The following is a 112,779-nucleotide window of genomic DNA, read 5'->3' on the forward strand; positions in this document are numbered from 1 at the left end:
GAAGCAACAGCCCCAGCAGCGAGGCCATGGCCTGGGTGCCATTAATCAGCGCCAGCCCTTCCTTGGCCTGCAACTCCAGCGGCGCCAGACCCACCGCCCGCAGCACCTCCGCCGCAGGCCGCACCTGGCCCTGGTAGGTCAGTTCGCCCTCGCCCATGAGCGGCAGACACATGTGGGCCAGGGGGGCCAGGTCGCCCGAGGCCCCCACCGAGCCCTGCGAGGGCACCACCGGAATCAGGTCGTGGTTCAGAAAATTCAAAAGCCGCTCCACCACCTCCACCCGCACCCCGGAGTAGCCCAGGGCCAGGCTCTGGGCCCGCAGCAAAAGCATCCCCCGCACCACCTCGGGGGCGAACGGCTCCCCCACCCCAATGGCGTGCGAGAGCAGCAGGTTGCGTTGCAGCAGCCGGAGGTCTTTGGCCTCGATGCGCACCGTGGCCAGCTTGCCAAAGCCGGTATTGAGGCCATAGACCGGCTGGTTTTGCTCGACGAGCTGCTCCACAAAGGCCCGGCAGCGCAGCAGGCGCCCCCGTGCGGCTTCGCTCAGGCGCACCGACGCTTTTTCCCGCACCACCCGGCGAAAATCGGCCAGGCTCAGTTCTGTATCCAGTTCTAGCATCGCTTCCTCGCTTGACCCATTGCCGGGCAAGGTTGTATATACAAGTGAGAGGATAAACGGTGAAATACCTGCGCGTCAAGGAAGCCGTGTTGCAGGAGCTGCGCAAGCCCAGCCCCGGCTTTCCCCTATCGGAGAACAGCCTGGCCCGCCGCTTCGGGGTGAGCCGCATGACCGCCCGCCGGGCCTTGCAGGAGCTCGAGCAGGAGGGGTGGCTCCAGCGCACCCAGGGCCGCCACAGCACCCCCGCCCCCCGGCGCTTTAGCCAGGGCTTCCTGCGGGTGCGCCCCTTCTACGAGTTCGCCCAGGCCCAGGGGGCCAGGCCCAAAACCCAGGTGATGGCCGCCGAGTTGCGCCCCACGCCCCCAGAGGTACAGGCCCGGCTGGGGGTAAAGCAGGCGGTTTATGTGGAACGGCTGCGCTTTCTGGACGAGGAGCCGGTGCAGCGCGAAGCGCGGTATCTGAATGCCGAGCTGTGTGGGGAAATCCTCGAGCACGACCTCACCAGCGAGTCCATCCACGACCTGCTCGTCCACACCCTGGGCCTGCCCCTGACCAAAGTCTGGCAGCGGCTGGAGGCGGTGGCTTTGCAGCAGGAAGTCGCCCGCCTGCTCCAGCAGCCCGAAGGCGCACCGGCCCTGCGCCTCGAGCGGGTCACCTACACCCTCCTTCAGCCCGTCACCTGGGTGGAGTACCTGATGCGGGCCGACCGCTACTACCTGGAAGACACCTTTATCCCCCAAGGAGAACGCCCATGAGCTACAGAGCCCCCCGCGGAAACCAACGCACGGCCCCAGGCTGGATTCAGGAAGCCGCCAAACGGATGCTCTTAAATAATCTCGACCCCGAGGTGGCCGAAAAACCCGAGGAGCTGATCGTCTACGGCGGGCGCGGCAAAGCAGCCCGCAGCCACGAGGACTTGCAGCGCATCCTGGCGGTGCTCGAGCGCCTGCAAAACGACGAAACCCTGCTGGTGCAGTCGGGGCGGGCGGTGGGGGTCTTCAAGACGCAGCCCCTGGCCCCACGGGTCATCCTCGCCAACTCCAACCTGGTGCCTAACTGGGCCACCTGGGAGGAGTTCGACCGGCTGGATCGACTGGGCCTTATGATGTACGGCCAGATGACCGCCGGAAGCTGGATCTACATCGGCACCCAGGGCATCCTGCAGGGCACCTACGAGACCTTCGCCGCTGCGGCCCGCAAGCACTTTGGCGGCTCGCTGAAGGGCACCATCACCGTGACGGGCGGGCTGGGCGGCATGGGCGGGGCCCAGCCCCTGGCCGTCACCCTCAACGGCGGGGTGGCTATTTGCGTGGAGATAGACCCCGAGCGCATCCAGCGCCGCCTGGACACCGCCTACCTGGACGTGCGGGCCGATACCCTGGACGAGGCCCTGCGGCTGGCCGAGGAGGCCAAACGCAAAGGCCAGCCCCTCTCCATCGGCCTGCTGGGCAACGCCGCCGAGGCGCTGCCCGAGATGGTGCGGCGGGGCTTCACCCCCGATCTGGTCACCGACCAGACCAGCGCCCACGACCCCCTGTACGGCTACATTCCCATCCTGAAAGCCGACGAAGACCCGGCTCTGCTGCGCCAGCACGACCCCGAGGGCTACAAAAAGCGCGTACTGGCCGATATGGCCACCCACTGCCGGGCCATGGTGGAGATGCAAAAGCAAGGCGCGGTGGCCTTTGACTACGGCAACAACCTGCGGGCTTTCGCCAAGCTGGGGGGCTTCGAGGACGCCTTCAGCTACCCCGGCTTTGTACCGGCCTTCATCCGCGACCAGTTCTGCGAGGGGCGGGGGCCTTTTCGCTGGGTGGCGCTCTCGGGCAAGCCGGAGGACATCTACAAAACCGACCAGGCCCTGCTGAAGCTCTTCCCCGAGGACGCGGGCCTGCGCCGCTGGCTCACCGAAGGGGTCAGGAAGTTCAAGTTCCAGGGCCTCCCGGCCCGCATCTGCTGGCTGGGCTACCGGGAGCGCGATAAGGCCGGGCTCCTGTTCAACGAGATGGTACGCAAGGGCGAGCTCGAGGCCCCCATCGTAATTGGGCGCGACCACCTCGACGCGGGCAGCGTGGCCTCCCCCTACCGCGAGACCGAGGCCATGCTGGACACCTCTGACGCGGTGGCCGACTGGCCCATCCTGAACTTCGCCCTGAACGCCGTCTCGGGCGCGGCCTGGGTCAGCTTCCACCACGGCGGCGGGGTGGGGATGGGCTACAGCCTGCACGCCGGGCAGGTCACGGTGGCCGACGGCTCGGAGGAGGCCGCCTACCGCCTCGAGCGCGTCCTCACCAACGACCCCGGCACCGGGGTGATGCGCCACGCCCACGCCGGTTACGAACAGGCGAAAAACGTCGCGCGGGAGCGCGGGCTCGATCTGGCCGGGTGGGAGAAGTAGCGTGGCGAAAAGGCTCGAGCAAAAACTAGCCCAGATTGCCGAGCTGCGGAGGGGCGAACCCACGCCCGCCGCCATCCAGACCCTTCAAAGCATCGTGGCCAAAGACGAGGGCGCCGCGGTAGCCAGGGCCGCCGAACTGATGATGGAGTGGGGTTTATTTGACCAGCAGGCCCATCTGGCCCAGGCCTTCAAACGGCTGCTGGCAGGCGGCGCAGAAACCGACCCCCAGTGCTGGGGCAAGGTGGCGCTGATTAAGGCCCTGCGAACCCTGGGCTGGCACGACCCCGAGGTGTATTTGCTGGGCTGCCGCTGCGTGCAGCTCGAGCCGGTCTGGGGCGGTCAGGAGGACAGCGCACCATCGCTACGGGCTCTGTCGGCGCAGGCCCTAGCCGAGTGTCCTGGTGTCTCTTACGACCGCGCGATAGACGCGCTGGTAATTCTGCTGGCCGACCCAGCCTGGAACGTGCGGGTCGGCGCTGCACAGGCCATTGCCAGCCTGGGCTACCCCCAGGGCGCACCCCTGCTCAAGCTAAAGGTGCTCCTGGGCGACCTCGAGCCCCGAGTGGTAGGGGCCTGCCTGGAAGGCCTCCTCCACCTTGCCCGCACCGAGGCTATACCTTTTCTGCGGGAGCTGCTGGGGCATAAAGATACCGCGGTTCGTCTGGAAGCGGTCTGTGCGTTGGCGGCCTCGAGCCTGCCCGAAGCCGTGAACCTGGCCACCAGCACCTGGAAAACCCTCACCGACCCCCGCTCGCGTAAGGCCGTGATTGCCGCGCTTGCCAGTTCACACACACCCGAGGCCCTGGACTTCCTGCTGGAATTGCTGTCCAAGGCCAGCCGCTCCGAGGCGATGGCGGTGCTGGGAGCCATCGGCCCCCGGCTGCGCGAACCCGAACTGCTCGAGCGGGCCCGGCAGGCAATCGCCCAGAACCCCAGCCCCGCCTTGCGAGACGAGCTCGAGGCCCAGCTATGAACCGTGTCTTCGTCGGTATCTCCGAGCTATACACGCCCAACGAAAGGCTCGAGCAGGCCGCTTTGGCCGTGCAGGACGGGCGGTTTGTCTGGGTGGGAATCGAGTCCAATCTACCCAGCGAATATCGAAGCTGGCCCCAAACCGACCTGGGCGGGCGCGGGGTGGTGCCCGGCATCGTGGACGCCCACACCCACCTGGTCTACGGCGGCGACCGGCTGGGCGAGTACCTGCAGCGCGCACGAGGCGACAGCTACGAGGCCATCCTGGCCGCGGGCGGTGGGATTTACGCCACGGTGCGGGCCACCGACGCGGCCTCCGAAGAGGAGCTATACGAGCTGGCGCGGGCTCGAGCGCACATCTTCCTGGCCCAGGGGGTCACCACCCTGGAAATCAAGAGCGGCTACGGCCTCCTGCCCGAGGCCGAACTCAAAATGCTGCGGGTGATCAAAAAACTCAAAGAAACCCTACCCCAGCGGGTCTTCCCCACCCTGCTGGCCCACGTGATCCCCCAGGGCTGGGCGCGCGGGGGGTACGTGGAGATGTTCTGCCAGGAACTCATCCCCGAGGTGGCCCGCAGCGGGCTGGCCGAGGCGGTGGACGTCTTCTGCGACCAGGGAGCCTTTACGCTCGAGGAAACCCGGAAAATCCTCGAGGCCGCCCTGTCCCACGGCCTAAAGATTAAGCTCCACGCCGAGCAGATCGCCCACACCGGAGCCACCCGGCTGGCAGCGGAACTGGGGGCTTTGTCGGCGGACCACCTTGAGCAGTCCACCCCCGCCGACTGGCAGGCCCTGGCCCTAAGCAGCACCGTGGGCACCGTTCTGCCGGGCGCTGCGGTGATCCTGCGCAAGCCCTTCCCCAAGGCCAGAGCCATGTGGGATGCAGGCGTAAAGGTAGCAATTGCCACCGACCACAACCCCGGCAGCAGCCCGCTTTATAGCCCCTGGCTGGGGATGCAGCTCGCTATTAGCCTGGGCGGCCTGAGCGCCGAGGAAGCCCTGGTGGCCCATACCGCGCACGCCGCCCTCGCGCTGGGGCGGGCAGACCTGGGCCGGATTGAGGTGGGGGCACAGGCCGATTTTGTGGTGCTGAACTCGAGGAAGGCGCTCGAGGGCCTCTACCGCTGGGGGCATCTGCCCTTGTGGAAAGTGTTCGTGGGTGGGACAGATTGTGTTGCCACCTAGCCGCTTTCACTCCAGCGCCCGCCACAGATACCAAGCTGCGTGGGAGCGGTAGGGCCTAAAGCGCTCGCCCAGCGCCTCTAGCTCGTCCCGCTCGGCCACCCCGTACAGCTTCTGGGCGCCTTTACGGATACCCAGATCCAGCACTGGCCAGACATCGGGGCGGCCCAGGCCAAACATCAAAAACATCTGCACCGTCCAGACCCCAATGCCCTTTACCTGGGTCAGGTGCGCAACAAGTGCCTCGTCGGGCTGGTGCTCGATCTCCCGCAGCCCCCCTTCCAGCGCGAAGCGCGACAAGTCCTGCACGTAGCGGGCTTTGGCGCTGGATAGCCCCACCGCCCGTAAGTCCTCGAGAGCAGCCCGGTACAGCACCTCGGGCTCGATGGCAAAGCGGCTGGATAAGCGCTGCCAGATAGTATCGGCGGCCTTGCCTGAAAGCTGTTGGCCAACAATGGAGCTGAGTAGCACCTGGTAAGGTGCGCGCCGCGGAAATGGGTGGGGTGCAAAGGGAGCCGGGCCGTGTTGGTGGGCCAGCTTTCGCATAACTGCATCGGCAAAGTCGACCTGGAGTCTAGGGAGCCTCGAGCGAGCCATGGCCGATTCTACCCCTCCCGCCGCCACTCTCCCGACTTACCCCCCGACTTGTGTAGCAAGCGCAGGCTGGCAATTTCAAGGCCCTTGCTGGCCGCCTTGAGCATGTCGTAGACAGTGAGGGCAGCCACCGCGCAGGCCGTCAAAGCCTCCATCTCCACCCCGGTCTCGGCCTTGGTCTTGACAGTGGCGGTAATGTGAACGCGGGCTTCCTCTGGCCGGAACTGCAGTCGCACTTCGGCGCTGGTGATGGGCAATGGATGGCACAGGGGAATCAGATCTCCAGTTTTTTTGGCTGCCATTATCCCGGCCAGCTGGGCTACGCTCAGGGGATCGCCTTTGCCCACCCCACCTTCCTGGAGGGCTTCCACTGCCTCCGGGGTAAGCAACACGGTCGCCTCAGCAGTCGCCGAGCGCAGGGTGGCGGCTTTCTCGCTTACGTCCACCATGCGCGGCTTTCCGTCTTCAAAGTGTGTGAGCTTCCCCATATACCAAGCCTACTTCAAATGTCCTTTCGCTCAAAAATTAGCAGGGCCAGCACAGAAAACCCTACGGTGTAGATGATGAGCAGTGGCAGTCCCAACCCCACTGCCGCCGGGCGGATGTACAGGTCGAGGTAGCTGGTCAGCAAGAACGGCTGGATAGCCGGAAAGGCAATTAGGAGGCGCATCAGGAGGAGCGTCGAGACTGCCGCCAAAGCCGCCGAAGTGGTACTCAAGAAAATGACCGCGTAGAGCATGGCCAACGCCGAAAGTGGCCAGAGCACCACACCGGCCAGCGCATGGGCCCGCAGCAGCTCCGTCAGGGCCCCTACAGGGCTAAGCTGGCCCACGCCGGCAAAGCTACCCGCGCCCAGGCCGGTTCCACCAAAAAAGCTCCCCAGGCCAAAGGGTAGGCCTGCCAGCAACGAACCCACCAAGCTGATTGCCAGCAGAATGAAGGGGTAGACCAGCACCACGATAATTTTGGCCAAAAGCAGGCGGCTGCGGGGACTGGGCCGCAGCAACACCGACTTGAGGGTGCCCATCGAGACCTCCGAGCCCAGCACCTCCGCTGCAGCCATGGCGGTTAGAAAGGGGAACAAAAAATCCATCCCGGTCAGCAGGGATAAGGCCGGCACCTGCCAACCCGAGACCAGCTCGAGGCCGTACTGAGCACGCAAACCAGGCGCAAAGGCCCACAACAGGGGTAGCACCAGGGCGGCCAGCAAGCCAATCTGCACCGAGCGCAGCCGCATCAGTTTGCCGAACTCCCAGATCAATACGCGCAGCATGGTTCGCTCCCGATAAGAAGCCCAGGGCCTTGCATTCGTATGCTGATTTTAGCTCTAAGCATTTTTTACCCTTTCGCGGTAGTAATCGTAGAGGTCGAAGTAGTCGGGTTCCAAGAACTGCACCTGGTAGTGCTCACGCACCAGGGCGGCCAAGGCCACGCTGGGCGAACCCTCAAAAATCACATTCACGCCGCGCAGACTCACGTTTTGTACGCCTGGCACTGTTTTCAGGAAGGCCGCAGCTTTGGCTGGGTCATCCACGCGCAGGCGGTAGGTCTCACCCTTGGTACCGAGCTTAACCTCCTCCAAAAGCCGCCCACCTCCCAGAATGCCAACTTTATCCACATAGGCCGAGACTTCGCGCAGGTGGTGGGTGGAGAGCAGCACCGCCACGCCTTTCCAGGCCAGCTCTGCTAGAATCTCGTGCACCTTGTTGATGCCCTGGGGGTCCAGGCCGCTGGTCGGCTCATCCAGAATCAGGATTTGCGGCTCGTGCAGAATAGCCGAGGCCAGTCCCAGGCGTTGGCGCTGGCCCAGTGAGTAGGTGCGCACTGGCTGGTCGGCCACGGCCAAAAGCTCGAGCCGCACCAACACCTCCCGGATACGGGCTTCCGCGTCGGCCATACCGGTTAGGAAAGCGATCATCTCCAGGTTCTGCCTTCCGGTCATGTGTGGATAAAAGGCCGCCGGAGCCTCCACCACCGCCCCCAGGGCCCGTCTTGCCACATAGCCACCGTTGTAGACGTCCTGCCCCAGCATTCGCACCACCCCGGAGGTAGGAAAGGCCAGACCCGTGAGCAGGCGAATCAGGGTGGTCTTGCCGGAGCCGTTGGGCCCGGCCAGGGCATACACCTCGCCCGGCTGTACGGCGAAAGTGATGTTTTCTAGCACGGGTTTGCGTCCGTACTTTTTCCCCAGCCGCTCGGCCTCGAGGGCGGCTCCCGGGGTGCTGCTGACCTCAGCTTCACTCATGGGTGCGATTATACGCGCGTAACGCGCCAGGATATGTTCACCTGTGGCCCCTCCTTAACCTAGAGTGCCCCACGAGCACCGTTGAGCGTTGGGGTAGACTGTGAGACGTGATTTATTCGCTCGAGCAAGCCCCAAAGCAACCCCTGGGCGAAGTGGCCGATCTACAACAGCTCCTCAAAGCCGGCCTGCCCGTAACGCCTACCCTGGTGCTGGAGGGGGTAGAAACCGAGTTCTACCAGCTAGGCAACCTGGCCGAGCAGATCCGGCGGGCCTTTGAAGGGGTGTTTGGCGCACGCCTGGACGAAGAAAAGCTGGAAAAGGCCTGTGCTTTTGCGGAAAAGCTGCTGCGCGAGTCGTACCTGCTGCCCGAACGCGCCGACGAGGTTCGCGCGGCCTTGCCGGAAGGCCCGGTGCTGGTACGCTACGCGGGCGAGGCTCCTTTTGGCCTCGAGGCCGGCAAACAAGAAGCTCTATGGGCCCTCAAGCGCCTGTGGGCCAGCCGCTGGCAACTCGACGCGGTGCTGCTACGGGGGCCCGAGCTAGCCCCCCCCGAGGCGGCCAGCCTGGTACAAGCAGCAGGGGATGAACTAGTTCTGGATGAGGCACTCTCGGCGCAGGCCGGTCTGGTGTTGGGACGCGCGGTCAAGGTCTGGGCCAGCCAGGGCCGGGTGGTACGGGTGGTATAGGAGAAGTAGATGTACGACAGTCACATGCACACCTCCCTCTGCAAGCACGCCGTGGGCACGCCCACCCAGTATGTGCAGGCCGCCAAGGACGCCGGGCTCGAGGGCATCGTCATAACCGACCACAGCCCCATGCCGACCTGGTTCGACCCCGAGGTGCGCATGGAGCTGGAGGAGCTACCCTTCTACCACGCCCTGCTCGAGCGGGTGCGGGCCGAGGCCGGCGATTTTTACGTGGGAATTGGCCTCGAGGCCGACTATCACCCCGGCACCGAGTACTTTGTGAAAAGGCTTCTGTCCAGCTACGACTACGACTACATCATCGGCTCGGTGCACTACCTGGGAGCCTGGCCTTTCGACAACCCACGCTATGCGAGCGAGTTCGAGGAGCGCGACCTGCGCGCGGTCTACCGGGCCTACTTCAAGCTGGTGGCCGAAGCCGCCCGCACGGGCCTTTTTCACGCCATTGGGCACCTGGACCTGCCCAAGGTGATGGGCTACCGGCCCCCCGAAGGCTACGCCGACCTGGCCGAGGAGGCCCTGCAGGTGATTGCGGGTGAGGGGCTGGCCCTGGACGTCAACACCGCCGGATGGCGCAAAAAAGCCGGCGAAATCTACCCCAGCCCCGAGCTCCTAGAGCGGGCCCGCGCCCTGGGGATTCCCGTGGTGCTGGGCTCCGACGCCCACCGCCCGGAGGACGTGGCCCACCGCTTCGCCGACGCGGTAAAACTGTTGAAATCGCTGGGCTATACCCAGGCTGTGGTGTTCAGGTCAGGGAAGCCAGCACCCTATGCTTTATGAGCATTTACCTACTGCTGGGAGTCTTGCTGGTGCTGGTGTTGCTGTTGCCGGGGGTGTTGCTGGCAGTTTGGTTCGAGCGACGCTATGGGCCGCAGTTTGAGCGATGGGTGCAGCAAGTAAAGCGCCGATGGCGGCTCTAGTGCTCCGGTAACTTAATTCCTGCGATGGATTTGGCTCCTTTAGTATCTGGGAGTTGCTTTGAGCGCTTCATTTTGGGAACTTCACGGCATATCAATTTTTAACTTACCAAACCACTAGCCTGGCAGACGCAGACCGATGTTTTCCCTGTGAACCCAATGGCTTTTGGCATTAGGCTAATACCATGAACCGTAAAGACCTGGCGGGGATGCTCGAGTACGCCGCCGACTTGATGGAGGTGCTGGGCGAGGGGGAGTTCCGGGCTAGGGCCTACCGCAACGCCGCCCGCAACCTGGAGCAGCAGGAGGCCGAACTGGCCGAGCTGGCCGCACAGGGCTTCAAGGGGGTGCCGGGGGTGGGGCCGGCGCTGGCCCCCCTGCTCACCGAGATTGTGCAGACCCAGGAGTTCCCTTACCTGGCCGAGCTCGAGGGCCGCGTACCGCCGGGGGTGCTCGAGCTCTTCCGGGTGCAGGGCCTGGGCCCCAAGCGCATCCGGGCGCTGTGGGAGAACGGGGTCAATAGCCTAGAAGAACTGGTGCGCTGGGCCGAACAGGGCAAAATCCGCGCCCTGCCGGGCTTTGGGGCCAAGAGCGAAGCCAGCCTGCTCGAGGCGGCTCGCTACGCCCTGAGCAGTATGCGCCGGGTGCTGCTGCCGGTGGGGCTGGAGGCAGCCCGGCTGCTACTGGCCGACCTGGAAAACGCCGGACTGAAAGCCGAACTGGCTGGCAGCGTGCGGCGGGGGCTGGAAACCGTGGGCAATCTGGATCTGGTGGTGGTGGGCACCCCCCAGCAGGTGCGCTCGGCGCTGGGCCGCTTCGTGGAGGAGGCGCAGGGAGACATACTGCTGGGGCGGCTCGAGGGCCTGCCTTTGCGGGTGTTCTGCACCGATGCGGCCTCGTTTGGCAGCGTGCTGGTGCAGGCCACGGGTTCGCGGGAGTGGCTGGAAGCCCTGGGCGCCATTCCCCCTGCGCTTGCAACCGAAGAGGCGGTGTTCGAGGCCCTGAACCAGCCCTTTGTGCCGGCCTACTGGCGAGAAAAGGAGCACCTGGGACTGCCAGCACCCCAGGCCATGCTGCAACCCCCGCAGCTCCGGGGCCTGATTCACGTGCACTCCACCTACTCCGACGGCAGCGCCACCCTGCGCCAGATGGCCGAGGCCGCCATGGCGCAGGGCCTCGAGTACATGGTGATCTGCGACCACTCCCAGACCGCGGCCTACGCCGGGGGCCTGCGCCCAGCGGACGTGCTGCGCCAGTGGGCCGAGATCGAGGCCCTCAACGCCGATCTGGCCCCCTTCCGCATCCTGCGCGGCATCGAGTCCGACATCCTGCCCGATGGCTCCCTGGACTACCCCGACGAACTGCTGGCCCGCTTCGAGGTGGTGGTGGGCAGCCTGCACGCCAGTCTGGGCCTGAGCAAGGCTGAGCAGACCCAGCGCCTCTTGCGGGCCCTGGACAACCCCTACCTGAGCATCCTGGGCCACCCCAGCGGGCGGCTGCTGCTACGGCGCAAAGGGGCCGAGGCCGACTGGGAGGCGGTGCTGGAGCGCGCCCGGCAAAACCACAAGGCGGTGGAGCTCAACTGCAACCCCTACCGCCTCGACCTGGACTGGCGGCTCATGCTGGCCTGGCGCGATCGGCTCAACTTCTCGCTGGGCCCCGATGCCCACAGCCTCGAGGGCCTCTCCGATATTCAGTACGGCCTGCTCTACGCCCACAAAGCAGGCCTGCACCCCGACCAGATTGTAAATACATGGCCCGCCGAACGGGTGATGGCGCTGAAGAAGATGGGCTAGTGGTTGGTCTCGGCGCCCACCAAGAGTTCGGCCTCGCGCTGCAAGAAGGCCCTTAGCACATCGGTGACGGTCACAATGCCCACCAGCTTACCCTCGTGCACCACCGGCAGGCCCCCCACCTTGTGCTCGAGCATCAGCTTGGCGGCGGCCTGCAGGGGCATGGTGTCGGCCACAGTGATGGGGTCGCGGGTCATGATCTCGCCCACAGTGAGCTTGGAAATCAGATAGTTGAGCTCCCAGATGGAAAGCGTGGTGGCATCGGAGGGCATGGCTTCCTTGAGGTCGCGGTCAGTGATGATACCGATCACCCGACCTTCCTTGACCACCGGCAAGCGGCGGAAGCCCCCCTTTTTCATGATCTGCGCAGCCTCGGGCACGGTAATGTCGGGCGTAACCACATCGGGGTTGGGGGTCATGCAGTCTTTCACCAGCATTGCTATCACCTCGAGTTCAAGTTACTCCCCAAGGCAGGGGGCAGATGTCTCTACAGTCCGGGTAGGGGCGGGCATAGCCTTAGAATGTGGGGACTTTGCGTATCCTGATTGCCTATGCCAGCCGCCTGGGCAGCACGCGCGAGATCGCCCAGGTAATTGGGGAGGTGCTGGTCCGACGGGGCATCGGGGTGGAGGTACGGCCGGTGGAGGAAGTAGAGCACCTCGAGGGCTACCAGGCCGTGATGGTGGGCAGCCCAATCCGTGAAGGGCGGTGGCTCCCAGAAGCCAGGGATTTCGTACAGACACACCGCGATGCCCTGCGCCAGCTACCCCTGGTGTACTTCGCGGTTTCGGGCTTGATGAGCAACCCTACACCCGAGCATTTTCATGAGGTCTACGGGTATCTGTCCGAGGTTCGAGCGATGGCGGAGCCCTGGGAAGTGGGTATTTTTGCTGGCTCGCTGGATTACGACCGCCTCGAGCCCCACCAGCTTTTCAAGGTATTGAGCAAGGGGCTGCCCGAAGGCGATTTCAGGCGCTGGCAGGATGTGCAGGCCTGGGCCGAGGATGTGGCCGACCGGCTGCTGCTCGAGCAAGCCCAACAGCAGGTCAGCCGATCCGGCGAGAAATCGTTCAGGCCCTCTTCCAGTGATACACCAAAGCCGGGGTGAATGCCTTTATTACGGCGCTTCAGCTATCTTTTGCGCTTACCACTGCCGCCCAACAGCCCCCCCAGCACCCCCCGCACGATGCGCTGCCCCTCGCGGCTGGCCAGGAAGCCCACTGCCCCTTTGGCCAGGTCGCCCAGCAAGTTGCCCCCTGCGGGCTGGGCCGGGGCCTGAGGTTTGGCGCCCGAAGGGGCCGGCTGCACCGATTCGGCGGCGCGGGCCCGCAGGATTTCGTAGGCCGACTCGCGGTCAAGGGCCTTTTCGTAGTGCCCGTACACCGGCGACTGCTGGATCACCTGCCGGCGCTCTTCGGGGCTGAGCGGCGGCAACTGGGTGCGGGGTGGGTAGATGAGGGCCCGCTCCACAATGCTGGGAATGCCTTTTTCGTCCAGGGTCGAGACCAGGGCCTCGCCCACCCCCATCTCCAGAATGACGGTCGCCACGTCGAGTTTGGGGTTGGGCCGGAAGGTTTCGGCAGCGGCCTTGACCGCTCTCTGGTCGCGCGGGGTGAAGGCCCGAAGCGCGTGCTGCACGCGGTTGCCCAGTTGCCCCAGCACCTCGTCGGGGATGTCCAGGGGATTCTGGCTCACGAAGTAGACCCCCACGCCCTTGCTGCGGATGAGCCGCACCACCTGCTCGATTTTTTCCCGCAGGGCCTTGGGAGCTTCGTCGAAGAGCAGGTGAGCTTCGTCGAAGAAGAAGACCAGCTTGGGTTTTTCGGGGTCGCCCACCTCCGGGAGCCGCTCGAACAGTTCGGAGAGCATCCACAGCAAGAAGGTGCTGTAGAGCTTGGGGGACTGCATCAGCTTATCGGCGGCCAGGATGTTGATGACCCCTTTACCGCCCTGGGTCTGGATAAGGTCTTCGAGCTCGAGGGCCGGTTCGCCAAAAAACCGATCCCCCCCCTGTTCTTCCAGCGCAATGAGGCCGCGCTGGATGGTGCCAATGGAGGCCGCCGAGATGTTGCCGTACTCGGTTTTGAACTTCTCGGCGTTGTCACCCACATACTGCAGCATGGCCCGCAGGTCTTTGAGGTCCAAGAGCAAGAGTCCGTTGTCGTCGGCAATCTTGAAGACCAGGGTGAGCACCCCGCTCTGGGTTTCGTTGAGGTCGAGCAGGCGGGCCAGCAAGAGCGGCCCCATCTCCGAAACGGTCGCGCGCACCGGGTGCCCTTGCTCACCGAAAACGTCCCAGAACACCACCGGGCAGGCTTCGAAGCGGAAGTCCGTAAGGCCCAGCTTTTCAATGCGCTCGGCGATTTTGGGGTGCTCGCCTCCGGGCTTGCACAAGCCCGAGAGGTCGCCCTTCACATCGGCCATAAAAACCGGTACGCCAATGCGAGAAAGCTGCTCGGCCAGCACCCGCAGGCTCACGGTCTTGCCGGTGCCGGTGGCCCCGGCAATCAGGCCGTGGCGGTTGGCCATCTTAGGATAGAGGAATACTTCGGATTCACCTTTGGCAATGGGAATGGGCTCTGGCATACTGGACTCCTGCGAAGTACCCCACGGGAAGCATCCCCCTTGGCCCGTCGCAGCAAGCAGCGTTTTCCTGTTCGAATAGCTATATGCGCTTCCCGCGGGGGCCCCAGGATGAGGGAAAATCCAATGGCAGGGCACTCAGTCATAATACTTTTGATGCCGCAAAAGCTGTATAGCCCTTGGTCGCACAGCTTGCAGACCGCCATCTGGCGGCGGGAATGGGGCCGGTTGTACGCACTGGTGGAGGCCGAGCTTCCGACCCCAGCGGCCCTGCGCCTCTCCAACCCCCCTGCCTTTACAGACTTTACAGACCCCCACGAAGCCCGCTTCGATATCGAGGTAATCCTCCTTTCGTGGGCACTCCCCGGCTTTGTGGCTTATATAGAGGCGCTCAGTACATGGCTGGGTAAGAGCGCCTTCCTCGAGCCCGATACCCCTTACCCCTGGTTGGAACGCTGGCCTGGCGACCTGAAGCAGCCTCCGGCTGAACCGCCCGACCTGTGGGATGAGCTGCTCGGGCGTTTGCGCTGGCCCAACCCCGATGGCTTTGTGGCTGCCAGTCTGCTGCAACTGATGGCGACAGCTCGAGGCGTGGTTCGCTACCGCGAAGGGTTATCTCAGTAAACGCGCCCACCCAGCGGCACCTCACGCTCGGCCGAAAGCAACACCACCCGCCCCTGTTCATCGGGCAGGCCCAGCACCAGCACCTCGGACTTAAAACCGGCGATGTGGCGTTCGCCCAGGTTGGTCGCACAGATGACCAGCCGCCCCACCAGGGTCTCGGGGGTGTAGAGATCGGTGAGCTGGGCGCTGCTCTGCTTGACTCCGAGTGAACCCAGGTCTATCCACAGTTGGTAGGAAGGTTTGCGGGCTTTGGGATGGGGTTCGGCTTTTTGAATACGTCCAACGCGCAGCTCGAGGAGCTGAAAGGCTTCATATGGCGACATGGAGCAAGTTTCTATGTTTGATAGCCTGCCGTCAAGCTGGTTGGGTCGAGCTTTTCGGAGCCTGTAGGGGTGGTCGGAAGGTAGGAATACAGCTGTTTTGCCTTTAGGCTCTCTTGTGTTATTCTCGAGGTCGCGTCCTCGGTCTGACGCGGCGCACCAGCGTGAACCGGGTCAGGGCCGGAAGGCAGCAGCCCTAAGCGCCACGGAGCGGGTGCCGTCAGGGAGCCGGGGACGCTTTTTGTTTTTTTCGTCCTGGGGTGATGTGTGGAGAAGTCCCCAAGCTAGGCGTTTTTTGAAGGGATTAATCTAGACCGGACAATAAAAGTGCCCCATCACTCATTTCCCTCATCGTGGGTTCCCGCGGGAAACGCAAATGCACTGCAGCAGGCCAAGAGGTGAAGCTTCCCGCGGGTATTTGAAGCCAGCTGCGAAGCGGCAAACTTGACCGCTTCTCACCAAACAGCAACGTATACTTCGCTCTGGGATGTTGCAGCGTTATTTGTTGCGCGAAACGTTGTCGCTGTATCTGCTGGGCGTGCTGCTATTCGTCGGGCTGATCACCTTCGATCTGCTCTCCTCGCTGTCGGGGGCCTTCTTGAGGGCCAAAACCCCTGTGGCTGAGATTGCCCAGATGGTGGCCTACCGGGTGCCCTATACCCTGGGCATCGCACTGCCGCTGGGTCTGGTGTTCGCGCTGCTGGTAGCGCTAGCCCGCTGGGTTCGCCAGTCCGAGCTCAAGGCCACCTATGCTGCAGGCGTGCCCCCCCGTAGCTTTATTGGGCCGGTGCTGCTGCTGGCCCTGGTGGTGGGAGCTGTGGTACTGCTCAACGAGGGCTGGCTCAAACCCATCGCCCAGGAACGCTTCGAGGCTTTGCAGTACAAAATCTACTACGGCTCCGAGCCATCGGGCGTACTCACCGACCGCACCTACACGCCCCAGGGCTTGGGGGTGTACTACGCCCAGCGCATCTACCCGCCCGCTGCGGGGGGTGAGGGTTCCCGCCTCGAGGGCGTCCGGGTGGTGGAGCCGGGCGGTTCGATCTGGAGCGCCGACCGGGGGGTCTGGGTCAACGGGGCCTGGCGACTGCAAAACGCGTACCGCGTGGACCCCAATGGCAAAATCTTCCAGGAAGCCGAGCACCCTCTGCCCTTTCCCATAGGGGTACAGCCCAAGGCCATCTCCTATGAAGCCATGCGCATGCCCGACCTGCACGCCGTAGCCAAGGCCGATCCCGCTGCGCAATTCCCGCTGGCCCGGCGCTACGCCAACGCAGCCGGCGCGGTGGTGCTGGCCTGGCTGGCCATTGTGATTGGCCTCTCGCTGCGCGAGGCGGCCTGGGCCTTCATTGCTGTGGTGGGGCTTATTTTCGGCTACTGGACGCTTTTTACCCTCTCGGCCCAGTTTGCCCGCTTCGACCTGCTGGGAGCCTACGGCGCCTGGCTACCCAACATCGTGTATGGCGGTCTGGCCCTATTGGGAACCTGGAGGCTGGCCCGATGAGCCGAGGTGCCGCAAGACACCTTTGGAGTCCGCGAGACGGGGGGTTAAAACCTAAAAGACCTCCCCAATTCTGGAGGTGGTCATGACCGTGCTTGATCGGTATCTGAGCCGAGAGGTAGGGGCTTATGTGCTGGGCACCCTGGCGGTGGTAGTACTGGCCTTGCTGGGCGGGGCCTTGTACGAGGTGCTGGCCCCGCTACTGGCCCGCGGCGCCGACCCCTGGGTGGTAAGCCAGTACCTGGCCTTCCGGGTGCCCGAGGCGCTGGTACGCGGGGCACCGCTGGCCTTTTTGTTTGCCCTGCTGCTGGTGCTCTCGCGCATGGGCGAGGAGTCCGAGCTCAAGGCCATGCTGGCCGGGGGGGTTTCCAAGCTGCGGGTGCTGTTCCCATTGCTGCTGCTAGGCACTGCTTTGTTTGTGGTGTGTCTGGTGGCCGCCGATAGCCTGGTACCGCGCAGCCTACAGCAAGGTCAGAACGTACTGCGCCAGGCCGTGCTGCAAAAACCCAGGGCCCTCTTGCAGCCTGGCACCCGGCTGGTGGACGCCTATGGCCGTATTGTGTACGTGGGTGAAGTCAGCGATACCGGCATTGGCAATGTGCGGGTAATTACCGCCGAAGAAATTCTGGTAGCCGGAAAGGGCCGCTTTGAGCAAGGGGCGCTGGTGCTCTCCGAGGGCATGCGGGTGACCTATGGCGGGGCCCGGCCCCGCACCGTCGCCCGGTTTGAGCGAGCCACCGTGCCGCTGGTGGAGCTTTCCCTCGAGCCCCCGGGGGGCCTCTTTAGCCTGACCGTGGCCGAGCTACGCCAGCGCATCGCCCAGTACCGCGCCCAGGGGCTACCCTACCACGCCGAACTCACCGCCCTGCACCGCAAGTGGGCCGAGCCCGCGGCGGTGTACTCGTTCGCCATTTTTGCGGTGGGGCTGGCCTTCTTCTTGCTGGGTGGCAGCCGCAGCCTGGGCATGCTGGGGGTGGTGGTGCTGACCTTCATCTACTACGCCACCTGGAGCGTGGGGCGCATCATGGGCGAGCAGGGAGCGCTGCACCCCATTCTGGCAGCCTGGGGGCCCAACCTGCTCTACGCGCTGGCCGGACTGGCCTTGCTACGGCTGGGGAAGAGGTAAGCATGTGGGCGACGAGGCTTTGGCAGCAGCGCACACGCCCCCCCATCTCTTTGCTGCCCCTCGTGTTCTTGTTGTTGGTGTTTTTCATACCCGCCTTTGCCCAGGAAACCGAAGCGCCCCAAGCAGGCGGCAAAAAACTGAAAATCCTCGAGGCCGAGCGCCTGGAACTGCGCAACGAGGCGGGCGAGGAGCTGGTGATTCTGGTGGGCAGTCCGGTCAAGATGGAACGGGACGGGGAGCGCATCGAGGCTCCCAGGGTCATCTACAACCGCACCCGTAAACGCCTGGTGCTCATGGGCGGGGTGCGTTATCAGGACAAGCAGGGGCAGCTTATCGAGGCCGGGGAGCTCGAGCTTTTCACCGACGACGAGAGCTTCGAAGCCCTGGAGGTGAAGATCGAGTCGGGCGAGTTTTTCCTGAGCGGCCCCATCTGCCAGCGGGCTGCCGGGCAGATTCTGCTGCAGGAGGGCTACCTGACCCCCTGCCAGCGCTGCGAGCAGGAGGAGGCCGACTACGCCTTCCAGGCCCGCGAGGTGCTGCTCTATCCGGGCGACCGGATTATCGCCCGGGGGGTCTGGGTGTTGTTGCGCGGGGAGCGCACCCTGTACCTGCCGGTGCTGCTGCTATTCCTGAACGAGCGGCGGCCGAAGCTCGAGTTCGGCCAGAGCGAGAGCGATGGGGTGTTCGTAACCGCCGACCTGCCCTATGTCTCGGACTTTGGCATCGGCTTTACCCTGCTGCGCTATTTCGAGCGGCGGGGCTGGGGGTTTGGCTTCGACCACTTTGGCATCGGGGCGGCCCAGGAGCGCTACCAGTTTCTGTACCTGCCCCCGCCGGCCGGGCCGGTGCTGCCTGACAGCGACCCCCGCAAGGACGGCATCTTCAAGTACCGCTTGAGTTACAAGCTGGAAGAACCCGACTGGCGGATCGAAGGCCTCGTCGTCCGCGACGACAGCCCACAGGCCGAGCCGCGCTTTTTGCAGGGGGCGGGGGGCCAGCCCGACTACACCACTTTTCTGATTGAAGGGGCCACCCGGGCCACCCCCAGCAACCCCGAGCCCCTTTACCGTCTGACCCTGGACGGCTATCTAGACCACAACCCCCTGGCCCTGCCCAACGAGCGCACCACCCCCAAACGCCTGCCCGAGGCCGAGATTACTTTTCCGCGCGGCATCGAGGGCGAGTTCCGCCTGAACGGGCGGGTTCTGCTGGGCTACTACGAGGCCCCCTCCAACCCCCTCAACCGCAGCGCCCGGCGGCTGGGGCCCTACATCGGGGCGGGCCGGCTCTGGGTGGAGCACCGCAGCAGCTACCGACCTGCCACCCCTCCCTGGCCGGGCCTGAGCTTTAGCGTCGAGAACACCTTTATCGGACGCTACTACAGCACCCAGAACTTTGACCCCCAGGGCAACCCCACCGAGTTCGAGCGGCTCATCCGCTGGAGCACCAGCGCCAGTCTGGGCCAGACCCTGGGGGCTTTTAGCGTGAACCTGCGCGTGAGCCGCAGCGTGGTGGAGGGCGAGACCCCTTTCCAGTTCGACTTCGAGCGGCCCCAGCGCAACAGCCGCCTCGAGGGCTCGGTAAGCTTCAACCCCGACCCCCTCTTCTCCCTCACCGCACGGGCCAGCCGCGACCTCGAGCGCCGCGTCTTCGACCCGCTGGCCGAATTTACCCTGGCCTCGCGCCCCTTTCCCTGGCTCAACGCAACCACCAGCGTCAGCCGCGATATAGAGCTGGGCCGCTGGGGCCTGCTGCGCAGCAGCCTGGGCCTCGCGCCGACCCCCTTCAGCCTCAACCTGACCTACGAGCGGCAGCTCGAGCTGGGCCTCGACCGCCTGCTCACCCTGAGCGCAGCCTACAACCCCCTGCCCTTCAACTTCTCGCTGCGCACCGGCTACCGCTACTGGGACGTGCAGGAAAAAGAAACCCGGCCCCCCGAGCAGATTCCCCTCATCGCCCGCTACGACCCCCTCGAGCTTTCCGCCAGCTACAACCCCCCCGGCAACACCACCTCGCTCACCCACAGCCGCGACCTGAACAACGGGCAGGCCATCCGCACCGAGCTGAACGTGGTCTTGCAGGAAGCCCCCAACAGCTTCCGCCTGCGCCAGAGCTTTACCCACCTCTACCAACCCCTGCCCTCGCTCACCAACCCCAACCCCGTCCCCATCCCGGCCCTGCTGGACGGGCTGGCCCAGCTCACCCTGAGCCTGCACACCTTTGTGTTCGCGCATACCATCGGCTTCAGCCCCGGCAGCGAGACCCGCTTCCGGCTGGGCTACCAGTACAGCACCGACCTGTTGCAGGCCGACCTGCTGTGGAATTACCGCGAGGGCCTGCTGCGCAACCCCCGCCTGGCGGTACGGGCGGCGGTGCGCGAGCCCGAAGTTTTCATCAACGAGGTCTCGGCAGAATTTCACTTCCCCGAAAGCGAAAACCCCCTGACCCTCGAGGACGACACCCAGGCCTTCCTGCGCTTTTTGCGCTTTACCGGCGAGCTGGAGCTTCTCCCCGCGCCGCTGCGCCCGGAAGACCCGCCCGGCCTCTCGTTGCAAGGGTTTGTGGGCCTCGAGCGCCTCTCGGGCAACAGCGGGCGCTTCCGCGTAACCCTGCGCGAGTTTGGCCCCACCATAAGCTTTATGGGCCAGGAGAAAACCCGCCTGTTCTACCGCATCGTCTGGAACGCCCCCGAAAGCGGCGGGACAAACCCCAGGGAGTTTTTTCTGCCCAACCTCGAGGGCACCATCCTGCGCCCCCGCTTCGATCTGATTATCGACCGCTGCTGCTGGGCCTTCCGGGCCAGCCTCGATACGCTCAAGCAGGAGTTCAAGTTTTCCTTTGCCTTAGGGGGCGAGGCCGCCGAGTTTTTGTTCAACCAGAACAACATCGTCCTGCCCGGCGGCATCAAACTCCCCACCCCTGGAGGACGCTAGATGAAGCGGTTTATCCAAGCCCTGGGCCTGCTGCTCACCCTTTCGGCCTGTACCGGCAGCAGCGAAGAACCCACCCGCGCCTTGCTGGTAGCCAGCGTCAACAACCCCAGCAGCAACACCTACCAGGTTCGCTTTTTCCAGAGCAGCACCCTCCTGCCCGGCAATTTCGACCTGCCCCGCCGGGTGGGTAGTTGGGACATCGGCGAACCCATCGTAACGCTCCTTTACCGCCGCAGCCTGGGGGTGGGCAACGACCAGCTCTGGGTGCTCACCCAAAGCCGCCTGCGCCGCTACATCGCCAACAACCTCACCATAGACGATGTGGGCACCTCCCAGCTCGACGGCTTCGACGAGGCCCTGGGTGTGGACTGTAGCGGGGGCTATCTGCGCCAGGGGCAGAGCAGCATCCTGCTGGTCTGCCCACCCGCCCCCACCACCCCCCCGCGCCCCATCGAGGAGTACCGGGCCTGGATCATTCCCTTTACGGCCACGGCCCTCCCCACCCCCATTGATTTTTTGAATCCCAACCTGGTGCGCCTGAGCACCCCCGCCCGGCTCACCCTGGGCCCCAACGACCAGTTGCTCTACCTGACCCCCACCCAGTTCAGGCAGTACGATTTCGTCAACCCGTTCATTGAGCGGCCCCTGAGCCTGAGCACCTCGAGCCCCAGCGATCTGATTTTTGTGAACGGCCAGGCCCTGGGGCTCTTCGACGACAACGACCCCACCACCACCGACACCACCCTGGCCGCCTGGAACCTGAGCGCCACCGGGGAGGTAGGGCTGAGTCGGGACAGCAATATCGCGGCGCGGTTGTTTGCTCGAGGAGCCCCGCCGGTCTTCGTGCTGGGCACCGGCCTGGCCCGGTTCGAGGGGGGTTTCCAACTGCCCCGCGAGACCGAGACCGGTCTTTTGCGCACGCGCCGCTACAGCACCGCCACCGTGGGGATTGACCAGTTTCTCTACCTGGCCGACCAGGACTTCCCCACGCTTCTGGTCATAGACCTGACCGTGAACATCACCAGCGCCCTCACCACTGCAGGGATTCGCTCCTCCTCGCTGGGCAGCTTCCAGGAGCGCATCACCGGGCTGGCTTTTATCCCAGTGGAGTAGGCGAGTGTCCCTGTTCTGCCAAAAGCGATTAGGGTAGTTTGAGGGTATGGAGATTCACCATATCGGCATCGCAGTGCAGGATTTACAGGAGGCCGCCCAGCCCTACCTACGCCTGGGGTATGCGCTCGAGGCCCAGGGCAGCGTGGAGAGCCAGGGGGTCGAGGTCTGGATGCTCAGGAGCGGGGGAAGCCGGCTCGAGCTCCTCAAGGCCACCCGCCCCGACTCGGCCATCGCCCGCTTCATCGAGAAGCGCGGGCCGGGCCTGCACCACATCGCCCTCGCCACCCCCAACATTCGGGCCGAGCTAGAGCGCCTGGCCGCGGAAGGCACGCCATTGATTGACACCACCCCCCGCCCCGGTTTTGGGGGCCACCTGGTGGCTTTTATTCATCCCAGATGGTCGGGTGGTGTGCTGGTCGAGCTGGTGGAGGCCCACGTCTGAGCTACCCCGTTCGTCGGCTGGGCCAGCGCAGGTGGCCCGAACGGTAGGCCCGCCAGGCCGCCAGGGCCACGCCAAAACCCACCCCGGCCAGCAGAATCAGGTAGATGTAGCGCTCGAGGTGCGGGATTTTCGAGCCCACGTAGTAGGCCAGCAGGGTCAGGCCCTGCGTCCAGAGCAGGCTGCCCAGCAGGCTCAGCACGAAAAAACGCGGCCAGGGCATCTTGACCGTGCCACACATGAACGGCACCACTGCCCGAAAAACCGGCACATAGGGGCCAATCAGAATCGAGAGCGGGCCAAAGCGGGCCATAAAGCGCCGGGTGCGCTCGAGGTCATCTGACTTGACCTTGGCCTTGTTCAAAAGCGCCGGCCCCACCTTGTAGCCCAGATAGTAGCCGAGATTATTACCAAGCACCGAGCCCAAAAAAAGCGCCAGCAGCGCAATAGACAACTGAAGCTTTTTAGCTGCGGCCAAGAGTCCCACCGCAATCAAAAGTGAGTCGCCGGGCAAGAAAAACCCCACCAGCAGGCCGGTTTCAACAAATACCGTGGCAAAAATACCCAGGTATCCCACGGCCTGCACATACGCGGTAACGTCCATAAGCTTCACCCTAAGACAAAAGACACCAAATAGGCAAGCAAATTTGAACTATTTGAATTTTGCCCGACTGTTTAGGCGCAGGCTCCGAGAGGCTAATACGCATTTCGGTAGTATCGTTCACTTCGGCAAGTCTAAACGATACTAACGAAGTGCTTTTCTACTCCCTTCGGTCAGCTTGAATCCTTCGCCTTTGACTATGCCCAACAGTGAAGGATTCAAGCGGAAACGGTATAAGAGACTGTCTTAATACTTTCTAGGAGGCCAATCTTCTGACCATAAGCCGAATCATCGCTGTGTGGATGAAGGTCTCTGAGCTCTCAGGTAGAAGCTCATAGTCCCGGTTCAGCCTCCGATTGAAGCTCAGCCAGGCAAACGTCCGCTCCACCACCCATCTGCGGGGAATCACCACAAACCCCCGATGCCCCCGCGTCCTCTTCCGCACTTCCTCCTCCAAGTCCTCCGGAAGAGGCTGGTCTTTAGGCCACCAAATACCCCGGAAGTTGGCATCCGGCCTGCGCACCACCTCCACCGTCCAGCCCAAGGTGCGCCGAACCCATTCCTCAAACCTGCGCTTGTACCCCCCATCCACAAACAGATGCGACAACCGCTTCGACAGCCCCCTGGCCCCCTCCAGCACCTCTCGCCCGCCCTCCGCATCCGTGAGGTGGGCGGGCAGCACCTTGACTCCCAACACCAGCCCTTGTGTATCCACCAGCAGATGCCGTTTGCGCCCCTTTACCTTCTTGCCCGCGTCATACCCCCTGACCCCCCTTTTCCCGAGGTCTTCACGCTCTGGCTATCCAGAATCCCCGCGCTGGGTTCGGGCAGGCGTCCTGCTTTACGGCGGGTTTTCTCGCGCAGGGTGGTATGTATCTGTTCCAGAAAACCCGATTTGCGCCACAAACGGAAGTAGTGATAGACGGTTTTCCAGTGGGGCAGGTCATAAGGCATCATGCGCCAGGCGCAGCCGGCGCGGGTGATGTAGAAGATGCCGTTCAGGATTTCCCGCCAGGGATTCTCCCGGGGGCGATGGGGGGCGGCGGAGGGCTGGGGCATCAGGGGTGCCAGTATGGCCCATTCCTGGTCGGTCAGATCGCTGGGGTAGCGGCTTTGTCTGAGTTCCATGCGTGACTATAGCATGAGGGAGGCTATTAAGACAGTCTCTAAGTAGCCTTGGCTCTAAAGGGCAGCTGCCCGGGTAAGCAGCTACGGTGCGCCCTACCTACCCTAGCACGAAGCAGGCCCATGCAATTTCGCACCTTTCTACCCTAAAAAACGAACCCCCGGCCAAGCCGGGGTTGGCGGGAAGGCCTGCTGACAAAGACCCCCACATCCACCTTGAGCGTTGAGTGTTTGTAGGAGCCTTATTGGGGCCACAGGTAGAGCAGCATTAGAACCGCTCCCAAAAGCGCGGTGTTCTTCATGAAGTTGACCATCTCCCCCATGCGCTGCATGGGATCCTGAATAGCCCAGAAGTTATGCATCCAGGGCGTTACGAAAAGCAAGAACACCACTAGCAGCCAAAGCCCTACCTGGACGAATAAGCCCGTTAGGATAGCTAGACCCCCCAAGAGCAGCATCAAGCCTGTGACGTAGACAGCCAAAGCAGGCATGGGCACGCCTTTACTCTGAGCGTAGGGGATCATTTGCTTGCTCATGGCAAAGTGATTGAAGCCATTCAGGACGAAGAAACCCCCTAGCAAGATTCGTCCAATCCAGAAAATCAGCTCCATACATCACCTCCCTGCCTCTGAGATCATAAGGGTCATCTACAGTAGCAATTTTACATAACACTTTATTTTATCAAGCTTTGTTGAAAACCTTACCCATCGAACTGTTCTGGTTGGCCCACCGATCCCTAGCGAGGAGGATAAATTTGCAATTCCATCACCCGGCCCCTGGGACTGCGGCTGGCCGCATACACCAGGCTCTCGCCAATCTCGGCAGGGTCTACCCAGGCCATGGGATCGGCCTCGGGCATCTCCCTGCGGTTGGCCGGGGTATCCACGGCCCCCATGGGGTATACGATGGCTACGCGTATGGCGGTACCAGTCAGCTCGGCATCCAGCGAGCGCAGGTAGGTAGCCACGGCAGCCTTGGCGGCCGCATACAGGGCTACCCCAGGCCCTACCCCATGCCAGGCAGCAGCCGCGGAAATTCCCGCAATAAAGCCATCTTTTTGGCTAAGCAGCTCGGGGATAATGGCCCGTGTCGTGTAGAACAGGGTGCGCATATTAAGGTCGAACATGCGATCGTAGAGGTTGGGCTCGGTATCTTTGACGGGAGCATAGGCAAAGCCGCCCACTGTGTGAATGAGGCCATCTATCCGGCCAAAGTGGTTTTTCACCTGACGCACCAGCATCTCGGCATCAGGGTAGTGGGTCAGGTTGGCTACAAAGGCCCGCGCGCCAAACTCCTGCGCCCGCTCGGCGATGGTGGTTTCATAGGCATCGGCCAGGGCCAGCTTGGCTCCGGCCTGGGTAAAGGATCTGGCAATTGCCCCAGCAATGGCGCCACCCCCGCCGGTCAGAATAAATACTTTGCCCTCCAACGTCTGCATAGCTCAATTATCTGCGCCAGCCTCCGAACGCCTGTCGTTAAGGTTACATTCAGCAGAATGTGCAGGAATCGGGTCATTTTACTCCCGTACATCCAATATGATTCAACCGGAGTGGCTCTCTGAGGGCTTCGCCAGCCGTAGGTTGGTAGCCTCGCCACGCTGAGGAGGTTTATGGCAACGAAAAAAGTGGTATTACACCGTCTGGTAGGACACCGCTTCGTGGGCATCAACGAGCAGGGCGACAAGGTGATGGTGGACGGCGACCAGCCCTCTACCGGCATGCGCCCCATGGAGCTCCTGCTGGCCGCGCTGGCCGGTTGCACCGCCTACGATGTGGTGGACATCATGGAGAAAAAGCGCCAGCCCCTGGCCCGCTACCGGGTAGAGGCCGTGGGCGAGCGGGCCGAGGAGCACCCCAAGCGCTATACCCACATCGTGGTGACGCACTACGGCGCAGGGCCCAACGTTACCAAAGAAGCCCTCGAGCGCGCGGTAGAGCTCTCCCACACCAAGTACTGCTCGGTCTCGGCCACCCTGAATGCCCACATCGAGACCCGGGTGGTGGTGGAACCCTGGCAGGACGAAGCACAGCCGCAATCGCAACACTAGGCCTTCACTGGCGGTAGAAAACCGCTCCTTTGGGGGCAATTTCGCTCAAAGCCGCCTCCAGGATGGCCTTGTCCAGCCGCTCCACCAAACCAAAGCGCAGGTAAACCAGCCGCACCTCGGGCTCGATCTGCCAGGCCTGGCGAATGGCGGTCAGGTAGATTCCCAGTTGCACGAAATACTGCTCGGGCCGCATCTCCTGGTCGGTCTTGTAGTCTTCCAGATACCACTGCTGGCCCACCCGGTACAGCCGGTCGATCACCCCCTGCCAGACCGTGGAGCCCCAGGGCAGGGCCACGGCGAACTCGGGGTAGTCCTCGTCGCGGGGCCAGGGAAGTGCGCGGCCCAGAAGTTCCTGGTAGCGCTCCAGAAGCGCCTGAACCTCGGTCATGATGTCTTTGCGCTCGTCCGGGCCAAAGGGGAACATCACCTCCTGGGCCTCGAGGTTGGCCAGATGTTGGGGGTTATCGGGGCGCCAGTTCTGCCCGATGGCGTAGTGCACCAGCGTCCCGATGGCCCGGGCGCGGCCCGGAACGGCCTCCCCCTCCTCGGGGTCGGGCAGGGGCAGGGGTTCGGCCTCGAGGCGCTTGTAGGCCGAGGGCGAAAAGAGCGGCGGGAAGGGCTCAGGCTCGAAGCGGGCATCCACCCAGGGCGAGGGCTGCGAAGGCTCCGGCGGGCTCGGCACACGTACCGGCGGCGCCGGCTGGTAGGGCCAGGTTTGCAGGTGAAAATCTGGGCGGTGATAGGGCTTGCTGGCTGGGCCCAGGTTCATGGCCTCGAGCACCTTACCCCAGCCCTCGGGCTGGCCGTGGCTGGCGCTGGCGGTAAGCAACAGGGTATCGCGGGCCCTCGAGGCCGCCACGTACAGCAGGCGGTAGCTCTCCTCTTCCTCCAGGCGCTTTATCTGCTCCTTGAACCCTTCGAAGGCTGGGGTTTCCGGCAGGGCCACCCACTGCCTCAAGAGCCCCTCTTCCCTCCCCTGCCCCAGATACAGCGGCTGGGCCTGGTGCACATGCTTCCGCCCCAGGTCGAAGACCGCCACCAGGGGCCATTCCAGCCCTTTAGCGCGGTGGACGGTCAGGATCTGTACCCCCTCGCCCGACTGGGGCACATCGCCGGCGTCGGCCTGCCGCGAGAGCAGCTCGAGCCGCTCCAGAAGCCCCTCGAGGTTCTGCGGCGGGCGCGGGGCGAAGTAGAAGAGCAGCGCGTCCACGTTCTCCCGTGCGCGCGGCTCGAGGAAGTCGTGGTAGGGGCGGCCATCCATCAGGGGCGCCCGGATCAGAAACTTGAGCACCTCGAGCGGGGCCATCAGGCGCGCCTGGGCTTGAATCTGGCGCAGGCGCTCGTACACGCTGGGCCAGTGCTGGGCCAGGCGGCCCAGGGGGTCGTCGGCCTGCAACACCCCCTCGATCTGGGGAAGCTCGAGGGGCTTCAGGGAGCCGGCCTCGGTGTGCTGCCCGAAGGGGCTGCGCAAAAAAACCGCCAGCGACAGGCCCCTGGGGTCGAGGGCGGCCCGCAGGGCGTGGTACAGGTCGCGCACCTCCTGCCGCTCGTAGTAGCCCCGCCCCTGCAACAGCACGTAGGGGATCTGGGCCTCGGCCAGGGCCTCTTCCAAAAAGCGCACGCTGTTGTACGAGCGCACCAGCACCGCCATCTGGCTGTACTCGATGGGGCCGCGCAGGGCCGCGAGCCGCCCAGCCAGCACCCGCGCCTCCTGCTTGCGCAGCTCCTCGAGCGGGAGCTCCCCCACCACCCAGTGCACCTCCAGCCGCCCCTGCTCGGGCCGCACCCCCTCGACCGGGGGGGCCTCCTCGGGGCCAAAGCCCAGCCCCTCTTCAGCCAGATACCCGGTAAGACCGTTCAGAAAGCGCACCAGCACCCGGCTGTGCCGGTAGCTATGGGTCAGGGGGGGTTCGGGCTCGCCTTCCCGCAGGGCCTTGCGAAAGACCGAGACGTCGGCGTTGCGAAAGGCGTAGATGGACTGCTTGGGGTCGCCCACGATCTCGATGGGCAGCCCGGCCTGCTCGAGGGCCGCAAAAAAAGCCCCTTGCAGAGGGTTCACGTCCTGGTACTCGTCCACCAGGAGCACCTCCACCCGCTCCAGAACCCGCTTTAGGGCCAGGGGGTGGCGGGTTAGTTCCAGCGCCTTGCGCTCGAGCTCGGAGGGCGAGAGCAGGTTGGCCCCCAGGCGGGCCTCGTAGGCGGCGTACACGGTCTGGTACACCTGGAGCAGGTGCTGGTTGGCCTCCCCCGCCGCTGGCTCGAAAACCTCGGCCAGGGAGCGCTTAGAAAATAGGTGCAAAAGGGGCTCGGTAAGCTCGTCGGAGACCCGGCCAAAAAGCGGGTGGTGGGGATCCTGGGCCAAATAGCGCAGGGTCTGCCACTCCTCCTCGAAGATGGCCTGGGCCTCCCAGTCGCCCAGCATGGAAAAGTCGGGGTCGAGGTGCAGTAGCGGGGCCGAGAGCCGCAGGCACTGGGCCATAAAGCCGTGGATGGTGCTGAGTGTGGCCCCGGCAATCTCGCGGGCCGCCTCTTGAAAAGCGGCCCGGTTCCCCTCCGAAGCCACAAAGCTCAGGTGCCGCCCGGTCTGCAACACCTCCTCGATGGCCGCCGCCACCCGCACCCGCAGCTCGTCGGCGGCCTTGCGGGTAAAGGTAACGCCGGCAATGCGGCGCAACGGCGTACCGGAGGCGATGAGCTCGAGGTAACGCAAGACCAGGCTGGCGGTCTTGCCGGTTCCGGCGGAGGCGACACGGACTTTCACGTCTAAAGGCTATCGTCAGCGGTATCCAGGTCGCAACCGTGGAGCAGAGCAAAACGCAAACCGGAAATCTCAAGATGACCAGCGGCCAGCAGTGGCATTATGAGCGTCGCCGTGGACACTTCCCACTGAAGATAGTAACCGTTCTTTTCCAGTACATCGGCCATCACCGCGAAGGAGGTTCGCTTGTTCCCGTCAGCGAAAGGATGGTTTCTGGCAATGAAATACCCCAGGGCTGCTACTTTTGCGAAGAAAGTCGGGTAGAGATCTTCGCCGCCTACAGCGCGCACAGGCGCATGCATCGCACTATCGAGCAGCCCCTGATCCTTAATACCGGGCAGTCCTCCAGCCTCTTTGATCACCGCCTCGTGGAGGATCTCGACGTAGGCAACCGTCGGGTATTGGTAACCACGGTAGCGATACCAGTACTTTTCTTTAGAGTTTGGAGAGGGCATGAATAATTTTCGAATGCTTCTTGACGATTGTACGCGCGGAATTCTGGGCCTCAGCCAATGTCATATCGAGAATCTGTTCTGTGCCTACACGACCGCCCCTGTTTACAAGGGTGGCCTTGGGGCTCTTCCCGGCTTTAATCTGCTTAGTGGCCATTGCACTCCTATCAAAGGATAGTATATCAGACTTTGCTAGAATATCGAGCTATAGAGGGCTTTTGTGAAATACGCCAGTATCAACGGAACCATCATCGAACACGACAAGGCCAGCCTGCACATCTCCGATCTGGGCCTGCGGCGGGGGTATGCGGTATTCGAGTTTTTCCGCATTTTGCGGGGCGTTCCGGTGTTTCTGGGGGATCACCTCGAGCGCTTCGAGCGCTCGGCCCGGCTGCTGGAGCTTACCCCACCCTTTGGACGGGAAAAGCTCGAGGGCCTGATTCGGGAACTGATAGAGCTCAACAACCTGCGGGAGGCCGGTATCCAGATGCTGCTCACCGGGGGCTACTCCCCCGATGCCTTTACCCCCGGCCAGCCCAACCTGGTTATTGCGCCCATGGCGGTCACCCCACCCCCAGCCCACCTCTACCAGCAGGGGGGCAAGGTCATCCTGCATCAGAACCTGCGCGAGCTACCCGAGGCCAAAACCACCGACTACCTGGTCGCGGTGAGACTCGCCAGGCGGGTGCGGGCGGAGGGGGCCACCGAGGTGATCTACCACGATGGCGAAACCGTGTACGAGGGCGGGCGCAGCAGCCTGTTGATCATCCAGAAGGGCACCCTGATCACCGCCCAGGCGGGCGTGCTACCGGGCATTACCCGCAAGCACCTGCTGGAGGTAGCCCGTCCGATTTTGCCCATCCAGGAGCGGCCCATCACCCTGAGCGAGCTCTACTCCGCCGACGAGGTGCTGCTGACCGGGGCCACCCGGCAGGTTATGCCCATCACCCAGATTGAAGATCGGCGGGTGGGCGATGGGCAGGTAGGGCCTTACAGCCAGCAGTTGATTAAAGCCTTCCAGGAGCACCTCGAGGCCTACCTGAACCAGCATGCGGTGCTGCGCTGAGCGCAGGCCCGCCTGCCGGAAGAAGACCGCCCTCCACCGGGCATCTGAACCTGTAGCAGCTAAAACCCTGCTTAGAATATTGGCATATGAGAACCCATCCCATTCTGTTCGCGGCATTGGCGCTACTATTCTCGGCCTGCGCACCCTCCAACGTGGCACCGCCGGGGGCCATCGGCTATAGCAGCAGTTTTGCTCCCTTTTTATCGGCCCCACTGGCTGCTCGGGTTCAGTCCGCCGACGGCACCGCCGCCTTGGGCTTGCGCAGCGGGCCGGAGGGCTTCGGGTTCCAGTACACGGTAGGGCCCTGGGGGGCCGACCTGTTGCTGCCCCCGCGCCCGGGGGCCTCGGCTTTTGCCCGGGGTTCGTATGTGCAAGATGGTCTGGCTGCTGCCTTGAGCGTAACCTGGGAAACCTATATCGCTTACCGCTACGACGGTTCAAACTACGTGGCCTACACCCTCAATGGCGGCGGTATAGGGTTGGACACGGGGTATTACTGGCCCATCGCCCTCGAGACCGGCCAGGGGTATATCGGGCCCCGCCTATACAGCTACGTGCAGTGCCAGAGCACCAACAACGCTCCCGTGCAGTGCAGTGGGCTGCGCCTGAACCCCGGCTTTAGCATCGGGGTCAACCTCAACCTGGGGCGCTTCGTGGCCGCGCCGGAAATCTCGCTGTTTTTACTGCCCCCAGACGAGGTCTATGCCACGCCCCGCCTGTCCACACCGCTTGGTCTTTCGCTGTCCTTCCGCTTCTGATTTAGCCGTACTGCGCCTCGCGGCAGGCGTCCCGAACACCGCAGCTACGGCAGCGGAAACCGGGGCTGGGTTCCACCACCCCGGTTTTGTACTGGGCGTAGGTCTCCTGCGCTTTGGTCAGTAGGTTCTCGAGCGCCCCCCAGAGCCGTTCGATGGGCTTGCCATACACCAGCAGCGGGTCGCCCAGCACCGGCCAGGCCCACAGATAAACGCGCTGGATGCGCTTCGGAAAAGCCGAGAGCAGGTAACCGGCAGCCCAGCGCTCGCTCCAGCGCTCGCGCACCTGCTGGTCGGCCTCTTCTGCGGGGGTCTCGGGGGCTACGAAGCGGTAGATGTGCGCCTCGTCGCCCTTGCGCAAAACCCCGTCCAGCCGCGCTTCCAGGCCCGCACCTTTCAGCCTGAAACCCAGGCTGAGATTGCTCAAAAGAGCGTAGTGGTGGCGCATCCAGCCCTCGGTCTGGGGGAACTGCCGGGCCAGGGCCTCGAGCCGGGCCGGTACCAGTTTTTCGGCCTCGCGCAGCCCGCGTACCCACCGCTGCCACCACTCCAAAGAACCCTCGTCCCAGGTGAACTGCTGGGCCCAGAACTGAAAGCCGCACTCGCGGTAGCGCCGCAGGCTTTCCACACTGGGCGCTTTCAGGTTCACCCGGCCAAAGGGAGCCCGGTAGCCCCCGTTCTGGGCCAGCTCGAGCCGGCTGGCCGGGGGGAGCTTGGGTAGGTAGGGCGGTGCGCTGCCCACCAGCATAGGCTCGGGTTCCAGGGGCCCCTCCTGGCTGGCCTCGGGGTAGGTAACGATTACCTCGTCGGCGCGGGTTTTGAGCTCCTGCAAGAGCAGGCGGTCGCGTCCCAAAAAGCGTTTGGGCAGCCCCGCAGCTCTAAGGGCTTGCTCGAGGCCCACCCGCAACTCCTCGGGGATGAAATAGTCCTCCTGCTCGCCGGTGCTGTAGGCTCCTTCTACCGCGTAGGTCAGGTAGAGCTTCTTCCAGCGCTGCCCCGAGGCCAGGTTGGGCGTGAGCACCGCCACCCCCCCCGGCGGGCGCTGGGCTTCGTAGGTCTCGGCCAGCAAGGCCGCCCACCAGTGGCGGAAATCGGGGCCCAGGGCAATGCGGTGGGCTTCGTAGGCCCGTTCCAGGAGGCTGGCCCGGCGGGGGCTGTGGCGCACCTCGGGCAGCGAGTCCAGCAGCTCCTCGGCCCAGGCCAGCGAGGGGTGGGTGCCAACATCCAATTCCCGGCCCTCGAAGAGCGACCCTGCCTCACCAGGAGCCTTCAGGCGCGAGAGCCAGGCCGCCCACAGGTCTTGCATCCCCAGCTCGGCGGCCAGGCGGGTGGTGGCCTCGAGGCCCACCAGGCCGCGCTCGAGCGCCACCCGGCCCAGAGGAGCCAGGTCGGGCACAGCCATCAGGCGGCTGGGCGTGGGGTAGTCGGGCAGCTCGAGGAGCTCGAGCAACAGCCGCCCCTCGGGGGTGTCGGCGGCAGTGCGGGGCCGGTGGTCTACCAGGGGCAGGTGGTACTCATCGGCCAGGGTGAGCAGGGCAGGAATCCGCGACTCCGGCGCCACCACCGCGACATCCAGGGCCGCCAGGCCCTGCACCAGGTCGCGCTTGATGGCGCGCAGCACCCAGCGGGCCTCGCTCACCGGGTTCTGGGCGCGGTAAACCTGGGTGGGAATGAGGCGCGGGGGCAGCACCTCATCGGGGGCTAGTCCGGGCGGGGCTTCGGGCAGGCTGACCCAGACCGGAACATGGCGGGACAGCGCCTGCAGCAACCGCAACTCCTGCACCCCCAGTTCGCGGAAGCCATCCACCACCACCAGGTCGGGCTCGAGCTGCACCGGCCCCTGCACCAGCAGTTCCAGCGCTCCCGAGCGAAAGTCGTCGTAGTCCCAGCGGCCCAGGGTGGTCTTGAGCTCCTCGTAGCGGGCATAGACCTGCCGCAAGCGCCGGGTCTCGGGGCTCTGGTTGGGAATCTCCTCCGGTTTTACCCCGTTGCGCTTGGCCTCGGCGATGGCGCGGGCAAACAGGCGGGCCTCACCGGGCTTGGGAATTGGATTTTCTGAATTCTGCAGGGCCTCCCCCGCCAGCGCCACCCGGCCCGGCCCGGTCAGGATGGGCTTCAGGCCATAGCTGGCCGCCAGCAAGCGGTAGTAGAGCTGCTGCGAGGAGAGCACCTCGAGGCCCAGCACCGCGCCCTTATGGGTGGCCCGGCGGTAGACGTAGGCTTTTTGCGCGGGCAGGCACACCCACCAGACCCGTTTGCGGGCGGCCAGATAGGTCTGGGCCAGCTCGAGCAGGCGGGCGGTTTTGCCGGAAGCCGGGGGGCCAACCAGGAGGTGCACAGCCCCACTATAGCGAGCCGCCCCTGGCCTCGGGAAGTACTAGCGAAGCTCGGGCGGAAACCGCACCGCCGAGCGCTGGTAGACCGCCCGCCAGCGGGGGTTGGGGATGGGCTCGAGGTTCTGCCCCAGCAGCAACACCCCTACCACCCGGCCCTGGTAGGTCAAAAAGCAGCGGTAGCCGGTGGGAGCGGCCACGTACCAGTTGCCCAGGCTCAGGCTTTGCGGCACGCCCTCCAGGCGCTGGGCCAGCCGGTTGCGCAACCGCACGGCGTCCTGCACCGGACGCTCGAGCGCCACCACCGCAATGTCCTCCAGGCCCAGCGGAACCGGCCGCAGGTCGATGTTGACGGTTAACCGGGTCAGGGAAGCTTCCCCGGTGCCCAATACCACCCGCAGCAAGAAGCGCTGGGAGGCTACCCGCTCAGCGTAGGCGAACTGAAGGTGCAGGGCCTGAAAAACCCCCTGGCAGCGCTCGAGCACACCCGGCTCGCCCGGCTGCGCCCAGCCCCAAGCCCCCAACAGCAGCAGAAAAAAAAAGCGCCTCAAGCCGCCTCCACCCGTAGCACCAATGTACCGCCCCCAATGCTTCGCTCTATCAATCGCCCCTCTGCCCCTCCCCAGCGGACGCTCGAGCCCCCAGCAAGCTCCGGGCTTCATACCACTTTATGCGGTGTAGCTTAAACCCACCTGAAAAGGCATCGGCCCCCTCGAGCGGCCACAGCGGGTACCCGGCCCAGCGGAGCTGCTCCCTCAGGCCAGCCACCACCTCAAAGCTGCTAAGGAAGGTTCCGGGGTAGTAGTAGCCCAGAATCTGACGGAAGTCCCAGCCCTGTAAGGCCAGCCCTCGAGCCCCCCACTGGCTCATGCCCACCCCATGGCCGCTGCCCTGCCCAAACACCTGCCAGCCCTCAAAGCGCACCCGGGTGGATGGCAGCCCCAAACCCCGCAGCAGACGGGTAGATTGCGGCGCATCAAGCTCCACGCTACCGCTGCTTCCCACGATGCGCAGGCGCAGGGGGCGGCCGCTCTCGCTTATAAATAACGGGGTAATGGACTGCACCGCCCCAATCTGCATACCCAGCCCGGCCAGGCCCCGCGCCACGGCTTCGGGCGTCAGGGTGCGGCTCCAGCTACTGCTCGGGCTTACCGCTAGGGGATCGGGCCGCGCAACCAGATAGGGCACATTGTTGCCCCATACTTCGACGGAGGCCGCCGTGTAGCCACCCGAGTCGGCGTGGTATACGGCGGTAATTGGCTTTTGGTTGTAGCTTACGATAAGAGAGCGGGTGGCATACACTGCCTGGGTATGACGGGGGGTCTCCGCCGAACGCCCCAGGTATACCTGGCAGCGCTCGGTTGCACATAGATCGTAGAGGCCCTTGGGGTTCAGGCGATACAGCGCAAAAGTGCGAGCCAGAATGGCCTGGGCCTGGAGCACAGGGTCGGGAAAGGAGGCCGGAACCTCGCCGGGCACAACGCCCAGCAGGTAGTCCTCGAGCCAGACTCGATTGATAAACAAGGCCCGGCCAGCCTGCCAGACCACCAGCAGGTTGCCTCGATAGCTTCGCCCTCCGAAGGTAAAACCATCCGCGGGCACGAACTCTACCCAGGGGCCTGCACTTTGGCCGTCTACCAACACCTCGCCCGAGCCTACTGTAATACGGAAAGCGCCCGAACCAGAATCGCGCATACCATAGGCGCCTTGCCGCTGATGAGGGCCCAGCTGAACCGTGCCGTTGGTAGCCTCGGCAAGCAAAACCCGCAGCAATAAGTCCTGCTGGGCCTGGGCGAGCCCCAGCAAAAAAAAGCACACTAATACGATACGCACCATGCCCGCAACCTTAGCTAAGTATATGTCCATGCCTGGAATACCCTTGTTCATCTGGCCGTGACTTGCTGGATGCTCGGGTGCCCAATGTCCTGACTTGTTAGGATTACAATTGCCGTGTGTAACAGAAATAGTTTGCACAAGGCTGCTCTGGATTGGGGTTGTGGGTTCTTGCAAGTTATGGAATACTCTTATTAGTAATGATTACTATTTGCAGAATAACCGGCCTGCTTGAAAGGAAGATTCGATGAGTACAACCATCACACCTCCTATACCTGCTCGAGCCCCCTGGCAGTTGCTCTGGAGTCACGAAGTTAAACGCGGTTTTCTACTGTCCGGAATTACCCTGCTGGGATTGGTGGGGGGCTATGCCGCTGGACACTATGAGCTGATCGGGCTACAAAATGCCCTCTGGGCACTGGCCTTTTTAGCAGGCGGGGTTCCATCGGCCATCAAGGCTACCCGCAGCCTAATTCAAGAGCGCAAACTGGACGTAGATCTGCTGATGGTGGTCGCCGCCCTGGGGGCAGCCTCAGTAGGTCAGGCGGGGGATGGCGCCATCCTGCTTTTTTTGTTCAGCCTTTCCAATGCTCTACAAAGCTGGGCCATGAACCGTACCCGACGGGCCATCGAGGCCCTCATGACCCTGCACCCCGAAGGGGCCAATGTATTACTCCCCGACGGAAGCGAGCAGTGGAAGCCATTGGATGCTCTATCGCCCGGCGACATCCTGGTCGTACGCCCAGGCGAGCGTTTCGCCGCCGATGGCCTGGTGGTGGATGGGTACACCGACGTCGACGAAAGCGCCCTTACCGGCGAAAGCGTTCCGGTAGACAAAAAACCCGGTGATCCGGTAAGAAGCGGTACCCTCAACGGACACGGGGTGGTGCGGGTGCGGGTAGAGCGTCCGGCCAGTGAAAGCACCCTGGCTAAGCTAATCAAGCTGGTCGAAAGCGCCCAGGCCAGCAAAAGCCGTACGGAGCGCTTTGCCGAGCGTTTCGAAGGCCCCTATACCATTGCGGTGCTGTTGTCGGCTCCGGTAGTTTTTGCAGTGGCTCACTTTGTGTTTGGCCTCGAGGCTGCCCAGGCCTGGTACCGCGCCATGACTTTCCTGGTTGTAGCCAGCCCTTGTGCGGTGGTCATTGCCACGCCAGCCGCGGTGCTGTCGGCTATGGCTGCCGGCGCCCGGGCCGGGGCACTATTCAAAAGCGGAGCGGCTTTGGAAGCCCTGGCCAAAGCCAACATCTTTGTCTTTGATAAAACTGGCACCCTCACCGAAGGGCGCATGAAGCTGGTGCAGGTCGTCGTGCTGCAAGGTAGCGAGGCTGAGGCCCGAGCCCTGGCCGCCGGAATTGAGCGCTATAGCGAGCACCCCATCGCCCAGGCCATCGCTCAAAGCTGGGATGGCCCTACTCCAGAGGTTAGCAAGATACAGGCCGTGCGGGGCCATGGGGTGGTTGGGGTTCTGGCCGACGGAACGCAGGTCTGGGTAGGTAACCGTCGCCTATTGGGCAGCCTCGGGATAACCCTTCCACCTCAGGTAGAACGCCGGTTGCAGGCCATGGAGCAAGAGGGCCTAACTACTGCCGTGCTGGGAAGTGACCACCAACCCATCGCTTTGCTGGGTGTGGCCGATACTGCGCGCCCAGAAGCCGCTCAAGCCATCGCCAAGCTCCGGCGGCAGGGCGCGCGGGTCATCATGCTCACCGGCGACCGCAAGGCGGTAGCCGAGCACATCGCCGCACAGGTGGGCATTTCAGAGGTTTACGCCGAGCTGCTGCCCGAGGACAAGCTCGAGCGCATCAAGCAACTCCGCCAAGAGGGCACAGTGGTAATGGTGGGTGACGGCCTTAACGATGCCCCTGCCCTCAACGCCGCCGATGTAGGGGTCTCGATGGCTGCAGGCTCCGATGTCTCGCTCGAGAGCGCCGATTTAGTGCTCATGAAAAACGACCTCAATCGCCTGGTAGGGGCCCAGCAGCTAGCCCGCGCTACCGCCCGCACGGTGTACTTCAACCTGAGCTTTGCCCTTGGTGTAATCGTTGTGGTGGGTGCTTTTGCCCTGGCCGGTCAGGTACCCCTGCCGCTGGGAGTGGTTGCCCACGAAGGCGGTACGGTTTTTGTGGTGCTGGTTGGCCTGCGCCTTCTGGCACATCGGGTAGGAAGCTAGCGGCTGGGGCGGTTGCACCATAAACAGGAATCCGGGGGTTTGGTTCCCCCGGATTTTGCGTCCCTGACTTGGTGGAGCTGAGGGGATTCGAACCCCTGACCTTCTGAATGCCATGTGGATTTTGGGGTTTTCAAGGGGTTCCACAGGGTGTCAAGAGATGCCAGCGAAACATACTCCTGGACGGCATTCACGATTATCTGGCACTCACTTATATCACCTTGGAAATCTTTGGAAAAGCAGCGCGGTTGCACCACGGTTGCACCAAGATTTGTTGCGCCATTGCAACAGTCGTGGAAGGCACTTTTGGCTCTTGGACTTTGGTGGAGAATGGTGAAATGAAACAGACTATTATGGAACCCCTAGAGGGAGCATCGTCAAATCACCACCTTTTGTGGCTCCTGTATTTTCGCCATGGCCTATTCATGGTGCACCCTGAAGCCGAAGCTGACCTACGGGGGTTGGTGGAGAGGTACAGGGCCGAACAGCCGCGTCTACTCCTCGGTAGCTGGGTTCCCCTTTTGGACTGGCAGGTGAAGTACCTGTACGGGACGCGGGAGGACGGGGGGGATGTGTGGATTTACGAAACCAATCCCTATGTTTACGAAACCGCTATGGCCTACCTGGAAGCGTGGGAAAGGGGCGGGGAACCACTCCTGGACAGGTATGGCAGCAGGCGGTATCTCAACGATGAAAACAAGTACCCGATGATTGAAGGGGTGGTGCTCGACCCCACCTGGATGCTCCCCTCTGACCTGGTGGAACTGGTCAAACTGGACAGAAAGCACAAGGCTCAACCCCCACTCACAAAGTACAAAGAGAAGAAGATTCTCGAGCGTGCCGGGGATGAGCTCCAGCGCCTTTCCAGAAGCCACAGGAAAGCGCAGCAAAAAATTGAACTGGTGCACTTCGAGTTGTTGGCGATGTACCACCACAAAGGGATGGGTTGGGTGGATATACAGACTGAGCTCAGCGACCCACGCTTTGAAGGGAGAATTGACGTGCTGGGCGAGGATGCGATTCGGAAGGCCGTAGAGCGAACCGCAAAGCTACTCAAAATCAAACTGTGATATAGCACACTACAATGGATGTCCGGTTTGGATGGTAGCCCCTGGTCTACCATCGTGGGCGTATGGAAAACGCTCATAAGAACCTACTCGGATTCCGCGACCAGAAGGCCCTTACAGGACTGGGCAACCACGCCACCCGCGCCCTTGCACGTCGGATACCCGGTGTGTACCGGGGGAAGGAAAAGCTGGTGCGGCGGGAAGACCTCGAAGCCCTGCTTACCCGCATGACCCGCGAGGGGGTGGACTTGTGGACTTTCATCCGCAAGACGCCGGTCTGGAGGCCCCATAACGAAAACCCCGCCGGGCAGGGCGGGGAGAAGTAGGGGGTCGCTGTGTTGCGCCACCAAAAGTATAGCACCCCCGAGCCGGATGTTCTGCTGGAGCGGCTCAGCAACGTTCGCCTTACCGGGCGCGATAGCTGGACTGCAACCTGCCCGGCTCACGGGACAGGCAGGAACCGAGCTCTCTCGGTCACCGTCGAGGACGAAAAGCTGCTGCTCCACTGCTTCGCCGGCTGCCCGGCTGAGGCGGTTTTGGCGGCTGTGGGTTTGGCCTGGCCTGATCTGTATGGGCGGGCTGGCCTGAGACATCGGGCCAAGTACACGAGAACCACTACAACCCCTGAGTTTAGCGGGCTAAACACCGAAAAATGGGGGCGTTGGTGGGATGCTGCCAAGCCTCACCACCCCTTGCTGGGCCGCTACCTGCAAGCCCGAGGATTGAGCATCACCCCACCCCCGACCCTGTGGCTGGCCCTCTGGGGTGAACAGCCGGTGATGTTGGCCCGGGTGGAAGGGCTGCAAGGTCTGGTGGGGATGCACCTAACTTTCCTGAAGCCGGACGGTTCGGGACGCCTTGAGAAAAAGCTAGCCGCCGGGAGTAAACCGCTGGGCGCGGCTATTAGGCTCTACCCCTTCGAGGCCGGTAAACCCCTGGCCCTAGCTGAGGGTATCGAGACCGCCCTGGCTGTCCACCAGGCCGCCGGCTGGGCGGTGTGGGCCTGTGTGAGCGCCGGTGGGCTGGCGGCTGTGGAGCTACCGGCTGGGGCCCGCGAGGTGGTGATAGCGGCTGACCACGACAAGGCCGGGCTCGAGGCTGCCCATGCTTTAGCCCGCCGCTTGCTCTCGGAAGGCCGCAAGGTGCGGCTAGCTACTCCACCCCGTGAGGGGCAGGACTGGCTCGACGTGGTGGGGGGTGTGGCATGAGCGAGCCCATCAAGCTGCTGCACGAGGCCCCCGAGGTCGAACCCAAGCAAGCCTGGCCCGAGCCGCTGCCCCTTTACCGCGACCCCGAGGCCCCCGAGGCCTTCCCCCTGGAGGCCCTGGGTAGCCTTGCCCCCGTGGTGCGTGAGACTTTGCGCATTGTGCAGGCGCCGGATGCCCTGGTAGCCGCTTCCTACCTGGCCGCCACAAGCCTGGTCGTGCAGGGCCTGGCAAACGTCGTGGTGGATGGGCGGGTGTACCCCCTGAGCCTCTACTTCCTCACCGTTGCAGAGAGCGGGGAGCGCAAGACCGCCGTAGACACCATAGCCACCGCGCCCTTGCGTGAACGACAGAAAACCCTGCACCTGACCCAGCAGGATGAGGCCACCGCCTGGGAGGGCCGGTACACCCTCTGGGAGGCCGAGCGCAAAGCCATCATCACCAGGAAAAACACCAGCCGCGCGGAGCGTGAGACCGCCTTAGAACAGCTTGGCCCGCCACCGTCTAAGCCCTGGAGCGGCATCATGCTTACCAGCGAGCCCACCTACGAGGGCCTGGTCAAACTGCTGGCCGACGGCTGGCCCTCCGTGGGGCTTGTCTCTAACGAGGGTGGCAGTTTCCTGGGGGGGCATGCCCTCAGTCAAGATCACCGGTTACGTACTCTTTCGGGGCTGAGTGAGCTCTGGGACGGTCAGGCGATTGACCGCGTGCGAGCCGGGGATGGGGCAACACTGCTCTACAACCGCCGGGCCGCTTTGCACCTGATGGCCCAGCCGGTGGTAGCCCGCAGCCTGCTGGCCGACCCGCTGGCCCAAGGTCAGGGCTTCCTGGCCCGGATGCTCGTTACGGAGCCCTCGAGTACCGCCGGAGGGCGCTGGTACGTGTCGGAGTCGGTTCTGGACACCCCCGAGTACCAGGCCTATGCCGCCCGGCTTACGCGGGCTTTCGAAATCGTGGAGCAGGTAGTACTTAACGACCCGGAGGCCCGCAAGCAAGGGCTAAGCCTGAAAAACATCCCTCTGACCCCCGAGGCCAAGAAGTTGTGGACTAACTTTTACAACCACGTCGAACGCAATCTGAATGGCGAGCTCTTGCAGATTCGCGCCTTCGCAAGCAAGTTAGCCGAGCACGCCCTGAGGCTGGCCGGGGTGCTGGCCCTGTTTGAAAACCCGGAGGCTACCAGCATCGGTAAAGATGCTATGGAGCAGGGCGTTGCGTTAGCCGAGTTTTACGGAGCCGAGTCCTTCCGGCTGGTGGGCGGCTACCGCATCCCCCGACCCCTGGCCCTGGCAGCCGAGGTCTTGAACTGGCTGTTGGAGCACTGCAAAGCAAAGAACCGCCGGGTCTTCCACCTGGCCGAGGTCTACCGGCTGGGGCCGCCCGCCGTAAGGAGCGCACGAGCCGCCCGCGAGGTCATCCGCATCCTGGAAGAACACGGCTACCTGGCCCACCGTCCGAACATCGAGGTGGATGGCAAACCCCGCAAGGATGCCTGGGAGGTGAACCCCCATGCCCTTCCCCAAGTTTGACTTCAACAGTCTTGCGAATCCTGCGAATCTGCGAAACAAAAAGGAAGAGCCTCGTCCAGAACGCCATTATTCCGATTCGCAGGTTCTGCGAAACTCCTGCGAATCCTGCGAATCGGTTGCGAAACCAGAGCCCGATTCGCAGACTTTCGCAGCTTTCGCAGCGGATTCGCAGAACAGGAAAGATGGGGTTTGTCCCGTCCAGGACAACGACAACGCCCCTAGATTCGCAGATTCGCAACTTTCGCAAGGCTCGGATGCTCGAGCCGCCCTCACCGCCCGGCTGCTCGAGGCTGGCCGGGCTTTGGGCTGGAGCGATTCCACCCTCGAGGGCTGGCAGTCCTGGGCCGCCACCGCGCCGCTGGAGACCCCGCAAGCCCGTGTTGATACTACCGAAGCCCATCTGAACCCCAGGCGCGATACCGACCCCTCGGGCTGCCCTACCCACTGGCACGGTGTGCCTGAGCTACCCCCCAAGGGCTCGAGGGTGGTTATGGTGGACGCTCAAGGCTTTGGCAACCTGTACCGCTTCAAGCACGCCGAGGCGTGGTATCTGCTCAAGTTTCTACCTCCCTTCGATGGCCGGCTGTCCCTGACCGACCCGCAAGGGGTGGTGCGGGTGCTGGGTAGCCTGGGGGAGGTTGCCACATTCCTGGCCGCACTAGAGGAGCCAGAGGGCTACCCCGACGAGGGGGAGAGGGTCGGATGAACAAATACCCTCACCTACCTGCTTTGCGACAACCGGCTGCTCGAGGTTGCCCCTGGTGTTGGGTGAGACTGCTACAGGCTGGCTGAACGTGGTGTGTTGCTGGCTATTGGATAGCCTATCGTTGGCGGTTACTCTGCACAAAGTGAGCGGTCTGAAAATGCGTACTTATCAACAAAAGTACGCATCTCCCCTTCCGTCCGACAACAACCGGCTGACACCAGGGACTGCACAATAGATTGCACAGTAGGTTGAACTCCAGGGTAGGGGGCGCCCCCCCAAACCACACACTAGTAATCAATAGCACCCTTAATCCCGCCAAGGGTTTTCTATGACCATTGTTGCACAGGTTAGGGGCATGGGGGCTCTGGTAAGCGCATGAGATTTCCCGTTTAGGCAAGGCTCCTTTAGGAGGTCTTTCGCTCAAATGAGTCTCTCAACGTCCATTCGAGAAAATGTGGCAGTTCACGAGCGGAGCACCATCCTAAGCCTGGGGCTAGTTTCTGTAACGGTCAGCCCCCATCAAGCTGGGCGGGTGAACCGCAAGGTAATACCAAATGCGGTTAGTAGCAAGCCGCAAATTACCAGCACCCCTACGATTCGCAAGGCTGCTGCGGGGTAGTCTGGGGAGCAAACCCTCTGCAACCTAGACTTCCAAACACGGTTCTGCTTGTCGAGCTCAGTTTTTACGAGACGGTGTTGTCCTCGAATCATCTCATAGGCTTGGTCAATCTTAGCCTCCTTCTCGTTCAAAGCTTCCCACCAGAACACTTCAGAGTTCGCGCTAGTTCCAATAGGTTCAAGAGCTTCCGCAAGTTGCTGGACGACTTGTCTCACTTCTGGGCGCAACGACTCCAAAAACTTCGATGATAAGCGGTACCTAGGTATAGCAGGGAGGTCGTCCATGCCCAGGCCGCGTAGATGGCCCAACCCAATTTCGTCGGCCACTACTGCCCAGGTCGGCTCTCGCCTCAGTTCCGCACTGCAGGCCACGCCGGCCGCTGTAAAGGGGCGTGTATCGAGAGGGGGGATTATCACTATATACCCCACCATTCCAGCCGCGGTAAGCAAGCAGATGACCTGAAGCAGCTTTACTGCCAGAATCCAATAAGCTGTCACACGCCTACCGCCTCCTTTTTCTCATACTACCAGAAGGATTGGTGCTTTTTGCCTCGCCCGCCACAAGCATGTTCAGCAGGCTAAAGCTTAATAAAGCGTAAATAATCACAATAGATTTCGATATTATACAACGTGAATCACGTTGTATAATAGACACATGAAGGGAAAAAACCTAAGGAAAGACCGGCTACCTAAGCCTGTAAGGTTGGAACTTTTGGGGGTGCAGGAACTTCAAGCGGGTGAGGTGACGCGCACGGTGCGGGTGCGCGGTCAAAAAGCCATCATTGAGGAGTTTGCCAGACTTACACCCATTGAGCGGGGTCAGGTAATAGAGCGGGGAATGAAGGCCACTGGGGTTTAGCGGGCTAAACAAGATTGGTGAGGTGCTATCATGCCGAAAAAATCCAGCAAGCGGGCAAATGGTCACGGCAGCAAGCCGGTACAACGGGGGAATTCCTACACGATGCAGGTTACGCTAGGCCGACGCAGGGACGGTAAACTTGACCGCCGCAGGGTCACGGCCTCCACCCGAGAGGAGGTTGAGCAGAAGGCCCGCGAGCTTCAGGTGCTCTACACCAAGGGCATGATAGCTGAGCCCGACTCCGTGACCTTCAAGGAGCGGGGTGAGCTTTGGCTCAGGCGGAAGGCCCGCACGGCCCGGCCCAAGACCCTGGAGGGCTATGGCTGGCTGCTAAGGCGGTACGTGTATGCCCACCTGGGGGAGCGTAAGGTACAGGCTTTGAGGCCTCCGCACATCCGGGGGTTCTACGAGTCCCTGCTGGAGTCGGGGATGTCGTCGGAGACCTTTCGGCAGGTGCGTTATCTGGTACGGGCCATTTTGGAGGATGCCCTGGCGGACGAGGTTGTAGCCCGCAACGTGGCCCACGGGGTGCGGGTGGAGTTACCCAAGACCCAGCGTACCGGCCAGTCCTGGAGCCCCTTAGAATCTACAAACCACCTTACCCAAATCAGGCACTGCAGTTATGTTTAGAGCATGAACCGCCGTGCTTACCCATCGGACGTCCGTGATGAGGAATGGGCTCTGGTGCTGCCCTATTTGACCCTCGCCCCGCTGGAAGCACCCCAGCGCAAGTACGACCTGCGCGAAGTGTTCAACGCCCTGCGCTGGATGGTTCGAACCGGTGCTCAGTGGGACTACCTGCCCCACGACTTCCCACCCCCCCATATCGTTCAGGCGCAAGCCTACCGCTGGATGAACCGGGGGGTCTTCGAAGACCTGGTACACGACCTGCGCATGACCCTGCGAATGCTCCAGGGCAAAGCCGCCCATCCCAGCGCTGCCATCTACGATGCTCGCACCCTACAGTCCACCCCGCAAAGTGGGGAGCGGGCCGGATACGATGGGTACAAACGACGCAAGGGAAGCAAAGTTCACCTGGCGGTAGATACCCTGGGGCATCTGCTGGCCCTGGTAGTAACGGCGGCCAGTGAACAGGAACGGGCCCAGGTGGGAGCCCTCAGTCAACAGGTGCAGGAAGTGACGGGGGAGCAGGTGGAAGTGGCCTTTGTGGATCAGGGTTACACTGGGGAGGAAGCGGCACAAGCGGCAGAGGCGGAAGGCATCGCCCTGTGTGTGGTCAAGGTGGAAGGGGCCAAACGAGGATTCGTGCTGCTGCCGAAGCGTTGGGTGGTGGAACGTTCGTTTGCCTGGACATCCCGGTTTCGCAGGCTGGCGCGAGACTATGAGCGGCTGGCTGAGACCTTGCGAGGTTGGCACTGGTTGGCTTTTTCGATTCTGATGACAGCGAAAACTGTGGAGCTTTTACGAACAGCTAGTTAGCAGGCTCTAGAGGTTAGGGCTTTTTTACAGGCTGCCACAAACGAAAGGCTGTACCCTCTGTTTTACTTGATGCTCACCCTGGGCCTCAGGCGGGGCGAGGTGCTGGGGCTACGCTGGGTGGACGTGAACCTCGAGGGGTCTACTTTGCGGGTATCGCAAACGCTTACCCTGGTGGGTGGAAAGCCCCACTTCGGGCAACCCAAGACTGAAAGCTCTCGCCGGGTGCTTGACCTCCCCCCCGACGTGCGGGAGGTGTTGTCCGACTGGAGAGCACAACAGCGGGGTGAGCGGGAGATAGCTGGGGCAGACTGGGAAGACAGCGGCCTGGTGTTCACCACCGCCCTGGGCGGCTACCTCCACCCCGACAACCTAAAGCGGGTGCTCCACCGGGTGGCAAAGCGGGCAGGGGTCAAACCCGTGCGGATTCACGACCTGCGTCATACCTATGCTTCCCTGGCTATCAGCAATGGGGTTCCGGCGGAGGTGGCCTCAGAGAAGCTGGGCCATACCCAGGTGGCCTTTACGCTAAAACAGTACAGGCACGTTCTGGAACACGAGCACAAGGGGTATGCCCTTCCCCTTACCGACCTGCTCAGGGAGCGAAATATCCCCAAGGCTTAGGGGCGGTTGCACCACGGTTGCACCATAAACAGCAATCCGGGGGTCTGGTTCCCCCGGATTTTGCGTCCCTGACTTGGTGGAGCTGAGGGGATTCGAACCCCTGACCTTCTGAATGCCATTCAGACGCGCTCCCAACTGCGCCACAGCCCCGCAAACAGCAATGGAAAGTATAGGGGGCAGGCGCAAACTAGTCAAGCCTTTGCCGGATAGGGCTTTGCAAAAAAGCTGGCAGTGCTCTCCAGTCCCTGGGTTTGATGGCAGATCGCTTCGGTACGAATGACATACAAATACATTGGTAAGATACATGCGCTATGGCAGACAACACGCGGGCTTTGATGGAAGAGCTTTTGGCCGAGATGGAGGAGCGGCGCAAACGTATCGCCGCCGGTGGAGGGCCAGAGCGAATCAAAAAACAGCATGAAGCGGGTAAGCTGACCGCCCGTGAGCGTATCGAATACCTGCTCGACCCGGACACTTTTGTTGAGCTACAGCCCTTCGCCGAGCACCCCGAAAGTGAGCTGATGCGCGGAATCCAGGCCCCTGCCGATGGGGTGGTTACCGGCTATGGTCAGATTGGAGGCCGCACGGTTTTCGTTTTTAGCCAGGACTTTACCGTGCTGGGCGGGAGTCTGGGCAAAACCCACGGGCAAAAAATCGCCCGCCTCATGGATATGGCCGCCAAGGTGGGCGCCCCCATCATCGGTCTCAACGACTCGGCAGGGGCACGCATCCAGGAGGGTGTAGACAGCCTCTCGGGCTATGGCGAGGTGTTCTACCGCAACGCCATCTACTCGGGCGTGGTACCGCAAATCTCGGCTATTCTCGGCCCCTGTGCCGGGGGGGCCGTATACAGCCCGGCCATCACCGACTTTGTACTGATGAGCAAGGGCAGTAGCTACATGTTCATCACCGGGCCGGAGGTGATCAAGAGTGTGACCCGCGAAGAGGTGACCTTCGAACAACTAGGAGGCTCGGAGATTCACACTACCAGGTCGGGCGTAGCCCACCTCGAGTGCGAGGGCGACCAGGGGGTGCTGGACACCATCAAAAAACTCCTGGTGTACCTGCCGCAAAACGCCAGAGAAAAACCCCCGCTACGGGAAAACAACGACCCCAAGCAGCGCAAAACCCCCGAGCTTCTGGATATGGTGCATCCCGACCCCCGCCGCCCCTACAACATGCACCAGATCATCGAGACCATCGTGGACGAAGGGGTGTTTTTGGAGCTGCACCCCCAGTTCGCCAGAAACATCATCGTGGGGTTTGCCCACCTGGGGGGTCAGAGTGTGGGGATTGTCGCCAACAACCCCCGCTTCATGGCCGGCGCGCTGGACATCAACGCCTCGGACAAGGCGGCCCGTTTTATTCGCACCTGCGATAGTTTCAATATTCCCATCCTGACCCTGGTGGACGTCACCGGCTTTCTGCCGGGGGTGGCCCAGGAACACCAGGGCATCATCCGCCATGGGGCCAAGATGCTCTACGCCTACGCCGAGGCTACCGTGCCCAAGATCACCCTGATTACCCGCAAGAGCTATGGCGGGGCTTACCTGGCCATGAACTCCCGCGACATGGGGGCCGATGTGGTGCTGGCCTGGCCCACCGGGGCGGTGGCGGTGATGGGGGCAGAGGGGGCCGCCAACATCATCTACCGCAAGGAAATCCAGTCCTCACCCGACCCCGCAGCGACACGACAGGCCAAAATTGCCGAGTACAAGAAAGCCTTCGACAACCCCTACGTGGCGGCCAGCCGGGGCTATATTGACGATGTGATTGACCCCGCCGAGACCCGCCGGCTCCTGATACGGCACCTCGAGATGCTCTCCGGTAAGCAAGAGCAGCGGCCCTACAAGAAGCACGGGAACATCCCGCTGTAGCCCTACCTCGAGCGCTGCATCCGCCCCTGGGGGCGGCCCGACAGAACCTGGTCGAAGCTGCTACGGGCACGGGCCTTCATGGCCTCGATGGCAGCCCAGTTGGGCTGGCGCTGGGTGAGCACCGCCGAGGCCAGCAGATCGGGGTCGCCGGGCATATCTACGTACACGGCCCCGGCGTCGCGGCAGAAGCCGGCCACCTTGGGGTCGTAGGCGATGCCGGCAAAGGGTGTTCCGGCCGCCGCCGCCAGGATGGCCCCGTGCAGGCGCACCGAGATCACGTAGCCAGCCTGGGCCAGCAGGTAGCTCACCCGGCGCGGGTCCCAGGCCAGCTCGCGGGTGAAGCTGCTGAACTTTTCCAGCACCGGTTCGTCGAAGCCCGGTTGCAGGGCCAGAACCACCACCTCGAGGCCCTCCACCCGCAGCCGGTCGGCCAGCTTGTGCAGGTTGGCGTTGGCCTCCTCGGTGCCGTACTTGGGCACCAGCACCACCATGTTGGGCTCCCGCTCCACCGGAGGCACCGGGAGCAGCAGGGCCGGGTCGGCCCCCAGGTGCACCTCCAGATCCAGGCTACGCCCGTACTCGAGCGAGCCCTCATCGCGAAAGTAACAGGGCACCCCGCGCAAGGCCCGCCGCACCCGTCCTTCACCGCGCTTACTCAGGGGGCCCAGGGACTGGTTGAACACGTACACCGCTTTGCCCCGCCGCCGGGCCAGGCCCATCACGGTCAGGTAGTACCACAGGCTCAGGCCAGAGGTTTTGTCCTGCAACAGACCCCCGCCGCCCGATAAAAGCAGGTCGATCTGGCCCAGGGCCTTCCAGACCTCGAGGGGATGGGTGCGTTTGACGGCTTCCACCCCATAGCGCTGCGCGGTTTCGGCGGGGTTGTTGGAAAACACCACAGCCTGGTGCCCACGGGCCCGCACCTCTTGCACGATGGCCTCGAGGATGGCCTCGTCGCCCGCATTCTGAAAGCCGTAATAGCCGCTAACCCCGACGCGCATAAACCCTCCTTTCCATCTTGGCATGGCCGGGCATTAGATGCTTCTACCTGAGCCACCATTCGCGCAGGCGGCGGAAGACCCAGACCCCCACCAGGCCCAGCAACAGGCCGATGAGAATTCCATTCAACACCCGGAAAAAAGAGATGCTCAAAGGGGTATGGTAGTGGGAAAAAGTGTTCAGTATGGAACCCATACCCACCGCCACCAGCACCAGCAACGCATTCCTCATCCAGGTCGGCCAGGGCAGCAGCAGGGCCATGGGGGCCAGGGCATGGGCAAAAATCTCTTTGAAACGAGGGCGTACCATTACGTCCTGCAAAAAGGCCCTGAGCTGCAATTCCCATTCCGGCACGATGGAGGGGGCAGCGTCGTTGCCGCGCCGCAAGACGGCCAGGGCCACCACCGCCAGCCCCACCAGGACGATCGCGACCTCGCCAAGTTTGAACTGATAGTTATATAAGAAGTTGAGGGCCGGCTTGTAGTCGGTGGGCAAGAACGAGAGGGCCACCAAGAGGGGCGGCACCACCAGCGTAAGCGATACCCCCCGGAAAGGATCCAGGCCCAGCACGCTCTGGGGGGTGCTGCCCAGCGCAGCCAGAAAGACCACCCCGGCCAGCGAGTAGAGAACCGCGGCCAGCCACAGGCGCAAACCGGACAGTTGGCGCTCGAGAAAACCCAGGGCCGGGAACACCATCGCCGCCAGCAAGGGCGCCGCATCCCCGCGGGCCACCCCCAGGGCAAAGAGCACCAGCAGCACGGCTACCGGAATGCCAAAGGGCGGCGGCAGCCCAATGGCTAGCAGCGCCAACCCCGCCGCGATGCCCAGCAGGGCCACATAGCGCAGCGGCGAAGGGGCAAAGTCGCGGGCCGTGGGCTCGCCGATAGGAACGCCCGAACGCTCCAGGTCGCGCTTTAGGATGGTCAGGAATTGCTGGGTGTCGCCAGGCTGCCGGTAGGGCCGCAGGTAGAGCAACTGGTGGCCGCGCTCGCGGGCCGCCAGCACGAACTTGTCGGCGGTCTCGGCAGGGGTGAGCTTGTCCTGCCATTCCGGGCGGATGCTAAAAAGCCGCTTGACCGGCAGGGTTCGGGCGAGCTGGGCAAAGCCCCGCTGGGGGGTACCCTCGATCCAGGCGATCGGTTTGCCCTCCAGACCGGCTGCGACGGTCTCGAGGTTGTCCTTGTACCCCAGCACATCCAGCCCCGCAAACACCACCACATCGGCCTCGGGGGGAATCAGTTCTACATCGTACGTGCGGTAGGGGTGGTCGAAGGGCCGGGCCGCGATGTAAAAGCCCTGGGCCTTGAGTTCGCGGGCCAGGGCCCGGTCGTAGCCCGCGGGGAAAAAGTCTACGTTAACCGGGGTGGCCAGCCAGGTCTGGGTTCCGATCAAAACTTTCTCGCTGGGAATGTTCCAGCGGGCCACCATAGCCTCCAGGAGTGCCTGGGGGCCGGTCAGGTAAAACCATCCTGGCTTGATCTGGGCATTGGGATAGACCAGTTGCAGCGTGTTGGCCGGGTGGTAGGTCAGAAGCCCCCGGCTCACCCAGTTGCGCACCGACTGCTCGTAGAGCGCCACCCCCCCTACCCCCAAAGCCCGGTACTCTTGCATCACCTGCAGGAAGGTTCTGCCGGTAAAGCGGGCCTGATCGGCCACTTCTTCGCCGTCCATGATCAGCACCACCGGCCCAGGGCGCTCGGCCTGCATCCGGGGCCAGAGCGCAGGCAGGCTCAGCACGGCCGCCAGCAGTACCGTTATTCGTAAAAGGCTACCCAGCTTCACAGTCACCCTCCCTGCCCCACTTTCCTGTCCTGCACCAGGCTGCGCACCCGCGCGGTGAGCATGGCCAGGGCTTCCTGGTTATGCCCCCCGTGGGGAATGATTACATCGGCATAGCGTTTGGACGGTTCCACAAAGGACAGATGCATGGGACGAACCTGTTCTAGGTACTGCTCGATTACGCTCTCGGCGGTGCGCCCGCGCTCGGCAATATCGCGCTGCAAACGCCGGATGAAGCGCACATCGGCATCGGCGTCCACGAAAACCTTGAGGTTCATCTGGGCCCGAAGGGTAGCGTCCACCAGCAGCATGATGCCCTCGAGCACCACCACCGGGGCCGGCTTTACCAGTATGGTTTCGCGGGAGCGCGTGTACTCCCTGAACGAGTAGACCGGAACCGCCACCGGCTGGCCCGCCACAATCTGACGGATGTGCGTAAGGTAGAGCTCGAGGTCGAAGGCATCGGGGTGGTCGTAGCTTTGTTTAAGGCGCTCCTCAAAAGGCAGATGCGCGTTGTCTTTGTAGTAGTTGTCCATCGGCAATAAGGCCACGTGCTCCGGCCCTACCGCTTTCATCACCGCCTCGGTTACGGTGGTTTTTCCGCTACCGGTTCCACCGGCAATTCCAATCACAAAAGCCCGACTCACAAAGCCAATCATACGCTCTGGGGCCGGGCCTGGGTAGGCTCGAGCGGCCAGGACTTTTGCAATTTCGGAGATTTGTTAGAGTATACGGCGGAATGGTGGTAATCACCGGAGAGATTTTCGTTGAGCTCACAGGTCGCAACACCTCATCAAAAGCTACGCTCTCATACAACGGGGCGCTGGGGGGAGCGGCCCTCCACACCGCCACCATTCTGGCCCGCCTCGGGATGCCCACGCGGTTTGTGGGCGAGCTTGGACAGGATTTTTTGGGTGACTGGGCCCTGGCCCGTATTGCCGAGTACAAGATCGAAACCCGCTTTATCCAGCAGCTCCCGCAGGTAACCACCCCTCTGAGCCTGGCCGAGATAGGCCCCGAAGGTGGGGTGCAGTTCAGCTTCTACCGGGCCTTTGGCGATACCCAGTTTCGTTCGGATAGCGCAGCTATGGCCCGGGCTAAGTGGTTCCACTTTGGCTCCCTCTCGGCCTTTGCCCCCCGCAACGTCCCAGGCATCGAAAGCCTGCTCGAAATTGCCCGCGACTACGATGTGCTGGTCAGCTTCGACCCCAATCTGCACGCAAGCCCCGATGAAGCCTACTGGGAGCAATTGCTGCGCTATATGCCCTATATTTCGGTGCTGAAGGCCAGCCTGAATGATGCCCGGTACTTATTCCCCAAGGCCCCAAACGACCCCCAGGTCTTGCTCGAGCACCTGGTCGAGCTGGGCGCGCCAATCACAATCCTGACCCTGGGCGCTGCCGGGGCCATAGGCGCTTTCCGTACCCGAATGATGCGGGTTCCAGGGGTCAAGGTAGCGGTATTAGACACCATTGGAGCCGGGGATGCTTTCACAGCTGGCCTGATCTACGGGATGATGAAGCAAGAGATAGGCTCGAGGATGGAGCTACTCACCTGGGATGGAACCCAGCTCCCGGTTATCCTGGCCTCCTCCTGCCACCTGGCCGCCATCACCTGCACGGTGGAGGGAGCCAGCCCGCCCGAACAACCGTTACACGCCTGGTGGGAGCGGTTCGGCTAACACCTCCTGACCGAAGTTATCCCTGTATCAGAAAGTGGTGTTTCTTGAAAGAAAGCGCTTCTTCACCCAGCGCAGCAACCATGGGATTAAAAAAAGCAGCCTTTTGGAGAGTTTTTGGTAGCAGGCGCAATAACCACAAGGGCTTATCCCATGCTACGCTGGGCGGTGCTCTGAACAAGCAATACCATATAGGCCACATACAGCCCCAGGAAAACCCCGCCCTCCCTCCGTCCCAAACGGGATCCAGTCGCCAGAAACGGCCACAGCAACACACTGGCCAAAAGCATCACCCACATATCGCGCTGGATGTTCTCCCAGGGTAAGCCAACGGGTTGGACAAGGGCCGTGATCCCCAGGATGCCCAGGATGTTGAAGATGTTTGAACCCACGATATTACCCAGCGCGATGTCCGGCTCGCGGCGCAGGGCCGCGGTGATGGAGGCGGCTACTTCCGGTAGGCTGGTGCCCAGGGCCACAATGGTCAGGCCGATGATGAGCTCGGGGGCTCCAAAAGCCCGGGCCAGCTCCACCGCCCCAATGGTGAGCAGGCGAGCCCCCACCCCCAGCAACACCAGTCCGAGTACTAACCCTGCGTAGGTCTGCCAGCCAGTCTTGGCGGGTTGGCCGTACTCCTGATTGAACTCCTCGAGCACATCGGCGCTTTCGCCTGCGCTGCTGCGGTACAAAAACCAGATATACAGACCCAGCAAGACCACCGAAAACAACCCCTCCCAGCGGGTTATCTGCTGGTCGAAGTACAAAAACGCAAAAAGCAGCAAGGCCGCCCCAATCATGAAGGGCACCTCGCGCTTGATGAACTGGGCCTGGGCGCGGATGGGTGCCAGCAGGGCGGTGACCCCCAGGATGAGCAGGATATTCAGGATATTTGAGCCCACCACATTGCCAATGGCGATGGCCGGGCTGCCAGTAAGCGCAGCGGCCAGGCTGGCGGCCAGCTCGGGACTGCTAGTACCAAAGGCCACCACCGTCAGGCCCACCACCATGGTGCTGATGCCCCAACTGCGGGCCAGCACCACCGCGTTTTTTACCAGCGCCTCGCCTCCAAAGTACAACAGCACGATGCCGCTAGCAATGAGCAGCAAGTTCAGTACAAACTCCATGCCGAGTAGGGTAACAAAAACCCAGGTCGTGTCAAGATTTATGTGTAGCAGTCTGTGTAGAGGGGAAGTACCGCTCCTTCAGCATCTGTTCTAGCATCTCCTTTGCCTCGGCAAAGCCTCTGAGTGTACGCTCTGTCCATTTGCCCTCCTGCCTTTCGCTCTCCAGATACAGCACTTTGAACACCGCCTCCGTTGTAGGAAACTTGTGATCCCGTACCTTGGTACTGCGTCTTATCTCCCGGATAAACCGTTCCATCGGATTGGTGCTCCGAAGGTAGGGCCACAGCACCTTGGGATAGCCATAGAACCGCAGCAGCGCCGCGGAGTCCTCCCACCAACCGCTCACCAGCCGCGGGTACCTCGACCCCCAGGTTCGCCGCAGCCGCTCCAGGCCTTCCAGGGCTTCCTGTCGGCTTTCCGCCCGGTACACCCCGCGTAGATGCTCGGCCACCGCCCCCCGATCCCGTGCACGCACCTGTGCCAGGCTGGAGCGCACCATGTGCACCACGCAGCGCTGCCATTCGGCGCCGGGGTAGACCCTTTGGATGGCCGCCTCCATGCCGGGAAGGCCATCGGTCACGAAGAGCAAGACCCGCCGTAGGCCCCTTTGCCACAAGCCCTTCAACACCTCCTCCCAGGCCAGAGCGCTCTCTGCGGGCAGGAGCCAGAAGCCCAGCACCTGCCGCTCCCCGCTGGGGGTGATGCCCAGCGCCACATACACCGCCTCTTGCTGAACCCCCAGGTCGTCCCGCATGACCCTCAGAAACAGACCGTCCAGGTAGACCACGGCCAGTTCCTCCGGCAAAGGCCGCTGGCGGTACTGCTCCGCCGCCCGCAAGACCTGGTCGGTCAGGCTGCTAAGGGTCTCGTGGGTATAGCGGTGCCCCAGCAACAGGCTCAGCACCTCCGCCGCTTTGCGCTGCGTCACCCCGGCGGCATACAGGGCCACGGCCACCTCCCCCACGTCCACCAGGCGCCGGGCATAAGGTTCCAGGAAGCTGGGATAGTAGCACCCCTCGCGATCCCTGGGCATCTGGAGGTTCACTGAACCAAAGCGGGTCGAAAGCCGCCTGGGGTAGTAGCCGTTTTTGCGTCCTCCGTGTTCCCGCAAGAAGGCCTCCCGGTCGGCGTCCAGCAGAATCTGCAAGACCTCGGTGGCTGTTTCCCTTACCGCTTCGCGCAAAATCATCTGTAGGGTATCCTGATCCATGGGGTACCTCCTTGTTGATTGCGGTACCCCCTCTTTTTACACAAACCCCTACACATAATTCCTTACACGACCAAAACCCACCGATGCTTCTATAACTATGTGATTCGAGTTCAGATTCTCTAACCGTCGAAAACAACCAGTATCCCGCAAGAATCGGCTTCAACGGACACAGCCGCCCACTGCATACCGGAAAATGCCTTGGGTTGCCTGGTATGGAGCCTAACTTGGAACCGCTGCAGGCAGTTCCCTCCCATACCACAAGAACCGCTAGCGCGCGCTACCGCGAAACTCCCGGCGAATTTGTGCCTCCAGGATGGGGGCCAGCTCGCTGGCTCCAGCCGCCAGCAGGTAGCTATAAGCGGCAGGGGCATAGCCGATCTCGCTGGTGAGCCACAGGGCCAGGGCGGCCTCGAATGGGGTATTGGCCGCGACCTCGCTAGCGAAGCTCACCCACTGTACCGGGGCTGCGTATACCACCAGCCCAGAGCGGCTTAGCACCTCGAGGCGCCCAGTCTGCCGCAGCGCTTCGGTTGCAATGGCAAAAACCCCGTCTCCTTGGGCCTCTACTTTTTGTAACTCGCTGGCCCCATTCAACAAGCGCAGGGTCTGTCCACCGGCGACCGTGAGGGTCAGGGTGCCCAGGCTGTAGTCGGTAGGCAGGTAGAGGACCGGGGCGTTGCCCGCCGGGTTGCGGCTTTTGGCCTCCTTGATGAAGGCGACCTCGGCTTGTTTTTTGCATACCCCGATGTCCTGGCAGCTGGCTACCAGGTTTTGCCAGAACGACCTGGGCCGGGCCACCTCGAAGCAGGCAGTGCCTCTGGCCTCGAGGGCAAAGGCCCGCACCCCGTACAGGAGACGTCCTTGGCCTTCGGTAACGCACAGACGGTCTCCGGCCTCGAGGTTGAGCAGCAAAGCAGGGCCACCGCTGCGGGTGTAGGTTTGCATGGTCTGGTCGGGGCGAAGGAGGCGGGCTTTTCCACTGAGCTCGAGGCGGGCCGGTTCGGCCAGGGCCAGCGAACAAAAGACCAGGATGATCCCCACAAACAAGTGCTTCCAGGGCGTGGAGGCTGCTTTCCTCGGCTCACCCTGCATCAGGGCACCGCGCCTCCAGGCCAGCAGTTTGACCAATCGGCCAGCAGGGTTGATCCCACTCAGAGCGGCCATCCACGCGCTACCGATCCCCCCCGGTTCCCTCCACGATTTCCTTGAGTTTATCCGCCACTTCCTGGCCTGAATCACTGGTTTTGTTCTCATTTTTCTTCCCTCCAGCAAACAGCTTGAGAAGCAGGGCTCCCATCTGAAAGGCCACAATGGGATACAGGTAATCCAGAAAATGCCCGGTGTACTGCAAAATGAGCACCCCAGCGAAAAACAAAAACCAGGCCGCCACCGCAGTCTCGATCAGGGCTTGGACGAAACCCTGGAAGCGGCTGGCCCTCAGCCAGCCATCGGTGATGGAGTAGGTCAGCCAGAGGGCCAGAAAAACCACCAGCGGCACCACCAACAACACCGGCCCCCAGCCCAGGGTTTCGGAATAACTGCGGTAGGTCGCCAGGGTTAGGAGGGCGTTTAGGTGAATATCAATACCCTGTACAGCCCCAATCGCCGTGAAATGTGCGTCGTCGGCCTTGGGGTAGGTGCGCCCCACCAGGAACAAAGCCCCCTGGGTTTTTTCCGATTTCACCAGGCCACCTTCCAAGAATTGAAGCCCTCCCATCACCACCAGATTGGGCCAGAGCTGCCGACCTTCGGTGTGGGCTCCATAGCGCCGTATCTCGCGGTAGACGATACGCTTGCCATCGGACTGGGGATTGCCAAGCGCAACCGATTGCGGACAGCGAAGATCATCCTGCAAGTCTATGCCCAGTCCTAAGCAGTACAGCCCCAGCGAGGCTGCTACAGGCTGCCCAGGAAGGGGCCGGGGAATCTTGCGGGTTAGCCCGTCGCCGTCGTAGAGCACCTGGGCTTGCACAGCAAACAACTTGGGGTTGAGGCTGCTGAGGGGCCGGCCCAAAATCTGTTCATCCGGTAGCAGGATGGGAACCTGGGTGCGGCGCAGCACCTCCAGCAACTGCCCATCCCCTGCCGATAGGGCCCCGCCCTCGTTGCTGGGGTAGCGCAGATCGAAGTCGAGGAACAGACCTTTGGGCTGGTAACTGAGAATTTTCTGGGTGATGCGGGCAAGCTGACCCCGGTGAAAGACATTGCTGTTGGGGCTGAGTTCTTGGATGCTACTCTGCTCGAGTTCCACCAACACCACCAGTGGAAAATCGCGCACAGGCACCGGCGAACCCCAGCGATGCACCACTTTGGTCAGGCGATCCAGCGAGACCCCTTGCGGACCCTTGATAAAAGCGCCAAATGGCCCCAGCAGGTTGTTGCTCAAAATGTAGGACGAGGCCACCATCACCAGCACCACCAGCCCAGTGCGCCATAAGGCTTTACGCGCGTGGGGTGAAAGGGTTCGCGGACGGGGCGGTTCATTCACCGCGTACCTCGCCATCGCCATTTGGATTCAGGAACCTCGAGCCAAACCATAAAATACACAACATCTGGTAGAAACTTGCACCGGTTGCACTACGAGTTGTGCCCCTCTAGACGGCAAAAAAGCGAGTAAAAAAGGGTTTGTTCCGTGATATACTACAAATCCACCCTTTTCAATGGGTTAACGCTGTCTCCCGCATTGCTTAGTCTGCTTTCATCTCCGTCTAACTTTAGGGAATGGAGGGTGGGGGCCAGGGTTAGTGTATGGGACGTTGCTGGAGCCGGCCAATGACCTGGCTCGTCGGGCTGGGCTTGGGGTGCTGGTTTGGGTTGGGCCAGCCCATGCCCAAACCCGAAACCTACGCCGTGGTCGTTGGTATCAACAACTACCGCCCCTACCCCGAAACTCCCTCCCTGCCCGCCCTCAGCTACGCCGAGAGCGATGCCCGCAAAATGGCCCAGGCTCTGCGCGACCCAAACAAGGGTCAGGTAAGCAAGGTGCGGGTGCTGCTGGATACCGAGGCCAGCAAGACCGCCATCGAGGCCGAGTTGCGCGATCTGGCCCGGCGCATGCGGGTGAGCGATACCCTGATTTTCTACTACTCCGGTCACGGGATGCTGAACCACCTGGGGCAGGCTACCCTGATGCCCGGCGACGCCAAAATCAACGACGAGGAAACCTGGCTGCCCCTGGATGGGTTGCGAGAACAAGTACGCAAGGCCAGCCAGGGCAGGGGCCGCCTGATTCTGATACTGGATGCCTGTTTTAGTGGGCAGTCTCAAGCGGGCTCGCGCAGCTTCACCATGCCGGGCCGCAAGGACTTTCCCAAGCCGCAAAAGCCCGATCTGAGCGGGGCCGATGTGCTGCTAGCTTCCTCTGCCGATTCGGAGCCGAGTTGGGAGGATGCCGAGCTGGGGGGTGGAATTTTTACGGCCTACTTGCTGGAAGCCATCTCGGGAAAAGCCGATGAGAACGGGGATGGCTATGTAACCATTGGGGAGGCTTACCGTTATGCTGCAGTTCGCGTTGAAGCGTTCAGCTCGCGCAGAGGCACTCCCCAGACCCCCAAGCTCTATGGCCCCGACGACTACATCCTGGCCCTCAACCCTGTTGCGGTGGCCTTAAGCCGTCTGGCCAGCCTGAAGCTCTCGGGCCATATCAATGGCGAGCAGTTTGATGCGCTGGCCGCTTGGCTCGAGGTCAAAAGGCAGCCCGATGACCTGAAACTGTATCTGGCGGGAGCCCTGACCGGTGGACAGCTTGTGAATCTGGTTCGGGCTGGAGCCATTCCGAGGGTTCCGGCGCAGACCTCCATTGATAGGCGTCTGCAAAAAATCGGCTCATTGCGGCGCGAGGGCAAGATTCGGTTGGAACAGTTCTGGGTGCTAAGCCAGATGATTCAGACCGGCAAGGCGGCCCCCGATGTGAGCGACTATCTAGCTGGACGGTTGTCCGAGGCTAAGTTCTTGCAACGGTTGCGGTCGGGCGCTGTGCGGGGCGTGCCGAGATAGGCACTTTGGTGTACGGGATGGGTCGCTACAGTAATGTTCTTCCGGTCGGGATAGATCCTCTTTTTCCAGACTGCCCACCTAAACCTATCACGTACTCATAGCGGTTATCTGGGCAGCCGCTTCCATACCCATCCCATGTGTCGTTCGTTGCAGCGCAGAGCATCGAAGGCGGCTACTCGAGCGGCTGGTCGTTTTCCAGATACTCCAGCACCCCCCTGGCGATGCCGTAGCCGATGCGGTCGAGGTAGTGGGCCTCGCGCAGGTTCTGGCCCTCGATGGGGTGGCTCAGGTATCCCATCTCCACCAGGATGGCCGGGACGCTGGAATACCGAATCACGAAGAAGTCGGCGCTGCGCACCCCGCGGTTGACGGCAGCGGTGGCCCCCAGCGTATACGAGAGCACCCGGGTAGCCAGGGTACGTGAAAGCTCCATGCGGCGCAGCGAGTTCATCTGGGGGGTGGGGGTGGGCAGGCCCTGCGGCGGGATGGGGTTGACGTCCTCCGGGCTGGGCTGGGTGCCTGGGTCGAGCGGGCTTTGCGCTGGGGTAGGCTGGACGGCCTCGAGCGCATCCAGCGGGTTGAGCGCAAGGGGGGGTGGGGCGGGCAGGAGCGGCGCCGGGGATGGGAAAAAGGGGCGGGTGGTGTCGGGGCTGTAGTAGTAGACCTCGAGGCCGCACCAGCCGTCGGCGCGGGCCGGTACGGTGGCGTTGGCGTGGATGGAGACGAACAAATCTTTGCCCTCGGCCAGGGCCACGCGCTGGGCCAGGTCGGTGCGCTTGTCGCGCGAAAAGGCCGTATCGCTTTCGCGAGTCATGACGACCTCCACGCCCGCGTTTTGCAAAAAGCGGCGCACCCGCAGGGCCACCTCGAGGTTCACCGCTTTTTCTGCCACCGGCCCCAAAGCGCCGGGGTCGGGGCCGCCGTGCCCGGCATCCACCACCACCGAAAAGCGCCGCCCGCCCGACTTGATAAAGCGAAACTCCGGGAAGGCCGGCAGCGGGCTAATATCCACAAAAGCCCCCGAGAGGTCGATCACCAACCGCTGCCCGTCGCCTTGCAAGGCGGCCAGGGTCATGGTTTTGTAACCGGAGCGGGGCGTGACCCCCTGGGGGGTGAGCAGGATCATTACCGCTTTGTCTTCGTGCTGCTCGAGCACATACCCGGCCAGCTCCGGCAGGCTCACAAAGTGCAGGCCGGGCGCAACGGTCTGGCCTGGCAGGGTCACCCGCAGTGCAGCGCCCAGCGGCTCGATCTGGTAGGTCGCCTCTTTGGGTAAGTCCAGCACCACCCGCGTAAACCCCGGCTGGTCGCCGATGCGGGGGGGCGGCAGGCTCTGGGCCAGAGCGCCGGTGCTCAAGAGGGCAACCATCAGTAAACGCAAATGCAGGCGAGACATCTTCAAAACAGCCTCAGTTTATTGCGGCACAAAAGTTCAGGATGAGTTTTAGGCGCTGGCGTCTTCACCAACCGGCGGATGCCCTGTGGGTACAAAATGCAACCAGGGTGGGTTTTGGGGTGGGGCCAGGCCTGCTAGGCTGTAGAGGCTACAAGGAGGTTGTGTGTTAGACGAAGCATTGGTGGGAGATGTGCTCCGCCGTGCCCGGCAGGGTGGGGCCGATTTCGCAGAGCTGTATGTGGAGCGCTGGCGGCGGCGGGCCTTGCGGGTGCTTTCGGGCGAGGTGAAGGAGGCCACCAGCGGCCTCGAGTACGGGGCCGGGCTGCGGCTTTTTTACGGCACCGAGGTGGTGTATGCCTACACCAACGACCTGAGCCCCCAGGGCCTGCTCGAGGTCGCCGAGACCCTGGTGCAGCTCAAGGGCCAGGCGGGCCAGGTGGACGCGCTGGGCCGGGGCGGCCTCGATTTTCGCAAGGTAGTGGCCCAGGGGCTGCACGCCCCCCAGGTTCCCTTTACCGCCAAAGACAAGCGCTACCGCCTCGAGCGCCTCCGCGAGGCCGAGGCCGGAGCCCAGGTCGGCCCCCAGATCAAGCAGGTGCAGACCAACCTGATGGAGTGGGAGCAGGAGGTGCTCGTGGCCACCAGCGAGGGCACCTGGGCCGAGGATCGCCGGGTGCGCACCCGCCTCTACGTGACCGCCATCGCCCAGGACGAGAGCGGGATGCAGACCGGGGTGATGGGGCCGGGGCTCAGTGTGGGCCTCGAGCTCTTCGACCGCTACCCCCCCCGCCGAGGTCGGACGCAAGGCCGGCCTGCAGGCCCTCACCAACCTGCGGGCCAAACCGGCCCCCGCCGGCACCATGCCCGTGGTAATTGGCAACGGCTTTGGCGGCGTGATCTTCCACGAGGCCTTGGGGCACCTTCTGGAAACCACTTCCGTCGCGAAAAAAGCCAGCGTGCTCTCCGACAAGCTGGGCGAAAAAGTGGCCTCGGACTGCGTGACCTACATCGACGACGGCACCACCCCCCACGGCTGGGGCTCGCAGGAGTTCGACGACGAGGGGATGTCCACCGAGCGCACCGTGCTGATCGAGAACGGGGTGCTCAAAAGCTACATGGTGGATCGGCTGGGCAGCCTGCTCACCGGCTACCGGCCCACCGGCTCGGGGCGGCGCCAGGACTACACCTTTGCCCCCACCAGCCGGATGCGCAATACCTTTATCGCCCCCGGCACCACCCCCAAGGAAAAACTCTTCGAGGGCATCGAGTACGGCCTCTACGCCGCCGATATGGGCGGGGGGCAGGTGCGGCCCGGCTCCGGTGAGTACAACTTTGCGGTCAAGGAGGGCTACATCATCCGCCACGGGCGCATCGAGGAGCCGGTGCGGGGGGCCATGCTGGTGGGCAAGGGCCCCGAGAGCATCCAGAAAATTGTGGCGGTCTCGGACGACCTCGAGATGGGCCCCGGTATGTGCGGCTCACTCTCGGGCAGCCTGCCGGTGGAGGTGGGCCAGCCGCACCTTCTGATCTCCGAGATTGTGGTGGGGGGCCAGGCTTGAGCCGGCTCTCGAATGGGGGAAGAACCATGACCTTTGAAGAAGCCAGGGATTATCTGCTGCAAAAAGCCCGCGCCTTGGGCCTCGAGGCCGAGGTGCTGGCGACCCACACCCGCGAACTCACCATCCAGGCCCACGGCGGCAAGGTGGAAGAAATCACCCAGGCCACCCAGGGCGGGGTGGGGGTGCGGGTGGTGGTGGAGGGCAAAACCGGCTATGCCTACACCGAGGAGCGCACCCCGGCGGCGCTCGACTGGGTGCTCCAGGAGGCCCACGAGAACGCCCTATTGCAGTCCGAGACCGGGGGGTTCCTGCCGGCGGGGGGTGCCTTGGGCCAGCACGACCTGCTGGGCGAGGGGCTTTCGGCCCCCCTGGAGCAAAAGCGCCAGGCGGCTTTGAGCCTCGAGGCCAGCCTGCGGGCCGACCCCCGGGTGCGGCAGGTGCAGATGACCCGCTACTCCGAGAACGAAACCCAGGCCACTCTGGGCTCCACCCAGGGGGTCTCGGGGGCTTTTCGCAACGGCTACGCCCTGCTCCTGACCAGCGCCGTGATGGGCGAGGGGAGTAGCCTCAAGCAGGGCTACGAGTTCGACCTTTCCAAGGAGTTTCACGCCCTCGAGCCGGGCCGCACCGCCCAGCAGTACCTGCACCGCACCGGGCGCTTGCTGGGGGCCCGCCCCCTCCAGACCGGGCGCTACAAAGCCTACTTCGAACCCAAGGCCTTTGCCCAACTGCTGGGCATGATGGGCTGGTTTTTGCTCTCGGCCAAGAACGTGCTCGAGGGCAAGAGCCTGCTGGCGGGCCGGGTGGGGCAGAAAATCGCCTCGGAAATTTTCACCCTGGTAGACGACCCCACCCTACCGGACGGGCTGGCCTCGCGCCCCTTCGACGCCGAAGGCACCGCGGCCCGGCGCACGGTGTTCATCGAGAAGGGCATCCTGCGCACCTTTGCCCACAACTCCGAGACCGCCCGCAAGATGGGGGTGGAGAACACCGGCCACGCCGCCCGCAACTACAAGGGGGTGCTGGGCATTGCGCCCACCAACCTGTTCGTAGAGCCCGGCGCGGGCGTGCAGATGGACAGCGGCATCGTGATCACCGACCTGATGGGCCTGCACGCCGGGGCCAACCCCATCTCGGGGGAGTTCAGCCTGCAGGCCCTGGGCCTTAAGGTGGAGGGGGGCGAGGTGGCCTACCCGGTGGAGAACTTCACGGTGGCGGGGAACTTCCTGGAGCTGCTCACCCGCATCACCGCTTTGGGCAGCGAGCTCGAGTGGAACCCCATGATGGGCATCGTGGGTTCGCCCATGGTCGAGGTGGCGGAGCTGTCCTTTGCCGGGGCTTGAATCCCAGCGTCATACCGTTTCCGCTTGAATCCTTCACCGCCATGCGTAGTCAAAGGTGAAGGATTCAAGCCGACCGAAGGGAGTAGAAAAGCATTTCGGTAGTATCGTTTAGGCTTGTCAAAGTGAACGATACTACCCAAATGCGTATCAGTTGCACTGATCGCTGGGCCCCACCGTGTAAACCCGGTCATCCAGCGCCAGGCTTCCCTGCCCGGGCACACGCAGGACGTACTCGTAGCTTTTGCCGTTGCTGGCCTCCAGATACAAAATTGGCGTGCCGATGATGTTGGCAATCAGGTTCCACTCCCCCGAGTGCCCATCGGAGTCGGTGGACTCGAGGTAGCCCGCTGAGTTGCTCAAAAAGCGCTCGGTCTTGGTGCTAAAGGCGTACTGCCCGTTGGAGCAGAAAACGTAGCTCTCCTTGGTGTTGCTGCTAAAGGTAGCGCTACGGCTGGGGTTGGGGTCGCGGCTCCAGGCACTGTTGCGGCTCTTGAGGGTGAGCAACGCCCCGCCCAGCTCACGCTTCCAGGCTTCGGCCTGGGGAATGCCAAACTGTGCAGAAGCCAGCAGCCCATCCGCCACTTTTTTGAGGGCCGCTTCGTCCCTGGGAGCGGCCAGCCCCACCACCGCCAGGAGGTTGCCGGCCTGGCCCTGCTTGGCCGTGAAGTAGAAGCTCAGTTGCCCCTGCGCGGTGCGCGCCACGGCCTGGGCGCTGAGGGCGGACGGGGTTTGCTTGGGCTCGCCCTTGAGCTGAAGCTGCATCCCCTGCTTTCCCAATGCCTCCAGCAGGTACTCGGCGAATTCCTCTGGGGCCGCTGCCGACAAGGCATAGACCGCCAGGTAGTCCTTTTTCGCGCTGCTCATCACAAAGCCTTCGGCGTCGGGGTCGTAGCTGCCCCGGTAGCCCTGGGGTACCACAAAGGAAACCCCCGTCCAGGGCGAGCTGACCCGCGTGCCCGCGCCGTACTGGCGGCCCGACTGAAGCTGTACCCCCTGGGCCAGCCCCAAGGCCAGCCCAAGGATTACCACACCGAACAATCCCTTCACCCCAACCCCCTAAAACACCGTGACCATGAACGAACCGCCCTGCAAATTGCCGGTAGAGATTCTGTACACAAAGCAGGTCAGTTTGTTGTTGCCCACCCCCGCGCTAAACTCGCAGTTGATAATCTGAGGGTCAATCCCCGTCGTTCCGCTCACCTTGTACGAGCTGACCTGCCAGAAACGGTCACTCACATTGAAGCCAAAGTCCACCGTGCATCTCCCTGCCGTTCCGCCCTCCACCGTGATGGTTCCGCCCACCTGGTTGAACGAGCGGGCCACGCTGGGTGTGGCCCCACAGTTGATGAGTGCCGAGGCTTTGGTCGTTCCGTCTTTGTCGCGGGGCTGGGACAAGTCACCGCTCAGGTTCATGTCACCGTTGGTCTGAAGGCTGACCACGTTGCCGGTTCCCTCACGGTAGATGTTGAGCACGTCGCGGGCCGCAATGTCCCAGAAGTTGGGATTGCCCTGTGTGCTCAGGCGGAGCTGGCTGAACTGCCCCGCGCTGGTCTCGAACAGCTCGAGCTGCGGTGCGCCGGTGGAATTCAGGATCAGGGGTAGTTTGGCCATTTTGCTTGAAGTGATGGCTTCTTCGGCCAGCTTGGCGGTGGTGACCGCGCCGTTGACCAGCTTGGCGGTGATGACGCTGTTGTTGGCCAGTCCCAGCGGGCTGGCTGCTGTGCCGTTGCCGCTCAGGGTATTGTCCCGCGCTACCTCGGTCAGCCCGGCCCCGCCCTGCACGGCTACACAGCTCGGGTTCCCGTTGTTGTAGCCGCCCAAGGCTTGTCCGCTGGGGCAACCCTGGTCGGCCATCTTGGCGGGGGTTACGGCCCGGTCGGCCAGCCGAGCGGTGTCCACCGGGGCCTCCAGGGCTTCGATGGCTGCCCGCAGAACGCTAAAGTTGGTGTTCACCTCGTTGGCCCGGATGGGGGTTCCGGCGGTGAAGTTGGTCAGGTTGCCCACCGATAGGCCGTACAAGCCGGTGGCCACCAAGACTGCACCTAAAACGAAATAAAAGATGTTCCGACCTTTCATACAAACCTCCCTACTGCCAGTTGGCAGAATCCCAGTTGGACTGATCCCATACGCCGTTTTGCCCTTGGGGGGTGCCCCCGCAGGCTGCCAGAACCCACACCAGTGCTGCTAGAATCCCAACCCACCTTCGTTTCATGCTTCCCTCCTGCGCTCGAGTTTCTCCGTGGGCCGTCTCATTGGCGTCTTATGGCAGCGCTCCGTTCCAGAAAGACCTTGAGGGCTTCCGGTGAGTCGAAGACCAGCCGCTCCCCGCTGGCCAGGTCGTGCAGCACGTAGCGCAAAACCCCCGCCCGGCCCTCGAGCCTAAGGATGTAGCTGGCCAGGGTCTGGGGGCGGGTTTTGGACGCGGTCAGGCGGCCCACAATCCGAGTCTGTGGGCAGGCCGCCTTATGGCTGTCTCATGCCGGAGGCTGCTGTAGGATTTGGGCTACCCAATGCTCCAAATCTGGGGTGCTAATGCCGCCCACACCCTGTGCTTCAGGTGGCAGGGAGGCCAGGAGTTGGCGGGCGCGTCCCTTGGCCTCGGCCGAGGTAGCGGGGTGTTGCATGGCCAGGTGCAACATGGGCAGGGCTTGCTGGAACTGGCCTTGTTGCAGCTCGAGTTCGGCCAGACCAATCAGCACATCCAGTTGAATCGGTTTGGCCGCCACCTCCTGGGCGATCTGGAGTCCCTCGAGGAAGTGCTGCCGGGCCTCCAGTGGCTGACCCAATCGCAGGGCATTGTAGCCCAGCATCACCGTATCGAAGGCCTCGCCCCGGCGGTTGCCCAACTCTCTCCGCAAAGCCAGGCTGCGCTGGCGCAGCTCGCTGGACCGGGCATAGTCCTTTTGTACGAAGCTCATCTCGGCCAGGTTGGATAAACAGCCCGAGAACAAAGGCCAGTGCTGGAGTTCCTCGGCCAGTTGCGCTGCTTGCTGGGTGGTCTGCCAACCTGCTGGATGTTCGCCCAGCTCCCATAGTGCGCCGCCCAGGTTGGCCAGCAGGAAAGCCGTGGTTTGCCGGTTGCCCACCGCCTCGGCCAGGCGCAGCCCTTGTCGGAAATACGCGGCGGCCTCGGCAAACCTACCAGTCCAGCGGCAGGTATTGCCCAGACCGTTGAGGATGTTGGCCAGGCTGGCGGTGTTCTGGGTTTGTTCGGCGAGGGCGCGGGCCTTCTGGAACCAGTGTTCGGCCTGGGGGTAGTCGCCCAGTCGCTCCCAGGCCACCCCCAGCCCGTTGTAGCCGAACAGCAGGCCATCGGTGTGGTGCTGCTGTTCCACGGGGGGTAGGCTTTGCTCGAGCAGTGCTTTGGCCCTCTCGGTCTGGCCTAGTTGCAAGCCAAACCAGCCCCGTCGCTGGGTTGCCCGCGCCCACAGGAGCGGCTTTCCTTCGCGCTGGGCCGTTTCGGCCAGCCGGGCAAAGGTTGTCTCCCCCTCGCGGTACAGGCCCCTTGCGCTCAGAGAATGGCCCCAAGCCCCCAGACCCGCCTCGAGCTGGGGCCAGTGGTGCCCCTCCAGCAACCAAGCCCAGGCTGCACGAATGTTTTCGGCCTCCACCGCCACCTCATCCACCACCCGATCCCAACGTCCCTGGCGCAGTTGTTCACCCCCGGCCTCGAGGAGAGCGGCAAAATACAGGGCGTGTTGGCGCTGTAGCTGGCTCTGGAGCTGGGGTTGCCGGGCCAGTTTATGCCAGGTGTATTGCTGCAACAGCGGGTGCATTTGGTAACGCCCGGTGGGTTCTTTTTGCAGCAACGAGCGGCCTACCAGGCTCAACAGCAGGTAATGCGAGGCCCCCTGGGTCTTCTGTGCGGCCGCTCGGTTAAACCCACCCCGGAACAGCGACAGTCCCAGCATCAGGTGCTGTTGCTCGGGTGAGAGGAGGTGCCAGGAATACTCGAACACCGCCTCCATCCCGCTGGTTTTTGGGTCCAGTAGCGCCTGGTGGTCGCGTATCTCCTCCAGAATCTCTCTACAGGAAAGCTCGCGCACCCAGGCCGAGGCCAGCTCCAGGGCCAGGGGTAAGCCCTCTACGGTCTGGCAGAGCTCGGCGATGGCTTGCAGGTCGGTTGGGGTCGGCTGGAAGTTGGGGCGGCTGCGCCGGGCGGCTTGCACAAACAGCTGGATGGCTTCGGACGATTCCAGGTTGTTGGGGTCGGGCCGGGGCAGGCCCGTCAGGGGGTAGTTCCAGGCCTCGGGCAGATCCAGATGTTGCCGCGATGTGACCAGCAGGTGCAGTTTGGGGGCCTGCTCGAGCATCTCTGCCAGCAGCCCGGCTTCTTGCAGCAGGTGGTCGAAGTTGTCCAGCACCAGCAGCAGTTCTTTGTTCTTCAGGTAATCCAGCAGTTGGGTTTTGGGTTCCCTGGGGCCAAAGAAAGTAAACCCCAGGGCCTCGGCGATGGCGGAAGGGAGTTGCTCAGGGTTCTCCACCCCTGTCAACGAGACGAAAAAGGCTCCGTGGGCCAGTTGTGCGGTCTGTTGTTGGGCCAGTTCCAGGGCCAGCCGGGTTTTGCCCACGCCGCCCATGCCCGTAAGCACCCGCAGCCGGGCGGCTCCCGAGCTCAGCTCCGCCAGCTCCCTTTGGCGACCGATCAGGGGGCTGTCTGGGAGGGGAAGCCTGGCCGGGGCTGGAGGGGGGGCCGGGGGCCGTCCTTGCCGAATGGCCTCGGCCAGTTGTTCGGTCTCGGGGAGGGGGGCCAGCCCCAGCTCGCTTTGTAGCTGGCCTTTGAACAGTTCAAACACGGCCAGCACGCCATCTCGACTGCCCTGTGCGTGCAGGCTGCGCATATAGGCTTGCAGAATCTGTTCGTCGAAGATGTCTTGTTCCCAAACCTGGCGTAGCAGGCCAGCCGCTTCCTTGTGGCGGCCATTTTGCCCCAGCGCAAGGGTTGTTTCCAGAACGGCCTCCCGCCAGAGCGAGCGCAGCTCCTCCCTTTCCGCCTCGAGCCAGGCCTCAAAGGCGTCGGCCTCACGGATAGGAAACTGGTTTAGCAGGGGCTGCAGGTGGAGTTGTATGGCTTTGGGCCAGTCCTGCTGCTGGATGGCTGCGCGAAAAGCCTGCACATCGGTGGCTACCCGAAAGCGTAAGCGCTGGGGTTCGGCCTCGAGCCCCCCGGCCCAGGGGAGTTCCCGAAGGCGCGAGAGCAGCAAGCGCAGGCGGTGGCGGGCGGTGGGTTCGTCTTGGTCGGGGTAGAACAAAGCGGCCAGGTGTGCCCGGCTGACCCAGTCACCCTGGTAGGCCAGATACAGCAGCAAATACACTGGCTTGCCCGAAGCCAGCTCCCATCGTTGACCCTCGAGCTGGGCATACGGTGGGCCCAGCAGGCGTAGCTGGAGCATGGTATTCATTCTAGGGGCAATTCGAACCACAGGCAGTTTGAGCAGTTTTGTTCATGATCAGTACGGCATCGGTTGCCGATGGGGAATTCTGTACCTGGGCAATGGCTCTACCATAGGTACATGGAAAAATTCGAGTACGTCCAGAAGAACCTCGAGGCCCTGGGCGACCGTGACCCCCTGGAGGTGCTGGCAGAGACGCCCGATCTCCTGACCGAGCTATTCCCCCGGCTGGATATGCGCCGGGGTTGCGAACTGACCCACTGGACGGCGGGGGAAATCTACTGCCACCTGGCCGACCTCGAGATTGGCTATGGCTTCCGCCTGCGCCAGGCCCTGGCCGGCACCGAAGAGGCCCAGGCTTTCGACCACGACCGCTGGGGCATCCGCTACCGCAACTACGAGAGCTACTCGGCCAGGCTGGCCCTGGAGGCTTTTTGTGGTCTGCGACGGTGGAACCTCGAGCTCCTGCGCAACCTGGAGCCGCAGGACTGGAACAGGGTGGCTTACCACCCCCAACGCGGCCCCGAGACCATCTCGTTCATCGTAAAGATGCTGGCCGGCCACGACCTGCGGCATCTGAAGGAGCTCGAGTACATCGCCTCGTATGTGGAGGCGGGTTAAAGCAGATCGGGCAGCTTTCCAGCTTGGCGTGTCTGGGCCAGTAAGCCCAAAAGCCGGGTCTTAACCACCGGCCACTCCTCGGCCAGAATGCTGTACATCGCGCTATCGCGAATGCCGCCGTCGGCTGCGGGTCGGTGAGCCCGGAGAATCCCGTCGAGATGCGCTCCCAGCCGCTCGATGGCCCGGCGTGAGCGCAGGTTGCGTGCGTCGGTCTTGAGCGTCACCCGACGCACCCCCAGCCCCTCGAAGGCGTGGGTGAGCATCAGGAGCTTGGCCTCGGTGTTGAGGCCGGTGCGCTGGGCCGGTGGGGCCAGCCAGGTGTGGCCGATCTCCACCGCATCGGGCTGCTGGGGGCGGTGGTGGGGGCTGTTTTCGGGCCAGGGCCAGTACTCGAAGGCCATAAAGCGGGTGCTACCCACCACGCGACCGGCCCGCTTGTCCACCGTTGCAAAGGGCAGGGCCTGTCCCTGGGCCTGCTCGTCCAGGGCGGCTTGAATATAGCGCCGCATGTCCACTTCCGACCTGGGCACGGTGGTGTAGGGGTATTCCTCGAGCTGGGTCATCTCCAGCAGGGCGGGCAGGTGTGCCATGGTGAGGGGCTCGAGCCGGACGAGGTGACCCTCGAGGGTGATGGGTTGGGTGAGGTGGGGGTTCATACTTGTTCTGAATGCTTTTTCATCTTTCGGGCAACAGCCCGGTCGCTGGGGTTGGGGCTTTGCTCCAGGGCTGCAATAACCCGCTCCCGGTCTGCCCGGCTGCGGTTTTGCGATAGCTTGAACTTGCCCAAAAGCCGGGTAATCTCGATCTGGAAGGCCACAATCCCTTTCATCATGCCGTGTAGGTAGTCCTCGGGAAGTTCCTCCATCTTCCACTGCTGCTCGTACTGCACAACCAGGTCGCGCAAAAGGGCTTTCACTGCAGCGGACTCCTCAACAATCTGCACCTTGCCGTAGGCGTGGACGGTCATGTAGTTCCAGGTCGGTACGCTGGGATGTTTTTCGTACCAGCCTGGCGATATATAGGTGTGGTCACCCTGGAAGATCACCAGCACCTCTTGGTTCTGATTGAAGCTGGTCCACTGAGGGTTGGCACGGGCTATATGGCTGGCCAGCAGGTTGCGCTCGGGGTAGACCGTAAAGGGTATGTGGGTGGCAAAGGGCCTGCCTTCATGCACCGAGACCAGGGTAGCAAAGCCAAACTGCCGCATTAGGTCGAACAGCACCACTGGGTCGGTCACGGCAAAGTGCTGGGGTAGATACATTCGACTAGCCTAGCTTCCAGTAAAGGGCTTGCCAATAGGCATCCTGACAAAACGCGGGGATCCGGCCTCGAGCGTTCAATAGCCTCTGCAGGAGAAAAGGGGCTCATCCTGACGCACTACCGTGCTAGACCATTCGGTGGACTTCATAAGCCAGGCGGTTTTGAACCGGGTACACAAAACTCGAGGGGTCATAGTATCCTGGGGGCACAACACAACCGAAGTTGTTTTTCGAGGAGGAAGTGCATGAAGATGAACCGTCGGCAAGTGCTCAAAGCTGGTCTAGCTGCTTCTACCGTATACAGCCCCTGGATGATCGCCCGTGCGCAGGCCCGGCCGGTCAAACTCGCGGCCATTCTCCCCCTCACGGGTGCTTTTGCTTTCGCGGGTAATGCGGCCCTGGATGCTTTCCGCGATGCCGCCGACCGCATCAACGACGCTGGGGGTATTGGCGGTCGGCGCTTCGAGCTGGTGGTCGAGGACGATGGCTACGACGTAGCCCGCGGAACGGCCGTCTTCAACCGCATCGTCCAGCGCGAAAGCCCGGAGGAGTTGGTGTTTGTCTACGGCGACTCCACCGGTCTTTCCAAGGCCCTGGCCCCCGAGATTACCCGCCTGCGCCTGCCCTACACGGCCACCTCCTTCTCCAACGAGCTGGCCGACCCCAAAACCTACCCCACCATCTTCGTCTTTGGCCCTACCTACAACGACATGGCCGGGGCTCTGTTGCAGCAGATTCGCCGTCAGAAAGGCCGCGGGGCCAAAATTTTCCTGTGCTACTCCAACTCCGAGTTCGGGCGTGACCCCATCCCCTTCATCAAGGAGCAGTCGGCCCGGCTGGGCTTCCAGATAGTAGGCGAAGAGGTAACCCCCTTGGCCATCGCCGATGCCACCCCCATCGTGACCAAGCTACGCCAGACCCAGCCCGACTTCGTGATTATGCACGGCTACGTGCTCACCGTGGAGCCGCTGGTGGTGCGGGCGGCCCGCGAGCAGGGCGTTCGGGCTACCTTCATGGGCACCTACTACTCGGCTGAGCTGGCTCTGATGCAGCGGGCCGGGGCGGCGGCCGATGGCTTCATCGTGGCCTACCACAACGCCTACTACTACGACACCACGGTGCCGGCGGTGGAGCAGATCCGGGCCCTGCGCCGTTCCAAAGGCCGCGACCTCTCGTACCGCACCACCTACTACATGGGTTCCTGGATGGCCATGGACGTGATCGCCGAGGCCATGCGCCGGGCCAACGCGGCGGGCAAGCTGACCCGCCCCGGCATGATCGAGGCCCTGGAAAGCCTGGGCGATTACAACGCTGGCGGCCAGGTGCGCAACATGCGCTGGGTGAACCACCGTCTGCCCTTCACCAAGCTCTGGCGGGCCAACGTGCGGGATGGCCGCTTCGATGCCATTACCGACTGGGTAGACGGTTCTAAGCTCTAAATTGCCTGGGGTGGCTCGAGGGTCGGGAGCTGACCGCTGGTTGGCCCGGGCCCTCGAGCCTGCCACAAGCCATTTATAAGGGAATCATGGATCTGGCCTTAGTCATCCAAACCGCCCTCAACGGCCTGGCCAACGGTGCGCTGTATGCAGTGATTGCCGCTGGGTTTGTGCTGGTCTACCGCGCAACCAGCGTGGTCAACTTCGCCATTGCGGAGTTCATACTCATCGGTGCTTACCTGACCTACACCATGTCGCTTTTTTTCCCGCTGCTCTTGGCCATTCTGCTGGCCCTGCCCCTGGCCTTTGTCTTTGGGGTGCTGGTCGAGCGGGGGTTCGTGCGGCCCCTCCTGGGGCGAAACGTGGTGGCGGTGATTATGGCAACCATTGGTCTGGCTGCCACCCTGGACGGGGCCACCCTCATCCTGTGGGGCCCCGACCAGAAAGCCATGGGGGCCGCTGATATCTCCCAGTTACCCAAGGAGATGCCCAACCTGGCCTTTAGCCTGGGGGGGGTGTTTCTTTCTTCCAAAGCGGTGTGGAGCTTAATTCTGGCCCTGCCCCTGGCCATTCTGCTGGTGGTGGCGCTCAAATACAGCCGCTACGGGGTGCTATTGCGGGCGGTCTCGGAGAGTGAAACCGCTGCGCTGGCCATGGGCATCAATGCGCCTCGAGTGGTGGCGGTAGCCTGGGGCATCTCGGCCGTGATGGCTACCATTGGCGGTGCGTTTCTGGCAGGCGCAGCGGGGGGCGGCGGCCCCGGCCATCACCTGATTTTGCTTGGGCTGATCGTCTTCCCGGTGGCCATCCTGGGGGGCTTCGATTCGGTGCCGGGCGCGGTGGTAGCGGGCCTGCTGATTGGCCTGATCGAGGCCTTCTCGCAACTTTACCTCGAGTCCCTGCTGCCGGGTATCACCCAGGCCATCCCCTTCCTGATTGTGCTCTTGGTGCTGCTGTTCCGCCCCTATGGCTTGTTTGGCCAGCACCGCATCGAGCGGGTGTGAAGGGAGGGCATCCCCCTATCCAAGGAGCTTCTGAATGGCCGAAATTAACGTTGAGAACCTAAAAGTGGTCTACAGGGGGGTCATCCTGGCCCTGCAGGGGGTGAGCATGCGGGCCGGGGCCGGCGAGGCGGTGGCGCTTCTGGGCCCCAACGGCGCGGGCAAAAGCACCCTGGTGCGAGCCATCTCGGGGCTCCTGCCGCAGTATGATGGGCGGGTACTGGACGGAAAAATTGCCATCAACGGACAGGAAACCCACCACCTGCCCGCCCTTAAGGTGGCCGAGCTGGGCCTGACCGCCATCCTCGAGGGCCGCCCCATCTTTCGCTACCTCACCGTGACCGAAAACCTGCGGGCCGCGGGGCACAAGCTAACCGCGCAGCGCCAGAAAGAGATAACCGACGAGATTTTTACCCGTTTCCCCCGCATCTACGAGCGCCGCTTCGAGCAGGGGGGCTACCTTTCGGGCGGCGAGCAGCAGATGCTCCTGCTGGGTATGGCCCTTCTCACCGAGCCCAAGATTCTGGTGGTGGACGAACCCAGCCTGGGGCTTTCGCCCAAGCTGACCGAGGAGGTCATGCGGGTACTGGACGAGCTGCGGCGCGACAAGGGCCTTACCCTGGTGCTGGTGGAGCAGAACGCACGGGCGGCTTTTTCCATCGTGGAGCGGGTGTATGTGATGGAGCAGGGCCGGGTAGTCTTCGAGGGCACCGCCCAGGAAGCCCAGGCCGACGCCGACGTGATGGAGTTTTACTTAGGGGGTGCGGTGGCCGGAGGTTTCGCAGAGGCCAAGCGGTATCGGCGACGGAAAAGGTGGGTGTAACCGTGGGTGTTTGCGCAGTAAATCGAAGGGGTTTCAGGGAGCTGCAGAAAAGAATAGAGGAAACAGACGTACTGCCGTTGCCTTTCTCTTTCCTCTTTCCCCTTGTCTCGCCGTTGAACCTAAGCCCCAAAGGACGCATCGGCACGGGGGTTGTCCATGTCTAAGGTACTGCTGGAAGCCCACGACCTGCACCTCTCCTTCCGGGGTGTAAAGGCGCTGGTGGGCGTAAGTTTTAGCGTTTCGGAAGGCGACCTATTCGCGGTGATTGGCCCCAACGGCGCGGGCAAGACCAGCCTGCTCAACGTGTTGTCGGGGTTATATAGGCCCCAGCAGGGCCGGGTGGTGTTTCTGGGTGAAGACCTGGCCGGCCAGAGCCCCCAGCAGCGGGTGCGCAAGGGGCTGGGGCGCACCTTCCAGAACCTCGAGCTCTTCCGCGGCATGACCGTGCTGGACAACGTGAAGCTGGGGGCCGAGCTGGCCGTGGGCAGTTACACCGATCTGATGCCCAAAGCCCAGATCGAATGGAAGATTCGCCACCACGCCGAAGAGGTGCTGGACTACCTGCACCTCTCGCCGTACCGCCACGTGCCGGCCGGGGCCCTGCCCTACGGCCTGCAAAAGCGGGTGGAGGTGGCTCGAGCCCTGGCCGGACGGCCCAAGCTGCTGCTACTGGACGAGCCCATGGCCGGGCTGAGCCTGGAAGAAAAACAAGACCTGGCCCGCTTTCTGCTGGATGCCCGGCGTGAGTGGGGCGTTACGTTGGTGCTGGTGGAACACGACCTTAAAGCCGTGCTGGAGCTTTCGACCGGGGTGCTGGTGATGTCCTACGGAGAGGTCTTGTACCAGGGAGCCCCGGCGGGGGTGCGGGAGAACCCGCGCGTGGCCGAAGCCTATCTGGGGAGGAGTGCATGAGTCAGACCCTGATTGAATTCCTGGCCCATCACGCCCAGACCAAGCCCCAGGCTCCCGCCCTGCGGGTCAAGCGCCTGGGGGTGTGGGAGACCACCTCCTGGGCCCACCTCAAAGAGAAGGTCGAGCAGCTCGCGGGGGGTTTGCTGGAACTGGGCCTGGAGCCTGGTAAGGTGCTGGCTATTCTGGGTCAGAACGCGCCGGAATGGGTCATATCCGAAGTGGCGGCCCAGACCGTAGGGGCCATGCCCATGGGCATCTACGCCGATGCTATGCCGGAGGAGGTGGGCTACTTCATCGAGTTCTCCGAGTGCGCGGGCATTGTGGTCTCGGACGAGGAGCAACTGGATAAGGTGCTGCCCCACCTGGACAAACTAAAGTTTGTGCTGGTCTGGGAAGAGGCCGGCATGAGCAAATACTGGAACGAGCGGGTAAGGCCCTTTAGCAGCGTGCTGGAGCTGGGCAAGACCGAGAAAAACCGCCAGGCTGTGCGGGCCGCGCAAGCCCAGGTCAGGCCCGATACGGTGGCGCTCTTGGCCCCCACCTCCGGCACCACGGCCCGCAGCAAGCTGGCCATGCTGACCCACGCCCAACTGATCGCCGGGGCCGAGGCGGGCCGCGAGACCATCAGCATCCGCGGCGGGGAGTGGGTGTTTTCGTACCTGCCGCTGCCCTGGATTGGCGAGCAGATGCTCACGGTGGTGCGCAACCTTACCGACGGCACGGTGGTGCACTTCCCCGAGGATGTGATCACCGTGCGCGAGGATGTCAAAGAGGTGCAGCCCGACTTTTATCTGGCCCCGGCAAGGCTGTGGGAGGATGCAGCGGCTATTGTGCGCAGCCGGATGGAGGACGCCGACGGGCTCAAGAAGGCCGTCTACCGCTGGGGTATGGGGGTGTTGCTCGAGTGCGCCCAGCGCGAGTTCCGCAAAGAGCCCATTGGCTTCGGGCTCAACCTGGCCCGCGCCCTGGCGTATCCGCTGGTGGCCCGCCCGCTCCGGGCCCGCATGGGGCTGGCGGCCTGCCGCATCGCCGCTACGGGGGGGGCCCCGCTGGGCCCCGAGGTGTTTACCTTTTTCCGCGCGCTGGGGGTGGATATCCGCCAGGTCTACGGCCAGTCCGAGACCGCGGCCACCAGCGTGGCCCACCTGCCCGGCGACACCCCGCCCGAGACGGTGGGCAAGCCCCTGCCCAATACCCAGGTGCGCATCGCCGAGGATGGCGAGATTCAGGTCAAGGGCGGGCAGGTTTTTGCGGGGTATTTCAAGAACGAGGCTGCTACCAGGGAAACTTTCACCGAGGACGGTTGGTTCCGCACCGGCGATGCGGGCTTCTTCAACGAAAACGGCCATCTGGTGCTGCTGGGCCGGCTCAAGGAGGTGGGGGCGCTGGCCGACGGCACCCGGTTTGCGCCGCAATTCCTGGAGAACCGCCTCAAATACTCGCCCTACATTCGCGAGGCCGTGGTGATCGGTCACGCCAAGCCGTTTGTGACCGCCCTGATTGAGCTCGACCCCGAGAACACCCAGAACTGGGCCCGCAAGCGCGGCATCGTGTTCTCCACCTACCAGAGCCTGACCTCCAACCCGCAGGTCTACGAGCTCATTGCCGAAGAGCTGCGCATGGCCTGCGAAACCCTACCCGAAGAGCTTCGGGTGCGCCGCTTTGCCATCCTGCCCAAAGAGCTGCATGCCGACGACGAGGAAATCACCCGCACCCGCAAGGTCAAGCGGGGTACGGTGGAGTCCCGCTACGCTGCTTTGCTAGCGGCGCTGTACGATGGCTCCAAAAAGGTAAAGCTAACGCTGCCCATCCGCTACCTCGAGGGCCAGGGCACCCTCGAGGCCGAGGTGCAGATTGCCGATGTGGGCAGGCCAATGGATGAAGCAAAAGTACGCGCCTAAGGAAGCGAGATATGACTTTAGACCCTTCCGTTGAACCTCGAGGAAACCCGTCATGTACCGCCTGAGCCAAACCTTAACCGATGCCTTTAGCCGCCGTTTCTCCCGCACGGTGCGCGAAGACTACCGCCAGGACGAGGCCTACGCCAGCACCCCGCAGGGGCGCTTCTGGCTGGCCGTGGCAATTATTGGCGTGCTGGCCCTGCCTTTGCTCTTGCCGCAGTACCCGATGTTTGTGACAACCCAGATACTCGTGGCAGCCCTGGCCGGCCTGGGCCTGCACCTGCTGGTGGGGGGCGCAGGCCAGATTTCGCTGGGCCAGGCGGCGTTTGTGGGCATTGGTGCCTATGTCTCGAGCCATCTCTCGGGCGACCTGGCCCCCCTGGGTATCCTGGCCGGCGGGCTGGTGGCCGCACTGATTGGGGTTGTGCTGGGCATTCCCTCGCTGCGCATCAAGGGGGCCTACCTGGCCATTGCTACGCTGGCCTTTCAGTTCCTGGCCGACTACATCTTCAAGCGCTGGACCGCTTTTACCGGAGGGGTAGCAGGCCGCACCTTGCCTGCAGAAGGTACTTTTTTGGGGCTGCCCCTGGCCGACGACCGGGTGGTTTATTATCTGGGCCTGGCTTTTGCTATCCCGATGTTCTTTTATGCCAAGCGCCTGCTCTCAACCCGGGCGGGCCGGGCCTGGTTCGCCGTGCGCGACAACGACCTCTCGGCCCAGCTCTCCGGTGTAGACCTGGTGCGCTCCAAGCTCACGGCTTTTGCCCTATCAGCCTTCTACGGGGGCATTGCCGGGGGCATCCTGATGCATCTGATTGGGGCAGTGACCCCGGAGAACTTCGTGCTCACCTTTAGCATTCAGTACCTAGCCATCGTGATTGTGGGTGGGGCCGGAACGGTGCTGGGTGCGGTCTTGGGGTCTTTGTTCATCGTCTTGATTCCCGAAACCCTGAGCGTGATTGCCGGGGCTTTTGGGCCGCAGTACGTGGCTCAGCTCTCAGCCTGGCGCAGCGTGGCCTTTGGCGTGCTAATTCTGTTGTTCCTGATCTTAGAACCCAGGGGGCTGGTGGGTTTGTGGGGCCGCATTCGCGACTACTTCCGAACCTGGCCGCTGCCTTATTGAAGAATTGCCCTCTGGACGGCGTGTCGTTTTGCTTTTGTGCTCTACCCCATTAGCGGGTAAACTACGGACATGGTGGATTACGACCTGTCCGAATCGGCCCTGGTTAGTCTGGTCACACTGGCCTTGGAAGGACAAAAGGGGCTGCGTCTGGCTCAGGCAGGTGGGCGCAGTGTGGGCGATGTGCTTTCAGGGCGTCGCTCACGTCCCGTGCGCATTGAGCGCGAGGGGGATACCCTGGTGGTTGACCTTAACGTGTGCGTGGATTACGGCAAGTCTGTAATCGAGTCAGCCAAGGAAGCTCAGCGAATCGTTGGCGATGTCCTGATCGCCTCTACAGGCCTCAAGGTAAAAGCTGTCAACGTTACGGTGGTGGCTGTGGAGTATAAGGAGCCCCATGCAGCATAATGCTAGAAGCTCGGTTGCGCGTATAAGTAGAACCATGGAGCAGACGCCATTTTTCGAAGGTAAGGGCTCCTTGTCTGTCGGTATAGACTCGTGCCGGAGGGCCCATGCGGCGTAAAGCGCGTGAGCTAGCGTTCAAGGTGCTGTTCGAGCACGCGGTGGGTGGGGTTCCGCTCGAGGCTGCCTGGCAACATGCAACCCAGGAAGTCGAGCCCGAAGAGTCTGATCAAGACGCCGACGTACTCGATAGCGAAGGGCTTGCGTTCGCGCATCGCCTGGTGTTGGGGTATCAGGCCCAGCAGCAGAAAGTGGACGAGGTGCTGGCCAGCACCATTGAGGGCTGGAGCTTTGGTCAGATGGCCAAAACCGATCTGGCCGTGCTGCGGTTGGCCGCCTATGAGATGCTGTACGAACCCACGCCCTACGCTCCGCTCATCGAAGTGGCGGTCAAGATAGCCAAGCGCTACGGCGGCGAAGACTCGGGGCGGTTTGTAAACGGGGTACTGGCCCGCTTGCTCAAGCGCATCGAAGCGGGCGAGCTACTGGCAGTGGCCAAAAGCGATTAGACAACGGTAGAAAAAAACTTTATTTTCCGCTCGACCTCGAGGTACGCCATGCTAGAACTATCCGGCCCGCCTGTTGCCGAGGCTGTTTATGAGGAATTGCGCGCCCTGCTCTCTACCCTGCCCTACGTGCCCCACCTGCGGGTGGTACGGCTGGGCGAGGATCCGGCTTCGGTCTCGTATGTGCGCCTGAAAGACCGCCAGGCCAAAAAACTCGGGCTATCCAGCCAGGTGGATGTCTTCTCCGAACACACCTCCCAGGAAGAGCTGCTGGCCCATATCGCTCAACTCAATGCCAACCCTCAGGTCGATGGCATCCTGGTGCAATCACCAGTGCCTCCACACGTGGATTTCAACGCCGTGCTGGAAGCCATTAATCCCTCGAAAGACGTAGATGGCCTGACCCCGGTGAATACCGGGCGCTTGTGGATGGGGCTGGAAGCACTGGAGTCTTGCACACCCGCCGGGGTCATACGTATTCTGAAGCACTACCAGATCCCCTTGGCCGGTAAAGAAGTGGTGATTGTGGGCCGAAGCAACCTGGTGGGCAAACCCCTCGCCGCACTGATGCTGCGGGAAAATGCGACCGTAACCCTAGCCCACTCGCGTACCCACGACCTAGCCGCTGTCTGCCGCCGGGCCGATGTGCTGGTAGCTGCGGTGGGGAAAGCTGGCCTCATCACGCCTCAGATGGTGCGGCCGGGAGCGGTGGTCGTGGACGTGGGCATCAACCGTGTGGGCCAGAGCGAGAAGGGCCGCGATATCCTGGTGGGGGATGTGGCCCCCGAGGTGGCTACCGTGGCCTCGGCCCTGACCCCGGTTCCGGGTGGAGTGGGCCCCATGACGGTAGCTATGCTGTTGCGCAATACCGTACTGGCAGCCATGCGGCGGCGGGCAAAGCCAGGCGAGCTTATATCAGGTTAGAATCTAAATAGTTGCCCTAGCTATGAGCGAACTGCTCTCCAATCAAGTCCTCTGGACAGCTATTCTGGCCAGTGTTTTTGCACAACTCCTCAAGCTCTTTATCTATTACCTGGTAGAGCGCCGCTGGGAGTGGGAGCGTCTGGCCGAGACGGGTGGAATGCCGTCCTCCCACTCCGCGACGGTGGCGGCCCTGGCCACTGGGCTGGGCATTACCGAGGGCCTGGGGAGTCCCCTTTTCGCCATTGCGGTGGTGCTGGCTACCATCGTCATGTACGACGCTACCGGCATTCGCCGGGCGGCCGGGCTGCATGCCGAGCGGCTGAACGACCTGTTCGAGGAGTTTCGCGCGGTGTTTGCGCATGGCCCCCGGCCCGAGCCGCTCAAAGAGTTGCTGGGCCATACCTACCTCGAGGTCGCCGTGGGGGCTGTCCTGGGTATTCTTTTTGCTTTCCTGAGCTTCGCCCTGGTGTGAATCCAAAGCCGCTGGGGTTGCCTGAGGGGGTAATGGAGTGGTAGTTTATCGGCAGTCCTATGAAAAAGGTGGTCTGGGTGCTTATTGCTCTGGTTGGCCCGCTGGCAGTGGCGCAGTCCACCACTCAGCTTGAGGCGCAAATTCTCTCCTTGCTTAATGATGCAAGGGCTCGGGGTGTGGTCTGCCGTGGGGGTGGTGGTGGTGTCCGGCTACCCCCCTTGCGTTACAACGCAACCCTGGCCCTGGCTGCTAAGAAGCATGCCCTGAACATGGGGCGCTACGGCTTTATGTCGCACTATTTCCAGGGGGTAGGGCCACGGGTGCGGGTTGCCAGGGCTGGTTATGGTTATCTGCGCATGTCGGAAATCATCTTCAAGGGCCGTAACAGCGACCCAGCGCGGGCCGTGCGCTGGTGGTTGCATTCGCCGGTACACTGCCGGGCCATCATGAACCCCCACTACACCGAGGCCGGTGCAGGGCTCTCCAGGGTCGGTCACGCCTGGGCGGTGGTGCTGGCTCAGCCACGCTAGGGCTATCGCTGCGCCAGGCGCATGATCAATAGCATCCCGATGCTCTGCAAAAGTGGGAACGACATCAGGGTCAGCGCCCCAGGCCACAGAGCAAAAAGCGCCACCGGAATGACCGTGGCAACCACGCCGATCCACATCAGGTCGGTGCGGTTCCGCTCCCGTAGGAGCCGGTAGATGATGTAGTTGTTGAAAGCCGCAAACACCAGCAACAAGAGCCAGGCCAGCACGAAGGTACTCATCGCCCCGCATTGTACGATGGGTTGAGGCAAAGCCCGCACTTGATATCCGCCCAGCCGACCAATAAACTTATACTCAGTATAAATTTTGACCGCTTGAAGGGAGTTCCATGCTAAGCACACCTGAAAAAGTCCTCTTCTTGCTGCTGGTGCTGGCCTCGCTGTATTTTGGCGGGGGAGCGCTGTACCGCGTCTACAAGGCCATCCGCCGGGGCCAGCCCGAAGACCGCTTCGACAACCTGCCGGCTCGAGCGGGCCGGGCTTTGTGGCAGACCCTCACCATGCAGACCGTCTTCAAGAAGCGGCCTCTGGTGAGCCTGCTGCACGCTTTTGTGTTCTACGGCTTCGTGTTTTACCTGAGCGTGAACCTGGTGGACGTGCTCGAGGGCTTCTTCCCCTTCAAGGCCCGGGGGGGCTTCTGGAACGGCTACAACTTGGTGGCCGACATCCTCACGGCTCTCATTCTGGTCGGCATTGCTGGCCTGCTCATCCGGCGTTACTCCGGGGCGGGGCGCAAGACCTTTAGCTGGAACGAGAAGACCCCCCTGCATGAGCGGGTGCGCGAGGGAATCCCCACCGATAGCGCCATTGTGGGTGGGTTCATTCTTTTTCACGTGGGGAGCCGCCTGCTGAACAAGGCCGCCCAGGCCGCCAACCTCGAGTACGGCCCCGATCCCTTCCAGCCGGTGGCCAGCCTGGCCAGCAACCTGTTCCTGTGGGTGGATGTAGACCGGTTGATCGTCCTCGAGCACCTCTTCTGGTGGTTCGCCATCGGCTCGATTCTGCTGTTCATCCCTTACTTTGCCCGCTCCAAGCACATCCACCTGTTCCTGGCCCCCCTCAACCTGGCCTTCAAGAAGGAGAAGCCGGGGGCCCTGCTGCCCATCGCCAAGGACTTTGAAGAGCTGGAAAAACTGGAGAAGTTCGGGGTCGCCAGGCTGGAGGACTTCACCTGGCCCCGCCTGCTGGATGCCTATAGCTGCATCATGTGCAACCGCTGCCAGGAGGTCTGCCCGGCCTACACCACCGGCAAGGCCCTCTCGCCCTCGGCCCTGATCATCAACGAGCGCTACGAGCTGAACCAGATTCTGCCGGCTTTTGCCGCGGGCCAGGAGAGCCCCCGCCCATTGCTGGACTTTGCCCTGAACGAAGAGGCCCTCTGGGCCTGCACCACCTGCAACGCCTGCGTGGAGGTCTGCCCGGTGGGCAACGAGCCCATGCTGCACATCCTGGACGTGCGGCGCGAGCAGGTGATGATGCAGGGGGCCTTCCCAACCCAGCTCAACAACGCCTTTAAGGGCATGGAGCGCAACGGCAACCCCTGGAACCTGGGGGCCGATAAGCGCCTGGCCTGGGCCGAAGGGCTGCCGTTTCCAGTCAAGACCGTAAGTGAGAACCCCGAGGCCGAGGTGCTCTACTGGGTGGGCTGCGCCCCGGCCTACGACCCCCGCGCCCAGAAGACCGCTCGAGCCTTCGCGGAAATTCTGCACGAGTCCGGTACGAGCTGGGCGGTGCTGGGCAAGCAGGAAAAATGCACGGGGGACGCGGCCCGGCGGGCCGGCAACGAGTTCTTGTTCATGCAGTTGGCCACCGAAAATGTGGAGACCTTGAACGCGGTCATGGCGGATAAGCCCAAGACCATCGTGACCACCTGCCCCCACTGCTTCCACACCCTGGCCAACGAGTACAAAGACTTCGGCGGCCGCTACACCGTCAAGCACCACACCGAGTTCATCGCCGAGCTGATTGATGCTAAGCGGCTCGAGCTCCTACCCATGAGCGGGGCGGTCACCTACCACGACCCCTGCTACCTGGGCCGGCACAACGGGGTGCTGCAAGAACCCCGCCAGGTCATCCAGGCTGCCGGCCTTGCGCTTCAGGAACCCCCGCGCCACGGCACCAATAGCTTCTGCTGTGGGGCCGGCGGGGCCCAGTTCTGGAAGGAAGAGGAGCCCGGTCAGGAGCGGGTCTCTACCAACCGCTACCGTGAGCTTAAAGGCACTGGCGCCGAGACCATCGCGGTGGGCTGCCCCTTCTGCATGCAGATGATGAACCTCGAGACCGCCCAGGAACCCGAGGGCCAGGCCCCCAAAGTGCTGGACATCTCCGAACTGTTGGTACAGCGCCTCAAGAGCAAGCAGACGAACCAGGCCACTGATACTGGTTCCGCTTGAGTCCTTCACCGTTGGGCGTAATCAAAGGTGAAGGATTCGAGCCGACCGAAGGGAGTAGGAGTGAAGCTGAAGCGCAAGCCTCGGGCTGAACCACAGAACCACTCCAGGTGTTGAACTTCTGGGGGTAAACTGGGTAAACTAACCGCGTACCAGACGAATCCCCGATGGGCTCGCTAGGGCGAGGTCTCACAGCGCGGGAACGCGGTACGCGCCAAGCCTACACAATGGCCTGGCATCAGATTGGAGGCCGGTAATGGCAAAAATCCGACTGGAGCACATATACAAGCGGTACGGCGGCAAGGTTACAGCGGTCAAGGACTTCAACCTCGAGACCGAGGATGGCGAGTTCGTGGTGTTTGTAGGCCCCTCGGGCTGCGGCAAGACCACCACGCTGCGCATGATTGCCGGCCTGGAGGACATCACCGAGGGCAAGCTCTACATCGGCGACCGGTTGGTAAACGACGTTCCCCCCAAAGACCGCGACATCGCCATGGTCTTCCAGAACTACGCCCTCTACCCCCACATGAACGTCTACGAGAACATGGCCTTTGGCCTGCGGCTGCGCCGGGTGCCCAAAGACGAAATTGACCGTCGGGTAAAAGAGGCGGCCCGCATCATCAAGATTGACCACCTCTTGCAACGCAAGCCCCGCGAGCTTTCGGGGGGTCAGCGGCAGCGGGTGGCCATGGGCCGGGCCATCGTGCGCGAGCCCAAGGTCTTCCTGTTCGACGAGCCCCTTTCCAACCTCGATGCCAAGCTGCGCGTGGAGATGCGGGCCGAAATTTCCAAACTCCAGCGCCGCTTAGGGGTAACCACCGTCTACGTAACCCACGACCAGGTCGAGGCCATGACCCTGGGCCAGCGGATTGTGGTCATGAAGGACGGCGAGGTCTTGCAGGTAGACACCCCCCTCAACCTCTACGACTTCCCCGAGACCAAGTTTGTGGCGGGCTTCATTGGCTCTCCTTCCATGAACTTCATCCGCTCGAGGGTGCAGGTCGAGGGCGGCAAAGCCTATTTTGTGGGCGAGGGCTTTAAGGTCAAAGCCAATGAAATCCTGGGCGCCAGCCTGATGCCCTACAACGGTAAAGAGGTCTGGATGGGTATCCGCCCAGAACATATCGGCCTCAAAGGCTGGACGTCCATCCCCGAAGGGGAAAATGTAATTAAAGGGAATGTTGAGGTGGTCGAGCCATTGGGGGCCGATACCGAAGTACACGCCGATGTAGCGGGGCATATGATAACCGCCAAGGTGGATGGTCACGCCATGGTGCTGCCCAGTGACTCAGTTGAGCTGCTGGTAGACACCAGCAAGCTTCATGCTTTTGAGGTGGACGGCCAAGAAAAGGCCATCGGACATGCAACTGCCAAAGACAGCCGCTCGGTAACTCGAGTCTAGCTGGCTTTTCTGCAAACCCCCGGCAGGGCCGGGGGTTTGCTTTTTTGTGGAAACTGCGCCAGTCTTCCTGTATTGTACCGAATTCAAAAAGATAGTCATCGAACAAAAAGCTTTGAGCGGCTATCTTTTTGAATCCTAGAGCACTCCCGTTCCAAGAGGCGGTATCGCCCTCACTTCAGTCGGGTTAGTTCGCCACCGTTCGGTGACGAACTAACCGAATCTGGTATTAGCCGGCCAGTGCCACCAAAGCCCGCTCCAGAGCCAGGCGCATATCCCGGCCCGTTTTGGCTGCTTCCTCGGCCTCCATGAGGATCTCCAGGGCCCGTATGATTGCCCCCTCCGACATTGACTTTGCCAGCAGCAAGGTTTGTTTAGCGGCGTAGGGGTGCATGCCCAGGGCGCTGGCGGCCACCCCCTCCCCCATCAGGGGGTCGTCCTGCAGCAGAGCCCAGGCTTTAGCCACCCGCACATACTGCCAGGAGAGCGCACCCAGAATGCGCAAAGGGTCTTCCCCCCGCTCCAGTAGCTCACGGGCAATCTTGAAGGCCAGGGTGGCTTTACCCTCGGTGATCGAGCGCACGAGGTCGAAACCGGAGATGGGGGTGTCCAGAGCGGCCAGGGCCTGCACTTTCTCGAGGGTGATGGGGGGCGTGACCAGGCAGAGTTTGCGAAGTTCCTGGTCGAGGGCCTCGAGGCCCATGGCCGGGTTCTCGGCGCTGCCTTTGCCCCCCACCAGGCCCGCCAGGTACGAGGCGATGGCCCCCGGTAGCTTCAGGTCGTAGTGGCGGGCGCGGTTCACCACCCAGTTGGTCATCTCCTTGGGGCCGGGGGTGGGGTGGTCGCGCTTCTGGGCTTTTTCGGCGTACCACTTGCTGCGGGTCGCGGTGGGCCGGGGGTCGAGCAGCAGCACCACCGCATCGGGCGGCAGGCCTTCCAGCACCTCCCTGAGGGGCTTCCACTCGGCCTCGCTTAGGTCGCGCAGATCCACCAGAGCCCCACCAGGGCCAAACAGCCCGCCACTGGCCTCCTGGGCCACCAGGGCCGGCTCCGGGGGCATCAGGCGGGGGGGCAGGCCCTGCAGGCTGGCCTCCTGGAGCAGGGCCTCTCGAGCCAGAAAGCTGTCGCCGGTAAAGACCTGAATCATGCGCAGTGGCAGGATACCAGATGGCAGGTAGTTACAGCTTAGGCTGGTAGCCTAAGAAGAAAAGCCTGAACGGGGCCACAGAGCTTTCCTTCCTCAAACCGCCTCGAGCGCCGCCGGTTCGGAGCTGGGCTCGAGCGGCGCGGCAGGGGCTGGGGCGGGCCCGTGTTTCTTCTCTTTCTCGGCCTCGGGCCTGACCCCCTGGGTGATGGCATACTCCCACCAGAGCTGCAAAAGCTGGGGCTCGAGGTCGGCCACCATCCCCTGCAGCCGGGTGAGCTCGTTGCGGGCCAGGCCGCTGTTGATCACCACCCCTACCGGCTTCAAGGTGAACTTGGCCCAGGTGTCCCCGTCGCGGGTTACAAAGATGTGCGGCTTTTCCTGGGCGCTGCCCGACTTAACATAAAAGCGAAAACCACCCCGGCGCATGAGCGTCAACATAACCTGAGTTTATCCATTCGGGGGCCCTCCCGCGGTGCTTCTGACCATCTGGGTAGCACGGCATCCATCCCTTCACCATCCCACCTTCGGCCCTTCGGTTTTCGGATAGATTGGATACCGGTGGACAACCGTCTGCGGCTCCTGTTGGTGCTCTTCCTGCTGGGCAGCTTTGCGCTTTTTAGCTGGCGCGGCCTGGGCGAGGTCTTTCGCGAACGCGGGCGCTACACCGATGCCCTGGGGCTGATCCCCGCCGCCACGCCACCGCTTCGTTTTGGGGTTCCCTCGCTGCAGGAGCTCGCGGTGCGCTACCACCTCGAGCCCACCCAGGCCACCTGTTCGATCTGCCACCTCGGCCCCCTGGGCAGCAAGCAGTTCAACCCCTTCGGCCAGGACTATCAGGCCATCGTCCATCGGCTCCTGGACGAAACCGTGGGGCCCGACAGCCCCGAGTCGCGCAGCATCTTTCAGCTAAGCGCGGTGCAGATTCGCCAGGCCCTGCAGCAGGTGACCCAGGACGGGCTGGACTCCGACGGGGATGGCTTCGACAACGACCTCGAGCTCCTTTTTGGCTTTCTGCCCGGTGATGCCAACTCCAGGCCCCGCCTGCGCGTGGAAACCCTGCAAAACTACCGCACCCGGTTGCGCCAGGCTGCCCAGGAGGGCCGGCTGGAAGCCTTGCTACGCCAGGGTGAAGAGCCCGCCGGGGCCCCGCCTGCTTTTTGGGGGTTTGCGGCCAACCAAACCCCCCTCGTGCGCGCAGAGCGCCTGGCCCTCTATAAAGCCGTGCTCGACCGTAAGTTGCGCTAGTCGGTGGCCTGGGGCGAGGCGGTGGCTTTGCCCTCACCACGCAGGAAGAAGAGCAGCCCCAACACAAAGGGGATAAAGGCCATCCAGAGGTTGGGGTAGGGGTAGAACAACGCCAGGGCCAGGAGCCCCATCACCCAGCTTTCCCAGCGCCGCAAGGGGCGGCGGGTGTAGCCAACGGTGGCCGCGGCCAGGAAGACAATGGCCGTGGCGGTAAAGAAGAAGCGCTCGAGGATGATCAGCCATCCCTCGAGGCCCGGCAGGTTCTGCAAAACCGGCAAAATCAGCAGTCCGGTGCCGGTGAAGGAGAGCAGGAAGAAGAAGCCAATGATGTACTTGGCCAGCGCCACCCGCGCCGCGTATACCCCGGTGAGGATGGGGTTGGTTTTGAAGACCGAGGCCGCCGCATAGCCCGAGAGCGCCACCGGCGGGGTCACGTCGGCCAGCACCGCGTAGTAGAAGAGGAACATGTGGGTGGCCAGGGTGGCGGCCAGCACCGCCTGCTGGGGCTCGAGGCCAAAGCCCTGGAAGTTGGCCGCGGCAATTTTGATGATGGCCGGCGCAGTGAGCGAGGCCGTGAGCACGTAGGTGGCCGTCGGGGGCACGCCCATCCCCAGAATCAGGCTGAAGATGGCCGTGACCAGGGTAGCCAGCAGCAGGCTTTCCCCCGAGACCTGCCCCAGAAAAATGGAGAACTTGGAGGGCAGGCCGGTGATCACCATCATCCCGAAAATCAGGTTGGCCGCCACGATAGCCGAGCCGATGGGTATAAGCTGGCGGAAACCCTCCACCAAACCCTGGGCGATGGGCTCGAGGGCCCCCCGCAGCTTACCCGCGGCAGCCGCCGGATAAACAAACGTACCCAACAGCAACCCCAGCACCGCCAGCGTTATGGGCAGCACCGGGATATTGCCCAGGTTCCACCCGGCCAAGAGCGGAAGGAAGGCACCGCCCACAGCCAGCCCAATTCCCAGGGGCAGGCCCACCTTGTAGGCGGGGCTTTGCATGGCCTCGGCCAGCGGGGCCGGCCGCAGGGTGGGGTCGAGGTAGCAGATGAGCACGAAGGCCAGCGCCGCCAGGTACACCGCGGTGGCCACCTCGGTGCCCAAAAAGAGCAGCACCACAATTAACACAATCGGGATGAAGATGGTGCTGTAGCGCAGGGCGTAGCGTTTTCCCAGGGCAATGTCTGCGCCCACCGGGGGCAGCTTGGCCTTGCGGGTATAAAACTCGTTGAAGGTGAGAATGCCCAGCAGGTACAAGAGCATGGGCCCCAGGGCCATAATCACCACCCACAGGTAACTAATCTGCAGGATTTCCACCATCACAAAGGCGATGGAACCCAGCACCGGCGGCGTAATCAGGGCAATGGTACCCGCAGTAGCCACCAGGCCGGCGGCGATCATTCTGTCGTAGTTGGCCTTCTCGTAGAGGGGCTTGGTCAGGGTAGCCACGAACTGGGTATCGGCCGCCCCGGAGCCGCTGAACATTCCCATAAACACCGAGGCGATGCCGGTCACCCGGCCCGGGGTCTGGGGGGTGCGGCCCACCATGGCCAGGGCGATGTTCGCCACCACCTTACCCAGCCCCAGCGCCCCAATCAGGCCCGAGAGGATGGTGAAGTAGACCAGGTACTTGGCCGAAACCCCGGTAATCAGGCCGTAGATGCCGGCCTCGGTTTCGTTGTAGGTTTTACCCAGAATCAGGTCGATGCCGTTTTTGGCCCCACGGAAGGTGCCGGGCACGTACTGACCGTACATGTTGTAGGTCAGGAAGACCAGCACCAGCGAGGGCATGATGGGGCCCAGCAGCCGGCTGACCAGCCCCAGCACCAGAATGATGACCGTAAAGGACATGGCCATATCCCAGCCCGCGGGAATCACCGCCCGATTGACCAGCTCCTCGTAGTAGCGCACCTGGTAGGCCCAGGGCGCGATGGCCAGCAAAGCCGCGGCGATATCGGCGTAGCGCCGCAACCGGGGTAGCAAATTAGGCCCCACCGCCAGGGCCCAGGCTAAGGTGCCCACGAGTTTTCCCGCTAGGGGAATTTCCACACCCGGCACGTTGGGCACCCAGAAGGTGTACAGGAAAGGCAGCGACAAAAGCGCAAACACCCAGGCCCCCACGGTGGGCCGGGCCGCCTGAAGCTGCGAGGTAATCAGGTAGCCCGCCACCAAGAGCAGCAAGACGTGGGTGGCCCGCCGTAGCTGCACCTGATCCAGGATGCTGATGTCCAGCCGGCTCAAGGGTGTGAAAGGGTGAAGCACCAGGTACAGGCTGAACAGGGCTGCCGCCAGCAGGATCCACCAGATAAGGCGTCCCAGCGGGGTGGTTCTACCTGCACTGTCTCGAGGTATCTCCATTAATCAGACCTCCCAAAAAACCTGTTGAGCGATTATACCGAGTTCATAAGAGGCTGTAGCACCTATAAAAAAGCTCCCCCGGCTCGAGGGAGCTTTTAGGGTTAGGCCTGGTTTAGCGGATGGCTCCGACCTCGCGCAGGTACTTTATGGCGCCAGGGTGGAAGGGAATCACCGTTTTCTGGTTGTACAGGTCAACGGTGTTCTTCAGGGTGGTGTCCCGCGCGGCGGCTGTGGTCGTGACCAGGGTTTGCAGGTTGCTGAACACCGCTTTCATGATGGCAGCGGCCAGGTCGTCGGGCATGGAAGCCGGGCAGAGGAAGACGTTGCCGGTATAAAGGGCAAAGACGTCATCTTTGGTGCCATAGGCGCTCTTGGGCAGCTTGCCAGTGGTGATGATGCCAGGGAACTCCTTGAGCAGCAGTTGGGCAGTGGGGCCGGTGCGGGGTGAGTCTACTAGCTTAATCTGGTCGCCTTTGCGGGCCAGGCTCTGGGCCAGTTCGACCACGCTCGAGGTTGGCACACCCCCTACCCAGAAGTAGGCGTCAATGGTGCCCTCGGAAAGGGCCTTGGCCGACTCGGCGGCGGGCAGGCGCTCGCGCTTGGCAAACTCGCGCACATCCACCCCGGCGCCCTTAAGCACCAGCAGGGCCAGGTTTTCGGTGGAGGAGCCGGGCTGGCCGGTCGAGACCCGCTTGCCCCGCAGGTCACCCACAAACCTGATGCCCGACTTTTCGGTGGTCACAATGTGAATGAGGCTCGGATACATGTAAAACATGATCCGCTGCATATCGGCTTTGCGCTGGGCAAAGCGGGGCTCTTCGCCGGTGAAGGTGACCAGGGCCGAGTCGGTGGTGGCCAGTGCGCAGTAGTAGGTGTTGGAACGGGGGTCGGTGCGGTCGCGCAGCAGCAGGAGGTTGTCGTAGGAACCCCCGGTCTGCTGGGCGGTGGCGTCAGCGACCCCAGCCTCGCTCAAGATTTTAGCGATGGCCTGCCCGTAAAAGAAGAATACCCCACCGGTACTCCCCGTGGGGATGACCACCCTGGGACGCTGCTGGGCTACAGCCATGCCCGCTAACAGCGTCAAGGCAACAATGGTTAGTTTCCAAAACTTCATTAAAGAACCTCCTAAAACGGCTCGGGAGCAAGCATTGGGTCGCACCCAAAACCCAATACAGGCCGATGCGACCACGGGTTTGGCTTCCGGCTGTGGACAGTTTACATTGTGCGCCCAACAAGTCAAGGGATAAAGGCAACACAGCCGCCTTAAGGCAAAGGCCTATGCGACGCACATAAACTGACCCGTCGGTCAGTTTGGGAGTATGATGGGCAGGTGCTGGCATTAGCCTTGTTGCGTGACCCCAAATACCGCACCTACTGGATCGCACTGTTTCTCTCCCAACTGGGCACCTGGATGCAGGCTGCCACCCAAGGCTGGCTGGTGCTCGAGCTCACCGGCAGCGCCGAACGGCTGGGTCTGGTGGTGGCCTTGCAGTTTCTGCCCTCGCTCTTGTTCTCCATACCCGCGGGTGTGCTCTCCGACCGCTACAGCCGCCGCAACCTGCTCTTTATCACCCAGGGCGGCATGGCCTTGCTGGCTTTGGGTATGTTTGTGCTCATCGCCGGCGGCTGGGTGCGTTACGAGCATGTGCTGGTGTTTGCTTTTCTGTACGGCATGTTCAACGCCGCCGACCTGCCGGTGCGGCAGGCCTTCACGGTGGAGCTGGCCGGAAAAGAACGCTATCCGGGGGCCATTGCCCTCAACTCGTTTGGCTTCAACACCTCGAGGCTCGTAGGGCCGGCCCTGGCGGGGTTGCTGATTGCGGGTTTTGGCCTCTCCTGGAGTTATCTAGCCAATGCGCTCTCCTTTTTGCCGCTCATCTTGGTGTTGTTCGGTGCACCCAATCCCAAAGTGGAGGCCAAGCGCGATGGGGTCTTGCGAGAGGCCCTCGAGGGCATGCGTTTTGTCTGGGGGCATCCTTTGGTACGGCAGGTGGTGGTGCTGGTGGGCCTGACCAGCCTCCTGGGCATGAACTTCCAGACCATTGTGCCGGCCTACGCGCGGCTCGAGCTCAAGCTCGATGCCCAGGGCTTCGGCTTCCTGATGTCGGCGGTAGGGCTGGGTTCCATCGTGGCGGCCCTCATCCAGGCTCTGGCTTCCAGGGCCCGTCCCTTGCGCGCGGTGCTGGGCAGCGCCTTGCTGGGCCTGGCCCTTATAGCCCTGGCCCTACCCCTGCCTACGAGCTGGGTGGCTTTTATTTTCGGCCTGGCTGGCCTGGGCATGATCACCACCCTGATCAACTCCAACACCACCGTGCAGCTCCTGGCGCCCGACCACATCCGGGGCCGGGTGATGTCGGTCTACTCGATGGTTTTGCTGGGCTCCGGCCCGCTGGGAGCCTACATTTCAGGTCTGCTGATCGACACCCTGGGGGCCCGCTTTGGCGTGGCCGTTATGGGCTTACTCACCCTCTCGGCGGCCCTCTGGATGTCTCGCTTTCCCTGGCCCAAAACCCTGGCCCACACACCACCCTCCAAGGTCGATCCTTCGGTTCCGCCCCCGCAGGTTGCCTCGGACTGACCTGGTGCGGGTATCCTGTGCAAGGTGGAGATCCTACCGGCCCTCGAGGCCCGCTACCAGATGCGCCTGACCCCCCTGGCCGGAGGCGCCGAGGCCCGCACCTTTGCCGGCGACGGGCTGGTATTCAAGGTATATCCTCCCACCTCCCAACCCGGCGGCATCTACGCCGCGCGGCTCGAGGCCCTCAATATGACCAAGGCCGGGCTGGGCGACTGGGTGGTGGAGACCTACAGCCTTAATCAGTGTGGCATCCTGGTCACCAAGCGCTACCCAGGGGCCAACTTCACACCCGAGCGCTTCAGTCAGGCCGCCCTGGAGGAACTGGCCCGGTTTTTCGTCCGCCTGCACGCCATCCCGGAGCCCGGCGTGATCAGCCGCACCCGCCTGCAAGACCGCCTCCAGCAGTTTGGCAGCACCCTGCACGACCTGCCCCAGGCCCAGCAGTTGGTTGGCTGGCTTGGGCAGCACATCGGTGAGGTGGCCGGAACCCCCCAGGCCTTCTGCCACCGCGATCCCCACGCCGGCAACATTCTCCTCAAGCACCCCGAGGCTCAGGGGGTGCCGGAGGCCCTGGTGGTGGACTGGATACGGGCCCAGCCCGACGACCCCGCCCGCGACCTGGCCATTCTGACCACCGGAACCCTGGTGATGCTGGGCGAAGCCCAGGCACTGGCCGCCTTGCAGTACATCGTGTCGTGCTACCCAGAGCCGCAAGCCCTGTGGCGCCGTCTACGCTTCTGGGTTCCCCTCACCTACCTACACGACATGCACTGGTTCCGCACCAAAGAACCCTCGGGCTTCGAGGCCGCCGTCGCCGACAAGATGCCCAAAGCCCTGCGCTTCTACCAGGAGTTTCGCCCGGAGCTGGCCTGACATGATTTGCCCCCACCCTTGCCCCGGTGTTACGATTCACTCAGCATGAAACTGACCGTGGTAGATCACCCCCTGGTACAGCACAAGCTAGCCATCATTCGCGATAAGAACACCGGCAACAAAGAGTTTCGCGAACTCATGGAAGAAGTCACCATGCTTATGGCCTACGAGGCCATGCGCGACCTCGAGCTCGACCCAGTCACCATCGAAACCCCCCTTACCACCATGACCGCCCACATGCTCTCAGGCAAAAAGCTCGCCGTGGTTGCCATCTTGCGGGCCGGGCTCATCATGGTGGATGGCATTCTGAAATTGGTTCCCGCGGCCAAGGTGGGCCACATTGGCCTCTACCGCGACCCCCAAACCCTGCAACCGGTGGAGTATTACTGCAAACTGCCTTCTGACATTGCCGAGCGGCGGGTCTTCCTCACCGACCCCATGCTGGCCACCGCAGGCAGCGCCGTGCACGCCCTTTCAATCCTGAAGTCCAAAGGAGCCCACCACATCAAACTGATGAGCATCATCGCCGCCCCGGAGGGGATTAAGCGTGTACAGGAGGCCCATCCCGATGTGGAGATTGTGGTAGCCGCGGTGGACAGCCACCTCAACGACCACGGTTATATCGTGCCCGGCCTGGGCGACGCCGGTGACCGAATTTACGGCACCAAATAAAGCAGTTACATTCCTCACCCATTCGCGGTAGCCTGAATCAATTGGGATGATCGAGTTTCTGAAGTTCATCGGCATCGCCAACCCGAGCGGTTCGGGCTGGCTGATTGTGATTTTCACTTTTGTGGTGGCCTGGGTGGTCACCTGGCGGTTCATGCCCAAGGTACGGCAGTTTGCCCTTAAGGTGGGTTGGGCCGATCAGCCCAATGCCCGCCGCCTCAATAAAGAACCCCTGCCCAACGCGGGTGGCCTTGCAATCTTTGCGGGAGTAATCGCCGCTTTGATTGTAGCCACCACCCTACGCCCCATCCTGATTCAGGAAGTACAGGTGCAGGTGCTGGCCATTTTGCTGGGCGGAGCCATCCTGGTGCTGGTTGGCTTTGTGGATGATCAGTTCGGCCTGCCGCCGCTGTTTCGGCTTTTGGTGCAATTTCTCGCAGCCTTGTTGCTAGTAGCGGTGGATATTCGTTTTCATGCCGCTTTCGGCACTGCGCTTGATCCTCTTTTGGGCGCGATACTGACGGTGGTGTGGATCATTGGCGTTACCAACGCAATTAATCTGATGGACGGCATTGACGGGCTGGCCGGTGGCATCGCCTTTATTACCGCCATGAGCCTGCTGGCTGTCTCGGCCCAGAACCCTCAGTGGGCTGCGGCCACGCTGGTGCTGGCTGCGCTTGCAGGGGCCGCGCTTGGCTTCCTGCGGCACAACTTTTATCCTTCAAAAATCATTATGGGCGATGCCGGGGCCTACTTCTTCGGCTACGTTTTGGCTGCCACAGCCCTGCTGGGTAGCCTCAAAGTTACCACGGTATTCTCGCTGGTTCCCACCGCGCTTTTTTTGCTGCTGCCCATTCTGGACACCACCCAGGTGTTCATTCGTCGGCTACTCAGGCAGCAAAACCCCCTGTCTACCCCCGGTAAAGACCACATCCATCACCGGCTCCTGGCCCAGGGCTTCTCACAACGCCGCACCACTGTCACCTTGTGGGCCATAACCCTAAGTTTCAATCTTGTTGCCATGCAGGTTCAGGGAGTAAACCCGCTAGTCATAGGGGTTACTGCTGTAGGGATTACATTCCTACTGGGGTTCACTGTGTGGCGAAGGCTGAGGGCTGTTTGGAAAGAAGCCTCGCAGTCCCCCATAAGCCCCAGCCAGGCCCCCTGAAAGGCTTTCCGCAGGCCAACCACAACCCCAGACCGGGTATTAGTTGCTCAGCAGCAACAACTGCACCAGCAGTATCTTGAGCAGCATGGCGAAAGGGTAGACGGTGGCATAGCCAAGGTTGGGCCGGTCGTTTCCAGTTTTTTCCAGGGCAAAGGCCAGCACCGCAGGCTGGGTCTGAAGCCCTGCCAGCACGCCGCCTAGCACATCCAGCGGAATCTTGAGCCAGCGGTAGCCAATCCATAGGGTCAGCAAGGCCGCCCCCAGGGTGATCACGACCCCGATCAAGAAGAGCTTCAGGCCCTCGCCTTGGGTCAGGGTTTGCACAAAGGCATAGCCCGAGCGGGTACCGATCCCGGCCAGGAACAGAATGAGCCCTAGCTGGCGCAGGGTTATGTTGGCGCTAAAGGGAATCTGCCACAAGATGGGGCCAGTACGTCCCAGCGCACCCAGCAGAAGGCCTACCACCAAAGGCCCCCCGGCAAAGCCCAGCTCGAAGGTCTGGCCCCCCGGCAATGGAATGGGTAGGCTGCCCAGCAGCAGTCCCAGCGCTATCCCTAGGCTAAAGCTGACTACATCTACCTCGGCCAGGGCCCGGTAGGAGTCGCCCAGATAGCGGCTCACCTCTCGGATACGATCCTTGGGGCCTACCACCCGTACCCGGTCGCCAAGCTCGAGGATAGTCTCCTTGTCCGGCAAAAACTCCACCTCGCCCCGGCGCACCCGGGTAATCACCACGCCAAAGCGTTGGGGCAGCTCGAGCTCGGCCAGGCTGCGCCCAGCAACTGCCCGGTTACTCACAAACACCCTGCGAAAATCCAAGGCGTGGCGGTCTTCTTCCAGCCGCTCCGGCACCGCGACCCCCAGGGTCTCCACCACGCGCTTCAGTTCGTCGGCAGTGCCGACAACGTTCAGGCGATCGCCCAGTTGCAGCTCGGTATCGGGGGTCATGACCTGCTGTTTTCCGTCGCGTTGCAACCGTCCAAACACCACCCGCCACCGATGCGCACGGGTCAGCTGCTCGATTGTCCAGCCCACCACCCTGGGCTGGGTTACCTCTACCGTCTGGGTAACCAGACCTTCCGCTTCGGCCATCAGGGTTTTCTCCCGGTTTCCCCACCAGCGCCAGGCTATATGAAAGGCCAGCAACATCCCAATCACGCCCACGGGGTAGGCCACCGCGTAGGCCGCTACCGGCAAGCCCTGCACTGCCTCGGCGACCCCTCTTCCCTTGAGGGCTTCTAGAGCTGCTGCCAGGGCCGGGGTATTGGTGAGTGCGCCCGCAAATAGGCCGGCTTTTAGGGCACCATTCAAGCTCAAAAGCGTGCCAACCGCTGTTATCATCATGGCCGCTACCCCTACTACCCCTGCCACCAACAGGTTGTAACGCAGCCCACGCTTACCAAACGAAGCAAAAAACCCCGGGCCACTGGCCAGTGCAATGGTATAGACAAACAGCACCAGGCCAAACAAATAGACAAAATCCGGCAGTCTTAGCTCGGGTGAGAGAGCCCCAAAGGCCAACCCCACAAACAAAACCGCCGAAACCCCCAGGCTAAAGCTTCCCAGGCGAATTTGGCCGATTAGATAGCCAAGGGCCGCGACTAGGAAGAGTAGTAGTAAGGGGTTTTCTCTTAGCAGCTCGAGCATCCCGTCTCCCTAATCCATCATCCACTCAACCCATGGGACAGATTGCCCCAAGGTTGTGGCAGTTCTGGCTATTTTTCCCCGCGCTTTCAGCGGAGACAAAAAATTCCTCCACTGTTCCGGGCTTTTCCGGTGGGGGGATGCGCTTTGGCAAACTCGGCCAACCTTTTCGTCGTACCGGCCAGGTTTTGGCAACAGCCGTAAGGGGATGGTTTTTAGGCCTGCTCCTTATACCTTGGCCAGCGCAGTTCTGGCCCGGTCGGCCATCTGGTAGAGCTTTTCTTTGGTAAGGGGAAACTTACCCTCGAGCACCAGGCCTTTGCCGTCTTCCCAGTGGGCATGGTAGTGCACATGCCCGCCCGGCACCCGGAACGCCACGTGCTTGAGCTTGGCATGGCGGGGCGAGACCGAGGCGAAAAAGAAGGGTTCCCCTCGTTCGTCCGACAGCGAAACCGCCATCATGGTGGTGGGCAGTTCGTAGGGGCGCTCCATGCGGTAGATGAAGTCGGGGAAGTCGGATTCCTTGCTGAACTGCACGCCTTTTTCGGCGGCGTATTCCTTCATCCACTCGATAACCTGCACCCAGGCCCGGTAGAGCATTTCGTCGTGTTGGTGGTCGTGCGCAGCACTCATGGCCCTTAGTTTAGCGGTTTGGGGCCATAAAGTCTAAAAAACACCGGCATTTTCTTACAGCCCAGCTCCAGAGTCAGGTCACACAAAGCCCGGAGGGCTGTACTAGGATAGGGCTCAGATGCGGCTCGAAGACCTACCCCCGCTCCCCGAAACGCCGGGCGTGTACCTCTGGAAAACCGGCGAGCGCATCGTTTATGTAGGCAAGGCCAAAAACCTCAAGGCCCGCGTGACCAGCTATTTCCACGCCGAGGGCAAGGGCCTGCGCATCTGCCAGGAGGCCACCCACCTCGACTTTATCGTGGTGCGTGACGAGGTGGAGGCGCTTTTGCTCGAGGCCAACCTCATCAAGCACCACCGCCCCCCCTACAACATCCTGATGAAGGACGACAAGCACTACCCCTTCCTCAAGCTCACCCAGGAGGAGTGGCCCATGCTGATGGTGGTGCGCCGGGTGCAGGAAGATGGGGCCCGCTACTGGGGGCCCTTCCCCGATGCTTCGGCGGTGCGGCGCATCAAGCGCCTGGTGGATCGCTTCTTCCCCCTGCGCAAAAACTCCGGCTTCCCCTTCAAGAAAAGGCGCTACCCCTGCCTGAACCACGCCATGGGCCGCTGCCTGGCGCCTTGCGTGGGCCAGGCCGACCCGGCGCAGTATCAGATGGCCGTGCGGCAGGTGGAAAATCTGCTGGATGGCAAAATTGAGGCCCTCTACGAGAGCCTCGAGCAGCAGATGCGCCAGGCGGCCAGAAACCAGGACTTCGAACGGGCCGCGGAAATCCGCGACCAGATCAGCGCGGTGCGCAGCTTTTTTGGTACCAGCCAGCAAGCCTACGACCCCGAGCTGGGCGACCTGGACTTCCTGGGCTTTGCCCGCGCAGGCGACTATGCCCTCATTCAGCACTACCAGGTGCGCGGGGGCCAGATGCTGGGGCGCATCAGCCGCTTCGTGGAGGGGGTGAAGGAGGCCAGCGACGCCGAGTTGCTGGAAGCCTTCCTGCGCGACTACTACCTCGAGGCCACCCCCCTACCCCCATTGGTGCTGCTCCCTTTCGAACTGGAAGCGCAGGAGGCTTTCTCGGCTTTCCTGAGCTCCAAAGGGCGCAGGGTGGAAGTGCGCGTCCCCCAGCGCGGCGACAAAACCCGCCTGATCGAGCTGGCCCAGCACAACGCCCAGACCGCCTTGCAGACCGAACTCAAGCTACTGGAGCGCAAGGGCGACCACCCCGGCCTCAAGGGGCTGATGGAGGTGCTGGGGCTCACCCGCCGCCCCTACCGCATCGAGGGCTACGACATTTCCAACCTGCTGGGCGAAAGCGTGGTGGGTTCCATCACGGTCTTTGAAGGGGGCCGCCCCAAGAAGGCCGAGTACCGCCGCATCAAAATTAGGGGCCTGAAGGGCCAGCCCGACGACTTTTTCTCGATGGAGCAGACCATCCTCCGACGCTTCACCGGCAGCCTGGCCGAGCAGATGCCCATCCCCGACCTGATTCTGATTGACGGCGGACTGGGCCAGGTGCGGGCCGCGCAAAAAGCCCTGCAGCAGGCCGGGCTGGAGATTCCGCTGGTGGGGCTGGCCAAGCGTGAAGAAACCCTGGTTTTGCCCGACGGAAAAACCATCGCCCTACCACTGAGCCATCCTGCGCTGCAACTGCTCATCTACCAGCGCGACGAGACCCACCGCAACGGCCTCGAGTTCCACCGCAAGCTGCGCAGCCAGAAAGCCCTCAAGAGCATCTTCGACGATATAAAGGGCATTGGCCCGGCCCGCAAGCTGGCCCTGATGAACCACTTCTCAACCCTGGAAGAACTCAAAGCCATGAGCGTGGAGGAGCTGGCCAAGCTGCCAGGCCTCGACAAGCGCAGCGCCCAGGCCGTGCTGAAGGCGCTGAGCAATCTGCCGATGGGAACCAAGGTATGATAAGTATGGCTATGACAGAACTGAGCATTAAGAGCAGGTTTGACTCAGAAGCATATGTGGTTATCTATCCTGGCGACTGCGCAGAGTTGCTCAAACAAATCCCAGACGCCAGCATCTCTTTGGTGATCACCTCGCCGCCCTACAACATTGGTAAGCCCTACGAAAGCCGTAAAGCCTTGGATGCTTATCTGGCTTGGCAAGAAAGCATTGTCAAGGAATCTGTCCGCGTGCTCAAGCCAACCGGCAGTCTGGTGTGGCAGGTTGGGAATTACGTGGACAACGGTGAAATCCTCCCGCTGGATATACTTCTTTTTCCTATCTTTACCAATTTGGGATTAAAGCTCCGCAATCGCATTGTATGGGCGTTTGAGCATGGTCTTCATGCAAAGCGTCGTTTTTCCGGACGCTACGAGGTGGCTTTGTGGTTCACCAAAACTGACGATTACACCTTTAATCTGGACAGTGTACGGGTTCCACAAAAATATCCCAATAAAAAACATTTCAAGGGCCCCAAAAAGGGTGAACTCTCCGGCAATCCCCTGGGCAAAAATCCCGGTGACGTGTGGGTATTTCCTAATGTTAAGGCCAACCACGTAGAAAAAACCGACCACCCGGCACAGTACCCCGTGGAGCTGGTGGAGCGTTTTGTCCTGGCCCTGACGGAAGAAGACGACTGGGTTTTGGATCCGTTCGGCGGATCGGGAACCACCCTCATCGCTGCTTTAATGCACAGAAGGCGGGGGGCCATGGCCGAAATAATCCCCGATTACGTTGAAATTGCCCAGCAGCGCCTTCGTGAAGCCTGGGAAGGCCGTCTGCGGGTGAGGCCCATGGAGCGCGAAGTGTATGACCCTTCCGGTAAAGGCACTTACATTCCCCCTCGTGCCGTTGATCTGCAAGCCATCTGGAACCCCCCCTTACTGGTAGAACCCAAATGAGAATCGTCTACGAGTACTCCCATTTAGGCGGTCGAGAGATTCTCCAGGTGCGTTTTCCAATAGTGCTGGAAGAAATCTATGCCGTTATCAAAGAGGTAAGTGCTGTTCGGGGCAAAAAAAGTAAAGAAAAAACCAAACTAGGTAAAGAACTCTACGCACCCAAAATCATAAACCAGCGCCTGAAGGAGGCTTTCCACAAGCGAGGTTTCCACGAACTCAGGGACTACTACGAGATTCGGCTGCCGGGCCAGGAGGAGCCGGTGGTTCGCGGAGCCTACAAGCAGATAGATTTCTTCAAAGAACGGGTTCTCGTCGAGGCTCAGTTTGGGAAATACGCATTTATGTTCTACGACATGGCTAAGTTTCAGTACTTCTTCAACGAGACCAGGGCCGATGTGGGCGTCGAAATTGTACCAGCCTATGCGCTGCACAAGGAAATGTCCTCGGGCGTGGCTTACGGTGAGCAGCTCATCTACGATATCGAGCGGCTAAAACGACACTTTCCCGCCGTACCCGTTCACATCATTCTGATTGATGCGGACTGATTTGTTGTCATAGGCGCGCCTCTTTCACAACGAGGCCAGTAGCGGTAGGCTTACCCCTATGGAAACCGTGCGTGTGGCCCTGATGGGGGGCGGAACAGTCGGGAGCGCTTTTGCACAGCTTTTGCCCGCGCACCAGGCCCGCTTTAGTGCGCTAGGCGTCAAGGTCGAGCTGGCTCGAGTGCTGGTGCGCGACATAGAGAAAAGCCGCCCTGGCATTCCCTCGAGACTCCTGACCAACAACCCTGAGGGTTTTCTGGACGATGTGGACGTGCTGATGGAGGTAGCCGGGGGCACCACCACCGCCGGCGACCTGGTATTGCAGGCCCTGGAGATGGGCCTACCGGTGGTCACGGCCAACAAAGCTCTGCTGGCCGAGCGCTGGAACGAGCTCCGCGAATACGCCGAGCAGGGCGACCTGCATTATGAGGCCAGCGTGATGGCCGGAACGCCCATCATCGGGGCCTTGCAAAGCCTGTGGGGCAACCAGCCCCTGGAGATGCACGGCATTGTCAACGGCACCTGCAGCTACCTCATCCGGCGCATGGAAGAAGGCGCTACCTACGAACAGGCCTTCAAGGAAGCGGACGACCTGGGCTACCTCGAGGCCGACCCCAACCTGGACGTGGGCGGCATAGACTCGGCCCACAAGATTTGCGTGCTGGGCCGGCTCACGGTAGACCCTGGGCTCTCCTGGGAAAAGGTCTTGCGGCGCACTCGAGGCATCCAGCATCTCACCCCGGAGCTGCTCCGGCAAGCCCGGGCCGAAGGCTATGCCATCAAGCTGGTGGCCAGCCTCTACCCCGAAAATGGCGAATGGGTGGCGGCGGTACGCCCGGTGCGCCTGCCCGAGTCGCACCCGCTGGTTACCATGGGCAGCGGGCGCAACGCTATGGTTTATAGGGGCGAGCCGGTCGGGCAGTTGGTCTTTGCCGGGGCCGGGGCCGGTGGGGGTGTGACGGCCAGCGCCGTGCTGGGCGACCTGTACCGGGTGCTGCTCGGCACGCCCGGCCACCTGCCCATTCCCAGCGTGGCCCCCCTACCCCAGCAGGCCGTGGAGCAGCTCGAGGAGGTATGATACCGTTCCCGCTTGAATCCTTCACCGCCATGCGCAGCCAGAGGTGAAGGATTCAGGCCGACCGAAGGGAGTAGAGAGACCTTTGGTTGGCGTTTTACCAGCCGGAGCTACCCATGCACACCCGCGGGCCGAGAACCCGTATGTTCGAGATGTTCTGTGCGAATGCGAGGAAATACATGCCCCGTTCACCCCAGGCCCAAACCGCTCAGGGGCGATTGAGCGGTTCGAAGGAGCATGGGGCTTCCAGTTATCATAAATACCCATCATGGTTCGCTACTACAGCACCCGCGACCCCCATAAAAAACTGGTAAGTTTCGAGGAAGCCCTGCTCAAAGGGCTGGCCCCCGATGGGGGGCTGTACATCCCCGACCGCATTCCCCATATTGCACCGGAGGCCTGGCTGGGCGCCCGCTCCATCGCCGAGGTGGGCGTGGCCGTCCTGGGGGAATGGCTCAAGGAGGATATTCCTGTCCCCGACCTGGAAACCATCGTCCACGATGCCCTGAATTTCCCCTGTCCGCTGGTCAAGCTATCGGACGACCTGTATGTACTCGAGCTCTTCCACGGCCCCACGCTTTCCTTCAAAGATTTTGGGGCCCGCACCATGGCCCGCCTGATGCAGTATTTTCTGCGCCAGCGGGGCGAACGCCGCATCATCCTGGTAGCCACCTCGGGCGATACCGGTAGCGCCGTGGCCGATGGCTTCGCCGGGCAGGAAAACATCGAGGTGGTCTTGCTGTACCCCAAAGGCAAGGTGAGCGAGGTGCAGGAGCGCCAGCTCATCACCCAGCGCCCCGGCGTGCGCAGCTTTGCGGTGGAGGGCACCTTCGACGACTGCCAGCGCATGGTCAAGGAGGCCTTCGTAGACCCCGAACTCGCCCACCTGCCCCTGAGCAGCGCCAACTCCATCAACATTGGGCGCCTGCTCCCCCAGGCCCTCTACTACCTGTGGGCCGCTGCACAGCTTCACCGCCACACCCAGAACACAGGGGTGAATTTCTGCGTTCCCAGCGGCAACCTGGGCAACCTGATGGCCGGAATCCTGGCCGCACTGATGGGGCAGCCCGTCCACCGCTTCATCGCCGCCCACAACGACAACCACTTCTTCCCGGACTTTTTGCAAGGCAAGGCCGAAGCCTACCAGTTCCACCCCACCATTGCCACCCTTTCCAACGCCATGGACGTGGGCTCACCCAGCAACTTCGAGCGCCTGTACACCCTCCTGGGGCCGGAAAAGCTGCGGGCGTGGGTCTGGGGTACCACGGTCTCGAATGAAGCCACCCTCGAGCGCATGAAAAAAACCTACGAGGCCACTGGCTACATGGCCTGCCCCCATACCGCGGTGGGCCTGGAGGCCCAGGCCCGCTACCGCCAGCAAACCGCCGACCCCACCCCCCTCATCAGCCTGGCCTGCGCCCATCCGGCCAAGTTCCCCGATGTGGTGCTGAAAGCCCTGGGCCAGGAACCCCCCCGCGAGCCAGCGCTGCAAGCGCTTTATAGCCGTCCTACCAGCGTGCTGACCATCGGCCCCACCTTGCAGGCCCTCAAGAAGTTTTTGCACGAGCTTTGACCCAGTCTCGTTAATGCGTCCGTTACAGGTGCGTTGTATTCGCCACAGAACCCCCAGCCACCCTTAACGAATCGGAGCAACCCGCAACCAAAGCTAACAAACTCCGATAACGCTACAATTACGGTTAGATTCGTACCCTTTTTGTCATACAGCCGCATACGTGGCCCAGGGGATTTGCATGAAAAAACCTAAGACCTGTCGCTCGTGTGGCTCGGGTGAGCTACTGCTTTTTCTCAGCCTGGGCAGGATTCCCCTCTCGAGCATCCTGAGCAGCGATCAGCTGGCCACTCCGGAAGAACGCCGGAGCATCGAGGTCGCTTTTTGTAGACGCTGTACGCTGGTTCAACTCGTCGAGGGTAGCCTTTCCACACCCCCAGTGGTTTCAGCGCCTCAGGTGGGTGGGGTGCTCGAAGGGCTTGGCCACCAGCTTGGCCCGCACACCGTGGTTTTGGCCCTGGAAGGTAGTAGCCCTATTCAGTTACAAGAGTTCGTGCAGGCAGGAGCTAAAGTGGTTTGGCTCGAGCCCAACCCAGAACGAAGCAAAGCGCTTGCAGGTCAGGGTATCCACGTCCGACCAGTGCCTTTCGGTCACAGTAGCGCCCAAGCGTTACTCGAGGAGGGCCTACAAGCCGATGTAGTGCTGGTCAATCCACTGCCTGCTTATAGCAGCGATCTTAACGGACTATTCGAGAACCTGGCTGCTCTTCTTGGCAGCGCGGGCGTAGCGGTAGTCGAGCTACCTTATGTGCGGGCATTGCTCGAGGCGCGACATTTTGAGCATTTTTCGCACCAACAGCTCAACTACTTCTCGGTGCACGCCGTCTGTCAATTGGCTCACCGTCATGGCCTGCAGCTCCAAAACGTCGAACCCCTAGCAGCAGGCTACTTACGCTATTTCCTTGGCAAGGCCCAGCATATCGGAAATTCGACCCGCTGGTATCTGGAGGAGGAACGGGCACTAGGTATGACCGACGCCACCTACTACATCGAGTTCACCTCTCACGTAGTCGCAGTACGTGAAGCCCTGGTAGCCCTACTCACCGAGTTGCGTGCACGCGGGCGAAGGCTGGCCGCTCTAGGGGCCAACATTCATAGTATGGCCTTGCTCAATTATGTTGGACTGGGTCGCGAGGTAATCGAGTTTGTGGTAGACCCCAACATTGGCACACATGGGCGCTATTTGGCCGGGGTACATATCCCCATCTATGGGCCCAAAAAGCTGCTGGAGGAGCAGCCCGACTACTTACTCTTAATGGGCGACCCATCCAGCGAAGTAGCCAGAGAGTACCAAGCCTACCTGCAAGGCGGAGGCAAGTTCATCGTTGCCATACCCTATCCCGAGATCCTGAAGGCTTCGCCCCAAAGCACAGTTCCTACCAGCAAGTAGGATCATCCGGGCTGGCTCTAGCCATTCCAACCGACTCCAATCAGGCGCGCCGTACCGAGCCTTCGTGTGATGTCGGATTCGGTTTTTTGGTCGCCGGTCAGAGAGCTTAATGCCTCGTCTGTCGTGCTTTGTGTATCATACAACCGATTTTTTGGCGAGCTCCTGGGGCTTTTACAGGTTACGCGCACAAATTGCTATTTCCTGGTTTTCTTATTTTCGTTATGCATATCCGCTTTGAATTCCTGCCAGCCTTCGAAAGCCTCGGCAAAGTGGGCCTCGAGCACCCCCTGCGCGCTCGACATAAAGCGCCGATACCGCTCCACCAGCTCTAGGGCATCGCTGGTAAGGGAACTGCCACCCCCCCTTTCACCCCCTGAAAAGCGCTCGAGTAAAGCAAACCCCAAGCCTTCCTCGGCTTTCTTTAGCCGATCCCATGCTGTCCGGTAACTAAGCCCCACCAGCCTGGCCCCAGCCTTGAGGCTGCCCTGCTCAGCCACCGCCAGTAGTAAGCGTAAGGTGCCGGGGCCCAGCATAAAGTTGCCCGATTCGGACTCGAGCCAGAATTTCGTCCTGAGCCGCATAACCCTAGGGTACATGGCTTACCGCCATAAGCCCAAATACGCTCAACCAGAATTAGAACGTAACCTGTAGGTGTTATGTCGCCGTTTCGTCTTCTGCCATCGCGCGCATGGGCGTAACATTCCGAAACGCCTATTGTTAGGCGCAGAGATTACTGGGCTTCACGTTGACGTTATGCAAGGTCGCATAAAGTCGGAATGACACATGGGGTTCTGATGAAAAGCTCCAAACCCACCATCGCTGAAATTCTAGACCGCTTTACACAGGAAGTGCTGTACGGCGAGGTGGTGGGCAGCGCCAGCGACTGCGGGGTTATCCGTTTAGGGGTAGACGCGGAGGCCAAAATCTCGGTAGAGGCTGGGGGGTTGCGCTTTGCGCCCTTGGATACCCCGGGATGGGGGCGTCAAGGCATTGCCTATGGGCCTTTTACCTGGCAGGCCGGTCTGGCTTTTGGGGTCTTTATGCTCAACGGGCACAACAACTCTCAAAGTTTTCCTCGAGGCTCTGGCCCCGCCTCAAACATGCTCCTCGGGGCGCATTTTTCTTCCAAACAACTGCTCGAAAATCTGGCGGTGGGCTGGTTCGATCATCCCGCCTCCGAACGTCCCCTCGAGACTGGCCAGGCTTTTGTGATGCAAGGACACCCTACCGCCAACGGCAGGTTGTGTGTAGCCAAAGTACAGGGCCTGCACCATCTGCTGCTGGACATGCCCAATGTGCCCATCTACTTCCTGATAGTGCTGCGTGCCAAGGGAGTGGCCTTTTATGCAGGTTCGCTCGAGGGCAACCGGCACCTACCCGCGCTACCCAGGCTACGACCGCTGGCCATAGACCCCTACGATCTGGGAGCCAAGCAAGTGTATGCCGGTATTTACCAGTCCATCCTGGGCGAAAACGGACACCGCGTGGACACCCGCGTCTACGGAGTACGCGTAGCGACCGTGCCCGGGTGGCAAGGACACGGTACCGCCCTGGTCGTGGATCCTCAGCCCCAACTCGGACGCAAGGCCACCCTGGGGGGTGTATGGCAGCTAGATGGCCCAGGCATGCTACTACGGCCGGATGAGCCTGGCGGGCTCTTCCATGTGCGACTTACAGCCCCGGCCAGCCTGATCTGGCGCTATCGCGACCCTGAGCATTACCTGGCCCTCGAGCTCACCCTCCGAGAAGCCCGGCTAAGCCTGCAGTTGGGGGGGAAGCAGCACATGCTGGTCGCTGAGCGCCACAACTTCAACACCCAAGAGCCCCACTGGGTACAGGTGCTGGACAATGGGCATGCCCTCAATATCACCCTGGACGGTAGCCCGCTCTTCGGTGAAAGGCCTCTGCTCGAGTCCCGCCTGGGCCAGGAGACTGGGGTGGGGTTGAAAGGTCAGGCCGCCGACCTCGAGGTACACCCCCGGGAAATAAACTTGCCACCCACACTGGAACTGGGCCGCCCCTGGCAGGTAAAAGGCCAGCAGACGGTCTTCGTCCCACACCTCGACCAGGCCGCCGAAAACCTGCTGCTCACCTGGGAGCCCACCATGGGGCCCGGCAACTTGATGCCTGCCGAGGGCGGGCTAACCATCGAAGCCGCGGGCCTCGAGCGCACCGTCTACACCATCCCTTGGGATCATCCCCAGCTCGCCGATTTGGAAAGCGAGATTCTTCCTCCCGAGCAGCATAAAAAGCGCCAATCACAATGCCGGGCCGGGGTCTGCTTCTGGCAGGACGCCCAGCACCATCTGGTGGTGACCCTGTGGCTCGACAAAACAGAGCACGCAGTGGTCAGCATGTTGCGGTTTGCAGGCTACGAAGATCCTCACAGCAAAGTTTGGACCCACGTACCCGGCAAGCTCTATCTTGGCGTGCCGGTAAAGCTTCGGGTGGTCTGCGATGGTATGCAATTTCAAGTCTATCTCGACGATGAGCCCGTGCTGTACCGAGCCCTTCGCGACATTTACCCAGGCGCCGACCGCCTCGAGATCCGGCGGGTGGGTCTGGCCCTGAGCGGCTATGGCAAAGATACCGGCAGTATCTTTCGCACCTGGATTGCACGAAAATAGCGATTCAGCTACATCCAGGTAAAACAAAAAAAACTCCAGCGTAAATAAGCGTACGCTGGAGTCTTTTCAGTCGAAAATCAGCCGATGCCTTCGGCCACTTCTATGCGCAGCAACGAGCGCACGTGCTCGAAGTGGTTGACAATGGTTGCCACCGAGGAACCGGCAAACAGCAGCCCAAGGGCCAGGTTACCCCGTTCGCTGAGCACCAACGAGCCCGAATCGCCCGGCGCCGAAATGTTGGTGGTCACAATCTGGTCAATAAACCGGGCTACTCGACCGCCGCCAAAGTTGACATCTACTGTGGCTCCCAGCACAGTAATACGGCCGGTGGTCATGTTGGTAGTACGGCCGGTTTTCTTGACCCGCTGCCCCACCAGGGTCTTGGAGCGGGGCTGCCAGCCCTGCACGTAGCCATTCCAGTAAATTTCCCGGTCGAGATCGTGGAACTGCCCCTCGGCTATGGCCGCATCGACGAGGTTGCGGTGCAGGCCCCTTGGCACCGGGGGCTCGAAGGTGATGGGGATAAAGCGGCTGAGGCGAGCGATCAGATCGGCTGGCAGGGTACCCCCATCGAACACCCCTGGTTGCAGAATCGGGTCGCCAGGGCTGGCATTGTTGGAATTGGCCAGCACATGGTTGTTGCTTAGGATGTAAAACCGAGATGGAATACCCAGGCCGTGGGCAGGAGGGCTCACGGTGGCCCCCGGTAAAAAGTCATAAACAACCGTAGCCATCGTACCTGCCGTAATCTTGAAGTGGCCCACGCTGTAGCCGCCCTCTGCAGGCCGTACCCGCCGGGTCAGGGTCTGCACCCCCGGTTCTTCGGCGTTCCCTGCAAACACCTCGCCAATGGCCAGCACATCAGTCTGCATATCCCCCAGCTTGGCCGGAATTAAATCGGCGCGGCTCAGCAGATTGCGCTCGAGCTTCTGGCTCACCAGCACCACCAGGGCCGGTTCACCGGTCGGCTCACCGTTCTTCCACTTGACACCCACCCCTACCCCACGCACATTGGCGCGCATAGTCTCGGGTGCTAGAAAATCGTCCTGCGTGGCCATTTTGGCCTTTTCTGCTTCGGCCTGGGCGCTGGCCGAAAGCATGGCTTTAGCTTCATTAATAGGCATACCTACCCCCTGCGGTTAGGAAATACACACCTGCAAACGCGAAGGTAAACAAATAGCTAGTAGCTAGAAGCAACTTGTAGCCGATGGCCTCGACGCTTCACTCACCGAAAAAACCCTACTCTTTGCTTTGGGCCTCGAGCACACCTGCTTCGCGCACCCGAACCGGTACCCCCTCGAGGTTCTTAGGCACCCGCTCGTGTGGCTGTAAGGCCTCGAGGGGTAGTTTGCGGCTTACCAGTACCACCACCACCCGACGGCCTTGCTCTTCCCCCCACCCCACCCCTATCACGTTGGGTAGGGACATCAGGCTGGGGGTGTGCCGCTCGATCAGCGCTTGTAGGGCTTCCTCGGTCATACACCCTCCGTTTCTCCCAGTGTACTTTCGCGCGCAAGCCACCGGGTTAGGCAATTCGGTGTTACCGGTTTACACCGTGCGCTGATGCTAAACGGCAAGGCGTTACGCAAGCGTTACAAAAGACGCTTTCAGTCTTAATCTAAGGCCTCACCCAGAAACAGCCCATCCAACACCCATCGTCCTTAGGGTGGGAGCGACTCTTGCGGTCTTTGGGCCGGGTGCCAAGCAGTTTCTACAGAATGGAGGCAATGCGCTCCAGGGCCTTGCGGATGTTTTCCTCGCTGGTGGCGTAGCTGAAGCGCACGTGGTGGGGTGCAGCGAAATCGGTGCCCGGTACGACCGCCACCCGGGCCTCGTCCAGCAGCTTGAGGGCTGCCTTGTTCTCGTCGGGGTCGATTTTGGAAACATCGGAGAGGACATAAAAAGCCCCGCTCACCTTGGGGGTGGGCAGGCCCAGGGCGTTCAGGCCGTCCACGATGATGCCGCGGCGAGCCCGGTAGGCTTCGCGGGCCATGGAAATGAACTTTTGTGCCTCCTCCACGTTGTTCAGGGCCTCCACCATGGCCCACTGGGCGATGGTGTCGGGGCTGGTGGTGGACTGGCTGGAGACATCAATAATGCCCTTGATCACGTCTTTGGGGCCGCCGGCGTAGCCGATGCGCCAGCCGGTCATGGCGTAGGCCTTGGCCGCGCCGTTGACGGTGATGGTACGGTCGGGGGCTACGTGGGCGGGCGAGAAGTGTTCACCCTCGTAGATGAGGTGCTCGTAAATTTCGTCGGAGACGATGTAGCAGTCGTACTTATTAGCCAACTCAGCGATAGCCACCAGCACCTCTTTGGGATACACCGCCCCGGTGGGGTTGCCGGGGGAATTAACCACGATGGCCTTGGTACGGGGCGTTATCCTGCGCTCAATTTCGGCGGGGTCGGGAATAAAGCCCGATTCGGGGCCGGTATTGACCTCCACCGGCACCCCCTCGGCGAAACGCACCATCTCGGGGTAGCTCACCCAGTAAGGGCCAATTACGATCACCTCGTCGCCGGGGTCGAGGATGGCCTGGAACAGGTTGAACAGGGCCTGCTTACCACCCACGGTCACGACGGTCTGGTCAGGGGGAATCTCGAGGCCGTTTTCTCGTTTGAACTTGGCGCTGATGGCCTCGCGCAGCTCGGGGATGCCCGCCGGTGGGGCGTACTTAGTTTTGCCAGCGGCCATGGCCCGGGCGGCGGCGTCCTTGACGAACTGCGGGGTGTCGAAGTCAGGCTCGCCCGCGGTCATGGCGATCAGGTCGACACCCTGGCGGCGCAGCTCGAGGGCCTTGGCATTAACCGCCACGGTGGAGGACGGCTTCATGGTTTTGACGCGCTTGGAGAGGCCTCGCATATCCGTAGATTGTCCTGAGTTTGGGGCCTCCGGTCAAGGGCAGTTAGAGCCGCTCGAGCCAGCCCATCACCTGCCCTGGAGGCTTCACCGGCCATGCGCCCTGCCGCATGTGCTGCTCAACCTGCTGCACCGCCCGCAGGGCCTGCTCCACCCATTCAGCCGGGTAAAGCGGGGCTTTGGCCGCGAACTCCTCGAGGTCGAAGGTCTGGCAGGTGTGGTCGGCCTTGCACTTGACATCTATTTCCAGGTCGTACTGCCAGATGCGATCGGGCTCGAAGCGCGGGGGGGTCTGGATGTTCCAGTAGTACTCGAGCACCCTTCCCTCCGCATCCAGGTCGGGGCCGCCCGAGTACCAACGGCCCACAAAAAAGGCGACGTAGGCCTGGTGGTTCACCCGCAGCACCCGCTGCTTGCTCTCGTGGTGAAACTCAAAGCCCAGCGGCATGTGCACCAGCACCGCGCCCTCGCGCGTTTCGTGAACCTGGGCTTCCCACCAGTAGTGCAGGGTGTGGGCCGGGTATTTCCAGAATTCGATGCGCACAACCTGTCCAATCGCGTAGTTCATTCTTTGATCTGCCCCCTACAACGCCAGCTTAGAAGCCTACGTGCTGGTATCTTACGACCGCAGGCTGGTGCAAACCCACCGGCGGCTTGCGGATGGAACCTGGCGTTACGAAACCCCAGAGAAAAGCGGGGCGCTCGAGCGCCCCTGCCTGGATACAAAACTGAGTTTAGACGAAATCTACGCCGACACAGACTTGGCCTAGGTGAGGCCAAACAATGCAGTCACTCTAAAACGCAACCCTGCGCTCTACTTGGCTCCTTGGTGGCGATACAGACTCCGCTTGAATCCTTCTAGGTGTAATCAAAGTGGGGAATTCGGGCCGGCCCTGGGCTGGCGAAAATGAGCTGGTAGTGCGGCGGGGGACGCAATACATCCACAGGTAGGTGCACAAAGGTTTTGAACACACTTTACCTCGCCCATCCCATACTATGAAAGAAATGCAACTCAATCCATCAACTGGCCTACACAATCAACTCAAGGGCGTAGGAGGCAAAAAGCTAGAAGTGCTTGCCTCGGCTGTTTTCGCTTCGATTGGCTACGGTGTTTTCCGAAACTTGATTATCGAGTTTGGAGGAAAACAAGCAGCAGAAATAGACATATATGCGTCTCTTTTCACCCCTTTTCGAGAAACCAAAACAATAGTTGACTGCAAGGGTGGAGATCCCACACCAAAGGAACTCCGTGAGTTTGCTTCGCTTAGTGTCTTAATTGACGAACCACCAGACTCACTGCTTTTCATCTGCAAACACGACCAGCCTGACGCAACGGTGGCACTTGCAAAACGTTTGAACGTTGAACTACTTGAAAGGGTAAACCTGACCTACATAGCACTCCCCATTCTTCAATCTGAAGGTTCCTCAACAAAGAAGGAGAGAATCAGGAAACTCAATACCTACATAGCTTGGCAAGTCATTTACGATTACCTTCTAACTTATACCTCAAAGCAACCACTCCTGAGGTCTTACCGCAGGTTCTTGCTGACATGCTTGTGGATGCCAAGAGAGCCTATTGATCAGGTCAAGAAATCCTTCGATGCCCATCAAAATAAATTCAAAGATGTTACGCAGCGCATAGCAAAGCTGCATGCTACTTCTGCAAACAAGGCTGTAATCTATGCAAGCAACGATGAGATAGAGTCTGCTATGCTTTTGGAACTCATTCATAGAGTGCTGAACATATATGCCATTTGTCGTTTGACAATCAGGTGTGTCAATAAACACAGCCCTGAATATTTGCTGAATGAGGAGAGGATCTTGCCTAAAGTGCGGCAAACCATTGCATCGCTTTCCTTGCATCCCTTGTATTTCGGCAGATTTGTACCATTCATTCAAAACTTTCTGTTTAGATGGGGAGGATTTATTTACGTTCCTGAGGAACAGTTCGAGCTGGAACACATGAGCAACGATGTTGGAGTTCCAGTTAACATAGGGCAACTGTTCCTTGACACTATCGACAATTTGTTCAATAGTGGCCGATCATTGTTTATTACTAAAAATACCAATGCACCCTCTGTTAAATTTTTCGCTTATGTTCCAGGGGCTTTCCGGGGGCTAGGCATTCTGCACCGTAAGGCTCTAAATAGTTCTAGATACTCGAGTGCAAGCTTTTTCAAACACGAAAATAACTATATTAATGCCCTAGATCGTGCTTTAAGTACTGAGATAGGCAGCCATAAGAACTTAGTGATCTAGGCTCTTAATTGCAAGAGTCAAGTGCGCGCTCTCGAAGCCTAGCGCGCTTTGCAGCTACTCCCTCAAGCTGAGCAAGAACCAGTAGCCCTCAGACACCTGTGACTCCTACAACCACCACTCGAGCCCGTCCCCCCCGATCGCGATCGGTGCAACCGCCGTGCCCTTCTCGAAGTAAAGGGGCTGATAACCCGGGGCGCGGTAGACTTCCAGTTTCTCTTCCAGCAGGTTCACAATCCATACCTCAGGAATGCCCGCCTGGGCATACAGTGGCACCTTCAGGCTGCGGTCTTGGGCGAGGGTGGTATCGCTCACCTCGATCACCAGTAGCACGTCTTGTGGGTAGGGGTCGCGGTCTTTGTAGGTAGAAAGGGGCGGCTTCAAAAGCATCAGATCGGGCTCGGGCTCGGATTCGGGCGCAATGATCAGCGAGCACTGCGGCATCACCACAACACGCTCGGAAAAGGTTTTGACCAGCATCTGGGTGAGTGCTGTGACGCAATAGCGATGACGATAGCCCATTGGCGACATGTGATAAACCTCACCATTCAACAGCTCCACCCGGCCCTGCCCCAAAGCGCCTGCAGCATAGGCTTTGTGGTAATCCTCGACGGTGAAACGGTGCTTCACCATGGCTCGAGTATAGCAAGCGTAATCGAGGCACTTTGATTTTTGAGGTGCCTCGAGCTAAACTAGCAAAAACTAACGAGCGTTAGTTTGGTAGGTGGGAGGAGATATGCCAATCAAGTACGGAGTACCCAGCGACCCCGACTACAACGAGCGCCTGCGCGAGTTTGAGGCCCGCATCGCCCGCGGGGAAAAGATCGAGCCCGGCGACTGGATGCCCGAGGAGTACCGTCGCCAGCTTATCCGCATGATTTCCCAGCACGCCCATTCCGAGGTGGTGGGGATGCTGCCGGAAGGGGCCTGGATCACCCGCGCCCCCACCCTCAAGCGCAAGATGATCCTGGTAGCCAAGGTGCAGGACGAAGCCGGCCATGGCCAGTACCTCTACCACGCCGCCGAGACCCTGGGCATATCGCGCGAGGCCATGCTGGAAGCCCTGCTCTCGGGCAAGGCCAAGTACTCCTCCATCTTCAACTACCCCACCCTGACCTGGGCCGACATCGGCACCATCGGCTGGCTGGTGGATGGGGCCGCCATCAAGAACCAGACCATGCTGGCGGCCTGCTCGTATGGCCCCTACAGCCGGGCCATGGTACGCATCTGCGCCGAGGAGACCTTCCACCACAAGCAGGGCAAGGAGATGGTGCTCCTTTACGCCAAGGGTACGCCCAAGCAGCGCCAGATGGCCCAGGACGCCATCAACCGCTGGTGGTGGCCGGCCCTGATGATGATGGGCCCCCACGACAAGGACAGCCCCAACACCGAAATTCTGGTGCGCTGGGGGATCAAGACCAAGACCAACGACCAGGTGCGCCAGGAGTTTATCAACGAGCACGCGCCCGAAATCCTGGAAGCGGGCCTCACCATCCCCGACCCCGAGCTGCGCTACGACGAGGCCACCGGCAACTGGCTACACGGCCCCATCAACTGGGACGAGTTCTGGCAGGTGGTGGCTGGCAACGGCCCCATGAACAAAGAACGCCTGGAGGCCCGTCGGCGGGCCCATGCCGAGGGGGCCTGGGTGCGCGAGGCCCTGGAAGCCTACGCCGCCAAGAAGCAAAAGACCGCCGTCGCGGTGTAGCGCTGCGGAGGAGGCCCTATGGATACACAATGGCCCCGCTGGGAAGTCTTCAAGCAGGACACCCCCCACAAGCCCCATCAGGCGGTGGGCTCGGTGCACGCTGCCGACCCCGAACACGCCCTCCTGACCGCCCGTAACGTCTTTGCCCGGCGGCCCCAGGCGGTGAGCATGTGGGTGGCTCGAGCCGAAGACGTCTACGCCTGGACCCG

General features: G+C 62.1%; 106 protein-coding genes, 2 tRNA genes, 1 other RNA gene and 2 pseudogenes (2 of these 111 only partly in view). 64 read left to right on the forward strand and 47 right to left on the reverse strand.

Annotated elements, in window-relative coordinates; all coding sequences use genetic code 11:
- Window positions 1–619, reverse strand: partial view of a histidine ammonia-lyase gene (gene hutH / locus Q0X18_RS09380; protein WP_297561465.1) — the 5' portion only. Its footprint begins 902 nt before the window's first position; only the first 619 of its 1,521 coding nucleotides appear in the window; its start codon is at window positions 617–619; its stop codon lies off the left edge, out of view.
- Between the two features lie 59 nt (window positions 620–678).
- Here hutH and Q0X18_RS09385 point away from each other — a divergent pair, with 59 nt between their 5' ends.
- Genes Q0X18_RS09385 through hutI form a run of 4 tightly spaced genes read left to right on the forward strand, consistent with a single transcriptional unit; the run spans window position 679 to window position 5,174 of the window.
- Complete coding sequence (locus Q0X18_RS09385; RefSeq protein ID WP_297561469.1) at window positions 679–1,374, forward strand: GntR family transcriptional regulator; 696 nt, start codon at window positions 679–681, stop codon at window positions 1,372–1,374.
- Window positions 1,371–3,017: a urocanate hydratase gene (gene hutU / locus Q0X18_RS09390; protein ID WP_297561471.1), complete on the forward strand. Its 1,647-nt coding sequence runs from the start codon at window positions 1,371–1,373 to the stop codon at window positions 3,015–3,017. Before Q0X18_RS09385 ends, hutU begins: the two co-directional genes overlap by 4 nt.
- A 1-nt stretch (window position 3,018) precedes the next feature.
- A complete protein-coding gene (locus tag Q0X18_RS09395) occupies window positions 3,019–3,990 on the forward strand; it encodes a HEAT repeat domain-containing protein (RefSeq protein ID WP_297561474.1) in 972 nt (323 codons plus the stop codon).
- The gene (gene hutI, locus Q0X18_RS09400; protein WP_297561476.1) at window positions 3,987–5,174 is read left to right on the forward strand and encodes an imidazolonepropionase; all 1,188 of its coding nucleotides are present in this window, start codon (window positions 3,987–3,989) and stop codon (window positions 5,172–5,174) included. Before Q0X18_RS09395 ends, hutI begins: the two co-directional genes overlap by 4 nt.
- Window positions 5,175–5,180: 6 nt before the next feature.
- Here the strand turns inward: hutI and Q0X18_RS09405 are convergent, their stop codons facing one another.
- From Q0X18_RS09405 to Q0X18_RS09420, 4 genes are read right to left on the reverse strand one after another with little or no spacing between them, the layout of a single operon-like run.
- On the reverse strand, window positions 5,181–5,717 hold the full coding sequence (locus Q0X18_RS09405; RefSeq protein ID WP_297561478.1) for a DNA-3-methyladenine glycosylase: 537 nt from the start codon (window positions 5,715–5,717) through the stop codon (window positions 5,181–5,183).
- Window positions 5,718–5,776: 59 nt separating this feature from the next.
- Window positions 5,777–6,253 (reverse strand): cyclic pyranopterin monophosphate synthase MoaC, encoded by a 477-nt coding sequence (moaC, locus tag Q0X18_RS09410; RefSeq protein WP_297561480.1) that lies wholly within the window; start codon window positions 6,251–6,253, stop codon window positions 5,777–5,779.
- A 14-nt stretch (window positions 6,254–6,267) separates the two neighbouring features.
- Window positions 6,268–7,038: an ABC transporter permease gene (locus Q0X18_RS09415; RefSeq protein WP_297561482.1), complete on the reverse strand. Its 771-nt coding sequence runs from the start codon at window positions 7,036–7,038 to the stop codon at window positions 6,268–6,270.
- A 54-nt stretch (window positions 7,039–7,092) separates the two neighbouring features.
- On the reverse strand, window positions 7,093–8,010 hold the full coding sequence (locus Q0X18_RS09420) for an ABC transporter ATP-binding protein (protein ID WP_297561484.1): 918 nt from the start codon (window positions 8,008–8,010) through the stop codon (window positions 7,093–7,095).
- A 107-nt stretch (window positions 8,011–8,117) separates the two neighbouring features.
- Here Q0X18_RS09420 and Q0X18_RS09425 point away from each other — a divergent pair, with 107 nt between their 5' ends.
- From Q0X18_RS09425 to Q0X18_RS09440, 4 genes are all read left to right on the forward strand, one after another.
- Window positions 8,118–8,696, forward strand: a complete 579-nt coding sequence (locus tag Q0X18_RS09425) for a hypothetical protein (RefSeq protein WP_297561487.1) — start codon at window positions 8,118–8,120, stop codon at window positions 8,694–8,696.
- A gap of 9 nt (window positions 8,697–8,705) precedes the next feature.
- Complete coding sequence (locus Q0X18_RS09430; protein ID WP_297561491.1) at window positions 8,706–9,494, forward strand: histidinol-phosphatase; 789 nt, start codon at window positions 8,706–8,708, stop codon at window positions 9,492–9,494.
- Window positions 9,491–9,634 carry a hypothetical protein gene (locus Q0X18_RS09435; RefSeq protein ID WP_297561497.1) on the forward strand — a complete coding sequence of 48 codons (144 nt, stop codon included), beginning with the start codon at window positions 9,491–9,493 and terminating at the stop codon, window positions 9,632–9,634. Before Q0X18_RS09430 ends, Q0X18_RS09435 begins: the two co-directional genes overlap by 4 nt.
- Before the next feature lie 182 nt (window positions 9,635–9,816).
- Window positions 9,817–11,427: a DNA polymerase/3'-5' exonuclease PolX gene (locus Q0X18_RS09440; RefSeq protein WP_297561500.1), complete on the forward strand. Its 1,611-nt coding sequence runs from the start codon at window positions 9,817–9,819 to the stop codon at window positions 11,425–11,427.
- Here the strand turns inward: Q0X18_RS09440 and Q0X18_RS09445 are convergent.
- On the reverse strand, window positions 11,424–11,861 hold the full coding sequence (locus Q0X18_RS09445) for a CBS domain-containing protein (protein WP_297561503.1): 438 nt from the start codon (window positions 11,859–11,861) through the stop codon (window positions 11,424–11,426). The two genes, Q0X18_RS09440 and Q0X18_RS09445, sit on opposite strands and share 4 nt — an antisense overlap.
- Window positions 11,862–11,947: 86 nt before the next feature.
- On the opposite strand from Q0X18_RS09445, the gene Q0X18_RS09450 reads away from it, so the two are divergent.
- Entirely contained in the window at window positions 11,948–12,532 is a 585-nt protein-coding gene (locus Q0X18_RS09450; protein ID WP_297561506.1) for a flavodoxin domain-containing protein, read from the forward strand.
- Window positions 12,533–12,555: 23 nt separating this feature from the next.
- Here the strand turns inward: Q0X18_RS09450 and Q0X18_RS09455 are convergent, their stop codons facing one another.
- The gene (locus Q0X18_RS09455; RefSeq protein ID WP_297561507.1) at window positions 12,556–14,010 is read right to left on the reverse strand and encodes a helicase HerA-like domain-containing protein; all 1,455 of its coding nucleotides are present in this window, start codon (window positions 14,008–14,010) and stop codon (window positions 12,556–12,558) included.
- A gap of 153 nt (window positions 14,011–14,163) precedes the next feature.
- On the opposite strand from Q0X18_RS09455, the gene Q0X18_RS09460 reads away from it, so the two are divergent.
- On the forward strand, window positions 14,164–14,631 hold the full coding sequence (locus Q0X18_RS09460) for a hypothetical protein (protein ID WP_297561509.1): 468 nt from the start codon (window positions 14,164–14,166) through the stop codon (window positions 14,629–14,631).
- Here Q0X18_RS09460 and Q0X18_RS09465 read toward each other — a convergent pair.
- Window positions 14,625–14,954 carry a tRNA-binding protein gene (locus Q0X18_RS09465; RefSeq protein WP_297561512.1) on the reverse strand — a complete coding sequence of 110 codons (330 nt, stop codon included), beginning with the start codon at window positions 14,952–14,954 and terminating at the stop codon, window positions 14,625–14,627. The two genes, Q0X18_RS09460 and Q0X18_RS09465, sit on opposite strands and share 7 nt — an antisense overlap.
- Before the next feature lie 135 nt (window positions 14,955–15,089).
- On the opposite strand from Q0X18_RS09465, the gene ffs reads away from it, so the two are divergent.
- The 6 genes from ffs to mce all read left to right on the forward strand — a co-directional run bounded on the left by ffs (window position 15,090) and on the right by mce (window position 22,066).
- Window positions 15,090–15,189, forward strand: an RNA gene (gene ffs, locus Q0X18_RS09470) — signal recognition particle sRNA small type.
- 249 nt (window positions 15,190–15,438) lie between these two features.
- On the forward strand, window positions 15,439–16,455 hold the full coding sequence (locus Q0X18_RS09475; RefSeq protein ID WP_297561515.1) for an LptF/LptG family permease: 1,017 nt from the start codon (window positions 15,439–15,441) through the stop codon (window positions 16,453–16,455).
- An 82-nt stretch (window positions 16,456–16,537) separates the two neighbouring features.
- Complete coding sequence (locus Q0X18_RS09480) at window positions 16,538–17,578, forward strand: LptF/LptG family permease (RefSeq protein ID WP_297561517.1); 1,041 nt, start codon at window positions 16,538–16,540, stop codon at window positions 17,576–17,578.
- Between the two features lie 2 nt (window positions 17,579–17,580).
- Entirely contained in the window at window positions 17,581–20,511 is a 2,931-nt protein-coding gene (locus Q0X18_RS09485) for an LPS-assembly protein LptD (RefSeq protein ID WP_297561520.1), read from the forward strand.
- Window positions 20,512–21,624, forward strand: a complete 1,113-nt coding sequence (locus Q0X18_RS09490) for a hypothetical protein (RefSeq protein ID WP_297561523.1) — start codon at window positions 20,512–20,514, stop codon at window positions 21,622–21,624.
- Between the two features lie 46 nt (window positions 21,625–21,670).
- On the forward strand, window positions 21,671–22,066 hold the full coding sequence (gene mce / locus Q0X18_RS09495; protein WP_297561525.1) for a methylmalonyl-CoA epimerase: 396 nt from the start codon (window positions 21,671–21,673) through the stop codon (window positions 22,064–22,066).
- A 1-nt stretch (window position 22,067) separates the two neighbouring features.
- Here the strand turns inward: mce and Q0X18_RS09500 are convergent, their stop codons facing one another.
- The 4 genes from Q0X18_RS09500 to Q0X18_RS09515 form a co-directional block, all read right to left on the reverse strand.
- Complete coding sequence (locus Q0X18_RS09500; RefSeq protein WP_297561528.1) at window positions 22,068–22,667, reverse strand: DedA family protein; 600 nt, start codon at window positions 22,665–22,667, stop codon at window positions 22,068–22,070.
- Between the two features lie 253 nt (window positions 22,668–22,920).
- Window positions 22,921–23,792 (reverse strand): IS5 family transposase gene (locus tag Q0X18_RS09505; protein ID WP_297557946.1). Its coding sequence is split into 2 segments (ribosomal slippage): window positions 22,921–23,444 and window positions 23,444–23,792, totalling 873 coding nucleotides; the frame shifts between segments, so codons are not numbered across the junction.
- Between the two features lie 239 nt (window positions 23,793–24,031).
- Window positions 24,032–24,400 carry a DoxX family membrane protein gene (locus Q0X18_RS09510; protein WP_297561530.1) on the reverse strand — a complete coding sequence of 123 codons (369 nt, stop codon included), beginning with the start codon at window positions 24,398–24,400 and terminating at the stop codon, window positions 24,032–24,034.
- Window positions 24,401–24,525: 125 nt separating this feature from the next.
- The gene (locus Q0X18_RS09515; protein WP_297561533.1) at window positions 24,526–25,227 is read right to left on the reverse strand and encodes an SDR family oxidoreductase; all 702 of its coding nucleotides are present in this window, start codon (window positions 25,225–25,227) and stop codon (window positions 24,526–24,528) included.
- A gap of 171 nt (window positions 25,228–25,398) precedes the next feature.
- On the opposite strand from Q0X18_RS09515, the gene Q0X18_RS09520 reads away from it, so the two are divergent.
- Window positions 25,399–25,836 carry an OsmC family protein gene (locus Q0X18_RS09520; protein ID WP_297561535.1) on the forward strand — a complete coding sequence of 146 codons (438 nt, stop codon included), beginning with the start codon at window positions 25,399–25,401 and terminating at the stop codon, window positions 25,834–25,836.
- A 4-nt stretch (window positions 25,837–25,840) separates the two neighbouring features.
- Here Q0X18_RS09520 and Q0X18_RS09525 read toward each other — a convergent pair whose 3' ends face one another.
- Window positions 25,841–28,597 carry an exodeoxyribonuclease V subunit beta gene (locus Q0X18_RS09525; RefSeq protein ID WP_297561538.1) on the reverse strand — a complete coding sequence of 919 codons (2,757 nt, stop codon included), beginning with the start codon at window positions 28,595–28,597 and terminating at the stop codon, window positions 25,841–25,843.
- A 2-nt stretch (window positions 28,598–28,599) separates the two neighbouring features.
- Window positions 28,600–29,049 (reverse strand): type II toxin-antitoxin system death-on-curing family toxin, encoded by a 450-nt coding sequence (locus Q0X18_RS09530; RefSeq protein WP_297561540.1) that lies wholly within the window; start codon window positions 29,047–29,049, stop codon window positions 28,600–28,602.
- A gap of 217 nt (window positions 29,050–29,266) precedes the next feature.
- Between Q0X18_RS09530 and Q0X18_RS09535 the strand changes: the two genes are divergently transcribed.
- Entirely contained in the window at window positions 29,267–30,112 is an 846-nt protein-coding gene (locus Q0X18_RS09535; protein ID WP_297561543.1) for an aminotransferase class IV, read from the forward strand.
- Between the two features lie 86 nt (window positions 30,113–30,198).
- The gene (locus Q0X18_RS09540) at window positions 30,199–30,870 is read left to right on the forward strand and encodes a hypothetical protein (protein WP_297561546.1); all 672 of its coding nucleotides are present in this window, start codon (window positions 30,199–30,201) and stop codon (window positions 30,868–30,870) included.
- Between the two features lies 1 nt (window position 30,871).
- On the opposite strand, the gene Q0X18_RS09545 is transcribed toward Q0X18_RS09540, so the two are convergent.
- Genes Q0X18_RS09545 through Q0X18_RS09555 form a run of 3 tightly spaced genes read right to left on the reverse strand, consistent with a single transcriptional unit; the run spans window position 30,872 to window position 35,036 of the window.
- Complete coding sequence (locus Q0X18_RS09545; RefSeq protein WP_297561549.1) at window positions 30,872–33,205, reverse strand: ATP-dependent nuclease subunit B; 2,334 nt, start codon at window positions 33,203–33,205, stop codon at window positions 30,872–30,874.
- 39 nt (window positions 33,206–33,244) lie between these two features.
- Window positions 33,245–33,751, reverse strand: a complete 507-nt coding sequence (locus Q0X18_RS09550; protein WP_297561552.1) for a hypothetical protein — start codon at window positions 33,749–33,751, stop codon at window positions 33,245–33,247.
- 49 nt (window positions 33,752–33,800) lie between these two features.
- Window positions 33,801–35,036 (reverse strand): SpoIID/LytB domain-containing protein, encoded by a 1,236-nt coding sequence (locus tag Q0X18_RS09555; RefSeq protein WP_297561555.1) that lies wholly within the window; start codon window positions 35,034–35,036, stop codon window positions 33,801–33,803.
- Window positions 35,037–35,280: 244 nt separating this feature from the next.
- Between Q0X18_RS09555 and Q0X18_RS09560 the strand changes: the two genes are divergently transcribed.
- Complete coding sequence (locus Q0X18_RS09560) at window positions 35,281–37,203, forward strand: cation-translocating P-type ATPase (RefSeq protein WP_297561558.1); 1,923 nt, start codon at window positions 35,281–35,283, stop codon at window positions 37,201–37,203.
- Between the two features lie 69 nt (window positions 37,204–37,272).
- On the opposite strand, the gene Q0X18_RS09565 is transcribed toward Q0X18_RS09560, so the two are convergent.
- Window positions 37,273–37,380, reverse strand: a tRNA-OTHER gene (locus tag Q0X18_RS09565).
- A gap of 143 nt (window positions 37,381–37,523) precedes the next feature.
- Between Q0X18_RS09565 and Q0X18_RS09570 the strand changes: the two genes are divergently transcribed.
- From Q0X18_RS09570 to Q0X18_RS09610, 9 genes and pseudogenes are all read left to right on the forward strand, one after another.
- Window positions 37,524–38,270 carry a hypothetical protein gene (locus tag Q0X18_RS09570; protein WP_297561560.1) on the forward strand — a complete coding sequence of 249 codons (747 nt, stop codon included), beginning with the start codon at window positions 37,524–37,526 and terminating at the stop codon, window positions 38,268–38,270.
- A 62-nt stretch (window positions 38,271–38,332) separates the two neighbouring features.
- Window positions 38,333–38,593: a hypothetical protein gene (locus Q0X18_RS09575; RefSeq protein WP_297561563.1), complete on the forward strand. Its 261-nt coding sequence runs from the start codon at window positions 38,333–38,335 to the stop codon at window positions 38,591–38,593.
- 9 nt (window positions 38,594–38,602) lie between these two features.
- Window positions 38,603–39,475 (forward strand): toprim domain-containing protein, encoded by an 873-nt coding sequence (locus Q0X18_RS09580; RefSeq protein ID WP_297561565.1) that lies wholly within the window; start codon window positions 38,603–38,605, stop codon window positions 39,473–39,475.
- Entirely contained in the window at window positions 39,472–41,001 is a 1,530-nt protein-coding gene (locus Q0X18_RS09585) for a YfjI family protein (RefSeq protein ID WP_297561573.1), read from the forward strand. Before Q0X18_RS09580 ends, Q0X18_RS09585 begins: the two co-directional genes overlap by 4 nt.
- A 301-nt stretch (window positions 41,002–41,302) precedes the next feature.
- Window positions 41,303–41,707: a hypothetical protein gene (locus Q0X18_RS09590; protein WP_297561575.1), complete on the forward strand. Its 405-nt coding sequence runs from the start codon at window positions 41,303–41,305 to the stop codon at window positions 41,705–41,707.
- Window positions 41,708–42,980: 1,273 nt separating this feature from the next.
- Window positions 42,981–43,184: a hypothetical protein gene (locus Q0X18_RS09595; RefSeq protein WP_297561577.1), complete on the forward strand. Its 204-nt coding sequence runs from the start codon at window positions 42,981–42,983 to the stop codon at window positions 43,182–43,184.
- A gap of 102 nt (window positions 43,185–43,286) precedes the next feature.
- Window positions 43,287–43,814, forward strand: coding sequence for a hypothetical protein (locus Q0X18_RS09600; RefSeq protein WP_297561578.1), 528 nt, complete (start codon window positions 43,287–43,289; stop codon window positions 43,812–43,814).
- Window positions 43,815–43,817: 3 nt separating this feature from the next.
- The gene (locus Q0X18_RS09605; protein WP_119342530.1) at window positions 43,818–44,624 is read left to right on the forward strand and encodes an IS5 family transposase; all 807 of its coding nucleotides are present in this window, start codon (window positions 43,818–43,820) and stop codon (window positions 44,622–44,624) included.
- Window positions 44,625–44,645: 21 nt separating this feature from the next.
- Window positions 44,646–45,245: pseudogene (locus Q0X18_RS09610) on the forward strand (site-specific integrase); the annotation flags it as partial.
- 74 nt (window positions 45,246–45,319) lie between these two features.
- Here the strand turns inward: Q0X18_RS09610 and Q0X18_RS09615 are convergent.
- Window positions 45,320–45,395 (reverse strand) — tRNA-Ala (locus Q0X18_RS09615).
- A 161-nt stretch (window positions 45,396–45,556) separates the two neighbouring features.
- Between Q0X18_RS09615 and Q0X18_RS09620 the strand changes: the two genes are divergently transcribed.
- Entirely contained in the window at window positions 45,557–47,122 is a 1,566-nt protein-coding gene (locus Q0X18_RS09620) for an acyl-CoA carboxylase subunit beta (protein WP_297561581.1), read from the forward strand.
- A gap of 2 nt (window positions 47,123–47,124) precedes the next feature.
- Here the strand turns inward: Q0X18_RS09620 and csaB are convergent, their stop codons facing one another.
- From csaB to udk, 3 genes are read right to left on the reverse strand one after another with little or no spacing between them, the layout of a single operon-like run.
- A complete protein-coding gene (csaB, locus tag Q0X18_RS09625; RefSeq protein ID WP_297561583.1) occupies window positions 47,125–48,123 on the reverse strand; it encodes a polysaccharide pyruvyl transferase CsaB in 999 nt (332 codons plus the stop codon).
- A gap of 43 nt (window positions 48,124–48,166) precedes the next feature.
- On the reverse strand, window positions 48,167–49,897 hold the full coding sequence (locus Q0X18_RS09630) for a DUF5693 family protein (protein ID WP_297563063.1): 1,731 nt from the start codon (window positions 49,895–49,897) through the stop codon (window positions 48,167–48,169).
- Between the two features lie 8 nt (window positions 49,898–49,905).
- Window positions 49,906–50,559 (reverse strand): uridine kinase, encoded by a 654-nt coding sequence (udk, locus tag Q0X18_RS09635; protein WP_297561585.1) that lies wholly within the window; start codon window positions 50,557–50,559, stop codon window positions 49,906–49,908.
- Between the two features lie 80 nt (window positions 50,560–50,639).
- On the opposite strand from udk, the gene Q0X18_RS09640 reads away from it, so the two are divergent.
- Window positions 50,640–51,581, forward strand: a complete 942-nt coding sequence (locus Q0X18_RS09640) for a carbohydrate kinase family protein (RefSeq protein WP_297561587.1) — start codon at window positions 50,640–50,642, stop codon at window positions 51,579–51,581.
- 143 nt (window positions 51,582–51,724) lie between these two features.
- Here the strand turns inward: Q0X18_RS09640 and Q0X18_RS09645 are convergent, their stop codons facing one another.
- The 4 genes from Q0X18_RS09645 to Q0X18_RS09660 form a co-directional block, all read right to left on the reverse strand.
- The gene (locus Q0X18_RS09645) at window positions 51,725–52,702 is read right to left on the reverse strand and encodes a calcium/sodium antiporter (protein ID WP_297561589.1); all 978 of its coding nucleotides are present in this window, start codon (window positions 52,700–52,702) and stop codon (window positions 51,725–51,727) included.
- A gap of 31 nt (window positions 52,703–52,733) precedes the next feature.
- Entirely contained in the window at window positions 52,734–53,912 is a 1,179-nt protein-coding gene (locus tag Q0X18_RS09650; protein ID WP_297559156.1) for an IS256 family transposase, read from the reverse strand.
- Window positions 53,913–54,179: 267 nt separating this feature from the next.
- Entirely contained in the window at window positions 54,180–55,076 is an 897-nt protein-coding gene (locus Q0X18_RS09655) for a hypothetical protein (protein WP_297561591.1), read from the reverse strand.
- Window positions 55,077–55,083: 7 nt separating this feature from the next.
- Window positions 55,084–56,400, reverse strand: coding sequence for a CHASE2 domain-containing protein (locus Q0X18_RS09660; protein WP_297561593.1), 1,317 nt, complete (start codon window positions 56,398–56,400; stop codon window positions 55,084–55,086).
- Window positions 56,401–56,684: 284 nt separating this feature from the next.
- Here Q0X18_RS09660 and Q0X18_RS09665 point away from each other — a divergent pair, with 284 nt between their 5' ends.
- A complete protein-coding gene (locus tag Q0X18_RS09665) occupies window positions 56,685–57,908 on the forward strand; it encodes a caspase family protein (RefSeq protein WP_297561594.1) in 1,224 nt (407 codons plus the stop codon).
- A 172-nt stretch (window positions 57,909–58,080) separates the two neighbouring features.
- Here Q0X18_RS09665 and Q0X18_RS09670 read toward each other — a convergent pair whose 3' ends face one another.
- Window positions 58,081–59,304, reverse strand: a complete 1,224-nt coding sequence (locus Q0X18_RS09670; RefSeq protein ID WP_297563065.1) for an N-acetylmuramoyl-L-alanine amidase — start codon at window positions 59,302–59,304, stop codon at window positions 58,081–58,083.
- A gap of 163 nt (window positions 59,305–59,467) precedes the next feature.
- Between Q0X18_RS09670 and Q0X18_RS09675 the strand changes: the two are divergent.
- Window positions 59,468–60,863: pseudogene (locus tag Q0X18_RS09675) on the forward strand (TldD/PmbA family protein).
- A gap of 26 nt (window positions 60,864–60,889) precedes the next feature.
- Entirely contained in the window at window positions 60,890–62,206 is a 1,317-nt protein-coding gene (locus Q0X18_RS09680) for a TldD/PmbA family protein (protein WP_297561596.1), read from the forward strand.
- 147 nt (window positions 62,207–62,353) lie between these two features.
- On the opposite strand, the gene Q0X18_RS09685 is transcribed toward Q0X18_RS09680, so the two are convergent.
- The 5 genes from Q0X18_RS09685 to Q0X18_RS09705 are packed head-to-tail and all read right to left on the reverse strand — an operon-like array spanning window position 62,354 to window position 67,599.
- Entirely contained in the window at window positions 62,354–63,253 is a 900-nt protein-coding gene (locus tag Q0X18_RS09685; RefSeq protein ID WP_297561598.1) for a hypothetical protein, read from the reverse strand.
- 9 nt (window positions 63,254–63,262) lie between these two features.
- Window positions 63,263–64,282 carry a hypothetical protein gene (locus Q0X18_RS09690; RefSeq protein WP_297561600.1) on the reverse strand — a complete coding sequence of 340 codons (1,020 nt, stop codon included), beginning with the start codon at window positions 64,280–64,282 and terminating at the stop codon, window positions 63,263–63,265.
- A 10-nt stretch (window positions 64,283–64,292) separates the two neighbouring features.
- On the reverse strand, window positions 64,293–64,418 hold the full coding sequence (locus Q0X18_RS09695; protein ID WP_297561602.1) for a hypothetical protein: 126 nt from the start codon (window positions 64,416–64,418) through the stop codon (window positions 64,293–64,295).
- 37 nt (window positions 64,419–64,455) lie between these two features.
- Window positions 64,456–64,644: a hypothetical protein gene (locus Q0X18_RS09700; RefSeq protein WP_297561604.1), complete on the reverse strand. Its 189-nt coding sequence runs from the start codon at window positions 64,642–64,644 to the stop codon at window positions 64,456–64,458.
- A 36-nt stretch (window positions 64,645–64,680) separates the two neighbouring features.
- Window positions 64,681–67,599, reverse strand: a complete 2,919-nt coding sequence (locus tag Q0X18_RS09705) for a tetratricopeptide repeat protein (protein ID WP_297561606.1) — start codon at window positions 67,597–67,599, stop codon at window positions 64,681–64,683.
- Between the two features lie 120 nt (window positions 67,600–67,719).
- On the opposite strand from Q0X18_RS09705, the gene Q0X18_RS09710 reads away from it, so the two are divergent.
- Window positions 67,720–68,220 (forward strand): DinB family protein, encoded by a 501-nt coding sequence (locus Q0X18_RS09710; RefSeq protein WP_297561607.1) that lies wholly within the window; start codon window positions 67,720–67,722, stop codon window positions 68,218–68,220.
- On the opposite strand, the gene Q0X18_RS09715 is transcribed toward Q0X18_RS09710, so the two are convergent.
- Together Q0X18_RS09715 and Q0X18_RS09720 are read right to left on the reverse strand one after the other, a co-directional pair.
- Window positions 68,217–68,876: a GNAT family N-acetyltransferase gene (locus Q0X18_RS09715; RefSeq protein ID WP_297561608.1), complete on the reverse strand. Its 660-nt coding sequence runs from the start codon at window positions 68,874–68,876 to the stop codon at window positions 68,217–68,219. The two genes, Q0X18_RS09710 and Q0X18_RS09715, sit on opposite strands and share 4 nt — an antisense overlap.
- Window positions 68,873–69,481 (reverse strand): FMN-binding negative transcriptional regulator, encoded by a 609-nt coding sequence (locus Q0X18_RS09720; RefSeq protein WP_297561610.1) that lies wholly within the window; start codon window positions 69,479–69,481, stop codon window positions 68,873–68,875. Before Q0X18_RS09720 ends, Q0X18_RS09715 begins: the two co-directional genes overlap by 4 nt.
- A 249-nt stretch (window positions 69,482–69,730) precedes the next feature.
- Between Q0X18_RS09720 and Q0X18_RS09725 the strand changes: the two genes are divergently transcribed.
- The 11 genes from Q0X18_RS09725 (at window position 69,731) to Q0X18_RS09775 (ending at window position 79,566) form a co-directional block, all read left to right on the forward strand.
- Complete coding sequence (locus tag Q0X18_RS09725) at window positions 69,731–70,918, forward strand: ABC transporter substrate-binding protein (protein ID WP_297561612.1); 1,188 nt, start codon at window positions 69,731–69,733, stop codon at window positions 70,916–70,918.
- Window positions 70,919–71,004: 86 nt separating this feature from the next.
- Complete coding sequence (locus Q0X18_RS09730) at window positions 71,005–71,919, forward strand: branched-chain amino acid ABC transporter permease (protein ID WP_297561614.1); 915 nt, start codon at window positions 71,005–71,007, stop codon at window positions 71,917–71,919.
- A gap of 34 nt (window positions 71,920–71,953) precedes the next feature.
- Window positions 71,954–72,739, forward strand: a complete 786-nt coding sequence (locus tag Q0X18_RS09735) for an ABC transporter ATP-binding protein (RefSeq protein WP_297561615.1) — start codon at window positions 71,954–71,956, stop codon at window positions 72,737–72,739.
- A 156-nt stretch (window positions 72,740–72,895) separates the two neighbouring features.
- The gene (locus Q0X18_RS09740) at window positions 72,896–73,651 is read left to right on the forward strand and encodes an ABC transporter ATP-binding protein (protein WP_297561616.1); all 756 of its coding nucleotides are present in this window, start codon (window positions 72,896–72,898) and stop codon (window positions 73,649–73,651) included.
- Window positions 73,648–75,552, forward strand: a complete 1,905-nt coding sequence (locus Q0X18_RS09745; protein ID WP_297561617.1) for an AMP-binding protein — start codon at window positions 73,648–73,650, stop codon at window positions 75,550–75,552. The genes Q0X18_RS09740 and Q0X18_RS09745 overlap by 4 nt, the downstream gene beginning before the upstream one ends.
- A 52-nt stretch (window positions 75,553–75,604) precedes the next feature.
- Window positions 75,605–76,675: a branched-chain amino acid ABC transporter permease gene (locus Q0X18_RS09750; RefSeq protein WP_297561619.1), complete on the forward strand. Its 1,071-nt coding sequence runs from the start codon at window positions 75,605–75,607 to the stop codon at window positions 76,673–76,675.
- Between the two features lie 69 nt (window positions 76,676–76,744).
- Window positions 76,745–77,080, forward strand: coding sequence for an Asp23/Gls24 family envelope stress response protein (locus Q0X18_RS09755; RefSeq protein ID WP_297561621.1), 336 nt, complete (start codon window positions 76,745–76,747; stop codon window positions 77,078–77,080).
- A gap of 104 nt (window positions 77,081–77,184) precedes the next feature.
- The gene (nusB, locus tag Q0X18_RS09760) at window positions 77,185–77,643 is read left to right on the forward strand and encodes a transcription antitermination factor NusB (RefSeq protein WP_297561623.1); all 459 of its coding nucleotides are present in this window, start codon (window positions 77,185–77,187) and stop codon (window positions 77,641–77,643) included.
- Between the two features lie 48 nt (window positions 77,644–77,691).
- Window positions 77,692–78,564 carry a bifunctional methylenetetrahydrofolate dehydrogenase/methenyltetrahydrofolate cyclohydrolase FolD gene (gene folD / locus Q0X18_RS09765; RefSeq protein ID WP_297561625.1) on the forward strand — a complete coding sequence of 291 codons (873 nt, stop codon included), beginning with the start codon at window positions 77,692–77,694 and terminating at the stop codon, window positions 78,562–78,564.
- A gap of 22 nt (window positions 78,565–78,586) precedes the next feature.
- On the forward strand, window positions 78,587–79,036 hold the full coding sequence (locus Q0X18_RS09770; protein WP_297561627.1) for a divergent PAP2 family protein: 450 nt from the start codon (window positions 78,587–78,589) through the stop codon (window positions 79,034–79,036).
- A gap of 59 nt (window positions 79,037–79,095) precedes the next feature.
- A complete protein-coding gene (locus Q0X18_RS09775) occupies window positions 79,096–79,566 on the forward strand; it encodes a CAP domain-containing protein (RefSeq protein WP_297561629.1) in 471 nt (156 codons plus the stop codon).
- A gap of 2 nt (window positions 79,567–79,568) precedes the next feature.
- Here the strand turns inward: Q0X18_RS09775 and Q0X18_RS09780 are convergent, their stop codons facing one another.
- Window positions 79,569–79,805 (reverse strand): hypothetical protein, encoded by a 237-nt coding sequence (locus Q0X18_RS09780; protein ID WP_297561632.1) that lies wholly within the window; start codon window positions 79,803–79,805, stop codon window positions 79,569–79,571.
- A 107-nt stretch (window positions 79,806–79,912) separates the two neighbouring features.
- Here Q0X18_RS09780 and Q0X18_RS09785 point away from each other — a divergent pair, with 107 nt between their 5' ends.
- Window positions 79,913–81,976, forward strand: a complete 2,064-nt coding sequence (locus Q0X18_RS09785; RefSeq protein WP_297561635.1) for a (Fe-S)-binding protein — start codon at window positions 79,913–79,915, stop codon at window positions 81,974–81,976.
- Between the two features lie 253 nt (window positions 81,977–82,229).
- A complete protein-coding gene (locus Q0X18_RS09790) occupies window positions 82,230–83,375 on the forward strand; it encodes an ABC transporter ATP-binding protein (RefSeq protein WP_297561638.1) in 1,146 nt (381 codons plus the stop codon).
- Between the two features lie 226 nt (window positions 83,376–83,601).
- On the opposite strand, the gene holA is transcribed toward Q0X18_RS09790, so the two are convergent.
- Both holA and Q0X18_RS09800 read right to left on the reverse strand, forming a co-directional pair.
- Window positions 83,602–84,519, reverse strand: a complete 918-nt coding sequence (gene holA, locus Q0X18_RS09795; RefSeq protein WP_297561641.1) for a DNA polymerase III subunit delta — start codon at window positions 84,517–84,519, stop codon at window positions 83,602–83,604.
- A gap of 93 nt (window positions 84,520–84,612) precedes the next feature.
- Window positions 84,613–84,957, reverse strand: a complete 345-nt coding sequence (locus Q0X18_RS09800; protein ID WP_297561644.1) for a DUF4160 domain-containing protein — start codon at window positions 84,955–84,957, stop codon at window positions 84,613–84,615.
- A 120-nt stretch (window positions 84,958–85,077) separates the two neighbouring features.
- On the opposite strand from Q0X18_RS09800, the gene Q0X18_RS09805 reads away from it, so the two are divergent.
- Window positions 85,078–85,764 carry a hypothetical protein gene (locus Q0X18_RS09805; RefSeq protein WP_297561647.1) on the forward strand — a complete coding sequence of 229 codons (687 nt, stop codon included), beginning with the start codon at window positions 85,078–85,080 and terminating at the stop codon, window positions 85,762–85,764.
- Here Q0X18_RS09805 and Q0X18_RS09810 read toward each other — a convergent pair.
- Window positions 85,761–88,124, reverse strand: coding sequence for a TRAP transporter fused permease subunit (locus Q0X18_RS09810; protein ID WP_297561649.1), 2,364 nt, complete (start codon window positions 88,122–88,124; stop codon window positions 85,761–85,763). The genes Q0X18_RS09805 and Q0X18_RS09810 overlap by 4 nt on opposite strands.
- A 112-nt stretch (window positions 88,125–88,236) precedes the next feature.
- Window positions 88,237–89,238 (reverse strand): TAXI family TRAP transporter solute-binding subunit, encoded by a 1,002-nt coding sequence (locus Q0X18_RS09815; protein WP_297561652.1) that lies wholly within the window; start codon window positions 89,236–89,238, stop codon window positions 88,237–88,239.
- 216 nt (window positions 89,239–89,454) lie between these two features.
- Between Q0X18_RS09815 and Q0X18_RS09820 the strand changes: the two genes are divergently transcribed.
- The 4 genes from Q0X18_RS09820 to Q0X18_RS09835 are packed head-to-tail and all read left to right on the forward strand — an operon-like array spanning window position 89,455 to window position 93,412.
- Window positions 89,455–90,702 (forward strand): MFS transporter, encoded by a 1,248-nt coding sequence (locus Q0X18_RS09820; RefSeq protein WP_297561653.1) that lies wholly within the window; start codon window positions 89,455–89,457, stop codon window positions 90,700–90,702.
- Between the two features lie 24 nt (window positions 90,703–90,726).
- A complete protein-coding gene (locus Q0X18_RS09825; protein WP_297561655.1) occupies window positions 90,727–91,575 on the forward strand; it encodes a phosphotransferase family protein in 849 nt (282 codons plus the stop codon).
- A 45-nt stretch (window positions 91,576–91,620) separates the two neighbouring features.
- A complete protein-coding gene (gene upp, locus Q0X18_RS09830) occupies window positions 91,621–92,247 on the forward strand; it encodes a uracil phosphoribosyltransferase (protein ID WP_297561657.1) in 627 nt (208 codons plus the stop codon).
- Between the two features lie 46 nt (window positions 92,248–92,293).
- A complete protein-coding gene (locus Q0X18_RS09835; protein WP_297561660.1) occupies window positions 92,294–93,412 on the forward strand; it encodes an MraY family glycosyltransferase in 1,119 nt (372 codons plus the stop codon).
- A 39-nt stretch (window positions 93,413–93,451) separates the two neighbouring features.
- On the opposite strand, the gene Q0X18_RS09840 is transcribed toward Q0X18_RS09835, so the two are convergent.
- Entirely contained in the window at window positions 93,452–95,059 is a 1,608-nt protein-coding gene (locus Q0X18_RS09840; protein WP_297561663.1) for an aspartate:alanine exchanger family transporter, read from the reverse strand.
- Between the two features lie 225 nt (window positions 95,060–95,284).
- A complete protein-coding gene (locus tag Q0X18_RS09845; RefSeq protein ID WP_297561665.1) occupies window positions 95,285–95,689 on the reverse strand; it encodes an NADH-quinone oxidoreductase subunit 15 in 405 nt (134 codons plus the stop codon).
- A gap of 118 nt (window positions 95,690–95,807) precedes the next feature.
- Between Q0X18_RS09845 and uvrC the strand changes: the two genes are divergently transcribed.
- The 6 genes from uvrC (at window position 95,808) to Q0X18_RS09875 (ending at window position 103,119) form a co-directional block, all read left to right on the forward strand.
- Window positions 95,808–97,604, forward strand: a complete 1,797-nt coding sequence (gene uvrC / locus Q0X18_RS09850) for an excinuclease ABC subunit UvrC (RefSeq protein ID WP_297561668.1) — start codon at window positions 95,808–95,810, stop codon at window positions 97,602–97,604.
- Window positions 97,605–97,615: 11 nt separating this feature from the next.
- Window positions 97,616–98,542 carry a site-specific DNA-methyltransferase gene (locus Q0X18_RS09855; protein ID WP_297561671.1) on the forward strand — a complete coding sequence of 309 codons (927 nt, stop codon included), beginning with the start codon at window positions 97,616–97,618 and terminating at the stop codon, window positions 98,540–98,542.
- A gap of 47 nt (window positions 98,543–98,589) precedes the next feature.
- Window positions 98,590–99,087, forward strand: coding sequence for a BglII/BstYI family type II restriction endonuclease (locus tag Q0X18_RS09860; RefSeq protein WP_374707512.1), 498 nt, complete (start codon window positions 98,590–98,592; stop codon window positions 99,085–99,087).
- 58 nt (window positions 99,088–99,145) lie between these two features.
- Window positions 99,146–100,162, forward strand: a complete 1,017-nt coding sequence (locus Q0X18_RS09865) for a homoserine dehydrogenase (protein ID WP_297561677.1) — start codon at window positions 99,146–99,148, stop codon at window positions 100,160–100,162.
- A gap of 265 nt (window positions 100,163–100,427) precedes the next feature.
- Window positions 100,428–101,732, forward strand: a complete 1,305-nt coding sequence (thrC, locus tag Q0X18_RS09870) for a threonine synthase (protein WP_297561679.1) — start codon at window positions 100,428–100,430, stop codon at window positions 101,730–101,732.
- Window positions 101,733–101,910: 178 nt separating this feature from the next.
- Window positions 101,911–103,119, forward strand: a complete 1,209-nt coding sequence (locus Q0X18_RS09875; protein ID WP_297561681.1) for a class I SAM-dependent methyltransferase — start codon at window positions 101,911–101,913, stop codon at window positions 103,117–103,119.
- A gap of 194 nt (window positions 103,120–103,313) precedes the next feature.
- On the opposite strand, the gene Q0X18_RS09880 is transcribed toward Q0X18_RS09875, so the two are convergent.
- The gene (locus Q0X18_RS09880; protein WP_297561684.1) at window positions 103,314–103,700 is read right to left on the reverse strand and encodes a winged helix-turn-helix domain-containing protein; all 387 of its coding nucleotides are present in this window, start codon (window positions 103,698–103,700) and stop codon (window positions 103,314–103,316) included.
- 213 nt (window positions 103,701–103,913) lie between these two features.
- On the opposite strand from Q0X18_RS09880, the gene Q0X18_RS09885 reads away from it, so the two are divergent.
- The gene (locus Q0X18_RS09885) at window positions 103,914–105,746 is read left to right on the forward strand and encodes a hypothetical protein (RefSeq protein ID WP_297561688.1); all 1,833 of its coding nucleotides are present in this window, start codon (window positions 103,914–103,916) and stop codon (window positions 105,744–105,746) included.
- A 77-nt stretch (window positions 105,747–105,823) separates the two neighbouring features.
- Here Q0X18_RS09885 and Q0X18_RS09890 read toward each other — a convergent pair whose 3' ends face one another.
- The 4 genes from Q0X18_RS09890 to Q0X18_RS09905 form a co-directional block, all read right to left on the reverse strand.
- Window positions 105,824–106,870, reverse strand: coding sequence for a hypothetical protein (locus Q0X18_RS09890; protein ID WP_297561690.1), 1,047 nt, complete (start codon window positions 106,868–106,870; stop codon window positions 105,824–105,826).
- A gap of 115 nt (window positions 106,871–106,985) precedes the next feature.
- A complete protein-coding gene (locus Q0X18_RS09895) occupies window positions 106,986–107,225 on the reverse strand; it encodes a hypothetical protein (protein WP_297561693.1) in 240 nt (79 codons plus the stop codon).
- A gap of 232 nt (window positions 107,226–107,457) precedes the next feature.
- A complete protein-coding gene (locus Q0X18_RS09900; RefSeq protein ID WP_297561695.1) occupies window positions 107,458–108,609 on the reverse strand; it encodes a pyridoxal phosphate-dependent aminotransferase in 1,152 nt (383 codons plus the stop codon).
- A 43-nt stretch (window positions 108,610–108,652) separates the two neighbouring features.
- Entirely contained in the window at window positions 108,653–109,174 is a 522-nt protein-coding gene (locus tag Q0X18_RS09905; protein WP_297561697.1) for a DUF402 domain-containing protein, read from the reverse strand.
- Window positions 109,175–109,214: 40 nt separating this feature from the next.
- Here Q0X18_RS09905 and Q0X18_RS09910 point away from each other — a divergent pair, with 40 nt between their 5' ends.
- Complete coding sequence (locus tag Q0X18_RS09910) at window positions 109,215–109,376, forward strand: hypothetical protein (protein ID WP_297561700.1); 162 nt, start codon at window positions 109,215–109,217, stop codon at window positions 109,374–109,376.
- A 235-nt stretch (window positions 109,377–109,611) separates the two neighbouring features.
- On the forward strand, window positions 109,612–110,865 hold the full coding sequence (locus Q0X18_RS09915; protein WP_297561702.1) for a hypothetical protein: 1,254 nt from the start codon (window positions 109,612–109,614) through the stop codon (window positions 110,863–110,865).
- A 105-nt stretch (window positions 110,866–110,970) separates the two neighbouring features.
- On the opposite strand, the gene Q0X18_RS09920 is transcribed toward Q0X18_RS09915, so the two are convergent.
- The gene (locus Q0X18_RS09920) at window positions 110,971–111,495 is read right to left on the reverse strand and encodes a Uma2 family endonuclease (protein ID WP_297561704.1); all 525 of its coding nucleotides are present in this window, start codon (window positions 111,493–111,495) and stop codon (window positions 110,971–110,973) included.
- Between the two features lie 103 nt (window positions 111,496–111,598).
- Here Q0X18_RS09920 and paaA point away from each other — a divergent pair, with 103 nt between their 5' ends.
- Window positions 111,599–112,570, forward strand: coding sequence for a 1,2-phenylacetyl-CoA epoxidase subunit PaaA (gene paaA / locus Q0X18_RS09925; RefSeq protein ID WP_297561706.1), 972 nt, complete (start codon window positions 111,599–111,601; stop codon window positions 112,568–112,570).
- Between the two features lie 18 nt (window positions 112,571–112,588).
- Window positions 112,589–112,779, forward strand: the start of a protein-coding gene (locus Q0X18_RS09930) for a phenylacetic acid degradation protein (RefSeq protein ID WP_297561710.1). The gene runs 379 nt beyond the window's last position; the window shows 191 of its 570 coding nt (coding positions 1–191); the start codon lies at window positions 112,589–112,591; its stop codon lies beyond the right edge, outside the window.

Origin of the sequence: Meiothermus sp., from assembly GCF_026004075.1 — a bacterium.
In the GTDB taxonomy this organism is placed as follows: Bacteria; Deinococcota; Deinococci; order Deinococcales; family Thermaceae; genus Meiothermus.

Coding starts and splice junctions, on each gene's coding strand:
- csaB (WP_297561583.1), bottom strand. CDS start 48,123: ATGCGCGTCGGGGTTAGCGGCTATTACGGCTTTCAGAATGCGGGCGAC.
- Q0X18_RS09725 (WP_297561612.1), top strand. CDS start 69,731: ATGAACCGTCGGCAAGTGCTCAAAGCTGGTCTAGCTGCTTCTACCGTA.
- Q0X18_RS09640 (WP_297561587.1), top strand. CDS start 50,640: ATGGTGGTAATCACCGGAGAGATTTTCGTTGAGCTCACAGGTCGCAAC.
- Q0X18_RS09745 (WP_297561617.1), top strand. CDS start 73,648: ATGAGTCAGACCCTGATTGAATTCCTGGCCCATCACGCCCAGACCAAG.
- Q0X18_RS09600 (WP_297561578.1), top strand. CDS start 43,287: ATGCAGGTTACGCTAGGCCGACGCAGGGACGGTAAACTTGACCGCCGC.
- thrC (WP_297561679.1), top strand. CDS start 100,428: ATGGTTCGCTACTACAGCACCCGCGACCCCCATAAAAAACTGGTAAGT.
- Q0X18_RS09540 (WP_297561546.1), top strand. CDS start 30,199: ATGAGAACCCATCCCATTCTGTTCGCGGCATTGGCGCTACTATTCTCG.
- Q0X18_RS09880 (WP_297561684.1), bottom strand. CDS start 103,700: ATGCGGCTCAGGACGAAATTCTGGCTCGAGTCCGAATCGGGCAACTTT.
- Q0X18_RS09865 (WP_297561677.1), top strand. CDS start 99,146: ATGGAAACCGTGCGTGTGGCCCTGATGGGGGGCGGAACAGTCGGGAGC.
- Q0X18_RS09690 (WP_297561600.1), bottom strand. CDS start 64,282: ATGAAAGGTCGGAACATCTTTTATTTCGTTTTAGGTGCAGTCTTGGTG.
- Q0X18_RS09705 (WP_297561606.1), bottom strand. CDS start 67,599: ATGCTCCAGCTACGCCTGCTGGGCCCACCGTATGCCCAGCTCGAGGGT.
- Q0X18_RS09435 (WP_297561497.1), top strand. CDS start 9,491: ATGAGCATTTACCTACTGCTGGGAGTCTTGCTGGTGCTGGTGTTGCTG.
- Q0X18_RS09585 (WP_297561573.1), top strand. CDS start 39,472: ATGAGCGAGCCCATCAAGCTGCTGCACGAGGCCCCCGAGGTCGAACCC.
- Q0X18_RS09480 (WP_297561517.1), top strand. CDS start 16,538: ATGACCGTGCTTGATCGGTATCTGAGCCGAGAGGTAGGGGCTTATGTG.
- Q0X18_RS09415 (WP_297561482.1), bottom strand. CDS start 7,038: ATGCTGCGCGTATTGATCTGGGAGTTCGGCAAACTGATGCGGCTGCGC.
- Q0X18_RS09840 (WP_297561663.1), bottom strand. CDS start 95,059: ATGCTCGAGCTGCTAAGAGAAAACCCCTTACTACTACTCTTCCTAGTC.
- Q0X18_RS09800 (WP_297561644.1), bottom strand. CDS start 84,957: ATGTTGACGCTCATGCGCCGGGGTGGTTTTCGCTTTTATGTTAAGTCG.
- Q0X18_RS09740 (WP_297561616.1), top strand. CDS start 72,896: ATGTCTAAGGTACTGCTGGAAGCCCACGACCTGCACCTCTCCTTCCGG.
- Q0X18_RS09440 (WP_297561500.1), top strand. CDS start 9,817: ATGAACCGTAAAGACCTGGCGGGGATGCTCGAGTACGCCGCCGACTTG.
- Q0X18_RS09510 (WP_297561530.1), bottom strand. CDS start 24,400: ATGGAGCTGATTTTCTGGATTGGACGAATCTTGCTAGGGGGTTTCTTC.
- Q0X18_RS09915 (WP_297561702.1), top strand. CDS start 109,612: ATGCAACTCAATCCATCAACTGGCCTACACAATCAACTCAAGGGCGTA.
- Q0X18_RS09780 (WP_297561632.1), bottom strand. CDS start 79,805: ATGAGTACCTTCGTGCTGGCCTGGCTCTTGTTGCTGGTGTTTGCGGCT.
- Q0X18_RS09655 (WP_297561591.1), bottom strand. CDS start 55,076: ATGGCCGCTCTGAGTGGGATCAACCCTGCTGGCCGATTGGTCAAACTG.
- Q0X18_RS09920 (WP_297561704.1), bottom strand. CDS start 111,495: ATGGTGAAGCACCGTTTCACCGTCGAGGATTACCACAAAGCCTATGCT.
- Q0X18_RS09475 (WP_297561515.1), top strand. CDS start 15,439: ATGTTGCAGCGTTATTTGTTGCGCGAAACGTTGTCGCTGTATCTGCTG.
- Q0X18_RS09500 (WP_297561528.1), bottom strand. CDS start 22,667: ATGGACGTTACCGCGTATGTGCAGGCCGTGGGATACCTGGGTATTTTT.
- Q0X18_RS09755 (WP_297561621.1), top strand. CDS start 76,745: ATGGTGGATTACGACCTGTCCGAATCGGCCCTGGTTAGTCTGGTCACA.
- folD (WP_297561625.1), top strand. CDS start 77,692: ATGCTAGAACTATCCGGCCCGCCTGTTGCCGAGGCTGTTTATGAGGAA.
- Q0X18_RS09595 (WP_297561577.1), top strand. CDS start 42,981: ATGAAGGGAAAAAACCTAAGGAAAGACCGGCTACCTAAGCCTGTAAGG.
- Q0X18_RS09555 (WP_297561555.1), bottom strand. CDS start 35,036: ATGGTGCGTATCGTATTAGTGTGCTTTTTTTTGCTGGGGCTCGCCCAG.
- Q0X18_RS09680 (WP_297561596.1), top strand. CDS start 60,890: ATGACCTTTGAAGAAGCCAGGGATTATCTGCTGCAAAAAGCCCGCGCC.
- Q0X18_RS09730 (WP_297561614.1), top strand. CDS start 71,005: ATGGATCTGGCCTTAGTCATCCAAACCGCCCTCAACGGCCTGGCCAAC.
- Q0X18_RS09665 (WP_297561594.1), top strand. CDS start 56,685: ATGACCTGGCTCGTCGGGCTGGGCTTGGGGTGCTGGTTTGGGTTGGGC.
- Q0X18_RS09650 (WP_297559156.1), bottom strand. CDS start 53,912: ATGGATCAGGATACCCTACAGATGATTTTGCGCGAAGCGGTAAGGGAA.
- paaA (WP_297561706.1), top strand. CDS start 111,599: ATGCCAATCAAGTACGGAGTACCCAGCGACCCCGACTACAACGAGCGC.
- Q0X18_RS09790 (WP_297561638.1), top strand. CDS start 82,230: ATGGCAAAAATCCGACTGGAGCACATATACAAGCGGTACGGCGGCAAG.
- Q0X18_RS09855 (WP_297561671.1), top strand. CDS start 97,616: ATGACAGAACTGAGCATTAAGAGCAGGTTTGACTCAGAAGCATATGTG.
- Q0X18_RS09405 (WP_297561478.1), bottom strand. CDS start 5,717: ATGCGAAAGCTGGCCCACCAACACGGCCCGGCTCCCTTTGCACCCCAC.
- Q0X18_RS09715 (WP_297561608.1), bottom strand. CDS start 68,876: ATGAACCCCCACCTCACCCAACCCATCACCCTCGAGGGTCACCTCGTC.
- Q0X18_RS09885 (WP_297561688.1), top strand. CDS start 103,914: ATGAAAAGCTCCAAACCCACCATCGCTGAAATTCTAGACCGCTTTACA.
- Q0X18_RS09455 (WP_297561507.1), bottom strand. CDS start 14,010: ATGCCAGAGCCCATTCCCATTGCCAAAGGTGAATCCGAAGTATTCCTC.
- udk (WP_297561585.1), bottom strand. CDS start 50,559: ATGATTGGCTTTGTGAGTCGGGCTTTTGTGATTGGAATTGCCGGTGGA.
- Q0X18_RS09420 (WP_297561484.1), bottom strand. CDS start 8,010: ATGAGTGAAGCTGAGGTCAGCAGCACCCCGGGAGCCGCCCTCGAGGCC.
- Q0X18_RS09710 (WP_297561607.1), top strand. CDS start 67,720: ATGGAAAAATTCGAGTACGTCCAGAAGAACCTCGAGGCCCTGGGCGAC.
- nusB (WP_297561623.1), top strand. CDS start 77,185: ATGCGGCGTAAAGCGCGTGAGCTAGCGTTCAAGGTGCTGTTCGAGCAC.
- Q0X18_RS09605 (WP_119342530.1), top strand. CDS start 43,818: ATGAACCGCCGTGCTTACCCATCGGACGTCCGTGATGAGGAATGGGCT.
- Q0X18_RS09895 (WP_297561693.1), bottom strand. CDS start 107,225: ATGACCGAGGAAGCCCTACAAGCGCTGATCGAGCGGCACACCCCCAGC.
- Q0X18_RS09835 (WP_297561660.1), top strand. CDS start 92,294: ATGATCGAGTTTCTGAAGTTCATCGGCATCGCCAACCCGAGCGGTTCG.
- Q0X18_RS09460 (WP_297561509.1), top strand. CDS start 14,164: ATGCCGCAAAAGCTGTATAGCCCTTGGTCGCACAGCTTGCAGACCGCC.
- Q0X18_RS09620 (WP_297561581.1), top strand. CDS start 45,557: ATGGCAGACAACACGCGGGCTTTGATGGAAGAGCTTTTGGCCGAGATG.
- Q0X18_RS09670 (WP_297563065.1), bottom strand. CDS start 59,304: ATGTCTCGCCTGCATTTGCGTTTACTGATGGTTGCCCTCTTGAGCACC.
- Q0X18_RS09875 (WP_297561681.1), top strand. CDS start 101,911: ATGAAAAAACCTAAGACCTGTCGCTCGTGTGGCTCGGGTGAGCTACTG.
- Q0X18_RS09785 (WP_297561635.1), top strand. CDS start 79,913: ATGCTAAGCACACCTGAAAAAGTCCTCTTCTTGCTGCTGGTGCTGGCC.
- Q0X18_RS09645 (WP_297561589.1), bottom strand. CDS start 52,702: ATGGAGTTTGTACTGAACTTGCTGCTCATTGCTAGCGGCATCGTGCTG.
- Q0X18_RS09430 (WP_297561491.1), top strand. CDS start 8,706: ATGTACGACAGTCACATGCACACCTCCCTCTGCAAGCACGCCGTGGGC.
- Q0X18_RS09515 (WP_297561533.1), bottom strand. CDS start 25,227: ATGCAGACGTTGGAGGGCAAAGTATTTATTCTGACCGGCGGGGGTGGC.
- Q0X18_RS09560 (WP_297561558.1), top strand. CDS start 35,281: ATGAGTACAACCATCACACCTCCTATACCTGCTCGAGCCCCCTGGCAG.
- Q0X18_RS09750 (WP_297561619.1), top strand. CDS start 75,605: ATGTACCGCCTGAGCCAAACCTTAACCGATGCCTTTAGCCGCCGTTTC.
- mce (WP_297561525.1), top strand. CDS start 21,671: ATGGAGATTCACCATATCGGCATCGCAGTGCAGGATTTACAGGAGGCC.
- Q0X18_RS09845 (WP_297561665.1), bottom strand. CDS start 95,689: ATGAGTGCTGCGCACGACCACCAACACGACGAAATGCTCTACCGGGCC.
- Q0X18_RS09770 (WP_297561627.1), top strand. CDS start 78,587: ATGAGCGAACTGCTCTCCAATCAAGTCCTCTGGACAGCTATTCTGGCC.
- moaC (WP_297561480.1), bottom strand. CDS start 6,253: ATGGGGAAGCTCACACACTTTGAAGACGGAAAGCCGCGCATGGTGGAC.
- Q0X18_RS09775 (WP_297561629.1), top strand. CDS start 79,096: ATGAAAAAGGTGGTCTGGGTGCTTATTGCTCTGGTTGGCCCGCTGGCA.
- Q0X18_RS09890 (WP_297561690.1), bottom strand. CDS start 106,870: ATGCCTATTAATGAAGCTAAAGCCATGCTTTCGGCCAGCGCCCAGGCC.
- uvrC (WP_297561668.1), top strand. CDS start 95,808: ATGCGGCTCGAAGACCTACCCCCGCTCCCCGAAACGCCGGGCGTGTAC.
- Q0X18_RS09490 (WP_297561523.1), top strand. CDS start 20,512: ATGAAGCGGTTTATCCAAGCCCTGGGCCTGCTGCTCACCCTTTCGGCC.
- Q0X18_RS09695 (WP_297561602.1), bottom strand. CDS start 64,418: ATGAAACGAAGGTGGGTTGGGATTCTAGCAGCACTGGTGTGGGTTCTG.
- Q0X18_RS09810 (WP_297561649.1), bottom strand. CDS start 88,124: ATGGAGATACCTCGAGACAGTGCAGGTAGAACCACCCCGCTGGGACGC.
- upp (WP_297561657.1), top strand. CDS start 91,621: ATGAAACTGACCGTGGTAGATCACCCCCTGGTACAGCACAAGCTAGCC.
- Q0X18_RS09575 (WP_297561563.1), top strand. CDS start 38,333: ATGGAAAACGCTCATAAGAACCTACTCGGATTCCGCGACCAGAAGGCC.
- Q0X18_RS09465 (WP_297561512.1), bottom strand. CDS start 14,954: ATGTCGCCATATGAAGCCTTTCAGCTCCTCGAGCTGCGCGTTGGACGT.
- Q0X18_RS09530 (WP_297561540.1), bottom strand. CDS start 29,049: ATGCCCTCTCCAAACTCTAAAGAAAAGTACTGGTATCGCTACCGTGGT.
- holA (WP_297561641.1), bottom strand. CDS start 84,519: ATGATTCAGGTCTTTACCGGCGACAGCTTTCTGGCTCGAGAGGCCCTG.
- Q0X18_RS09520 (WP_297561535.1), top strand. CDS start 25,399: ATGGCAACGAAAAAAGTGGTATTACACCGTCTGGTAGGACACCGCTTC.
- hutI (WP_297561476.1), top strand. CDS start 3,987: ATGAACCGTGTCTTCGTCGGTATCTCCGAGCTATACACGCCCAACGAA.
- Q0X18_RS09720 (WP_297561610.1), bottom strand. CDS start 69,481: ATGTATCTACCCCAGCACTTTGCCGTGACCGACCCAGTGGTGCTGTTC.
- Q0X18_RS09815 (WP_297561652.1), bottom strand. CDS start 89,238: ATGAAGTTTTGGAAACTAACCATTGTTGCCTTGACGCTGTTAGCGGGC.
- Q0X18_RS09905 (WP_297561697.1), bottom strand. CDS start 109,174: ATGAACTACGCGATTGGACAGGTTGTGCGCATCGAATTCTGGAAATAC.
- hutU (WP_297561471.1), top strand. CDS start 1,371: ATGAGCTACAGAGCCCCCCGCGGAAACCAACGCACGGCCCCAGGCTGG.
- Q0X18_RS09445 (WP_297561503.1), bottom strand. CDS start 11,861: ATGCTGGTGAAAGACTGCATGACCCCCAACCCCGATGTGGTTACGCCC.
- Q0X18_RS09900 (WP_297561695.1), bottom strand. CDS start 108,609: ATGCGAGGCCTCTCCAAGCGCGTCAAAACCATGAAGCCGTCCTCCACC.
- Q0X18_RS09735 (WP_297561615.1), top strand. CDS start 71,954: ATGGCCGAAATTAACGTTGAGAACCTAAAAGTGGTCTACAGGGGGGTC.
- Q0X18_RS09485 (WP_297561520.1), top strand. CDS start 17,581: ATGTGGGCGACGAGGCTTTGGCAGCAGCGCACACGCCCCCCCATCTCT.